The sequence below is a fragment of the Paenibacillus sp. HGH0039 genome (genome assembly GCF_000411255.1).
Taxonomy (GTDB): domain Bacteria; phylum Bacillota; class Bacilli; order Paenibacillales; family NBRC-103111; genus Paenibacillus_F.
In genome coordinates this window covers 2,644,232-2,759,574 of record NZ_KE150412.1, presented here as the reverse complement: position 1 = coordinate 2,759,574, position 115,343 = coordinate 2,644,232, and the positions used below count along the sequence as shown (strand labels likewise).

Here is a 115,343-nt window from a genome sequence, read left to right as displayed (position 1 = left end):
GTTTTACTGTCGTATCCGAATCTTAATGAAATGTCAGAACCGCCCGTGCACTGCGCACCGGCGGTTTTTTTGCTTTTGCCGGGAATACGTAAAAAAGAGAAGCTCGTGACTTTTGAAAAGGAGGGGAATATGGTGGATAATAGAACTATTCCATAGGGGTTTACTTATCGTTTACGAGGACGGACAGGTGAGACAGAATGCCCATTTCACGAAAATATATAAGCAAGTACTGGAAGCCCTTTAGCGCCGCGGTCGCTTTTCTGACACTGGAAGCCTTGTGCGATCTCACGCTGCCGACGCTGATGTCCAAAATCATCGATGTAGGCGTAGCGGGCAAACAGATGGATTACGTGTGGCGGATGGGCGGCGTTATGCTGCTGGTAACCGCGCTGGGGGCCATTTCGGCGTCGATCCGCAATGTGATCTCGAGTCATGTTTCGCAGAAGTTCGGGGCCGAGCTTCGGTCGGATTTATTCCGCAAAATCCAGTCCCTGTCTTTTGAAAATATCGACCGGTTCGACCGCGCCTCCCTGGTCACCCGGTTAACCAACGACGTTACGCAGGTTCAAATGTTCGTGAACGGCCTGATGCGCGTATTCGTCAAAGCTCCGCTGCTCTGCATCGGAAGCTTGATTATGGCGGCGCGTCTGAATCCGCCGCTCTCCGTCATTCTGGCTGTTGTCGTTCCCTTGGTCGGCATCCTGATCGCAATCAATATGAAGGTGGGCTTTCCTTACTTTATCAAGGTACAGCAGGCGCTCGACCGGGTTAACGGGATTATGCGGGAGTATTTGTCCGGTGTCCGGGTCGTCAAAGCTTTCAACCGGTTCGATTACGAAGTCGGCAAATTCGGCGGAGCGAACGAAGAGTACCGCTCCCGGTCGGTTACAGCCACGCGGGTCATGTCGGCCTTTAACCCGGGGATTACGCTGACCGTTAATTTCGGGATTGTGGCTGTCTTATGGCTAGGAGGTCTTCGTGTAGATCAGGGCCAGATGCAGGCCGGGCACATTATCGCTTTCGTCAATTACATGACGCAGATTTTGTTCTCGCTCATGCTGATTTCCATGGTGTTCAACATGTTTGTGCGCGCGCGGGCTTCCGCGGGCCGGATCGGCGAAATTTTCGCGGAGGAGAATACGATGGCTGCGCAAATTCCGGCCACAGCGGCAGCCGTCGGAGGCGCGGCAAGCTCCGTGGATCAGCCGGCATCAGGCACACAGACGGGAATGCGGACCGGTGCGCATTCGGAGGCGCGGCCCGGCTCGCAGCCCGGCGGGATAACGGCCGGACAGACAGCCGCACAGCCCGGGGCCTTGGCTAACCCGGCCTATCCGGGAGGCTTCACGGCCGGCGGCCGAAATCCCGATGCTGCGGCTCCATCCGCCCCGCAGACCGGGGGAAGCGTCGAGTTCGAGAACGTCACGTTCTCGTACGAGGGAACATCCGGCGAACCGGTGCTGAGACGGATCACCTTCTCCTGCGAGCCGGGACAGACCGTCGGCATCATCGGCTCCACGGGCTCCGGCAAAAGCACGCTCGTCAGCCTCATTCCCCGGTTCTATGACGCGGTGTCCGGAACCGTCAAAGTGAACGGTACCGATGTCAGAGAACTGGAGCCGAGCCGCCTGCGCGAGAAAATCGCCGTCGTGCCCCAGAAAACCGTGCTGTTCACCGGCACGGTGGCCGACAATCTCCGCTGGGGCAAAGAAGACGCCTCTCCGGAGGAGATGGAACATGCGGCCCGGATGGCCGAGGCCCACGAGTTCATAGCCGCTTCGCCCGAAGGCTATGAAACCAGGCTCGGGCAGGGAGGCGTGAACTTCTCCGGCGGCCAGAAACAGCGGCTTTCGATTGCGCGCGCCATCGTGAGAAAGCCGGAGATTCTTATCCTCGACGACTGCACTAGCGCCGTCGATGCCGCCACGGAAGCGCGGATCAAGGACGCGCTGAAGAAATACGCCGAGGGGCTCACCTGCCTGCTGATCGCCCAGCGGATCACGTCCGTCATGGACGCGGACAAAATCGTCGTGCTGGACCGCGGCGAGATTGTAGGCTCCGGCACGCATGACGAGCTGCTCGGAAGCTGCCGGGTCTACCGGGAAATCTTCCAGTCGCAAATGGGAAAGGAGGTCGGCTGACATGGCAGCTTCCCAAGAACGGCCGGGCGGCCAGAACCCTCCCGGCAGCCCCGTGACAGTCTCGCCCAGAGGAGGGCCGGGGCACGGGGGAATGCGCGGCCGCGGACCTGTAGTGAAGCCGAAGAACTTCAAGGGAACTTTGCGCAGGCTGTGGGCTTATTTCGGCAGCGAACGGAAGCTGCTGACGGTCATTTTCGCCCTGATTCTGATCGGAGCGGCTCTCACTCTGGTAGGGCCTTATCTGATCGGGGTCTCCGTGGATGCGATGTCTCATCCGGAACAAGGCGTCGATTTCGGCATCCTGAAGACGATGGTGCTGGTCCTCTTGCTGGCGTACCTCATCGACGCGGTGTTCACCTTCCTCCAGAGCTGGCTCATGGCAGGCGTATCGCAGCGGATTGTGATGCGGCTGCGGGGAGCTCTTTTCGCCAAGCTTCAGAAGCTTCCGGTCGCTTACTTCGATACCCGGCCTCACGGGGAATTGATGAGCCGCTTGTCCAACGATATCGACAATGTGAGCAGCACGATTTCGCAGTCCACCACGCAGCTTATGAGCGGCGTCATCGCGATTGTCGGCTCTCTGGCGATGATGCTCGTGCTCAGTCCGACACTGACGCTGGCCAGCCTGGTTACCGTGCCGATCCTGTTCGTGCTGACCCGGACCATTACGAAGAAAACGAGCGTCCTGTTCAAAAACCAGCAGATCCAGCTCGGCAAACTGAACGGACATATCGAAGAGACCATATCCGGTCTCCAGGTCGTCAAAGCGTTTAATCACGAAGAAAAGGCGATTGCGGAGTTCGAACAGGTTAATGCGGAGCTGTGCGAGGTAGGGCTCAAGGCGCAAATCCGCTCCGGATTCCTGATGCCTCTGCTTAACGTCATTAATAATATCGGCTTTGCCGCTGTAGCCCTGGTGGGGGGGATTCTCGCCGTGCGCGGGGATATTACCGTCGGGGTTATCGCGAGTTTTTTAAGCTATTCGCGGCAGTTTGTCCGGCCGTTGAACGATCTCGCGAATATTTTTAATATTCTCCAGTCCGGTGTGGCGGGGGCGGAACGAGTGTTTGAGGTCATCGACGAGAAAGAGGAGCCCTCCGATTCCGCGGAGGCCGTCGAGCTTCTTCATCCGAAGGGACACGTCGTTTTTGAAAATGTAAGCTTCGGCTACCGCCCGGATGTGCCAATTCTGAAAAACGTAAGCTTCGATTCCGCCCAAGGCAGCTCCACGGCGCTTGTCGGTCCGACGGGGGCGGGCAAGACGACTATCGTCAACCTGTTGACAAGGTTCTACGATGTTACCGGGGGCCGCATCCTGATCGACGGGCGGGATATCCGCGAGTATACGCGGGACAGCCTGCGGAGGACGTTCGGTATCGTACTCCAGGATACGTACCTTTTCTCGGGGACGATCAAGGAGAATATCAAATACGGCAGGCCGGATGCTACGGATGCCGAGGTCGAAGCCGCAGCCGCCATGGCTAACGCGGACGTGTTCATTAACCGGCTTCCCGCGAAATACGAAACCCTCCTTTCGGAGAACGGCGGGAATTTAAGCCAAGGCCAGCGGCAGCTTCTTGCGATTGCCCGGGTCATTCTGGCGAAGCCTTCTATCCTCATCCTGGACGAAGCGACCAGCAGCATCGACACGCGTACGGAGCTTCATATCCAGGATGCGCTGCTCAAGGTTATGCAGGACCGGACCAGCTTTATTATCGCGCACAGGCTGAATACAATCCGGGATGCGGATACCATTATGGTCATCGACCACGGAGAAATTGTGGAAAAAGGCGCGCACGACACGCTGATCGGACAGCAGGGCGTGTATTCCCGGATGTTTTACAACCAGTTCAAAAATATAGAAGGCGCCGTCTAAAAAACGATGCCCGGGTACATGTTCTGAAAACGATCCGGGAGATAGTGAAAATGTTCCTTGTGGAACAATTTATGCCGTTAAGGATCGAAAGCTTGCCAATCGGAAGGAGAGAGCTGTTATGCTGTTTTATTTCACTGCCGCCTTGGTTGCAGCTGTCGACCAGTTTGCGAAAGCTTTGATCCGCGCCACGATGGCGGTCGGGGAGTCCGTTCCGTTCTGGGGGAGCATGGCGCTTACGCATTATGAGAACAGCGGGATGGCCGGAAGCAGGTTTCAGGGATACGCGCGCGTATTCGCCGTGCTGGCGGTTGTGTTCATCGCCATTGTGCTTTACTATCGGCGCAAAGGGGAAATTCAGGGCCCGCTGATGGATGCGAGCATGGGATTTCTAACGGGAGGCGCAGCGGGGAATGCCATCGACCGTTTCTGGTTCGGCAAAGTGACGGATTTTCTTGAATTTCGTCCCGGCGGGGGCATTCTGAATCTGGCCGATATCGCGATTAACATCGGCGTTGTTCTTTTCCTGATCGCGGGCGTTCTGGACTATTACCGGAAAAAGCAGAACCCGCTCGCCGCCGGGGAAGAGCAGGGGTGACCCGGTCTGCTTTTCGTTTGATTTCTGTATAAAGACTTTTCCGTCTGCGGAGGAGTCTTTTTTTACGAACAGGGTTTGGTATCTTGTCTAAAGGTCTTGAATCAGACAATGGTCATCGCTCAGTTCCTCCCGGTTTCCTATGGTTGGGAAATAATCCGGAGGATGATATAATCGGCAGATAGAACGAACGTTCGCGGAACGGGTATTTATAAAAAGGGCGGTGAGGGAATGAGCGGTGAAGTAAGAATTTCAGTCCGTACTCTGGTGGAATATGCTTACCGGAGCGGAAGCATCGAATCCGGCTTCCGGACCGCTACGGCATTAACCGAAGGAACCAAGGCCCATCAGAAGGTGCAGAAAACTTACGGGGACAGCGACCGGAAAGAAGTTTTCCTGCAAACGGAAATCCTCTTGGACGGGATGGTATTTGTGCTGGAGGGCCGCTGCGACGGGCTGCTTTTCGAGGATGACGGCGGTGAGGTTACGATTGACGAGATCAAATCTTCGACGGGCGATCCCCGGCTTGTGGAGGAAAACCGCCATCCCGTTCACTGGGCCCAGGCGGTCTGTTACGCCTATATGTATGCGCGGCAGAACGGAAGGGACCGCATGAAAGTCCAGCTGACGTATGTTCAGGTCGGGACGGAGGAACAGCAGCGGTACGTCAGGGAATATTCCTATAACGAAATGGAGACCGCCGTGCTGGAAGCCGTGCGTCTTTATGCTCCTTACGCGGCCATGCAGCTGCAAAACCGCCGGGAACGGGACGCCAGCATCAGGGAGCTGCCTTTTCCCTATCCGGCCTACCGGGAAGGACAGCGGCAGTTCGCCGGATCGGTCTACAAAACGATCAAAGACGGCCACAAGCTGTTCGCGAATGCGCCTACCGGCACGGGCAAAACCATTTCGACCCTTTTTCCGTCCGTTAAAGCGGTGGGTGAAGGACTGCTCCAGCGGATTTTTTATCTGACGGCGAAGACGTTGACGCGTACGGCCGCGGAGGAAGCTTTTTCCCTCATGATCGAGCGGGGTCTTCATATGCGTACCGTCACGCTGACGGCGAAAGACAAGATTTGTTTCCGTGAAGAGGTGGATTGCAGGAAGGAAATGTGCGAATTTGCCGACGGGTATTATGACCGGGTGAACGGGGCTGTCCTGGACATGCTGTCCCATGAAAAGCTGATGAACCGAAGTGTCATCGAGAAATACGCGCGCAAGCACAAAGTGTGTCCGTTCGAGTTTTCGCTTGATGCGGCTTATGCGGCCGACGCGGTTATCTGCGACTACAATTATATTTTCGATCCTAAAGTATATCTCAAGCGTCTTCCGGAGGAAGTGAAAAAGCAGACGACGCTTCTGATCGACGAGGCGCACAATCTTGTGGACCGCGGCAGAGAGATGTTTTCCGCCGAGTTGACGAAAGCCCCTTTTCTGCAGCTGAAAAGGGATTTCAAGGGGCGGAACTCCGCCGTGGAAGCCGCGGCCAAGGCCGTGAACGACTATTTCATCGCCTTCCGCAAGGAACAGGGCAGCGGCGGCAGCTTCGTGCTCCGGGAAGTGGCGGAAGAGCTGCCGGTCCTGCTGGAAGCGTTCGCGCAGCAGGCGGAGCGGGAGCTCTCCGCTCCCGGGCAGGGCGGCGAGGCGCAGGAGCTCCTGCTCGACACCTACTTCGCGGTGCAGAGCTTTCTGCGCACGGCGAAGTATTACGACGAGCGGTATGTGACTCTCGCCGAGGTGCAGCGCAGCGATGTGCGGCTCAAGCTGCTCTGCCTGGATCCTTCCGCGCTGCTGGCGCAGATGGGGAAAGGGTATCGGGCGCATGTGTTCTTCTCCGCCACTCTGGCGCCTTTTTCCTACTACATGGATATGCTGGGCGGCGGAGAGGATGATTACACGGTGGCGATTCCGTGGCCGTTCCGGCAGGAGCAGCTCGATGTATGGATCGAGCCGCTTTCCACCCGCTACAAGGACCGGGACAAGACCAAGCTGCCGATCTCGCGGCTTTTGGGAAAGCTCGTCCGCGAGAAACCGGGCAATTATCTCGTCTTCTTCCCTTCTTATGAATACATGCGGGAGGTGGCCGCGCTTTTCCTGGAACAGGAGAGAGGGCCGCAATCCGGTGCCGCGGTTAACGGAGAAGCGGGCGGCACTGAAGCGGCTTCAGAGACTGCTTCCGGAGACGGCATTGGCCTTTTCGAAGCGGTGGAAGTCTTGCTTCAAGATCGGCTGCCGGCTTTGGATGAGAGCGACGGCGGGTCTACCCTAGCGGAGGAAGCGAGTTCCGGCGGCTCCGGCGATGAAGCCGGAAGCGGGGACCGAGGCAGCCGCATCCTGCGCATCCTGGTCCAGCAGCCGTCGATGCCGGAGGAGGAGCGGGAATCCTTTCTCGCATCCTTCCGGGCGGACTCTTCCCGCACTCTGATCGGCTTTGCCGTCATGGGCGGGATTTTCTCCGAAGGCATCGACCTGAGGGGCGACCGGCTTACGGGCGTGGTCGTGGTGGGTGTAGGGCTGCCCCAGGTAGGGCCGGAGCGGAATATGATCAAAGAGCATTTTGACCGGGACGGCCGAAGCGGCTTCGATTACGCGTATGTATTCCCGGGCATGAATAAAGTCATGCAGGCCGGCGGCCGTCTGATCCGGACGGAGAACGACTATGGGACGCTGGTCCTGATCGACGACCGCTTCCTGCAAAGGCGCTACCAGTCTCTCCTCCCGCCGGAGTGGCGGCATTTTACGATCCCCCGTCAGAAGAATGAACGGACTCAATAGCTTTTAGACTATTTGTTAGTCTTCTTCTCATATTTATCCTGGTGTTCTTTCTTCATGCGGATATAGTCTTCGTCCGTTTTCGCGATTTCCCATTGAGCTTTAAAAATAGCGGCGGACTCCGCTTTTACGGGATCGTTCTGGTAGGGCAGGATCGAACCGTCTTCTTGGGAATATTTCCGGCCTCCCTTGTGGTTCGTGTAGCGCCTTGCGCGCGTGTAACCCATCTGGAGAAATTTTCTCGCCATGTCCATTCCGATAAAATCACCTGCTTTTTTATAGTCCAGAAACAGGTCATAAATTTTCCCGGAAGATTCCTTCGCGATTTCCGGCGTTTTAAACCGCCAATACGGCAAAATCTCGCTCTTATAAGGCTCGACGAGCAGGACGCCTTGTTCTCCGCGGCCTACGGTGTACAGCTCCGGTTTTTTACGGAGGTCCAGATGCTCGTAATCCAGCGAATAGTCGAATTTTTTAGCCATGGGAAACAGCCTCCTTCATTTTGGACAGACTGGGGATATGTCTCTCCTTACCCGAACTGCCGCATAATGCCGCGAAAAAAATCCCCTCCAAGTAATGATTAGTGCGAAGGTTGCTCGGCACTGTCTACTAAAAGAGGACCGAATTTAATTACAGTCAACGCTCCTTATGTATTAATTTGAAAGATTTCTGCGGACAAAATAATTCCAAAAGTTGCAATCCGCAGGAAATGCGCTGTAAAAACTGCAAACAAAGTGAGATAAAAGCACAAAAAAAGACCACGCGAGTGTTTCGCGTAGTCTTTTTTATCCTGTAAGTCAGGTTAGCTTAGGGTTAAGCCCGTTTGCTTCCCATAGAACGCAGGATCAGGCTGACGATGAATACCAGTACGATACCACCGATCAAAGCAGGGAAGAAGTAGAAACCTCCGACTTCAGGACCCCAGTTGCCAAGCAGCAGACCGCCGAGCCATGCGCCCAAGAAACCTGCGATAATGTTGCCGATAATGCCGCCGGGAATATCTTTACCGATAATCATGCCGGCTAACCAACCGATGATACCACCGATAATTAATGACCATAAGAAACTCATCTAGATTACCTCCTAAAATGTTTATGTTTTAGTTTGTGTTACCTGGTTGCTTAGTATTAACCTCATTGCTTTTTCTTTAATCAGGTTTGCAAAAGTTACCACGAAAATTGTTTTTCTAAAAGAATTGGAAAATAACTTGCACTTGGAAATTGCCTATGGTAAGATGAAGTCAATCGAGTATTTGAAACCTGGAATTCACTTATTATAAAGGGTTATCATTTGTGAGATGGAGCCTTTTATAATATGTGAATTTTTATTTGCTTCAAGAGTAAAAAGAACATGTTAAATTTAATTTCTAGGAGGTACCACACATGCAAACTGGTACAGTTAAATGGTTCAACGCTGAAAAAGGCTTTGGTTTTATCGAAGTTGAAGGCGGCAACGATGTATTCGTACACTTCTCCGCAATCCAAGGCGAAGGCTTCAAGTCCCTGGACGAAGGCCAACGCGTTGAGTTCAACGTAGTTCAAGGCAACCGCGGACCGCAAGCTGAGAACGTTGTTAAGCTGTAATTTCAGCTAAACGAGAGAAGCTGTTCACAACCTTATGTTGTGGACAGCTTCTTTGTTTTATCCCGGGAAATGATGGGGGCCTTATTTGATTTTGCCGATGGATAAACTGACTTTATAATTGCCGTACTTCAATAAATCGTCGAGGAAGGCATTGAGATCCTCGTTGCTTCCGACCTGCACACGCAGCCAGTAGCAGCCCTCTCCGCTGACACGGTGGGCTTCCAGAATGCGGGAGTCGCGGGAGGCGAACATTTGCAGATCACCGTGGGCGTTCTGGGATTTCAGAAATACCGTGACCATGGCGTGCACCGTAAGGCCGAGCTTTTCCGGATTCCACTTGAGGGTCCGTCCCTCGATAATTCCCCAGTCTTCCAGCTTCCGTATTCTTGCTCCTACCGCCTGGCCGGTCAAATGAACCTTGAGGCCGATCTCTTTATTCGAGCGGGTCGCATCCTCCAGAAGGCACTGCAAAATCTTGTGATCCGTCTCATCAATGCTGAACATGTCCATCCGCCTTCCGAATACTTTCATGGTGAAAAAGGGACTGCCTCAGATCTTTCACGGGGTCCTTTCCGGAGCCGCTCCTCTTTTTATAAAATTGTATCAAATCCTTTTTTAAAAAGATATTGGTACTTATGGAGGCGATTCTATGAAAATCCGTTTGATACGCAACGCAACGCTGTGGCTGGAATACGGAGGCCGGCGCATTCTCGTGGATCCGATGATGAGCGGAGCCGGGGCCAACCCGCCGATCCCGAACACGGCCAACGACCGGCGTAACCCGCTCGTGCCGCTTCCGGTACCCGCGGAAGAGCTGCTGGAGCCGGACCTGGTGCTGATCACGCATCTGCACCGTGATCACTGGGACGCGGAGGCCGCCGGAAGGCTGCCCAAGGGAACGCCCGTCCTGTGCCAGCCGGGGGATGCGGAAACGCTTGCGGAGCAGGGCTTCACGGCCGTATCGGCCGTAGAGGAGGAGGCGGCCTGGCGCGGTCTGAGCATCGCGCGTACATCCGGACAGCACGGAACCGGCGACATCGGCGCAGCCATGGGTCCGGTGTCGGGCTTCGTGCTCCGCGCGGAAGGGGAGCCGGCGGTGTATATCGCCGGCGATACGATCTACTGCGCCGAAGTGGCGGAGGCGCTGGAGAGACATCAGCCTGCGGTAACGGTCGTGAACGCAGGGGGTGCCGTTTTCACGGCCGGCGATCCGATTACGATGACGGCCGACGATGTGGTCTCCGTTTGCCGCAAGGCGCCGCAAACGCGGGTGATCGCCGTGCACATGGAGGCGATCAATCACTGCCTCCTGACGCGCGAGGAGCTTCTCGCGCGCCTGGAGGAGGAGGGGCTGTCGGAACGGACCGACGTTCCGGCGGACGGGCAGTGGCTCGAGGCCGCGGGAGCCGCGTCCAACTAAACAAAGCATGCCCGGGTCTTAAAACCGGGGCATGCTTTGTTTTTCTTTTGCCGCCGCTGCTTCTCCTGCCGCCGCATAGAGGGGGTTACAGAATCACGAGAGCTTCAGGCAATTAAGCGGCACGCAGGCAGCAAGCCCGCATGCAAAAATAGTACGCGGCCGTGCGGACGGTTAGAGCCCGCTACCGGGCGGTAAAGGTGTACCGGTATGTAACGAATGTGTTCGACGTGTAGTAGCTGTCGAGCTTTTTTTTCTCGCCGGGTGCGATTATTATGACGTTGTCATACGATTTTTCATGAACGACTTGTCCCTGGGCATCATAGGTAGTGAAGGGTAGGCTGCTCTGGAATGTATACGAGGAGCTGTAATTTCCGACGTATGCCCGGATATCATAAGAGTCGTCATCGGAGAAAGCGCCCGCGGCAACGGCCAGACGGTCGATATCTTCCCGGACCTCGGACTTGTTCATCCGCTCCCGGTAGTGGCTATCAGCTCCGAACGCATCGACTCGTCGATTTTATGCGCTCCGTGGGTGATGGTGGCGATGGCGATCGGAATGGTGGAAACGATGTACAAAAGGAGCACGGCTCCGCCGCCGCTGCGCAGGATCGTCCGCTTGTAATAACCGCCCGCGATAAGTTCGATAAAAATTGAAACAGTAAAATTTGCGAATGTCAGGCTTGAATAAACCGAGAAGGAGAAATTCCGATGGCTGTTTTAAGACCGTATTTGTACAGTGAAAATGCGAGGGAGCAGGGGGCGTTTTATGCCCGGGCCTTGCGGGGAGAAATTGTGAACATTCAAACCTTCGGGGATGCTCCCGCCCAATACGGGCAGGATCGTGATCGGGTGATGCACCTGGTGCTGAAGGCGTGCGGGTTAACGTTCTACATGGCGGACAGCGATCGGGTAGAAAGGGGCAGCGGGCTGGACCTTACGCTTGAATTCGGCACCGATGCCGAAGCGGAGCAGATCTTCGGCGCACTTTCGGAGGGCGGCAAAGTCCTGATGCCTCTGCAGAGGATGTTCTGGGGCACGATGTTCGGCAGGATCGAGGATGCCTACGGTGTCCGTTGGCAGATTGCGACGGAGTCTGCGATTAATCAGGTGGAGGCTTGACAGGAAAACCAAAGTCAGCTAGACTAACTTATATAACAAGGTAGTTATCGAATAAAGACTCCTTGTTTTCTTTCTGGGTTACTATATTGCAATGCAAGTTAGTTAGGTGCGCAATGAATAAGTGCGGATTGAGGGGATGATTTACATTTCTACGTACACACAGATGTTAAAGGGGATCCTGGAGGGGTGTATTCTCGCAATCATCTCGCAGAATGAAGTCTACGGTTACGAACTGTCCCGGAAGCTTCAGGAAAGCGGATTCAACTATGTCAGCGAAGGAAGCATTTATCCGGTGCTGCTCCGCATGCAGAAGGAGAAATGGATTGAGGGCTATATGAAGGCCGACACGCGTTCCGGAGGACCTCCAAGAAAATATTACCGGCTTACGAAAGCGGGCGGGGAGGTGCTGGCTCAGTTCCATGACAACTGGAGCGCAATGAAGCGGAGTGTGGATCACATTTTAGAAGGAGGGCAATCCCGATGAATACAAGTCAAATGAGTGCTGAAAATGCCAAGCTACAGCAGCAGCTCAATGAGGAAAATAAAAAGTACTACGGAGGCATGCTTGTTTATATCCGCACGAGCGATATCGATGAGAGACAGGGGGAAGAACTGCTCCTGGAAATGCTTCAGCACTTGCTGCAGGCGCAGAAGGAAGGACGCAGCGCCCGCGTCGTATTCGGAACCGATCCTCTCGCATACTGTAAGGATCTTGTTTCCCAGCTGCCTTCTCGGGGCCGAGCGGAGCGGTTCCGCATGGTTGTTATGATCCCATGGATCACCCTTACCTGGATGTTCCTGGCCTACGCCGTTACCGGCTTTTTAACGATAATGGCGGGTGCCGGGATCGGGCGAATGAACGAAGTCAGCCCGACTTTTCTGTTTATTGCCGCCGTTGACTCCATCCTTGTGGTGAAGGTGATTCTTGCTCTGATGAATAAAACCGCCTTTAACGGGAGCGAGCGTAAATTTCGTCTGCTTTTCCTGCTGCTGTACATCGTAAGTATCGGAGCGGTGACTGCTGCCGGGATGCTGTTAAAGCCTTACCTGCCTGTTTTTACCGTATCGCCCTGGATTTCTTTGCTGATTTTTGCGGGCGGATATGCCGGACAGAAAGTGATGTTTGGGGGCAGGGGAAAACGGGGAGGAGCGGGGGCTGCGGGATAGATTTCGTTCCGATGCTGAAATAAACCGTAACGGAATTATCTATTTAAAGGATGATTCCGTTATTTTCTTAGTAAAAAAATGGTCTGTAAGCGTTGACATAACCGATTTTACCGCTTATGATATGAAATAAGTTAATAATTTGTGACGGAGAAGTGGAGATTCACGTAAGTTGCAAGGTCCAGGCGGCCTTGCAATTTATGTGAATCTTTTTTCTGTCGGATTATAACGGCTATCCGTCGTTTTTACCTGATGCACTCCTTCAAAGAGAACTCCATCGGTAAAGCCGGGAACCGGTTCAAGCTGCAGATGAACCTCCGGACGGGTAGGGTACAGAGCACGATTGAGAGAGAGGGGTATGCCGCTTGCCAAGTCATGAAAGCGTTTTATCAAAAAAGAAAAGATGGCGGGAAAACGCGCTTGCGTATTTCTTTCTGGCGCCGTCCCTGATTATTTTCGCCACCTTTTTGTTCTACCCGATGCTGAGATCGGTTTACCTGAGCATGACGCTCACCGATCCGAGGGGGCGTGTCGCTGAATTTGTATGGTTTGATAACTTCGTCGATTTGTTCCAGTCGGGCCAGTTTTATTCGGATCTGAAAGTGACGCTGCTCTTTATTTTATATACCGTACCGACTAGTATCATCTGGGCTCTGCTCCTGGCGGCCATTACACACAACAAGCTGAAAGGGATGAAGATTTTCCAGTTCGTGTTTTCCCTGCCCCTCGTCATTTCGGTAGGTACGGGCTCGATTATCTGGCTGCTGCTGTTTCACCCTACGGCCGGCATGCTCAACTACTTCCTGAGCCTGGTTCACATTCAGGCCATTCCGTGGCTGACCGATCCCGCGTGGGCGCTGATTTCCGTTTCCCTCATGACCGTCTGGATGAACATGGGTTTCCTGTTTATCGTCCTATCCAGCGGTATGCAAGGGGTGCCGGAAGAAATTTACGAGAGCGCCAAAATCGACGGATCGGGTCCGGTGCGCACCTTCATCCAGATCGTTCTGCCGCTGCTGTCCCCGACTCTGTTCTTCGCTCTTATCATATCGGTGATCGGAGCATTCCAGGCGTTCGGACAAATCAACATTCTGACTAAAGGCGGACCGATGGATTCGACGAATGTGGTCGTCTACTCCATCTACCAGGAAGCCTTCGTCAACTTCCGTTTCGGAACGGGCAGCGCCGAGGCGCTCATTCTCTTCTTTATCATTCTGATATTGACCGTTCTGCAGTTTACGGTTCTGGAAAAGAAGGTGCATTATCAATGATCGCACGGAGACTGAACAACACGCTGCTTTACCTGCTTCTTATCGTGCTGGCCCTGGTGGTCTTGTACCCGCTCCTCTTCACGGTGCTCTCTTCGTTTATGACGGAGCAGGAGGTTTCCAAGTTCCCGCCGGCAATTGTGCCGAGCCAGCTTTACTGGGGGAATTTTAAAGCCGCTATCGACAATGTTCCGGTCTTTCAGTTCATTCTGAACAGTTTTATCGTGTCGTCCGCGATTATGGTCAGCCAGGTTATTACGTCCGCCATGGCGGCTTACGCGTTCTCTTTTCTGAATTTCACCGGAAAAAATGCCCTGTTCATGGTTTTCCTGGCCACCATGATGATCCCGTGGGAAGTCACCATCATTCCGAATTACCTGACGATCAAGTCTTGGGGATGGATGGACAGCTACCCGGGCCTGATCGTGCCTTTCATGGCGGCGGCCTTCGGCGTGTTCCTGCTCCGCCAGTTTTTCCTCCAACTGCCGCACGAATTGTTCGATGCGGCGAAGATCGACGGATGCGGACACTGGCGGAACTTCTTCTCCATCGTGCTGCCGCTCTCCAAGCCGGCTTTGTCCACGCTTGCCGTCTATGAGTTCCTGACGCACTGGAACAGCTACCTCTGGCCTTTGCTCATCACGAACAAGGTGTCCATGCGGACCGTTCAAATCGGCGTCGCCATGCTCCAGCATGCGGAAGTCATGTCGTGGAACATGATTCTCGCGGGAATCACCATCGTCCTCCTGCCGTCCTTCCTGCTGCTCGCGCTGGGCGTCAAGCAGCTCGTAAGAGGGATTACGGCGGGTGCGGTCAAAGGCTGATGGAGCTTCACTCTGATGTTTGATCTGCCGCCGGTCTTCCGGCGGCGGATGATTCATAAATAAACCAAACCAATCTTGTTTAACTAGGGGGAAGAAATAGCTATGAATAAAAAAGGGATGGCTGCTTCTTTATTAACGGCGGTTATGCTTGTCTCCGCCGGCTGCGGCGGATCGGACACCGCCGGTACGGGCGACAAAGGAGGCGCGGACAGCGGCTCCGGCAGCGGACCGAAGAAAGTCGTTTTCTGGCACGCCATGGGCGGAGCCAACACGAAGGTCGTCGACCAGCTCGTGGCCGATTACAACGCTTCCCAAGACAAAATTAAAGTGGAAGCGATATTCCAGGGCTCCTATGACGACCTGCTCAGCAAGCTGAAAGCTTCGATGGGTACGAAAGAAGGCCCATCCGTCGTACAAATGTACGAAATCGGAAGCCGATTCATGATCGACTCCAAGATGGTTACCCCTATGCAAAATTTCATAGATGCGGACAAATACGACCTCACGCAGCTGGAGCCGAACATTACCGGCTACTACACGTTTAACGACAAGCTGTTCTCCATGCCGTTCAACACGTCCAATCCGGTTCTCTACTATAATAAGGACTTGTTTAAAGCGGCCGGACTCGACCCGGAAAAGCCGCCGGCCACCTACGAAGAGTTTCAGAAAGCGGCCGAAGCCATTTCGAAAACGGGCAAGGCGACTGGCGGTAACTTCGCGATTTACGGCTGGTTTATGGAGCAGTTTTTCGCCAATCAGGGAGCGGAATATATCAACAACGACAACGGCCGCAAAGAGCTGGCGACCCAGTCGCTCGTCAATTCCGAAGCGGGCGTCCAGACGCTGACCTGGTGGAAGAACATGGTGGACAGCAAAGCGATGAACAACCTCGGACGCAAAACAGACGATTCGAAGAAAGCTTTCTCCGCCGGTCAAGTCGGCATGATTCTCGATTCTACGGCAGCTCTGAAGGGCCTTGTGGACAGCTCCAAAGGCAAGTTCGAAGTCGGAACCGGCTTCCTGCCGAAACCGGCTAACGCCAAAGACGGAGGCGTCGTTGTAGGCGGAGCGAGCCTGTGGATCATGAACGACCGTGCGGACGACGAGCAGAAAGCGACCTGGGACTTCATCAAGTTCCTGACTTCGCCTAAAGAGCAGGCGTACTGGCACATCAACACCGGCTACTTCCCGATCACGAAGAAGGCATACGACGAGCAGAGCGTCAAAGACAACATGAAAAGCTTCCCGCAGTTCCAGACCGCTGTCGACCAGCTGCACCAGACGAAGCTGAACACGGCTACTCAGGGCGCCGTCATGGGCGTATTCCCGGAAGCCAGACAGATTGTCGAAGGGGCGATCGAGGAAGTGCTGAACAACAAGAAGTCTCCGAAGGACGCCTTGGATGCGGCCGCGAAGGACATCACGTCGAAGATCGAGAAGTACAACAAAACCGTCAAATAAAAGACGGGATACAGCCTGGTGGATTTCCATTTCTTTGTTAAAAATAGGTCGAAAATCCGTTGACAGATGAAGTGGACCGAACTATGATAGGGTACAAGTTAATACTATGTGACGGAGACTAGGAGACTCACATAAGTTGCTTGTCTAGCGACAGGTGGCTTATGTGTTTTTTTCTATTCGCCGCAAAGAGCTTAACGATTTTGTAAAGCCGTATGGAATTGCCCGCGAGAGGATATTTTATCCGGGAAAGAGAAGTACACTTAGGAAGACGGCGGATTACGTCCACAGATTCCATCACAACGACGCTTCGGAGGGAGTAGGGAATTATCATGACAGCAAACAAACCGATGATTATCGCGCATCGCGGGGCCAAAGGCATGTCGCCCGAAAATACGCTCGGCGCTTTCAAGCTGGGACTTGAGCAGGGCTGTGAAGGTATTGAGCTTGACGTCCATCTGTCTGCCGACGGGGAACTGATCGTTATCCACGACCATACGTTGGACCGGACCACGGACAGAAAGGGAGCCATCGCGGAGAAAACACTGGCCGAGATTAAAGAAGCCGACGCCGGCTCCTGGTACTCGGAAGCTTACAAAGGGGAGAAAGTGCCTACGCTGGCGGAAGTCTTCGATCTGGTGCCCGCCTCGGTCATGATCAACATCGAAATTAAGGCGCCCGGCAACGGCATGGAACAGAAGCTGGCGGACTTTCTGAGCGAACGCGGGCGGATCGACAACGTTGTGACTTCTTCCTTCGATCACAAAAGCGTCAGACGGCTCAAGCTGATCGAGCCCAAGGCGAAAATCGGCCTGCTGTATGCCAACAACCTGCTGGACCCGACCGCATACGCGCGAAGCTTCGATGTAGAGGTTTATTCCCTGCATCCGCACTTCCGTGCGATTGACGCGGAAGACGTCGCGAAAGCGGTGGAGAACGGGCTGAAAGTCTATCCGTACACGGCGAACGAGGTTCATGATTTTAAGGAATTGAACGAGAAAGGGGTATCGGGGATCATCACCGATTTTCCCGGACGGTTGAAAGAATGGCTCCAAGGCGGAGCGGCGGAGTGAGTACAGCATGAGTTACATTTTTCTTCAAAAGCTTTTTATGGCGCTCATCCTCGGTGCCTTTATCGGGATCGACCGCCAGCTCAAGCATAAACCGCTTGGCCTCAAAACGAGCATGGTTATCTCGGTGGCCAGCTGTCTTATCACCATCGTGTCCATCGAATCCGTCCATAAGTATGCCATTCCCGGGACGACGAATATGGACCCGATGCGTCTGGCCGCGCAGATCATCAGCGGCGTCGGTTTTATCGGCGCCGGGGTTATTCTGCGGCGCAGCAACGAGATCATTTCCGGCCTGACCACCGCGGCGATGGTATGGGCGGCTTCGGCGCTCGGCATCGCCGCGGGCGCGGGTTTTTACAAGGAAGCGGCTACGGCGGTCGTGCTGATCATTATGGCGATCAACCTGATTCCGCTCTTCTTCAAATGGTTCGGGCCCCGCAAGCTGAGCGAGCGGAACCTGGCCATTCTCATCATTGTAAGCCCCAGCGCCGACCTGTCCTACGTCATCGACGAGCTTCATCAGGAGTTCCTGAAAGTGAAGCACATCAAAATCAAGGACTTGAAGGATGAACTGAGGCAAATCCAACTGGTCGTTTCCGCGCCGGAGAAGCACCGGACCACGGTCATTTATTCCAAGATCAAACACATCACGGACGTGGTGGCCGTTGAGGTCGAAACGATCAGCTCGTAAGTCCGCAGTAAAGGAGTTAAGCCCATGTCGTTTAACAACCAGAGGGTTCTGCCCGCTGTTCGCAAAATCAAGGATTTGGAGAAGCTGCTGACGTCTCCGTTCCAGTACATCGTGCTGCTCGACTGCCATATCGGCATGCTGAAAAGCCTTGTGGACCTGGCGAAATCCCACGGCAAAAAGCCGCTTCTGCATGTGGATCTTGTGGAGGGGCTGAAGAACGACGAGTACGCGACGGAGTACCTCTGCCAATACATCAAGCCCACCGGGCTGATTTCGACGCGTGCGAGCGTCATCATGAAGACGAAGGAGAACGGACTGCTGGCGATCCAGCGGCTCTTTCTCCTCGACTCCAGCGCCCTTCGCAAAAGCTACACGCTTCTGGAGAGGACGAAGCCGGATTACATCGAAGTCCTCCCGGGGGTCATGCCCCACATCATCAAGGAGGTCGGCGAAGCTACCGGCATCCCTATCGTTGCCGGAGGCTTGATCCGGACCGTAAGCGATGTCGAAAACGCGCTGGAGGCGGGCGCCACGGCCGTGACGACCTCGGACAGCTCGCTCTGGAAACACTATCAGGCGTGAGCCCGTTTTGGCCGTATTGCTTTCAAGTTCGGATGGAATATGGTAAAATGATCACATAAGTTCATACATTTGGTTGGAGATCAGGAGAAACCACGACAGCCGTTACGTCTAGGACGTAGCCGGCATGTTTGTGGTTTTTTTGTTTATCTCAGAGGGGAGAGCAACATGGAGACAGCTTTTTCGGGAGATACAAGAAAAGAAAGCCTATGGAGAATGGAAGACCGGATATTTGACGTGCTCGTGATCGGCGGAGGCATTACGGGCGCGGGGATTGCACTCGATGCCCAGTCCCGGGGACTGAAAACGGCGCTGGTCGATATGCAGGACTTCGCGCAGGGCACGTCGAGCCGCTCGACCAAGCTTGTCCACGGAGGGCTGCGTTACCTGAAGCAGCTGGAAGTCAAGGTTGTGGCGGAAGTCGGCAAGGAGCGGGCCATCGTATACGAGAACGGCCCGCATGTAACGACGCCCGAATGGATGCTGCTGCCCTTCTATCAGGGCGGAACGTTCGGAGCTTTCTCGACGTCCATCGGCCTGCGGGTGTACGATTTCCTGGCCGGCGTGAAGAAGAGCGAGCGCCGCAGCATGCTGAGCCCGCAGGAAACGCTGGATAAAGAGCCGCTGCTCAAGGATAAGCATCTGAAAGGCGGCGGCTACTACGTCGAATACCGCACGGACGATGCGCGGCTGACGATCGAAGTGATGAAGAAAGCCGTCGATTTCGGCGTGCAGGCCGTGTCCTATGCGAAAGTGGAAGCTTTCGAGTACGAGAACGGACGGGTGACCGGTGTCCGCGTGGCCGACCAGCTGTCCGGCGAAACGCACCTGATCCGGGCGAAGCGGATCGTCAATGCGGCCGGACCGTGGGTGGACACTCTCCGCGAGCGCGACGGCTCGAAGAAAGGGAAGACGCTCCGTCTGACGAAAGGCGTCCACCTTGTCTTCGACGGGGAGCGGTTCCCGCTGCGGCAGGCGATTTACTTCGACACGCCGGACGGCCGGATGCTGTTCGCCATTCCGAGAGACGGCAAAACCTACATCGGCACGACCGATACGAACTATAAGGAGGATATCGCTCATCCGGTCATGACCACGGAAGACCGGACGTATATCATCCGTGCGGCTAACGAGATGTTCCCGAGCCTCCGGCTGACCGAGCAGGACGTCGAATCCAGCTGGGCCGGTCTCCGTCCGCTCATTCACCAGGAGGGCAAGGACCCGTCGGAGATCTCGCGCAAGGACGAAATTTTCGTTTCGGACTCCGGCTTAATCTCCATTGCGGGCGGTAAACTGACCGGGTACCGGAAAATGGCCGAAACCGTCGTGGACCTGGTCGTCCGCCAGCTTCAGGAAGAGGGCGGCATTCAGGTGTCCGAATGCCAGACAAGAACGCTCCCCATCTCGGGAGGCGACGTAGGCGGGTCCGCCCGCTACCCGCAGTTCGTGGAGCAAAAAGTCGCGGACGGGCAGAAGATCGGCCTGACGGTGATGGAAGCCCGTCTGCTTGCCCAGCGCTACGGCTCCAACATCGACAAGGTGTATCGTTTGATCGAAACGAAGCGGGGAGAAGCGGAGACGTTCCGGATGCCGGCCTCGCTGTTAGGTTCGCTCGTGTATTCCATCGAGCAGGAGATGACCGTCAAGCCTTCCGACTTCTTCGTCCGCCGGACGGGCGCGGTGTTTTTCAACATCAAGTGGGTGAGAACTTGGAAAGAACCGGTGATCCATTACATGGCATCCCGGTTCAACTGGACGGAAGAGCAGCGCACCGCTTATACGGCGGAGCTGGAGCGGGATCTGCATGACGCGACTGTGCCGATTGACGAGAAGACTCCCGAGCTTGTACGTTGATAGAACGGAAACGGATTGATCTTATCAAATAAAAGCAGAAGAGACTCCTTGACGAAAGGGCCTATCGAACGATAGCTGCCTTACGGGTGAGGAGTCTTTTTTTGCTTGGCTAAAATAAAGGAGACACCTGGGGCCGTCCTTTCACCCGGCTTTTGTTGACGGCCCAGGCAATATTTGTTATAGTTCTCTCATTGAATAATTCTATAGTAGAACTATATGACAATAGAACTATATAGAAGGCACAGCAGGAACTTCGAAAGGGGTTATTATGGACGAAACCTTACTGTCACAGATTATCGACCGTTACGAAAGCACGATTTTTACGGTGAACCGGCGGCTCAACGCCATGATCAAGGACCGGATGCCGGAGGAACTGACGCAGGAGCAGTACGCCACCCTCCGTTATTTGCAGAGCCGGGGTCAATGCACCTCCTCTGAGCTGGCGGAAATTTTTTGCGTGGGCAAAAGCTCCATTACGGCGATTATCACCCGTCTTGCCGACAAGGAGCTTATTGTCCGGATGCCGGACGACAAGGACCGCAGAGTGACTTATTTGGCGCTGACGGACAAGGGAACCGCGGCCGTGAACGAAATGCGGCTTCGCATTCAGGAATTGTTGGCCGGCGTGATTAAACATTTTGACGGGCAGGAAGCAATAACGTTTATAGAGACCTTTGAGAAACTGGCGGACGTTTTGGTCCAGCAGCCGGATGAGGGGAGCAGACACAAGGGATGAGAACCGTATTGAAGCTCAGATGGCTCGTATTGGTGCTGTGGATCGCCGTAGCGGCGGGGCTGATGCTCACTGCGCCGAACATGGAATCGCTGGTCCGGGAGAAAGGCCAGATTACCGTACCGGAAGGGTATTCTTCCACGAAGGCGTCCAAACTGATCGAGGAAATGAAGAAAGGCTCTCCGGAAGCCGAAGGCGAGCAATCATCGGTGCTGGTCTTTCACGGCACGGAGAAACTGACGCAAGCTCAGCTTGACGAAGTCAAGCGGGGAGTCGACAAGCTCAAGAACGCCAAGGATTCCGCCGGCGTTACAAGCGTGATGACGCATTTTGACAAGAAGGAACTGGAAAAGCAGATGGTATCCGCGGACGGGAAAACCGTGCTCGTGCTGGTGAACACGGCCAAAGACGGCCGGGAAGCCAAAGAAGTCCGCGACGCGCTGTACGGAACGGTTTCCGACGTTAAGGTGGAGCATTATTACACCGGAAACTGGCTGATCCAGGAAGACGTGATGGCAAGCTCCCAGGAGGGACTGAAGAAAACGGAATACATCACCGTTATTTTCATTCTGGCCATTCTCTTCATCGTATTCCGCTCGGCCGTAGCGCCGTTTATTCCGCTTTTGACGGTGGGCTTCAGCTATTTGGTCTCGCAATCCGTCGTGGCTTTTCTCGTAAAATATGCGGATTTCCCGCTGTCGAACTTTACGCAGATATTCCTCGTCGCCGTTTTATTCGGGATCGGGACCGATTACTGCATTCTGCTCATTTCCCGCTTCAAGGAAGAGCTTGCCCATTCGGGAGATAAAACGGAGGCGATTCTCGCCACATACCGGACGGCGGGACGGACCGTATTTTTCTCGGGTCTGGCGGTCCTGGTCGGGTTCGCTTCCATCGGCTTCTCGACCTTCGTCCTGTACCGATCGGCGGTTGCCGTGGCGGTCGGCGTGGCCGTGATGCTGCTTGCGCTGGTCACGCTCGTGCCGTTCTTTATGGCCGTTCTGGGCAAAGTGATTTTCTGGCCGGCCAAAGGCTCCTTGGAGCATAAACCGAGCCGCCTGTGGGGTGCCGTAGGTTCTTTTTCGTTAAAAAAACCGCTTTGGTCCCTAGTGATTCTCGCGGTCATTATCGTTCCTTTCCTGGTCGCGTACAAGGGATCGACCTCCTTTAACTCCCTGGATGAAATCGGGGAGAAATACGATTCGGTCAAAGCGTTTAACCTGATCTCCTCCAGCTTCGGCCCCGGAGATACGCTTCCTTCAACCGTCGTCGTGAAAACCGACAAGCCGCTCGACAACTCGGAAGGGCTGGCGGCCGTCGAACAGATCACGCGCGAGCTGGCGAAGGTAGACGGCGTCAAGAACGTCCGCAGCGTAACCCGCCCGACGGGAGAAGCGCTTGACGATCTGCAGGTAGCCACCCAGGTCGACAAGCTTGAGGGCGGCCTCGGCCAAAGCGGCGACGGCCTCGGAGAGATCGGCAAAGGCCTCTCCGAAGCGAGCGGCGCGCTAAGCGCCAATGCGCCTAAGCTCAACGAGGCCGTGAGCGGCGCGAAGCAGCTCGTGGACGGCACGAACGCCCTCAAGACGGGCGTTGTGCAGCTCGGCGACGGGTTGGAGCGTCTCGAGGCGGGTCTGCGCAGCGGTTCCGCCGGTGCGGGCGAGCTCCGCGCGGGGCTTGCGCAGGCCAAGGCAAGCGCGGATCAGCTCGCCGCGGCGAGCAGTGACCTGCTTGCCGGTTACAAGCAGGTCGGCGGCGGTCTCGGCCAGCTGACCCAAGCTTACGGGGACGTCGCCTCGCAGGCTTCCGGCCTGGCCCAAGGGCTCGGCGATGTCGGCCAGGGGCTGGGCGGCCTCGCGCAGAAGTACCCCGAGCTGAAGTCGGACCCCGACTTCCTCAAGACGCAGGGCGCGGTGACCCAGCTTCAGACGGGCGCGGCGCAGCTCGGCGAAGGGCTGAAGCAGCTGAACCAGCAGCTTGCCGGTGCCAGCCAGGGCCTTCAGCAGGCCAACGCGGGCTTCGAGAAAGCCGCCGCCGGGCAGGCCGCACTCGCGCAGGGGCTGGCTCAGCTCTCCGACGGCATCGCCAAGCTGCAGGCCGGCATTGATCAGGCGGCCGACGGCCAGGGCCGGATCGTCGCGAAGCTGCCCGAGCTGACCAAGGGCTTCGACAAGCTGAGCAGCGGGCAGAAAGAGCTTCAGCAGGGCTTCGCCCAACTGAACGGCCAGCTCGGCGAGCTGACGGGCGGCCTCGACAAGAGCGTAAACGGCTTGTCGCAGGTATCCGGCGGCCTGAAATCCGCTCAGGACTACCTGAAGGAGCTTTCGGCCGCGCCGAACAAGCAGATCAGCGGCTGGTTCATGCCGCAGGACGTCATCTCCGGAGCGGACTTCCAGCCTTCGCTGGATGCGTACATGTCCAAGGACCGCAAGATCGCGAAGTTCGAAGTCATCTTCGAAGGCAACCCGTACGAAGTCGAGACGCTGGAGCAGTCCGGCGAGCTTACGGCAGCCGTGGAACGCGCCGTCAAAGGCACTCCGCTCCAGAATGCGGCTTATGCCGTAGACGGCGTCACGAGCATGAACAACGACTTGAAAAACATCTCCGCAGCGGATTACTCGCGTACCGCGATGCTCATGCTGATCGGAATTGCGCTTATATTGATCGTCTTGTTCCGTTCGATTGTCATTCCGATCTATCTGATTCTTTCGCTCCTGCTGACGTATTACACGTCCATGGCGATTACGGAAGTGATTTTCGTACGGATGCTCGGATACTCCGGGATTTCCTGGGCCGTTCCGTTCTTCGGTTTCGTGATGCTGATGGCGCTCGGAATCGACTACAGCATTTTCCTCATGGACCGGTTCAAAGAATACCGCCATCTGTCTCCGCAGCAGGCGATTTTGGAAGCGATGAAAAACATGGGGACGGTCATTATGTCCGCAGCCCTCATTCTGGGCGGAACCTTTGCGGCCATGCTGCCTTCGGGCGTCATGTCCCTGCTGCAGATCGCCACGATTGTGCTGTGCGGACTGTTCCTGTACGCGCTGATCATGCTGCCGCTGTTTATTCCGGTCATGGTGCGGATGTTCGGTCCGGCCAACTGGTGGCCGTTTATGGGCCGCAAAGAACGCGGAGAAGACGCTTCTTACAGCGCCGATTCGGCTTCACACAGCTTGCATTAAACATATAGGAATCGCAAAGAACCTCCGAATTCGCTTTCTTCAAGCGGTCCGGAGGTTTTTTTTATAGATGTAAAATACGCACGACCAGCGCGTAGTCAATAGTTGATCCGTCATCGTTGTACATGTAAACCGTATAAACCCCGTGTACTCCCGGCAGATCTTGACTGCTTTTTTGAAAAGTAAAGGAATGTGACTCTCCGGGTTGAAGAATCGTCCTCTCTACCAGATTTTGCCCGCCGGGATAGATCACGCGATAAAACAGGCGTTGGGCGCCCTTGTTCTCCAGATAAAACTGAAAGCCGTCCCCGGCTTTAAAATCGAAGGCCGTCATACCATCGCCGGCAATAGACCCGCTCCCGTCTGCAAGTGTTCCGGACTTGCCCTTTTCCTCTTGAGTCGGAGGCTTCGCCGGAATGGAAGACACCGAGGTGACGGATGGAAGCTCCACAGGCTTTGAGATGGGCGCAGTAGTGCCTGCAATGCGGGATGATGGCGTAACGGGTGCGGACGTTTCGCCCGTCCCGGACGAGGGCGTTACGGGGGTAGAAACCGGAGTCCCCGCGGTTTCAATTTTCTCTCCCGTGCCCGTACTATCGCAGCCCGCAAGCAGAATAAGCGCAGAGGTCAGCATAAAAACCTGTTTTTTCATCTTTAAACCAATCCTTTATCGAAATAACGTTTCTCTATCTTGAAGTCATTCCTATTCATCCTATAACTTTCCAGAAGGCTTTGTCCAGCTTCCGGTCTTCAATATATTGGCGAAAAAAATCTGTTTTTTTAGGTCCGAGAAATGAAACCATAAGGCTGGAGTCCACGTAAGGAATGGTTATCTTTATATTAAGGGAGTAGATTACCGAAATGGAAAGTGACAGTTATTTGTTAAACCTTTTTATGATTGCCTTATTGATTGGACTCTCCGCGTTTTTCGTGGCAGTGGAATTCGCCGTCGTACGGCTCCGGGGCAGCCGGGTGGATCAGTTGATCGCCGAAGGCAAAAGCAACGCGAGGGCCGTGAAGCAGGTGCTTACCAATCTGGACGGATATTTGTCCGCGTGTCAGCTCGGCATTACCATTACGTCTCTGGGTTTAGGCTGGTTGGGTGAACCGACGGTGGAGAAAATCTTGCATCCCGTTTTCGAATCCTTGCATCTGCACGAATCGTTAACCGGACTGCTTTCGTTTCTTATCGCCTTCATTATTATCACCTTCCTTCACGTCGTAATCGGCGAATTGGCTCCGAAAACGATCGCTATCCGCAAAACAGAGGCTGTGGCGCTGCTTACCGCACGTCCGATCATCTGGTTTAACAAAGTCATGTATCCTTTTATCTGGGTGCTGAACGGTTCCGCCAACCAGCTTGTCAAGCTATTCGGCATTAAGCCGGCAACGGAGCATGAAGAAGCGCACTCGGAAGAAGAGCTTCAGATTATTATTAACGAAAGTTTTGAAAGCGGTAAAATTAACCAGGCCGAGTACGGCTACGTCAGCCGGATCTTTGCTTTTGACAATATGCTCGCCAAAGATATTATGGTGCCCCGCACCGATATGATCTGTCTGTACGCGAATAAGACCCGGGAGGAGAACCTGGCGATTATCAAAGAACAGCAGTATACCCGTTTTCCCGTTGTCGAAGAGAGCAAGGATAACGTGATCGGGATTGTGAATACGAAGAAATTCTTTCTGGCTTACGAGGATGACGAGGAGCTTGATGTCACTACGCTGATTCAGCCGGTTATGGCGGTTTCCGAGGTGATTCCCGTCAATGCGCTCTTGAAAAGGATGCAGAAGGAAGGCACGCATATCGCGATTCTTATCGATGAATACGGCGGCACCTCGGGTATGGTTACCATCGAGGACATTCTGGAGGAAATCGTCGGCGAAATCCGTGACGAATTCGATATGAAGGAAGAGCCGGAGATTCTGGTAAAAGGCGAAGGGCATCTCGTATTGGACGGTAAAGTGTCCATTCCTATCGTGAACGACCGACTGCTTGTGGAGCTTGAAACCGAAAGATGGGATACCATCGGCGGATGGCTGTACGGTCATCGCGACGACCTCGCCGAAGGAGAATCCCTGACCTATGAGAACGTGAAATTTACGGTGCTGGAGCGGGAAAAGAACCGGTACCTGAAGCTCGAAGTGGTGCGTATAGACGATTAACGGCAAGTCAGACCTTAACCGATACATGTCTGAAAACATTCAGCTGCCGATTAAGGGCTTGCGTAAAAGAGTTGGATTGCTGCATGGAAAAGCATAGACCGGCCTCCACGGCCGCCATCATTCCAGTAACCCCATGAGGGGATTAGGATGACCAGCGGCTGCGGGGGCTTCTTATTGTTTACTTGGCCCTGCGAAAAAACCTCCGGCCTCACTTCTATAAGTGAGCCGGAGGTTATTTTGTCGTGCTTGCGGTTACACCACGTCGCGGAATTGGCTGCTGTACAGCTCGTAATAGAATCCTCCGGCGGCCAAAAGCTCTTCGTGCGTTCCACGCTCGAGAATCTTTCCTCCGTTCAGGACGAGGATAAGATCGGCGTCGCGTATCGTACTGAGACGGTGCGCAATAACGAAGCTGGTCCGCCCTTTCATCAGCAGGTTCATGGCCTCCTGGATATGCATCTCCGTCCGGGTATCGACGCTGCTGGTAGCTTCGTCCAGAACGAGGACGGCCGGATCGGCGAGAATGGCGCGGGCAATCGTGATCAGCTGCCGCTGGCCGTGGCTGAGATTGCCGCCTTCGGAGGACATCAGCGTGCCGTAGCCTTGAGGAAGCTTGCGGATGAAGCTGTCGGCGTTCGCCAGTCTGGCCGCAGCCTCTACTTCCTCGTCGGTGGCGTCCAGCCGCCCGTACCGGATGTTCTCGCGGAGTGTATCCGAGAACAGGTAGGCGTCCTGGAGAACGATACCGAGCTGGCCGCGGAGGCTGTCCTTGTCGAGCTCCCGGATATCGGTTCCGTCGATCCGGATCTCCCCTCCGTCAATCTCATAGAACCGGGTGAGGAGGTTGACGATGGTCGTTTTGCCGGCTCCGGTCGGTCCCACAAGAGCAATCGTATCCCCCGGCTTTGCGGTAAAGGAGATATCCGTAAGAATAGGGGAACCCGGCTTGTAAGAGAAGGAGACATCCTCAAAAACAACTTCACCCGCCACATTCAAAGGACGGCCGTCAGCGGAACTGCCCTTTTTCTGCTGCGGGGTGTCCGGATACTCCGTTGTCGCATCGAGCACTTCGAATACCCGCTCGGCGCCGGCAATCCCGGACTGGATCAGATTGTACTGATTCGCCAGATCGTTGATCGGGCGCGTGAACTGCTTGGAATAATTCAGGAAGCTGACAATGACCCCGAGAGTCGTCCAGCCGCTGATCACGAGCCATCCGCCGATTGCGGCGATAAGAGCGAAGCTGAAGTTGTTGACTACGTTGTTGAAGGGGCCTACCATGCCCGAGTAGATCTGAGCCTTCGTCCCGGCTTCCCGCAGCTCGTCGTTGATCTCCTTGAAACGGGCGGCTGTCTGGCGTTCCCGGCGCAGCACTTGAACCACTTTCTGGCCCGATATCGTTTCCTGGATAAATCCGTTCAGCTCGCCCAGGCTTTTCTGCTGGCCCTTGAAATGGGTACGGGTCCGCCGGGAGATCTGTCCGGTTAAATAAATGGTCACCGGCACGGAAAGAAGCGTGACCAGCGTGAGCCAGATGTTCATGGTCAGCATAAGCACAAGCGAGCCTGCAATCGTAATCACGCTGGTCATGAGCTGAATGACACTTTGATTTAACGTGTTCGAGACGTTCTCGATATCGTTGGTCGTGCGGCTCATCAGCTCTCCGTGCGTCCGGCTGTCGAAGAAATGCAGCGGCAGCTTCTGCAGATGGGAGAATAAGTCATGGCGCAGATTCTGCACCGTGCGTTGAGAGACGGCGGCCATAACGTACGTCTGAAACCAGGTCATCACGGAGCTGAACAGATAAATGCCGAGCAGAAGAAGGCAGAGTTTCAGAAGGCCGCCGTAATCCCGCGGGAGAATGTAGTCATCGACGGCCCGTCCGAGCAGGTAAGGGGCGATCAGCCCGGCACCGGCACTGAGCACGGTCAGCAGGACGACCGCGGCCAGTCCCTTGCGCTGGCGTCCGAGATACCGGCTCAGCCTGCCGAGCGTAGCGCCCGTGTTCTTGGCGCGTACTTTCTGCGTCATGCGCGGGCCCCCGGGACCCGGACCCCGGCCGGCAGGACCGCCTAGGCCCATCGGGGGTTCCGGTGCGGAGGAACCGCTGTCTTGGGGTTTATGCGCCATGGATGACTTCCTCCCTTCCCTGTTGGGATTTGTAAATGTCGCGGTAAACGGGGCTTCCCGCCAGCAGCTCGGCGTGCGTGCCCCTGGCGGCGATACGGCCGTCTTCCAGCACAAGAATCTGATCGGCGTCGACGACCGACGAGATGCGCTGTGCGATAAGCAGGCACGTACTGTGCGCCATCCGCTCTTTCAGCGCCTGCTGGATGCGGGCTTCGGTCGCCAGGTCCACCGCGCTCGTGGAATCATCGAGGATGAGGACCGCCGGCCGGACCAGCAGGGCGCGGGCGATCGAGATGCGCTGCTTCTGGCCTCCGGAGAGATTGACGCCTCTCTGGCCGAGCAGGGTGTCATAGCCTTCCGGCAGACCGGCGATAAACGCATGAATCTCGGCTGCGCGGGCTGCCGCTTCGATTTCCTCCTGCGTGGCGTCCGGCTTGCCGTAGGAAATATTTTCGCGGATGGTGCCGCTGAACAGAATAGCCTGTTGGAGGACCATGCCTACACGGCTGCGCAGGTGCGCCAGAGCGATGTCCTTCACGTCCGTTCCGTCAATAAGGACACGTCCGGCCGCCGGGTCGTACAACCGCGGAATGAGATGGACGAGGGAGGTTTTGCCGGAACCCGTCGCGCCCAGAATGGCCAGCGTTTGGCCCGGTTCGACCGTGAAGCTGATGTCTCTCAGGGCAAGCTCTTTGCCGTCTTCGTCGTAAGCGAAAGAAACGCGTTCGAAGACGATATGGCCCGCACCGATGGCATTGGCGGAAGCGCTCGGTTTGTCCGCGATTTCCGGCTCTGCTTCGAGCACTTGATTGATACGCCCGGCGGAAGCTCTCGCTCTCGTAACAAACATCATCATCATGCCTACGGTAAGCAGGGAAGTGAGAACCTGGGTTACATAGTTGAGAAAGGCGATAAGATCTCCTACGGGAAAAGAAAGATTCCACGTCTGGGCGCCGCCGTACCAGAGCACGGCTACCAGACTGACGTTCATGATGAACGTCATAATGGGGGCGTTCAAAGCGATCGTCCGCGCCGCCTTCAGGGCGATATCCGTGAAATCCCGGTTTGCTTCGCCGAAGCGTTTGCGCTCGAAATCGGAACGTACGAAAGCCTTCACCACACGGATTCCGCTCAGATTTTCCTGAAGGACCGTATTCACCCGGTCGAGTTTTTCCTGAACCTTTAAGAAGAGGGGTTGGGACACGCGGATGAGCAAATACAGCACGAGAAAAAGAACGGGAATGGCCGCGGCCAGGATCAAAGCAAGCCGCGGATTCAGCATAAACGACATAATGACGCCGCCTATGGCGAGAAAAGGCGCCCTGACGAGGACCCGCAGGGTCATCTGAACCAGGGTCTGTACCTGCACGATGTCTCCGGTCAGCCGCGTAATGAGCGACCCCGATTTGAACTTGTCCAGATTCCGGAAAGAAAATGTCTGGGTTTTCCGGAAAAGATCGTCCCGCAGATCGGCACCGAAATTTTGCGAAGCGATGCTGGAGTATACGGTGCATCCGGCCCCGCCGATCAGACCGATCAAGGCCACGCCGAGCATAAGCAGCCCGGTGTTTCTTATCGTGGCGAGATCCCCGGCCGCTACGCCTTGATTGACGATGTCGGCCATCAGCTTGGGCTGGAGCAGGTCCATGTAGACTTCAAGAAGCATCAGAAGCGGAGCGAGAACGGCCGCTTTCCAGTAAGGTTTTAAATATCGGCTCAAAGCTAACAGAGCGGTCACCTCCTTTTAATTTGCCGGCTAATCGATTTCTTCCTCGATATCTTTCAAGTTTTCATACATTTGGAGCAGAAGGCGGCGGAAAAGAAGCTTCTCTTCCGTCAGAAAGCCCTTCAGGCACGTTTCCTCGATTTCGCGGAGGGCTTTTTTCACGGCGGTCGTTGCCTGATGCCCTTTATCGGTCAGATAGACACGCGATACCCGCTGGTCCTTGCTGTCGGCTCCGCGCCGGAGAAGTCCGGTTTTCTCCATCCGGGTAATCATGACGGTAAGCGTGGCGGGCTTTACGCGCATTTGAGCGGCCAGTTCGTGCTGGCTCTGGCCGTCTCTCTCGGACAAGCGGATCAGCAGAGGCGGTTGCCCCGGGTAAACCTCGTAATTTTGCAGCAGCTCGTGCAGGTGACGGCGGTGAAGCTTGAATACCCGAGACAAGATCTGCATGACGGAATCCGATTGGTAAATATCCATGATGGCTTCCGTTCCTTCCTTGATTAGTTAGTCGACTAATGATTAGTGTACGACCATTTCCGAAACGGGTCAATGGACAGAATCCTTGAAAATGAACTGTCGCGGGTATACATGTGAAAAAATGTGAAAAAAGACCTGCCCGAAGGCAGGTCCCGCTTCTAATGAATAAGCTTGCTTTCTTTGGCGCGGCTCACGAATTTGGCGCTGGATTTGTTGATCACTTTTTTAAGCGCAAGTCCGATCAGCAGGGTAATTCCGATGTAGATAGCCATCATAACCAGGTCTTCCATAATGATGTCCCAAAGGATGCCTCCGACGGCTTCCCGCATCATGCTGATCCCGTACGTGAAGGGCAGATAAGGGTGGATCGCCTGGAAGAACGGAGGGGTCACCTGGATCGGGAACGTACCTCCGGAACCTGCCAACTGCAGCACGAGAAGCACGATGGCCATCGCTTTGCCGACATTGCCGAATACGGAGACGAGCGTGTACACAATGAGCATAAAGACCGCGCTGAGCACCATTCCGAACAGGACAAACCACAGTTTGTCGACGACATAGGTTTTCAGGATGAACATATCACCCAGCGTGACCATCAGCGACTGCATAACGGCCAGCGTACCGAACGTCAAATAGCGGCCGAAAAATACCTGGTAGCTCTTGTAGCCCGGCTCGTGCACGTCTACCGTCAGCAGCGACACGAGAAGCAGAGCGCCTACCCACAGGGAAAGCGTCGTAAAGAACGGCGACATGGCCGAACCGTAATTCGGAATCGGGAAGAGCTTGTTTTCTTTGAGCTGTACCGGCTCCGAGAAGAACTCGCTTTCCTTCTCAAAGTTGTTTTTCAGAAGGTCGATCAGTTCCGTCAGGTTGCCTTCCTTCTCGAAGGCGCGGATTTTATCGGCCAGATCCTTGATTCTCGTCTCTACCTCCGGCAGGCGGGCCTGGATCTCTTTGAGCTCCTTGTCCCCGACAGCCAGTCCTTTCGCCGCATCCCCGAGAATTTTCTGCAGATCGGGGATGCTTTTGACGGCTTCGCTCAGCACGGTATGGGCGTTCTGGGCGGTCTTCTTCGCCTTGGCGATTCCCTGGAGAATCTGCGGCTGGATTTCGCTGTCGTACCGGCCCAGAATGTCGCCGATGAAGCCGGCCGCTTCCTTCGAGAGACGGTTCAGGTTGTCGACCAGCTCCTGCGCCGGTTTCTCGCCTTTGTCGATCGCGTCCCTGATCTTGCCGACCGTGGTCAGCTGCTGCTGGAAGCGGTCCTTGACCGACTTCAGCCGGTCGATCACCAGCGGCATCACTTTGCCGCCGGTGTACTTGTTCAGCTGTTCGAACAAGCCGATCATCCGGTCCGTCACATCGACCGCAACCGTGAGACGCTGCGAAACCCGGTCGATCGCGGCCTTGGCGACGGCTGGGTCGAAGTTGGCGTCCTTCAGAATGCCGGTCAGCTCCTGCGTGGCCGTGGCCGTCTGCTGGAGCAGCAGGAGGTCTTGCTTGATGTTCGGACCGAGCGCTTCGACGGCTTCTGAGCCTTTGCCGAGGAAGTCGCCCAGCTTGTTGGTGAATGCTTCTCCGTCCTTGGCAAGCTGGGTCACGATCGGCAGGTTATCCTGCGCTTTTTTTACAATGTCATTCGACTTATGTACATCCTCAAGTGCAACGCCGACAGCCTGATTGAGCTCCGGGAACATCGTTTCGAGTTTGAAAACGAGCGTTCTCACTTTCTCGATTGTCGGCAATTCATTTTGGAGCTCGACGCCGATCTCATTGAAGATCTGAAAGATCGTTCCGTTTGCCACTTTGATAAAGTTGCGGCTGACCTCGTCAATGACGCCCGTGGCCCCTTTGGACGTGATCTTCGGCGAGACGGCGTTGATTTTCTCGTTCACGTAGTAGAGAATGTCCGCTTTTTGCGGATCATCGGTCAGCACGGTAGCGATTTTGGCGGAAAAATCGGCGGGAATGATAATGCTGGCGTAATACTCCCCGTGGTTGACGCCTTTCATCGCTTCTTTCTCGTCGACGAAAGTCCAGCCGATCTTTTCGTTTTTTTTGAGCGAGGCTACGATTTCGTTCCCCAGATTCAACTGCTTGCCGCGCAGCGTGGCCCCCTCGTCGTTATTGGCGACCGCGATGGCAATGCCCCCGGTCTGACCGTACGGATCCCAGGAAGCTTCGATATTAAACCACGCGTAAAGCGAGGGCAGAAATACAAGTCCCAAAATAATGACAGCGGCCACCCAATTGGTCGCGATGTTTCGGATGTCACGGGCGTAGATGGACCCAATTTTTCTCATAAGCGTTTCTGTGTCTCCTGTCTCCATACAGAGTTGATGTTAGTATTGCTTAGCTGCCTCCCAGACATACCCATTATCGGCCGAAGGCTCCCTCTTTTGTATATTTAAACAGGGAATCACGATGTTAACAACTCCGGACGGGTTTTGCAAGCGGCGAAGAGGAACACAGGGAGGGACAAAAAAGAGCCGGGTAGAGGCCGTCTTCTCTCGATTTCATGCGATAGGGGGAAATAAAAAAAGAGCAGACCGGAGTCTGCCCTTCATTAACGTCCCGCTTAAGCCGGGTTCAATTCCAATTCGTCTTCTTCGTCGCGGTCAAAGGACGCGCGGTCGAATTCGCCTTCGGAGTTGGCGACGATCAGCGTGGACACCGTAGTACCCGTCGCGTTCACAGCCGTGCGGCCCATGTCGACGATGGCGTCGATAGCCAGGGTCAGGCCCAGACCTTCGAGTGGCAGACCGAGAGCGGTCAGAACGACCGTCGTCGAGATGGCAGCCGGTCCGGGTACGCCGGCAACGCCGACGGAGGAGATCATGCTGACGAGCACGATCAGAATGTAATCGGACACGGTCAGCGGAATGTGGTAGACGCCTGCGACGAAGATCGCAACGACAGCGGGCCATACGCCGCCGCAGCCGTTCATGTTGATCGTCGCGCCGAGCGGAGCCACGAAGCTGGCGATACGCGGAGATACGCGCAGTCTTTTCGTCAGGACTTCCAGGTTAACCGGGAGTGTCGCGTAGCTGCTGCGGGTCGTGAAAGCAACAGCGATCGTCGGGTAAGCCTTGCGGAAGAACTTGAACGGGTTGACCTTGGCTACGAACGTAACCAGACCGCCGAACGTAATGATGAAGTGAAGCAGAAGCGCCGTGTACGTGGCCAGAATGAGCATGATCAGCGGCTTGAGGGTATCCACGCCGTATTTGGCGGCCATAGCTGCGATCAGCGCATATACGCCGTATGGAGTCAGGCGGATGACGTACTTGATCACCTGGTGAAGCACTTGAGCCAGCGAAGCGATCAGGTCCTTCACGGGCTTGACGGCGTCGGGCTTCTTGGAACCGATATGGACGATGGCAACGGCGACGAAGATCGCGAAGACCAGAACCGGAACGACTTTGCCGGTCGCCATTTCATTGAAAGGATTCGACGGGACGAGATCCAGGATAACCTGGGAGAACGTCGGGATTTCTTTCGGTTTGAAATCTTTAAGCGTGCCTTGCGGAATGCCGGAACCCGGATCGAATACGAGGGCGACAAGCAGCCCGATTAAGGCGGCGATACCGGTGGTCGCCAGGAACAGTCCGATCGTTTTCAGCCCGATTTTGCGGAGCTGTCCGAGGTTGGAAAGACCGGCGATGCTGTTGATGACGAGCACGACTACGAGCGGAATCACCATCATTTTGATGAGATTCACGTAGATCGTACCGATCGTGCTGACACTTTTCGCGTCGATTTTGTAGGTGTTGAAGATGAATCCTACGATAAGACCGATACCAAGACCGATCAGGACGCGGTAGCCGAAGCTGACGCGTTTTTTGGCCAAGAAATAAAGAAAGCCGATAATAACCAGAGAAACAACCAGGGAAATCCAGTTGGTCTCGAAAGCTTTGATCAAGTTGTTATTCATGGAGCCTGTTCCCCCTTAATGCTCATAAGTTTAGTCGGGATTAATGATATGTATCGTACTACCGGATTTCCTAAACGTCAAGGGTCAATTTTCAAGTTGTTTTCAAATCTATGTAAGGGTTCATCGGAATAGAAGAGGGTAGAGAGCGGCGGGCGGGGGAAAATATTTTGAGGGGGGTTAAGGTAATGCGGAGCCAATGCCAAAAAAGACTAGATTTCATTTCATCTTTTGTAAATAAATTCTAATATCCATTATAATGAAGAAAAGAGTTCAAAGGAGCCCGCGAACATGTCCTTCTTATATAGCGATAAATGGAGACAAAGCGCGCTGCTGGGCCTGCTGGTTCTGTCGTTGGGAGTGTCCGCGTGTGAGTCGGCCGGTTCCGGTTCTTCCGGGCCGACTGCCAAGCAGGCGGGGAAAGTGGCTGGGAGCGAGAAATCCGCAGCCGGACAGAAGGCCGCAAAGAACGCCGCCATCGTGACGCCCGAAGGCGTTACTTTGCAGGAACGGTTCAAAGCGCCGAAGGGGTTTGAACGCACCGCGGCCGAGCCGGGAAGCTTTGCGGCGTTTTTACGGGGGCTGAAGCTGAAGCCGGACGGTTCGGTCGTTCATCTTTTCGACGGGCGTGAGAAAAACAAGCCGGGGGTCTACGAGGCCGTGGTCGATATCCCGATCGGCAGCCGCGATCTTCATCAGTGCGCCGATGCGGTTATGCTGCTGCGGGCCCAATATTTATTCGACCGGAAGCAGTACGGGAAGATTCATTTTAACTTTGTGAACGGGTTCAAGGCCGAATATTCAAAATGGATGAACGGATATCGAATTAAGATGAATGGAAATCAGGCATCGTGGGTAAAAAATGCTGGAGCCGATAACAGCCAGGAGGGATTCCGCAAGTTTATGGATGTGGTTTTCGCCTATGCGGGAACGTTGTCGTTGGAAAAAGAGCTGGTGCCGGTACAAAAAAGCGAAGTGAAGCCGGGAGATGTGTTCATTATCGGAGGATCGCCGGGACATGCGGTCATTGTCGTGGATACAGCGGTGAATAAGTCGACGGGGGAGACCTTGTTTATGTTGGCGCAAAGCTACACGCCCGCCCAGGAGACGCAAATTTTGGCGAATCCGGCAAATTCCGCTCAAAGCCCGTGGTACACGCTTAAAGAAGGAGGCGGTCTGAAAACGCCGGAGTGGGAATTCGGTGAAAATAGCTTGAGGAGATTTCAGGAGAATTAGGAAGTAAAAACCGTTTTCAAGTCTGAATTGCTCGATAAAATGAAATTTTATCCTTAAAGGTTGTAAATTAGAACCTTTATTAAGTAAGATAGACGTAAATCCATCCATTATGTGACATAGGGAGCGCTTTTCATGCAAAACTTTTGTTCGAAATGCTTCGTTGGGGAGCGCGGCTACACGGTCTATTTTGGCGGAAGCGAAACTTCCTCGTTTCTGGATGCCTATTTGCCGGAATACCCGGCGGATCAGTGGGATAAAATCGATTCACGGCTGTACTGGATGCACGAATCTCTGTTCAACGCCATGCTCGATTATGTGACCGCGCATCTGGAATATGCCAATATCCGGGCCGTGCGGGCGGACAAGCATGATCCCTTGCAGGGGCTGGACAAGCTCAAGCCCGTCCAATTTTTCAAGGAAGAACGAGACGCCCATTGGATTGACGATGTCATTACGAACCGCTCTATCCGGACTTTTTACCAGCCGATCGTTTCTTTTGACGGCGTGGATAGCTCCATTATCGGTTACGAGCTGCTGTCGCGGGGTGCCGGGCGGGACGGCGGGCTGATTCCGCCGGTGCAGCTGTTTCAGGCCGCTAAAGCGAGAGACCGCCTGTTCGCGCTGGACCGCACATGCCGTCTGGAAGCTGTCCGGAACGCCGGCGGTCTGGATGACGGGCTGATTTTCATCAACTTCCTCCCGACGTCCATCTATAATCCCGTTCATTGTCTAAAATCGACGGTTGAGATGGTGGAGAAAACGGGCGTAAACCCCGAATCGATCGTTTTCGAAGTGGTGGAGAGCGAAGAAATCAACAATATGGACCATCTGAGAAGCATCTTGGCTTTTTACAAAAAACATGGCTTCCGCTATGCACTGGATGATGTCGGAACGGGTTTTAACAGCTTGCAGGTTCTTTCCGAGCTGGAGCCCGACGTCGTGAAACTGGCGCTTGAATTTTGCCGGGGCGTCAGTAAGGACAAAGGAAAACAGCGCGTGGCACGCGCTGTGGCAAGAATGACCCAGGAGCTCAATTCCCGTGCGCTCGCGGAAGGAATCGAAGACCGCGACGATCTGGAATGTCTCCGGGATCTCGGTTATGAATGGTTTCAGGGCTACTACTTCGGCAAGCCGGAGCCGCAGCCGCTGAGGGTTCTGCCGTCTTGGCCTGCATAAATATACAGGCTTTCTTCAAAAAAACAGGCATCCCGCCTTAGTCCATCTCGTAAATCGAGCCGGACTTGCTCGCGTAAAGCTCGGCGGCGACTTTCTCCGCGTACGCATCGGTCATGCCGGAGATATAATCGGCGACCAGCCGGGGCCAAGACCATACGGAGCGATGCCGCTCGTAGTTCTCGATCCAGTCCGGCGGAATAATGAGCTGTCCGTGATCCGGCACTTTAAAGCTGTCCCACAACCGGCGGATGATGATTTCGCTGCGCTTTTGAAGCCGCTGGACGCGGAAGTCCTTGACGAGCGTGACCCAGGCCAGCTTCTTGATAATCTCCATCGTACGGAGAAGATCCAGGTCCTGGCGGCCTTCACGTACGAACGTGACGCGCTTCCAGCCTTTGTCCGGGTCGTCGATGATGCCGACTTTGCCGGCGAAGGAACTGACCCAGCGGGCTTTCATCTCTCTGCGCGTGCGCGAGGCTTCCCGGTCGCACTGGGCATAGATGAGCTCCCACTGCTCGAGGTAAGAGGCAAGCACCTGCTTCACCATCGCGGCGATGTCCACCTGCTCCCAGCCGACCTCGAGGTTGCCCTGATCGTTCACGATTTCCTGAACGAGGTGCCCGATCAGCCGGTCGTCTTCGAAGAAGGAGCGGTTCATCTGGATTTTGCCGGCGCGGATGCCGTCCTCGATATCGTGCGTGGAGTAGGCGATGTCGTCGCACAAATCCATCAGCTGGGCTTCCAGCGTCGGACAGCCTTCCGGCATGTTCCACATGTCCCGGAGCTGCCGGATGCCCTCCCATTCCATCCCGTACACGCCTTTGAGCCGTCCCGGCTCTTCGAGGCTGTACGGGTATTTGTTGATGGCCAGTAGCACGGCGGCCGTCAAATCCAGGCCGCTGTCGCTGCCGGCGCGCTTCTCCAGAAACGTCAGAATCCTGAAATTCTGGGCGTTTCCTTCGTAGGAGAGGCCGTGCTCTTCCCCGAGAAGATGATTGAGCACTTCCTCGCCTTTGTGGCCGAACGGAGGATGTCCCAAATCGTGCGCGAGCGATGCGCACTCCACGACGGCAGGGTCGATCATCAAGCCGGGATGCTCCCCGCCGATGCAAAACGCGTACTGTTTTCTCATACGCCGGGCAACCTCGCGGGCAATCTGCGAAACCTCTATGGAATGGGTAAGCCGCGTCCGGTAATAATCCCCGGTCCCCGCACCGAATACCTGTGATTTGCCCTGCAGCCGGCGGAACACCGGTGACTGAATAAGACGGGCGTAATCGCGCTCGTATTCGTCCCGTTCCTCGCTGAATGTACCCAGTGCGGGTTCATCCAAACGGTACTTGCGCATATCCATCCGTTTCCCCCCTTTCTACTTTCTCTATATGTGAATAATCCTAACACGTGAAGACGTTTTGCAAATTGTAGCACATCCGGTCCCCGCGAGAAAAGAGGACAAAGATTCAGGAGGACCTTCGTCCAGACCGCAGCGGGCGGGGTAGAGGCAGTTATCGACGGGAGTTCCGGGGGTAATGCCCGTATCCGTTTTATTTATAAAGGATATCGCCCCTCAGGGATTCCACCTTCTCCGTGATTTGACGGATATCGTCTCCCGTGACTCCGAAATGCGCCAAGGAGGCTCCCAGATGGTTGACGATGCTGTCGAAATGCTCGGGCTGCAGGTTCAGTCCCGTATGGGCCGCAGCCATAGACCTGCCGGTGTAAGGAGCGCCGCCGAGCGCATAGCTGATGAAAGCCGTCTGATGACGCAACTGTTTCGCCATATCCGTATCCCGGAAGAAATGATTGACCGATTCGTCCTCTATGACACGCTTGTAAAACTCCTCTACGACTTTTCCGATCGCGTCTTTTCCGCCCAGTTTTTCGTATAAGCTGGTTTCCATGGTTTATCGGCCTCCTAGGTATGGGGTCCTGCTCTTTTATATTACCCTTCGGAGCGCTAAAATCTCAAAAAATCCCTGTCCGTCAATCAGGGATAGGGGATTAAAGTCGTGCAGATTCGGCTTCCTTCCCGATTGTAACGGAAACAGAGAAAAAGCAGCCTCCATTTGAGAGGCTGCCGCTTCGTCCGATAACCGGCCGGGGGTCTTACTAGCTGACGTCTACCGCGAGGATGTCTAGGGGACCTCTTTCTGCCGCGATGGGAAGCAGATCGTACACCGAGATCGGAAACATGGGAAATCCGACGTAATAGGGAGTGATTTCAAGCAGATCGAAATATACCACCAGCGCTTTGTCCGCCAGATAGAAGTTTTGATCGGGCCAGACGGATTTGAACGGAGGGTTCAGCAGAGGCAGTTTCCGCCGCTGAAGCTGTACCCTTACGTGCTGCGAAAGCAGTTCCACGTAGCCGCTTCCGGACTTGAAAAGCTGTGAAAGGGTGAAAAAATTCCCGGAATTCACATCGCATGTAAGAGATTCCGCAACGGTGTACCCGTGGGCCATGGGGGCCGAATAGGCATAGTTGGTGGCGATCAGACTGAGCAGCCCTCTTTGGTTCGTTTTCACCTCATAATGACCCGTCATCTCACGGAGAGTGCCGGTCTGGTATTTGTTCTGTTCGTTAACGAGCGAAGCCGTAAGGCCGGAGAATGCTGCGTTTAGCTTTTTCTGAACCGCAGGGCTCTGAAGGCCCGAAAGTCTCGGCGTATAGATCGTCACACCCGGAGATGTGACGGTTTCGGTTTCCACCTGCACGGGAAGCTGAAATAAGGAGGTCATGCTCTTCTTCCTTTCCGGGTGTCGTCTCATGCTTAACCTATTGCGGGAAAAAGGTTTTTAGACGTCCGGTCCGGCAAACCGGCTCCAAAGTCCGGGATCCCGGCATTCGTGTCAGCGGGCAAGCCGGCGGATAAGAGCGGAGAGCCTCTGCAGCCCCTTTTCCAGATCTTCGAGCGAAGCGTAGGAGTACGAAAGTCTGAGATAAGGACCGGGGAGAGGGTCGTACAGGCTTCCCGGATTCAGAAGGATGCCTGCCTGGAGCCCTTTCTCAAACAATTCTCTCATGGAGAGAGAACGGGTAAGTTTCAGCCAGATGTAAAAGCCCCCGGACGGGACTTTCCAGGAGGCGATATCCTTGAACCCGCTGTCCAGCAGCTCCAGGGTCCGGTCGCGGCGCCTCCGCATCTCCGCACGGACCGTCTCCAGATGCCGCAGGTACAACCCGCCGGAGAGAAGTTCGGCGGCCGCCCACTGCGACAGCGAGCTGGAGCCGTAATCCGTCTGCATCTTGAGGTCGGCCAGCCGGTCGATGACGGCTTCGGGTCCGACCACCCAGCCGATGCGCAGGCCGGGGCTCCATGTCTTGGACAAGCTTCCGAGGTGCAGGACAAGCCCGTTCTTGTCCATCGCTTTCAGCGGCGGAGGCGGGGGCTCGTCGAGCCACAACTCGCGGTACACGTCATCCTCGATGACGGGAAGCTGCGCTGTCTCGCACACCTCCAGCAGCTCTTTTCTCCGGTCCTCCGGCATCAGGATGCCGGTCGGGTTATGAAAAGAGGGGATCGTGTAGAGCATGGCTCCCTTGGCGCGCTTGGCCAGCTCCGGAATGCGTCCGGTCACCACTCCGCGTTCATCCATCGGAAGACCGCACAGGCGGACCCCGGCGGATTGGAACATATGGAGCGAGAACAAGTAAGACGGCTTCTCCAGCAGCAGGGTGGAGCCGGGCTGTGCCAGGCCGAGGGAAATGAGCTGGAGCGCCTGCAGCGCTCCCGAGACGATCATAATGGACGAAGGTGAGGCATGGATGCCGCTTGTGCTCAGATAAGCGCTAATCCTCTCCCGGAGAGGGAGAAGCCCCTTCGGCTCCTCGTAGCCGAGCGAAGTCATGCGGCCCGGCAGCCTCTCGAGCACTTTTCTCGTCATTTCGTGGGGGTGAAGAGCGGGAGAAAGCTCTCCGGTTCCCAGCCTGATCATGCCCGGGGTGAACTCCGCCCGGTTGATCTCCTGGATCATCGCCCGGTTGGGCCGGTGGACGCCCGACTGCACGTAAGAGGTCCAGTCCGGAGCGGCCGACGGCGTGAGCAGCGTCCAGGAATTGTTGACGACCCGTGTGCCGCTTCCGCTGCGGCCTTCCAGGATTCCGTCGGCGATCAGCTCGTCAACGGCGGCTACGACGGTGCTGCGGTTGACTTTGAAGACGGCGGCCATAGCGCGCTGAGGAGGGATTTTCGTGCCTACGGGCCACTCGCCGTTTTCGATTTTGCTTTTAATATACTGTTTGATTTGAACGGATAAGGGGATGGAAGAAGCCTTGTCGGGTTTCCAGCTGCTGTCCTGCATGAAGGGTTCCTGCTTTCTTGGAGTATGTCCGGCTTTCTGAACGGTCCTCTGCATGTAGCCGGTCCCGGGTCGCTTGTTCCAGTATAACGTTTGGTTGGCCCGGGATCCATCCAATTGGATGGAGACAAACGGTTATCTTTCTATATCATGAGGAAGTAAGAAAAGAGACTAACGGCAGAGATGGAGGAACCGGCATGATGTTAACGGCTGCGGCCGCCCTGCACGGCCTAATTCTGGCTATGGGGCTTATTTTGCCTCTCGGGGTGCAGAACGTATTTATTTTCAATCAAGGGGCTTTGCACAAAACATATACCCGGGCGCTTCCGGCCGTTCTGACGGCTTCGTTTTGCGACACGCTTCTGATCGGTTTGGCGGTTTTCGGCGTTTCCGTGCTCGTACTGAAAATCTGGTGGATCAAAACCGCGCTCATGACGGCAGGCGTGATTTTTCTCGCTTATATGGGCTGGACAACGTGGAAGGGCGCTTCACGCAAGGACGCGGACGAACCCGCAACGGGTGATGAAACACGTTACCCCGCACGCAAACAGATCGCATTCGCCGCTTCGGTTTCCCTGCTGAATCCTCATGCCATCCTGGATACGGTCGGTGTCATCGGCACGAGCTCCTTGCAGTACACCGGAACGCATAAATGGGTGTTCGCCCTGGCGTGCATCCTTGTTTCCTGGCTTTGGTTCTTCGGTTTGGCCGCGCTGGGCTGGCTGACGGGCCGGATAAGCGGGTCCGCCCGGTTTACGGCGGTTCTGGGCAAGGTGTCGGCGATTGTGATGTGGCTGTCGGCTGGCTATATCGCATTTTCTTTTTAATGTTCGTGTTTTGGCGGATAAATCGTTTGATTTTTAGATAAATTCTTCTTTTACAAAAAATAAACCGAATATTTAATGGGATATAGGTTGACTTCGAACATAATTTTCGTTAACCTGTTTATGGGACAAACGTCTCCGTTAACAACTAAATTTGCGTTTTACCTATTCGTATATCTTTGGCAATACGGGCCAGAGGTCTCTACAAGGAACCGAAAATTCCTGGCTACGAATGGACGGTTTTACCGTACCATTCGAAGGCCGGGATTTTTTTGCGTGCCCGGCTTAAGCCTGATACCTTTCATAACTGACTGGGGGATACGATCGTGAGCAACCGTTACGATGTCATTATTGTGGGGGCCGGACCGGCCGGGATATTCGCTGCCTATGAATTTTCGTTAAAATCACCGCACCTTAAAGTGCTGCTTGTAGATAAAGGGCATGACATCGACAGCCGCCGCTGTCCGATTCTGGAAGAGAAAATCAAGCTGTGTCCGCCTGCCGCGGGACGCAAGGAATTTGCGGGCTGCCTGCCCGCCTGCTCGATTACCGCCGGTTTCGGCGGAGCGGGGGCTTACAGTGACGGCAAGTTCAACATCACGACGGAATTCGGAGGCTGGCTGACGGACTATCTGCCGCCTTCGCGCGTGCTGGATCTCATCCGGTATGTGGATGACATCAACTTGAAGCACGGTGCCCAGCAGACGCTGACGGATCCGCTTACGGACGTCGTGTCCTCCATTGAAAACCGCGCTTACGCGGCGGGACTCAAGCTATTAAGGGCGCAGGTCCGCCATCTGGGGACGGAGCAGAATCTTGAAATTCTCCGCTCGATCAACACGTACCTGAAAACGAAAGTGGACATGCGTTTCAAAACGGAAGTAGCCGACCTGCTGACAAGCAAAACGGCCGATGGCCATAAAATCCGGGGCATTGTGCTAAACAGCGGGGAAGAGATCGAAGCCGATTCCGTAATCGTGGCTCCCGGCCGCGACGGTTCCGCTTGGCTGACGAGCGTTCTGCGCAAACGCCGCCTGAAAATGTACAACAACCAGGTCGACGTCGGCGTCCGCGTGGAAACATCCGATGTCGTGATGCAGGAAATCAACAAGCATCTTTACGAAGGCAAGTTTATTTTCAACACGTCGGTCGGCACCCGCGTCCGCACCTTCTGCAGCAATCCTTCGGGACATGTTGTCGTGGAAAATCACAGCGGCGTCATGGCGGCCAACGGCCATGCGTACAAAGACCCGGCGCTCGGTTCGCGGAACACGAACTTCGCCCTGCTTGTCTCGCACCAGTTTACGGAGCCGTTCGATAAACCGAACGAATACGCCCGCGAGATTTGCAAACGCGCCAACGATCTCTCCAACGGCGGCGTCATCGTTCAGAAATACGGCGATATCATCCGCGGCCGCCGCTCTACGGAAGGCCGGATCAAGGAAGGCTTTCTTGAGCCTACATTGAAAGAAGCCGTTCCCGGCGATCTGGGGCTCGTTCTCCCTTACAACACGATGAAGAGCCTGGTGGAGATGGTGGAGGCGCTGGAAAAAGTAACGCCGGGCATCGCTTCCGAGCACACGCTGTTTTACGGCGTGGAAGCGAAGTTCTACTCCGCCCGTCCGAAGCTCACCGAGCAGCTGGAAACCGAAATCGCGGGCCTGTACTGCGGCGGGGACGGCGCCGGCGTAACGCGTGGACTGGCCCAGGCGGGGGCGGCGGGCGTATGGATCGCCCGCGCTGTGGCGGAACGGGCTCAGGGCTAGCCGAGCTTTAGGCCGAGCGAAGCTGCTGAGCCGGCCGTAATCGAGCCGCTTCAAACGGGAAGCATCGAGCTCCGCTAAACTGCTGGGGCGCACGACGCGCGAATCGCACGATCCGGGGCTGGACTCGGCGCGTGCGTTCTCCAGATTGTGCGGCTTTCTGTGTTTAATGAAGGAAGCCCTGCAGACGGAATATCGTCTGCAGGGCTTTTTGGTGCGCCCGCTGCCGGGCTATTGGTCCGGGATGGCTGCCGCCGGCAACGCCGTTCACACTGGACGCACCGCCGAAAACCGCCGGTTCCCGGGGAATAAGCGGAGGGAGACAGCTTCAAACGTGGAACGCGACAGTTTATGTTCCCGTTATGCTCCCGCCGGCATATGCAGCCACCAGACCCCGGCGCACTCCGGCAGGGTGACCCAGTTGTTCCGCGTTGTTTTCGCCGCCAGATCTTCTCCGAAGAAGAAGCGTGCCGTTTCTTCGGCTTCCTTCAGCGACTCGAAGGTGTAATCCAGGCGGAACGTCTCGTGGGCAAAGCCGTATTTTTGCGTCAGCAGCGCGTAGTAAGGCTTCAGGAACGCGGGAGGGTCCGGAACCTCCGTGCCGGTGCCCATCGTTTCCAGTAGGATGAGAGTACCACCCGGGCGCAGAACCCGTCTCATCTCGGCAAGAGCTTGCGCCACATTGGCTTCCCAGCCCGGGACGTCCGGGCCGGCGAGGTAGCAGAGGCTCCAGCCGCAGACGAGAAGATCGGCGGAGCCGTCCTCCAGAGGGAGGCTGCGGTGGTCGGCGGCTGTGCAGCGCCAGTTCGTCAGCCCCGCCTGCCGGAGCTTGGAGGCGGTGACCTCCAGCATGCCGGACGAGGCGTCCAGGGCGGTGACCGATGCGGCCTTAGGCGCCAAAACGGCCGTCAGGCGGCCCGTCCCCGCTCCAAGGTCCACGATATCCAGCCCTTCATGCGGGCGGATGCGGTCAATCCTTTCCGCCAGACCGGGTTGTCTGGAGATCATCCGGTCGTACAGATGAGTCTGATTGCGGTAAATATCGGTATGGTCGGGCATGCGGTTCTTACCTCCATTTTGCGGAATTAAAATGTGGAATCGGTTCTCCCTCCATACCCTAAGCGTTCACGCAGCGGCAAGGTCAAGCGGATTTTCGTTTCCTGATCGAGCGAAAAACTCATCGGGCGTTCTCACGCGAACAGTCCTGTCCGGTCCGTAGTCCACGCAATGCTTTCTCCGCCGTTCCGCAAAACCGGTCCATGCCTTCTCTTCTTCATTCTCTAGCAATTCATTTCAGGCAAAACTCTCTAAGCAAAGCTCTCTAAGCAAAGCTCTCTAAGCAAAGCTCTCTAAGCAAAGCTCTCTAAGCAAAACCTTCTCCGCTTCGGCAAACCGAAGGCCGTTAATTGCCCTGGCAGGTATGCTGATGCAAGATGCCGGTATCCCGCCCGGTACAGGCCGGGAAGATGCTGGATCGTACAGCGTTTCCGGCGAAGCCTCTGATTTACGGAAGCCTGCGCCGGGCGGCAGCCAGATAAAGCTCGGGCGAAAGCCTAAGGCACTTGCTTTCAAACCCGTTTGGACCAAACCAGTCCAAAAAATCCAACACGCCGGCCGGTGAATCCGAACGATGCTTGTCGGTCGGGGCTCCTCCATCGGCATTCCGGTTTATAAAACCCGCAATCGCGATGCGGCCCTGCGGTTTCAGCACCCGTGCCATTTCGTTCAGCGCCAATTTTTGCTGCCTGCCGGATAAATGGTGAAACGCAAAGCTGGTCACCACGAAATCGAACTGTCCGTCCGTATAGGGAACGGCAAGGAAGTTGCCGATTTTGGCCGTCATGCCCGGGAATTTGGACCGGCAGATACGGAGCATCTCCTTGGACTGGTCGACTCCGTTCATAACCGCTCCGCGCTCCATAAACAAACCGGCGAGGTTGCCGGTCCCGGTGCCTAGATCAAGTCCCGTTTCTCCGGGTGCCGGATTAATTTCCTCCACGGTCCGCTCAAGCGCTTCGCGGTAACCGGGATAGGCCGAATCCCCGCTCCATACCCGCTCGTCATGAGAAGAAGCCAGCTCGTCGAAGTTCCAGCGGTCCTCCCAGTTTCGCAGCTCCCGGACCTCTCTGGAATCCTGCGCAAGCCGGTAAAAGTCCTCCAAGGGAAGCCCGCGGCTCCCCTGCAAAAGCCCGATCATATGGTCGGTCGTTTGAAGCGTTTGCCTGGTCTCCAGCAGACGGGCGTAGAGGACAGAACGCTGCAGCTCCAGATAATGGAGCAGTTCATCGTGCTCGCCCCGTTCCACTTGCTCCAGAGCGGCCTGAATACCGCTGACGGACATGCCGGATTCACGCAGGGCGACGATCGTCCGCAGCCTCCAGATTTCTTGTTCGGTAAAAGAGCGGTACCCGCTGGAGAGTTCCTTACCCGGTGCGATCAGCCCTTTTTCTTCGTAAAAGCGGATAGCCCGGGCCGATATTCCCAGCCGTTTGGCTGCTTCTTTAATGTGCATAGCGGTCTTCCTCCCGTAATTCAGCCGGCAGCTCGCCGGAATTTCGTCTATCTCCGCTTCTAGCTTAAACCTTTCCGTAACGGGAAGGTAAACCCTTCTTTTTGCCGGGCAGTCCGCTGCTCTGGTCCAAAAGTTTAATTCTGCGGTTCAGCCTCTTATACTGGTTAGTAGAGGGTTAAATAGAATCAGAGAGTAAGACCGGTTTTTTCTTCCGAACAGAACCCACCGTTTAAGGAGGTCCAAACGATGCGAATCGTATCAGGCGAAGACATGTACGAAATCGACCGTCATACCGTGAACCTCATCGGAATAAGCGCCGACACGTTGATGGAAAGCGCGGGGAGGGCGGCCGCATCCCTTCTGCTGGAGCGGATTCCGCCGGAAGCGGAGGTTGTCGTGCTTTCCGGTGCGGGAAGCAACGGCGGGGACGGAATCGTGCTCGCTCGAGTCCTGAAAGCGCACGGCCGACGGGTTTCGCTGTGGCTGATTCCGCCCCGGGACAAAATCGGGGGCGCCGCCGCGGCCGCGTTGTCCGTCTATGAAAAGTCGGGCTATGCCGCCGCCGATTACATAGGTTCGGAGGCTGAGCTGGAACGCCGGCTTGAGCGGGCGGACGCGATTGTCGATGCGCTTCTCGGCATCGGAGTGAAGGGCTCTCTCCGCGAGCCGTACCGGAACCTGATCGGGAAGATTAACGGGCAGCGTGCGGCCGTTTACGCGATCGATCTTCCGAGCGGAGTTCCCGCGGACGGGGGCGCCGTGGAAGCGGCCGTCCGGGCGGATGTCACCGTGACGATCCAGTACCCGAAGCTCGGTACGTTCACGCACCCGGCCGCTTCTTACTGCGGCGAGCTGCTCGTCGCCGATATCGGCATCCCGCCAGCCGCAGCCTCGGGCTTGCCCCGCCGCTCCCTGTGGACGCTGCCGGATGTGCGGAGGACGCTGCCGCGCCGGGAAGCATCCTCGCACAAGGGGACGCACGGCAGGCTGCTGGTGGCCGGCGGGTCCCTGCGGATGCCCGGAGCCGTCGTCCTCGCGTCCCGTGCGGCGCTCCGAAGCGGAGCCGGGCTCGTGACGGCGGCGGTGCCGGACTGCATCCACGCGATTGCGGCGGGCCATTACCCGGAGGCGATGTACCTGCCTTCACCGTCGGAGGACGGTCACTTCCGGGGCGAGCTGCCTCTGGAAGGCGCCTCCTTCGGCGCAATCGCCGCAGGGCCCGGCTTGGGCCGCACGCCGGGCGGCCGGGCTGTCGTGGAACAGGTGCTGCGCCAAGATGTGCCCGTCCTGCTGGACGCGGACGCCCTGTTCCACGCCGCAGAACTTCTGCCGCTGCTGCGGAAGCGCCGCAAGCCGACGGTGCTGACGCCGCATCCGGGCGAGATGGCCCGGCTTACGGGCAGCACCGCCGCGGCGGTAGAGGACGACAGGTTCGGCGTGTCCGCCCGCTTTGCGGCCGAGAGCGGCGCCTATGTCGTCCTGAAGGGGCCGCATACGATCGTCGCGGCCCCGGACGGCACGCAGCACGTCAACACGACGGGCAGCGCCGCATTGGCCAAGGGCGGCTCCGGCGACGTGCTGACAGGCATCGCGGCGGCGTTTCTCCTGCAGCACGAGGATGTTCTGCAGGCGGTCAGCAATGCCGTGTACATCCATGGCCTGGCTGCAAGTCTGCTGACGGAGGAACGCCACTCCCTTGCGGATGTTCTGGCCAGCGACGTAATCGAAAGCATCCCGGCGGCATTCCGGCATATTTATGGGGATGAGGGAGGCGCGGAAGGGAAGGCGCGGAAGCCCGACGGCCGCTTCTTTTAACCGTTATCCCGCAGCTTTCAGAAACTTTGTTGCGGATTGTCGGCCTCAGGTCCGGATGAGACGGCTGAGACACGCGGCATACTGTTATCCGCACTTCGCGAGCTGTCCGCGCGCGGTGCGGCGCTGTATGGCGATAGCCGACACATGCCGGCCGTTTACCAAAGGCTGAGGAAGAGCGGAAGAACTTTTTATGCAAGACACGATGTAACTTCTGGAGAATATCCCCATAATGACGTCTCTGTAGAGAGATTGCATGGTTTTCAGCAAGATTCAGGGAGGATTCTTTTTTAATATTCCGTTTATTTACAAAAGTGGGTGTGCGGCAGGAATTCGGGAACCGGAAGCGAATGCCTAATAAGGATCGCGATGTGAGGTTTGGAGGTTTTTTTGTATGCGAAAAATAAGTCTGCTGGTGCTGGCCGCGCTATTGGCCTTGAGTCTGTCTGTCCCGGCGTTCGGAGCGGAGCCTTCGCTTTCTTTGAAGAAAAACGGTTCGACTCCCCGATATGAAAGACCGCAGGCTTTGAAAGACGCGCTGCCCGGACAGGTTATCGTCAAATACAAAGAAAAAGCGGATACGATGAGTATGCAGGGACTGATGGGTCCCGAGAAGAAAGCGGACCTTCCCGATCCGCCGAGTTCGAAATACAAACAGCGTGTAGGATCGAAGGGTCTGGTCACGATGGAATTTCCCAAGTCCGAGCCGGTTTCGGACGTGCTTGAGGAACTGGAGAACGACCCCGACGTGGATTTCGTCGAACCCGTTTATCCCGTATGGGCCGCCGAGACGAAGGCTGCCGTACGTAACGGTCGCGCCGGGCAGGGAGCGGCGGCGCGGTCAACGACCGGTGCCGCAAGCGCGACGGATTCGCCCGCTAAAGCGGCTTCCTTGCCGAACGACCCTTATGTGGAGCAGCAGTGGTGGTACCGGGCGATCCAGTCGGATCTCGCGGATACGGGTACGGCGGACGCCAAACTGTCCGGCGTTGTGATCGCCGTTGTCGATACGGGCGTGGATTCTTCCCATGACGATCTGAAAGGGAGCCTCGTGGACGGGTACAATTTCGTCAGCAACACGCCGGACACCCGGGATGATAACGGCCACGGTACGAATGTGGCGGGCATTGCGGCGGCACGGAAAGACAACGGAGTCGGTATAGCCGGAGTGGCCAGCGGAGCCAAAATTATGCCCGTTAAGGTACTCGACAGCGAAGGCTACGGAAGAACGGACGTGATAACCGAGGGCATCTATTGGGCCGTAGATCACGGAGCGGATGTGGTAAATCTCAGCTTGACGTCGGCAAGCTCTTCCCGGGTCATGGAGGAGGCGGTCCAATACGCCCTGCAAAGAGGCGTGATCGTCGTTTCCGCCGCAGGCAACGAAAGCAACCACTGGACGGGCAACGATACGGGAGAACTGGACCAGGTAAAAGGCAGCGAAGATCCGTTGGCCCACCGGTTCGTGAAGGATGTGGCCTTTCCGGCCAAGCTGCCGGGAGTCCTTGCGGTAGGCGCCGTCGACTGGTATCCCCAAACGGAATTTATCGTGGCGGATTTCTCCAATTCCGGCAGCAGCCTGAGCGTAGTCGCACCGGGCGTGGACATATACAGCACGAACAAAGGCAACGGATACACCGGACGCAACGGAACTTCGATGGCGGCCCCGATGGTGTCCGGCCTTGCCGCTCTCATTCTCGCGGGGGATGCCGGTCTGGATGATCTTTCTACTTCCGAAAGGGTGGAGCGAGTAGGCCGTATCATTTCCGAAACCGCCAAGGACCTGGGTCCTTCCGGCTTTGACGATGAATACGGGTCCGGGCTGATCGATGTCAAGAAAGCCATGGAAACACCGCGTGTAAATATCCAGGCGGCTAACGGCAGCACGAATTTGACCGGAACGGGCGAGCTTCAAGCTGACATCCGGCTTCTTGACAAAGACGGTTCTCTCGCGGAGAACGCCAGCGGTGCCGGTAAGGCGGATTTGTTCGCTTACACGCCGAACGGCACGGAGCCCCAGTTCGTTAAAACGTTAACGTTTCAAGCCAGTCAAGGAAAAGCTTCTCTTACATACAAGCCGGATAAAGCCGGCAAATATTTATTAGTTGCCTACAACGATGAGAAAAGTCCCCTTTGGGTGAGCGGCGAGCTTACGTTCCAGATGAAGCCTCAAGCTCCCCAGGCCAGTCTCCGGAGCGGAAGCTACACGGGTACACAGAAAGTCACGCTGACCGCATCCGACCCTGGCGCCAAAATATACTACACCTTAACCGGAGCGGTGCCTACCGTACAGTCCGCCGTCTATACCGGTCCTATCGAGATCTCCCGGACACAAACGCTGAGAGTTATCTCGGCCGCAGGCGGAGCCGTCAGCGAAATCCAGACCTACCGCTATGAAATCGCGGCAAGCGGCGGGAATACCGGAGGCGGGGACGGTACCGGACAGCCCTCGGAAGAAACCGTTACCCCCGTTAAGGCGGACTCAACCGTAATCCAGGAAAAAGGCTATGCCATGCTGGATGTGAAGGTTACCGACGAGAATTTGCAGCCGCTGCTTAAAAATCCGGATGTGTCTCTGATCGGGGTACAGGCCGTTTCTTCCGGAAAAAACAACACCGCCGGAGCGAAAGTTCATCTTCCGGCATCCTTCTTCGGCGGCGGCCAGCCCAAAGGGCTGCTCATTACGACGAGTGAAGGGACCTTAAGGCTGGATCCGGGCTCTCTTCAAGTGGACGGCAGCGAGGAAGCGGTTATTTCTCTCCGCCGGACGCATGCCACCGAGAGCCTGACGTCGGCTTATCCAGAAGGCGCATCGCCTATGTCTTCCATCCTGGAGATTAAAATAATGGCCGGAAGCCGGACGATCGGCAATCTCCAAAAGCCCGCGACCGTGACTCTCACTCACGCTGCGGCGTCCGATTTGGGAGTCGACCCGGAGAAAATGGGCGCCTTCGTTTACTCGGAGGACGATTCTGAGTGGAAGTATGTGAAGGGGGCCCAAAACGAGGGCAGCATGACGTTTGCCGTCGACGGCTCCTCGTACGCGGCTGTCTTCGCGGTCGACCGCACGTTCGCCGATATGAGCACCCACTGGGCGAAACGACCCGTGGAAGTTCTCGCCGCCCGGCAGATCGTGGACGGCATGGACGCCAGCCGCTTCGTTCCTCAGGCGGGCGTGACACGGGCCCAGTTCGCGGCGATGCTGGCCCGCCTGCTGCAGCTTCCGGCGGCTGCGGACGGCAAGCAGCAGTTCCGTGACGTCGCGAAGGGCGCTTGGTACGCCGATGTCGTCGCCCGCTCCTACAGCGCGGGGCTCGTCTCCGGCGTCACGGACGACCGCTTCATGCCGGACGAGCCCATCACGCGTGAGCAGATGGCCGCCATGCTGGTTCGCGCCTTCGCTTACGGCAGCGGCATAGCGCCGGACGAGCTTCCCGTGCCGAAGACGGCTTCTTTCGCCGACGAAGGCACGGCGGGGACCTGGGCGGTGCCGTATATGCGGAAGGCCGCCGGGCTCGGTCTGATCGACGGCTATGAAGACGGCACCTTCAAGCCGTTGAACGGCGCCACGAGGGCGGAATCCGCAAGCGTGATTTACAAGCTGAGCGCGAGCGAGTACTGATTTTTCACATACTGAACGTTGAATGTGCTGTTAATAACACCCTGCAACTTCCTATTAGAACCGTCTCGGGCTTCGGCCCGTGGCGGTTTTTTGGTTCTTGGGCACTGCGGGAAGCCGGGGCGGCACCGGCGGCATTTTTAAGGGGAAGCGATATTTAAGGTGTCGTCAGGCTATACGGGTCGGCAAAGGAAAAACGGGGAATTTTACGCGGGAACGGTCATAAGAGGGAATAAAGAGTGAGGAAGACGCGAAAGGCAGGAAAAGGTTGGGGGCTTTTCGGGGCGCCGATCGTCTTTTGCAGGTTGAACTCTCCGTTTGTTATGGGTATGATGGAATACAAATACCGAATTGGACTGCGGCAGCGATTTCCGATAAGAAAGAAAGGTTGATCCGGATGGAGAACAAAAGCGTCACAACAAATACAACCAACACCAATTTCATTAAAAACATCGTGATCGAAGATCTTAACGAAGGCCGTGTGGATACGGTCGTCACGCGTTTTCCGCCCGAACCGAACGGGTATCTGCATATCGGGCACGCCAAGTCGATCTGCCTGAATTTCGAGCTTGCGGACGAATTCAACGGTAAGACGAACCTGCGTTTCGACGATACGAATCCGGCTAAGGAAGACGAGGAGTTCGTCAGAGCGATCAAGGAAGACGTGCAGTGGCTGGGCTTCGAATGGGACGGCCTCTTTTTCGCTTCCGATTATTTCGACTTTATGTACGAAAAAGCGCAGTTTCTGATCCGCAAAGGAAAAGCGTACGTGTGCCAGCTTAATGCGGATCAAATCCGCGAAGGCCGCGGAACGCTTACGGAGCCGGGCAAGGAGAGCCCGTACCGGGACCGTCCGGCGGAAGAAAGCCTGGATTTGTTCGAGCGCATGCGCAAAGGCGAGTTTAAGGACGGGGAAATGGTCCTCCGTGCGAAAATCAACATGGCTTCGCCGAATATCAATCTGCGCGATCCGGTCATTTACCGCATTTCGCATGCGCACCACCACCGCACGGGAGATGCCTGGTGCATCTATCCGATGTATGCTTTCGCGCATCCGCTGGAGGATGCCTACGAAGCGGTTACCCACTCCATCTGTACCCTGGAGTTCGAGGACCAGCGTCCGCTGTACGACTGGGTCATCCAGGAATGCGAAACGGAACATGTGCCGCATCAATACGAATTTGCCAAGCTGAAGCTGACGGATACGATCATGGGCAAACGCTACCTGAAGCAGATGGTGGACGAAGGGGTTGTGGACGGCTGGGACGATCCCCGCATGCCGACGGTGTCGGGCTTGCGCCGCCGGGGCTTTACGCCGGAATCTATCCGCAATTTCTGCCGTGAAATCGGCGTGACGAAGAGCGACAGCACGGTCGATGTGAAATACCTGGATCATTTTATCCGGGAAGATTTAAAATTGAAGGCTCCGCGCACGATGGGCATTCTAAAACCGCTGAAGGTGGTTATTACGAATTATCCCGAAGGCCAGGTGGAAATGCTGGATGCGGAAATCAACTCGGAGAACCTGGAGATGGGAGTCCGCCAAATTCCGTTTTCACGGGAGATTTATATCGAGCAGGACGATTTCATGGAAAATCCGCCGAGCAAATATTTCCGCTTATTTCCCGGCAACGAAGTGCGTCTGAAGCACGCCTACTTCATCAAATGCGAAGAAGCGGTTAAGGATGAAGCGGGTAACGTGATCGAGCTCCGCTGCACCTACGATCCCGAAACGAAGAGCGGAAGCGGGTTTACCGGCCGCAAAGTGAAGGGAACGATCCACTGGGTGGAAGCGAGCCGCGCCGTGCCGGCCGAGTTCCGGCTCTACGAGCCGCTGGTCCTGCCGGAGCAGGAGGAGAAGGAAGAAGGAAGCACGTTCCTCGACCGGATTAATCCGAATTCTCTGGAGGTCCTGAGCGGATTTGTGGAGGAGAACATGAAGGATGCCGAGGGTAACGACAAGTTCCAATTCTTCCGCCACGGGTACTTCAATGTGGACCCTAAAGCGTCCACGAAAGATCATCTGGTCTTCAATCTGACCGTATCGCTGAAAAGCTCTTTCGATATCAAGCAAGCTTAAAAAGCGGGAACAACAGACGGGCCCGGGTTTGCCGGGTTTGGCTCCGCGAGCGGGCTCTGTCCGTCCGAGTTCGCCGCTTAACACAAAGAAAGCAGGTCCAGGAGAAATTCCTGACCTGCTTTCTTTGTGTGGGCTTCAAGCGCCTAGCTCTTCGCGGCCGCCGCTTGAAGCCGGGCCGCGAGCAGCTCCCCGAAGGCGTCGGCGCTCCTCGGAGGGTCGATGCCTTCCCGCAGCGCGCGGGGGAGGGAGCGCCACAGCCGGAGGAGCATGGGCAGCTCCAGACCGATGCGTTCGATGGTGTCCGTCTCCGCGAAAACCCGCCCGGGCGTCCCCTGCAGCAGACAGGCTCCCTGGTCCATGACCAGGACTTCGTCCGCCCACGTGTAGGCCAGGTCCATGTCGTGGGTCGCCATGACCACGGTGACGCCGCTCTGCCGGATGTCCGCCAGCTCATCCAGCAGAAGCCGCTCCGACGCGCGGTCGAGATACGCCGTCGGCTCGTCGAGCAGCAGCAAGCTCGGTTCCAGCACGAGAACGCCGGCCAGGGTGACGCGTTTCTTCTGCCCGAGGCTCAGGTGATGGATAGGGGTATGGGCGAGCTGCTCCAGGCCCATTCTCTCCAGTACGGCTTCGGTCCGGGCGCGGATTTCGGGCTCGGAAACGCCGGCGTTCCGCAAGCCGTAGGAGACGTCTTCGTACGGCGTACCGAGAATGAGCTGCTGCTCGGGGTCCTGGAACACGAGTCCTATCTGCCTGCGCAGCTCCTGCAGATCCTGGCGCTTGTAAGACACAGGGGCGCCCTTCCAGTGCACGGTCCCCGATTGCGGCCGGTGAATGCCGACGGCATGCAGGAAAAAGGTCGATTTGCCGGAGCCGTTGTGTCCGCAAAGCGCGATGTTCCGGCCGGACGGAATCGTGAGACTGAGTCCGGCCAGGGCCTTTTTTCCGGTGCCGGGATAGCTGTAGACGACGTCCGCCAGTTCCATGATCGGATTCATGCGAATCCCCTCCATTTCAGCCAAATCTGTGCTGCCGTCAGCATAAAGATCCCGGTCACGCCTTCGGCTTTGTAGCGAGGCGGAACGGGGGCCGCTTCATAGGGGGCAAGTTCGATCCGTTCCGTGAAGCCGCGGGAGGTTAGCCCGTAGGCCAGACCGCGGTAACGCTGCATCGTCCGGCCGAACAGATGAACGATCAGCAGAGCGGTATCGCGCAACCCGCCTGCGAATCCGTTCTGTCCGCCCCGGCAGCGCTGGGCGGTCCGCATAGCGTGAGCCGTATCGGCGAGCAAAAAAATAAAGCGGTACATAATCAGGGTCAGCTCAATCACGATCTGAGGAACGCGGATTTTTTTCATCACCTGAAGAATTTCCAGCAAGGGCGTCGTGAACAATACAAATTGCAGACAAGCGAGGCAGGCGGAGACCCGCATAAACAGCCCCGCTGTGCGGGATAAAGATTCTCCCGTGACGTAAACGGTCCACGGACCGGCCGTTCCGATGATCCATCCCGTAGAAAGGGGAACCCCGGTCCCTGTATTTCTTCCGAATTCCAGCAGGAGAGCAGGCAGGCTGGCCGCGAAGAACAGCAGCGAGCCGCCGTATACGAGCCAGTAAAGCTTGCCCGGGACACGTGCGTAAAGCAGGGTCCAAAGCGTCATCCATCCGAAAACGGCCGCTTGAACGGGCGGAGCGCCGGCATAGGACAGGATAAAGAGACAGCCGGCAAATCCGCATTTCCAGACGGGGGAGATTCCCCGGAAAGCATTGGCATAGGAAATCGTGTCGATCCGCTTGAGCATCATGCTTTGGGCTTCGGTTTGGAGGCTTTCCCCTTATACAGGCCGATCACATACCCGATAAACCCGGCTCCGAGCGCGGCTTGCAGCGCGAAAAGCATGCTTTCGGTTTCAGCCGGAGGCTCCATCAGCGACGCGAACCAAGGCTCGTAAGTCGGAGCGATTTCCTGAATCGCTTCCTCCGCGGCTCCGTCCGCTCCTCCGAACTCTCCTTTAACGAAAATGAGCGGCAGCACGGCAAGCAGGACGACCACGACCAGAATCCAGACATTCTTCTTCCACGTTTTCACGAACGGTCAGCTCCCTTCAAATTGCGCTGCAGAGCGGAAATTTCATGCGGCGTATAGGCTTGCAGCCAGCCCAGAACCAGCACGGTGAGCAGCCCTTCGCTGATCGCGAGCGGAATTTGGGTGACGGCGAAAATACCCGCAAACTTGGCAAAAGACGCGAGCATGCCCCCGTCGGCTGCGGGAAATGCCACCGCCAGCTGCACGGAGGTGACCAGATAGGTGGTCAGATCGGCGAGCGCGGCGCCCGTAAAGACGGAGAGCTTCTGCCTGCCCGTCGATTTGATCATGAGTTTGTACACGGCATAGCCGACAAACGGTCCCGCAACGGCCATCGAGAATGCGTTGGCGCCTAGTGTCGTAAGCCCGCCGTGGGCGAGGAGAAGAGCCTGAAAGAGAAGGACAACGGAGCCGAGGACGCTCATGGGAAGCGGTCCGAACAGGATGGCTCCGAGTCCGGTACCCGTCGGGTGGGAGCTGCTTCCCGTAACCGAAGGGATTTTCAGGGCGGACAGGACGAACGTAAAGGCTCCGGCTAGACCCAGCATTAGCTTGAGCTCCGGCGTTTCTTTTGTAATTCGGATCAGAGCGCGGACGCCCAGGATGAAGAATGGCAGGAAGACCACCCACCAGAATAAGGCCCAGAAGGGCGGCAAAAAGCCCTCCATGATATGCATGGCGTAAGCCGACTCCGGCTCGTTTACCAGAAAGAAGCAGACGATTCCGGTTATAAGCAGAAAAGACGCCAGGGTTTTACGGATGTTCATCGGAAATCCTCCTTCATAAATGTGGGTCCGCCGTAAGCGGCGGCCAGTGCGGCAGAACGGGGCCATGCCCCTGCTGTGCTTTCGGACGCTGATTCGTTAAACCGGCCGTCCGGTTGCCAGTTCCGCAAGCTCTTTCCGATGATTCCGATGCGGCAATTCCCGGCTCCGGACCTCTCCTCCGCACACAAAAAAAGACATCCTTCCCTTCGCACGGGAACACGATGTCTTATGCACGCAACAAAAAAAGTTTGCGATCTCAAACACCTCCCTATTCCTCGTAGGTCGTATCAGTGCTGTCAAAACAGGCAGGTCTCCTGGCTCGGGGCGTCCATACCGGCTCCTTCCCGGAACGTCTTAGTTCCAGTGGCTTCGTGCCGGATGTGAATGAGAGTGTTTCCCCTTACAGTGGCGGGACCGCGACGGCATTTCACCGTTCTTCCCTTTTAAATTTTAGAGTGGCTCTAAAATACCTGTTTCCACAAATATGCGGTTTTCCGTGATAATACTACAGGATGTCCCAAACCTTGTCAATTGCGGAAAAAGCATGAATTTCAAGGCTGAAACACTGCCGGAATCGGATTCGGAATCTCTTTTTTTCCTTGTCTTTGACATCGCTCTCTTTTGTTTGCGGAAAAGAAAAACGAGAGGGGTATCTGCCCTCTCGCTGAAATTTATTTTATAGACTAAAACCTGAACCCAAACTCTGAACTTATAGGACGAAAATGCCGACCACGCCGGTTACGATTCCCGTAAGGGCAACCATACCGGCTGTGAACCAGAGCACTCTCGCGGGAAAAGCCTTGCGCACCATAATGAGGGACGGCAGGCTGACCGCAGGCAGTGTCATGATTAGCGCGGCGGCCGGTCCCGTGCCTAGGCCCAGGGCCATCATCGTTTTGGCGATCGGAATTTCCGCGGCGGTCGGGATGACGAACAGGGTTCCGGCCAAAGCGAGCCCGATCAAGGCGACGAGGCTGTTGCCGATCGCGGGATCGAGGGACGGGAACAGCCAAGCGCGTGCGGCGCCGAGAATGAATACGGCGATGAAGTAGACGGGAACCACGGTCCAGAACATCGTCCAGAGCGCTTTCAGCCAGCGGACGACGACCGGCCCGGACTGCGGCTGCACAGCCGGCGTCTGCGGAAGCTCGTCGGTCACTGCATCGTCCTTCTTGACGAGGCGCTCCGCCCAGTACGAGACGCCGAACACGAGCACGATCCCCGCGGCGATTCTCAGAATGGCGAATTTCCAGCCAAGCACGAAGCCCATGAAAATGATCGTCGCCGGGTTCAGTACCGGGTTGCCGATCCAGAAGGCGAGAGCGGATCCGATGGAGCCCGACTGCTTGCGCATGCCGACCGCTACCGGAGCGGCGCAGCAGGAGCACATCATGCCGGGCATGGCGCTAAGTCCGCCGGCTACTGTGCTGCCGAAAGTGCGCTTGCCGAACACCCGCTTCAGCCAGTCTTGCGGGATCAGCACCTGGAGCAGAGAGCCGAGGATGATGCCGAGAATCGCGGCTTTCCAGACGGCTTTGAAATAGACGACGGAATAGTCCCAAGCCGCGGCCAGCGAAGGCTCGGCGGAGCCTGCGAGAATCGACTTCCCGATGTCGTGCTTGGCCGCCGCGGTAAGCGCTTTGTGGAAGTAGGGCTCCCACTTTACGTAAAACAACCCGCCTATGAGAATGGCGATAAATATAAAAGGCTTCCAGTAAGCAGAGCGCGGTCTGCTTTTGGTGGAAGCCGGAATTGGAGATGTATTCACGTGATGTCCCACCTTTCTAAATCCACTTGCAACTATACCATAGTCACCGGTGAAAAAGAATGGCCTACTTCTGTCAGAAATCCCTGTTCCAAGTAGAGAACTAAGGATTCAGTAAGTCGTAAATCCGAGCATGTCCTGCAGATGATAGACGATTCGCTTGAAGCCGACCAGCTTATCCTCATAGGCCGGATACTCCAGGGAATACTCGGCATCCCGGTTATTCCACAGGCGGTCCCAGTAGCGGTCGAGGTCCCGTGTAATTTTGCTGCCTGCCGGGGCCGTTATCTCCACGTTCGTTTCCAGATTAAGATCATCCAGATTACGGGGCGTGAAATTGGCGGAGCCTCCGTTAATGACGGCGTTGCCGTCCGGATGACGGATGTCGATCAGCTTCGTATGAAACTGCTCCTGTGCGGTGTTATACCATTTAACGGCGATTTTACCGCCCGTTTTCTTCCTCAGCTCCGCGGCGACCGGACGGTTCGGAATCCCGGTCTTGCTGTGCCCGAACGCATTCTGGTTCGGATCGAGCAGCAGTTGGATGGATACGCCCCGCGCGGAAGCATCCAGCAGAGCGTCGATGACCTTGCGGTCGGCCAGATAGAACATACCCATGCGGATCTCGCTGCCCTTGGGCGCTGCCGAGATACTGTCAAGCAGGCGGGAATAGATTTTTCCTTCCGTAAGCAAACGTACGGTCACGGCGTCCTTGGAGGACGCAGCAGGTTCTGGCGTTCCGTTTCCGGACGCCGCTTCCGGACGTGCGGGTTCCCCCTGCTTATCGGCCGCCTTCGGCTGAAGCTGCGCGGGCCCGCCTGACATAACGGAAGCGGCCTGCTCCGTTCCGACGACTTCGGAGATGAAATCCTTGCTGCCGGTTATCTGAAACCCGATATTCGAGTTGTTGAAGCTGGCGTCATGCGGGTTGGCGGACAGCACCAGCGCCGTATTTTCGGTGGCGACCACTTTGCGGTGATTCGCTTTGACATTGAAAAGCTTCAAATAAGAGCGCAGCGTCACTTTGGGGGCGGAATCCGCCAGAGGGTTAGGCAGCCAGCCCTTGCCCGACTGTCCGAACCACTGGAACCCCATCCGCCAGACGGCGGAGTACAGCGGGACGGAGTCTCTCAGCGGGTCCGTATCCGTGAGTACGACCCCGATACCGGCCGCCTTGAGCCGCTCAAGCTCCGGAGACGGGTGCGAGCCGTAGGTCGTGTTCACCTCATCGGAAACGACCGTGATTGGCATGGCAGGGTGTCTCCGCCTCGCGTCCAGGAGGCTTTCCGTCAGCTGTCCGCTCAGAGGCGGGAAGGACTGGTCGTTGTCGTAGTACCCGCTGTACAGGAACATGTCGACCACGATAAATTCCTTCGCTTCCGCGATAGCTTGGTTGACCCGGTCGAAAATCATCTGTTCCTGATGATAGCCGCCGTCTTTTTTATAAGAAAGATCATAGAGAAAATCCACGCTCTCCGCCCGGTAGGCTTTTCCTTCGAACGACAGGCCCGGAGGCAAAGCTTTGTGTGTATGAACGGCGGCCACGATACCCGCCCAGATGAAAAAGACGAGAAGCAGGATACCGCTTTTCAGCCAATTCGAGGAGAGCCAGCTTTTTTCGGTTTGCTTCCGTGTATCTTCCGAAGAGCGGACCGGGGGTAAAAGTTTTCGTTCGGTTCGTTTTAAGGGCTCCATGCGCATTCTCCCCGTACTTGTAATGGACGTAACGGAGCCTGTCTTTCCGCCGGTGCGGGGAGTTTATAGACTCCCGCAGGGGTAGGGGCAGGCCGTTACAGGCTACCGACTATTTAACGCCGGGAAGGGGCATATGAAGCAGGGGAGTTTTGGAACAGGAAGAAGAACGGAACCGAAGACAGCAGCAGTCGTGCCGCGCATGGAAACGGACCGGAGACCGGTCAGGGTGCGGAGGGGCCCGGAACCTGCATCGCCTCATGAGCGCCGCGAACTTTCTGGACGAATACTTCCAGTGCCTTCGAGTTCTCACCCGCGGCTCTGCGCACCATCGTCAGCGTCCGGGTCAGACGGCGGCCGCCGGCTCCCAGATGGACGATTTCTCCCGATTCCAGCTCCTTGCGCACGATCCATCTCGACAATAGAGCGATCCCAAGGCCGGCGGACACCGCTTCCTTCACGCTCTGGGAGCTGCTGAACATAAAGGAGCGCTTCACGTTCAGCTGCCATTCGGCGATCAGCCTGTCGCTGTAATCGCGGGTTCCCGACCCGGGCTCCCGCCAAACCCACGTCTGGTTCTGCAAGGACTGGAGCTTGAACGGTTCCCGTGTAAGAGGATGATCGCGGGGAGCGATGAGAATCATTTCATCTTCCATAAAAGGTTCGATCTCTACGTCCGGAGCGTCCGCGATCCCCTCGATCAGCCCGATGTGGAAATGATCTCGGCGCACGCCTTGGACCACTTCGACGGTGTTCGCGATCGTGGACTGGATGTCCACCTTCGGGTAATGCTTGGCGTAATCGGCCAGCAGGCGGGGTAGGATATATTCGCCTATCGTAAAGCTGGCGCCGATTTTAAGCGATCCCGTCACGACGTGCTGCAAAGCGTTGATTTCCTGACGGGCTTCTTCGTAGAGGCGCAAAATTTTTTTGGCTCTCGCATAAAGAAGCTCTCCGGCTTCCGTCAGCTTGACCTGTTTGGGAGAGCGGATCATCAGCTTGGCGCCGAACTCCTGCTCCAGATTCCGGATATGCTGGCTGACGCCGGGCTGGGAAATATTCAGGGCCTCGGCGGCCCGGGAAAAATGGCGCTGCTCCGCCACGGCGGCAAACACGCGCAAATGATCGACGATCATCGTAAATCCCTCCGCAACGATTGAGTGTAGGAAGACAGCCGGAAAGCGGCTGCATGTGGCTGAAAACCTGGCGGTTCAAAAGCCCTTTTGTAAAAGCGAAAAGAGCGTCCGGCCTTTGCCTCCATTGTATCATAAGTTTTTGTAATGATTGGCATCGCGTATTCGTATTTCCGTTCCCCCGCACGTCCTCTTATAGTGAAAATAAAGAACGCGCTCGACAGCCGTGTGAACACGAGCCAGAAACGAACTGGAGGGGTCGACAGATGAAAACTTTCACGCAGCGGTTAGGAACCCCGGCTTTAAGGGAAACGGGAAAAGCAAAGACGGATGCGAGTGAAAACCGCTCTCTAATAAACAAACGATTAAGCACCGTTTCTCAAGACAGAACAGCATCTCCTGTTATAGAAGAAGAAACACGGCCGGAAGAGACACACCCGGCTGTACCGGCAAGAAAAGCCGATACGCTTGCCGCCTCGGATTTCGCAGCCGGGCGCGCGGCAGGCACTTCCGGCTCCGGCGAAGCGGGCAGCGCGCCCGCCATCCCGGCAGCGGCCTCCGGCAGCGCAGTCTCCGGGTCATCCGCCTCCGCTTCTGCTGCCGAAGCTTCCGCCGAGGCCGCCGCCGAAGCTGTTCGGGCTGTCTCCGCAGCCGTGCAGCCCGGGCCCGGGCTCGGCAAAGCCGCCGCCCGCCTCGCCACAGGCCTCGGAATGACGCTTGCGCTGGCCCTCGCGGCCAAAGCGCTCGCCCTCATTCCGGGCCTGAATGTCATCGGGCAGCTCGTGCTCGCCCTGCTGCTCGGCATCGCCTGGCGTGCCGCCGCTCCCGTGCCGGCATCCGCCCCGGCCGGGCTGGCCTTCGCCAGCAAGAAGCTGCTCCGCGCGGGCATCATCCTGCTCGGCATGCGCCTCAGCCTGCTGGATGTGGTCCATGCGGGGCCGGCTGTGTTCGCCGCGGCGGCGGGCAACATCCTCTTCGCGACCGTCGTCGTATACGCCATCGCCCGGCGGATGAACGTAGGCCCGCGCCTCGCGATGCTGAGCGCTTGCGGCACCGGGATTTGCGGGGCGGCGGCTATCGCCGGCATCTCTCCGCAAATCAAGGCGGACGACGACGAAACGGCCGTCGGCGTCACGGTTATCGCGCTGCTCGGCACGCTGTTCACCGTGGCCTACACGCTGGTGTATCCGCTGCTCGGCTTCTCGTCCGCCGAGTACGGCTTCTTCTCGGGCGCGACGCTGCACGAGATCGCCCATGTCATCGCGGCCGCCGCTCCGGGCGGCAGTGCCGCGGTAGACAGCGCGCTCGTCGCGAAGCTGACGCGCGTGGCCCTTCTCGCGCCGGTCGCTCTGGCGCTCGGCGTTTGGGCGGCGCGGCGGGAACGCCGGGGCGCCGGCGAAGGCGCCGCCGCCGTATCAGCGGCTTCCGGCGCAGCCGGGAGCGCCGCTCCCCGCAAGGCGGGCGTGCCGGTCCCGTGGTTCATCGTGGGCTTCCTGGCGGCCGCCGCTCTGAACACGATCGGGATCGTACCACAGCCCGCCGCGGCCGCCGCCGTTCAAGGCGCTTACCTGCTTATCGCGATGGCGATGGCGGGGCTCGGTTTGAACGTGAACCTGGCCGTGTTCCGGCGTCACGGCCTACGGGCTTCCGCAGCCGTGCTGCTGGGCTCGGTGCTGCTCTCGCTGCTTGGCATCGCGGAGGTCTATGTCCTGCGTCTGCTTGGCTGAGAGATCAACAATAGATCATGAACCCGCGATTTAGATGAAGCCCTTTGAAGCGGACAGATGCTTGGCGATTACCGCCGCCTGTCCGTGCAAGAGGGCTTTTTGCATACCCGAATAGTTGTATTCGCCTTCCAGTTTGGGGTTTAATAGAGACAGGGAACCGAAAAATCCTGTTTGAACCGGCGTTCCGCTGGGCACACTTCCATTGAAAGGTCTGTTTGCAGGCCGCATTTTATACATACACCTACCGGTTATAATGGATGTTTCGGAAGCCCGTCAACGGGGTAATGAACAAGTTGAAACTTGAAGGAGGCGCTCATATGCAAATTACTTATCACGGACACTCGTGTTTTTTGGTAGAAAACGAAGGATACCGGGTACTCTTGGACCCTTTTCTAAGCGGAAATGCACTGGCTGTAGCCGATCCGGGAGAAATTCAAGTGAACGCCATCCTGCTTACACACGGCCATAGTGACCACATCGTGGATGCCGAGGAAATCGCCCGCAAAAATGACTGCGTCATTATCGCAAACTTTGAAATTGCTTCTTATTTCGCATCCAAGGGACTCAAAACCTTTGCCATGAACATCGGCGGCAGCGCCAAGTTCGAATGGGGCACCGTCAAATATACGCTCGCTTTCCATTCCTCCAGCATTGAGGTAGAGCCGGGCAAATTCGTGGACGGGGGACAACCCGGGGGCATTCTGCTGACCATGGGCGGCAAAACGTTCTATCACGCGGGAGACACGGCCCTTTTCGGAGATATGAAGCTCTACGGAGAAATGTACAACATCGATGTGGCGGCGTTGCCGATCGGAGATGTTTTTACGATGGGACCGGATGAAGCGGTGCTTGCGGCTACATGGCTGCGCGCCAAAAAATACATTCCGACCCACTACAATACGTTCGACGTGATCAAGCAGGATGCAAGCGAATGGATTCAAAAGCTGAAGCAGGCGTATCAGGAAGGCGTTCGGCTCGCTCCGGGCGAGACCTTGGACGTCTAGGACCTGCCGGGGCAACGATAAGGGAACCAAAAACGAGGGGGCTGTCTGCGTACATACGTACAAAGGCAGCCCCGCTTCGGTATCCCGGGCGGCGGAGTACGCACCCTCTGGAGTTCATAGGAAAAATCGGCGATAATGCTGTTAACGATAAAAACCAGGAAACCGGCGGCATCCGTTTGCCCAGCCGGTTATGCCCTGTCGGAGGGATTCATCTATGCAGGAACTTCAATCGAGAGAGAAAAAACCTAAAGAGACCAAACATATCGCGACGGTTTCGCTCGGTGTGATGGGAGCGGGCTTCCTGGCCACGCTTCCTTTCGCTCCGCATACCGCGGGAGCCTTTCTGCAGAGCGGCTTCGAAGCGGGCCTTGTCGGGGGACTCGCGGACTGGTTTGCGGTCACGGCTCTTTTCCGGCACCCTCTGGGGATCAAGATCCCGCATACGGCGCTGCTGCCGAACAACCGCGCCCAGATGACGAAGGCGGTCGTTTCCGCGGTGGAAGACAACCTGCTGGGCAAGGAAAGCATCGCGCTGCGGATCGGCCAAATGCGCCTTGTCGAGACGATGCTCGTCAAAGCGGAAGAAGCGCTCCGCTCGGAAGGCGCGCGCGAGGCGGTGCGCAGCGCCTGCCGCTACGCGCTGGAGCGTCTGCCCGCCGAGCAGATCGCCGCTTTTGCCTCGCAGCAAATCCGGCAGGCGGCGGGCAAAATGGACCCGGCCGCGGCCGTGGGGCTGGCGGTCGATCAGGTGCTGTCGCACGGCTACGAAGAGCCGGCAATTGATTTCCTGATCGACCGTGCCGAGCGCTGGGCCGTGCGGGCCGAGACGCGCCGCCTCCTCGGGGAGATCGCCGAAGGGGTTATCCAGGGAATCGAGATGAACGGGCTGATGGCCTTTGCCAAGAATGCATTCCTCGGATTTCTGTCCGGGGACAAGCTTGGCGGCATGCTTCAGCATGCGCTGCTCGATAACCTGGCCGCCCTGCGGCTTCCCGGCCACCGCAACCGCGCGGGCCTGCTCGACATCGTCCGCCGGGAGCTGGCCGGCCTCAAAGACAACGAGCGGCTGCACGAAGCCGTCGGTAACCTGGCGCGGCAGCTGCCGGACCGGCTCCGGCTGGAGGAGCGGCTTACCGCTATGATCGAAAGCTGGCGCGACCGGCTCCTGGAACAGCTGCAGGAAGGGCCGCTGCTGGACGAGACCGTCATGCCGCTGCTTGAAGAAGGCGTCCGCCGCCTGCGCAGCGATGAGGATACCGTGCGTAAGCTCGAGGAATGGCTGAAGGCGCAGATCACCGAGTTTGTGGAGCGCAACCATTCCAAAATCGGCGCTCTTGTCCGCGAGAATATCGACAAGATGGACAATGCCACCTTGATCGAGTTCATCGAGAACAAGGTTGGCAAAGACCTTCAGTGGATTCGGGTCAACGGCGCCGTCTGCGGATTTATTATCGGGCTCGCACTCGAAGGGGTGCGCATGCTCTTCGGACACTAACGCCGACTGCTCCAGACGGGTAGCACCGGGTGAGCGCACTGCCCGTGCTTGGCTGCACAATAAGGGGCCGTGTCATCTGTCCGATAAGGGCCGCCGGCGACTACGGTCATGTTCCCTGGGACAAGAGCGGAAAAAAGTCTCCGCGCAATAGGCAAGTGAACAGGCATAAACGTCTCTCCCTCCGTATGCTGAATTAGAAATATCCGAGAGGAGAGGTTCAATATGAGTCATCATCATCACCACCATCATAATCACTGTCTTTGCCCGGAGAAGCAGGTATTCGATCCGCCTACGAGAGTATATAGAGATTTCTATCACCCGCAAATCGTAGAAGTCGTTCATCCGATCGAAATCGTCAACCGTCATCACTGTGTGCCCGTGCCTAAACACGTTCACTGCTACACGGTGAGAGACGAATTCTGCCCTTCTCCAATCCGTTAACGATCCAGCCGATACTAGGGAAAGCGCCGGGGAATTGTTCTCCGGCGCTTTTTGTCCAGTCTCGTTATTGGGATTATTGGCGAATGCTCTTGTTGTCATAAGGCACTTCAGCCCGGAACCTTGAGCCGGGTGGGGCAAACGGGTAGGATTCGGGTAATCGTACATATGTGTTAAAATGGAAAAAAAGCGGTTGATTACAGCCGGATAAAAGACGCTGCCGGAGGAGGGATTGGCATGATACGAATCGGATTGGCAGGCTGGGGAGATCATGACGATCTCTATACGACTCCTGCGGACAAGAAAGAAAAGCTGAGAGTGTATTCCTCGCATTTTCCGGTTGTAGAGCTGGACAGCTCCTTTTACGCCGTCCAGCCCCTGCGCAATACCCGGAAGTGGGTGAAGGAGACACCGCCCGGTTTCGGGTTCGTCGTCAAAGCGTACCAGGGTATGACGGGACACCTGCGCGGGAAAAATCCCTTCGAAAGCACGGAGCAGATGTTCCGGGCTTTCGCGGAGTCCATCGAGCCGATGCGCGAGGCGGGCAAGCTGACGGCGGTGCTGATGCAGTATCCGCCCTGGTTTGACTGTACCCGCGAAAATGTGGACGCGCTCCGTGAAGCGAAGAGCCTCCTGGACGGGCTGCCGCTCGCGGTGGAGTTCCGGCACCGCAGCTGGTATGCCCCGGAAGTGCGGGAACGCACGCTCGGCTTCCTGGAACAGGAGGGCTGGATTCACACGGTCTGCGACGAGCCCCAGGTCGGCAGCGGTTCGGTGCCGATCGTGCTCCGCGCAGCCAATCCGGACCTGACGCTGGTCCGGTTCCACGGCCGCAACGACGGCGGCTGGGTCGGTGCGCCTCCGGGCAAGAGCTGGCGCGACGTGCGGTACCTGTACCGCTACAGCCGGGCCGAGCTCCTGGAGTGGAAGGAGCGTCTTAAGGTGCTGGAACGGAGCAGCCGCGAAGTCGCGGTTATTTTCAACAATAACTCCGGCGGAGATGCAGCCGCCAACGCCAAAGAGATGATGGAGCTGCTCGGCATCGAGGACGAGCAGGGACTCGCTCCGAGACAGCTGGATTTATTCTAATTTACGGTCTATACGAAAAGCCATGTCGTCTTTTGAAGACAATTGGCTTTTTTTGTCGTTTAATGAAGGAGTTCGAGAACGCGGCAAAGAATGTGACTCGTGACATTCGGAAGGGGCGGACAAGCTCATGTAACGTTATCGCTTTAATAGGCCAATAATTTTAAAGCGGTCTTTATCCGAACCGGAACGTTCAATAAGTAAAAATTCAACCAAAGCGGAGATGAAAGATGAGAAAGAAACGTAAGATTCCACAGGTTTTATCTGTTTTGATGGCAGGCGCTCTGGCAGCTTCCGCCGGAACGGCGGGAGGCTCGCCCGTAAGTGCCACCCCCGCAACCCAGAAAGCCGGCTTTGCCGATCTTTCGGGGATAACCGGAAATCCGCTGCAAAATATTCAACGGGCGGTCGAGTTGGGGCTTTTCGATGGTGCTGCGGAAGCTTTCCGGCCGAAAGATCCGTTGACCCGGGTGGAGATGGCGGTTCTCCTTACACATGCACTGGAGCTTCCGCTTGACGCATCGTCTTCGTCCTTTAAGGATGTTTCCGCAAGCAGCTGGGGAAGTCCGTATATTGAGGCGATCCGCAAGGCCGGTATTGTCCAAGGCGACGGAGAGGGGAACTACCGCCCTCAAGTTCCCGTAACCCGCCAGGAAATGGCGGCGATGCTGATGCGCGCAGCCGAGCTTTCTTCCGAAGGCGGCAGCGAGTCTGTTTTGCCCAGAGACTGGGATCGGACCGCTCCGTGGGCGAAATCTTACGTGCGGGCCAGTCTGGAACAAGGTTCCATGAAGCTTGCCGGAGGCTCATTTCTTCCGACAGGGTCCGTCTCCCGCGGCGAAGCGGCCGAAATGCTGCTGGCTACCTTTTTTTCCGTCGAACATGACATGATCCTCCAGGAAATCAGAGATTCCCGCCACATCAAACTGAACGGTGTCGTATATGAGTTGTCTGAAGAGACGGCGGCCCTTTTTACGGAGAAGAACAAGGCGGTTCTTGCTAAAGCCAAGCTGAAATTTCATGCGAACGGCCGAAAGATCGACGCGATTACGTCGCTTGAACTGCGCGCATCCGGAAGTCCGGCCGGGGACGGGGAAGAGGAATTTTCGCGCAACCTGGTACTGGAAGGGAACGGGGCCGTCCTGCCGGGGGATCTGATCGTATCCAATAATTATTTGTCCGTGACCGGCCTGCAAGTCAACGGCGATTTGACCGTTGCGAAGGGGCTGGAGAACGATTTTTACGCGAGCGGTATCAAAGTTAAAGGGCAGACGAGAGTAGCCGGAGGAGACGACAATACGGTCGTTTTCGAAAATTCCGAGCTGAACGGCCTGACTATTCTTAAAGAAAATGTGCGGATCGTGGCCTCGGGTAAAACCGTCGTCCAGCAGATGGACATCCGGTCTTCGGCCCAAGTGGAAGTCGGCGCGGAAGCCCGGGTACCGGATATTACCCTGTCCGACGGCTCCGCCAAAGTGGATCTGCAAGGATCGCTTCAGCAGGTTACCGTACAGAGCTCGCAGCCCGCGCAGATTACAGGAAGCGCTTCGATCCGGCAGCTGAACGTAACGGGTTCCGCTTCCGTAAGCATCGACGGCACGGGAACGATTGACCAGCTGCAGGTCACGAATGCGACTTCCCAGGTGGTTATCGGATCGTCGTCCCAGGTAGCGGCGGTTTCACTGGGGCAGGGTGTACCTGCCTCGGCGGTTACGAGAAGCTCGGCCCCTGCCGGCGGCACCGGGGGCTCCTCTTCCGGTCCATCCAACGGCGCACCGGTTCAGGTAACTCCTTTCCCTGAATATATTTTCATGGAGAGGGGCACGGGGGCCTCGATCGACCTATCGGCATTCTTTACAGATCCCGATGGAGACACGCTGAAAATTTCGGCCATCTCCAGCAGCAACAGGGTCGTGAGCGTATCCACGAGCGGGTACACGGCAACTTTGACGCCTGCGGCAAGCGGGACTGCAACGATTAAAGTATCCGTCGACGACCAGCACGGCAATAAAATCAGCGGTTCCGTCAAGGTCACCGTTTACGCGCTGCCGGTTGCCCAGCCTATTCCCGATCAGCTTGTCCAGTTGAACGGCGGGGCCGGCACGGTGCGGCTGAGCGATTATTTCAGCGACAAGGCGCTGCGGAATTTGACCTATTCCGCTTCCTCGGCAGACCCGGCAATCGCGGATGTGTCGGTAAACGGGGATGGGCTGAGTCTGACCCCTCTCCGCTCCGGGCACACGTCCGTAAAGGTGACGGCCCAGAACGATATCGTGGCGAATGACGGGTCTCGCGGTGAAACGTCGGTCACGTTCGAGCTCACGGTAAATACGGCTCCGGCGGCATCGCAAAATCCGGCTGACGTGTATCTGGCTCCGGGAGCCGCCGATTCGTCTCTCGATCTTTCGCAGCTGTTCACGGATGCGGATGGGGACGCGCTCACTTACGAAGCCGAGTCAGGCGACCCGTCGGTTGCGACCGCAAGCGTCCAGTCCGGCCTGTTGACCATCCAGGCTAACCAGCCTGGAACGGCCGTGATCAGACTGCGGGCAAAGGACGGAAAAGGCGGGGAAGGCACCGCGGATCTGACCGTTCACGTCAGCCCCTTCAACCAGTCTCCGGTTGTGAGCCGGCAGCCTGCGGACAGGCTGCTTGCCGTAGGCCAGACGGATACCGCTCTGGATCTGGCGCAAGTATTTACCGATCCGGACCAGGATGCGCTTGTTTACGAATATACCGTATCGGATCCTTCCGTCGTTGGGGCGGTCCGGCAGGGCAACTCCCTGCTGCTGACGGCGCTCCAAGGCGGACAGGCCGTGATTAAACTGACGGCCAAGGACGGCAAGGGCGGAGAGGTGAGCGCCTCTTTCACCGTGTCCGTTAACCGTGCGCCGGCGGCTGTCCGCAATCCGGACGATGTTTACCTCGTGGCGGGCAGAGCGGACGGCGAACTGGATCTTTCGCAGCTGTTTACGGATGCGGACCAGGACCCTCTGACCTATGAAGTTCTGTCATCGGTTCCGGGTACGGCGTCCTGGGAGGTAGCCGGGCAGAAGCTGAAGCTGCACGCCCTTCAGGTAGGCACTTCCGCTTTCCGGGTCACCGCCAAAGACGGACGGGGCGGCGAGGCCGCCGTGACCTTTACCGTCAACGTGCGTATGCCGAATATGCTGGGTACGATCCCGGATCAGACGGTGGAGCTCGGAACGCCTAAACTGCTGGATCTGACCGCCCTTCTGGCGGGCTTTGATGCCGCTGCTACGGTAACGGCCAATACGTACGACACTTCTATTGCGACGATTCTTTTGGCGGACAGAAAATTGACCATGACGCCGATAAGCGAAGGTACGGCTACGGTCACCCTAAGCGTGTACCACCCGGTCGAGGGCGATCAGAGTACACAATTCGCCATCCGTGTCGTCCAGCATCTGAACAGCGCGCCGACGGTGGTTAAAAACATCCCCGATCAGCTCCTTACACCGGGCGTTACGAATGTGCGGACGTTCGATCTCGCTTCGTACTTCGCGGATGCGGACGGAGATGCTCTGTCGTACACGGTGTCGGGTTTTTCTCCGGCCGTTGTTTCGGCTGCCGTGTCGGGCAATATCTTAACGCTGAACCCGGGCACGGGAAGCGCGGACGGACAGGTGACGGTTACGGCAGACGACGGTAAGGGCGGGACCGCCGAGTTCCGGATTAACGTGCGCACGGCTCAGCTCGTGAACAACGAGATCGTTACCGTACGGACCAAACAGGGCATAAAAGACCCGCTCACTTACGATTTGGCCGAGCTGTTTCCGGGTGAGACCTCGTTCCGCTTGTACAAAGGCACGGCGGATGCCATCATCAGCGGTCCTACCGTATTGAACGGAAAAACGCTTGCGCTGGCTAACGAAACGTCTTATTTGTGGGTAATCGGCGCTCAAGGCAAAGCGGCCGTATTCCAGGTCGTCACCGAAGCCCAGGGCGCTCCGCAAATTTTCTTCTCGGAATATTTGGACGGAGGGGACGGACGAATCGCGTTTGAGCTCTATTACAGCGGGGATATGGATCCGGGCAAGAAACCGACTGGCTATACCGTTGAGGCGCATCAATATATGAAAAAAACCGGGAAAATGAACGTGATCAGCAAGGCGCTTCTTGATCAGGGGCCCGGCAAACCTCTTATTGTTCCTTATATTTTCATCGACTCGATCTTTTACGATTTCTTTGATAAAACCACAGCCGTCTATTATAACGAGGACGGGATCAGGTTCTACAATCCGGCTGAATGGAACACGGTGGCCCTGGTGCTGAAAAAAGACGGCCAGGTCGTCGATGTGCTCGGAGATCCTTCTTCGACGGCGCAGTTCCTGCCTAACGGCGGAACGCTGATTAGAAAGTCCGGCGTTTCTACCGGATCGAAGCAGTTCTCCATATACGGAGAATGGAATGTGCACCCCAAAGGAAGTTATCAATTTATGGGCAGTCACACGCCGTAAGAACGAAAAGGACTTTGGAGACGAATGGGCTCCAAAGTCCTTTTGCCGCTGCGGGGATACCGCGATTACCGTTCGAGCCTCGTAACCCGCTGTTCCAGACGGTCGAGCCGCTGATCGAGCCGGTTGACTTCCCGGGTGAGTCTGCCCACTTCCCGGTTCAGCTGGTTGAATTCGCGCTCCAGCCGGTTTACGCGCTGCTCCAGGTTCCCGAAGCCAGGGCCGGGTCCCGGTCCTGGTGCAGGTCCGGGACCTGGTCCCGGCCACGGACCCGGACCCGGCCCCGGTCCAGGGGCGGGAATATACAGCGTCTGTCCCACATAGACATAAGGGGTGGACAAGTTGTTGGCGCGGAGCAGAGCTTCCACCGTTGTGTTGTAGCGGTTTGCGATCAGATACAGCGTGTCGCCGGGCTGCACGACATAAGTATTCATAAAGGTTCCTCCCATGAACGGAGTTAGGATAGTAGCTGCCGTATTGTATGTGCCGGCTGGGCATTTGGTGCCCGGCAAACGCCCGGGCGCGAGATGCTTTGACATGAAAAAATTCCATTGCCGACCTTGGGAGGAATGTGCTAGATTTGAAGCGGAATATATAGATTACCAAAATTTTCATGGGGAATGGGGTCTACCAATGCTAAACCGCAATACCTTCCGGCTGTGCGGAATTGTGCTGGCAATCATGCTGGCAGCCGCTTCCGGCTTCGGGTTCGGCACGCCTGTGCGGGCCGCGGTCGACTCGGACGAGCTGCCGCAGATTATCGCGCGCACATCGCCGTCCGTAGTCGCCATCATCGGCAAGCCTACCGGCGGTAAAACCGATAAAGGCACAGATAAAGACCGCTACGATCTGGCGCACGGCACGGGAGTGATCATTAAATCGAACGGGGTCATCGTGACCAATGCGCATGTGGTGAAAAGCATGAGCAACCTGGTCATCGTGACATCGGACGGAAAGTCTCATACCGGCAAGGTGACCAATCTGGACGAACAGAGCGACTTGGCTCTGGTCAAAATTGAAGCGACCGGCCTTCAGACGGCATCGTTCGCCGATCCGAAGAGCCTCCGCGTGGGTGAAACCGTCGTCGCCATCGGTACGCCGGTTTCCTTCGCGCTGCGGAACTCCGTCACCGTAGGGATCGTGAGCGGCATTGACCGCTCGGTGAACGATCAATACCGACTCATCCAGACGGATGCCGCCATCAACCCGGGCAACAGCGGGGGCGCCCTCGTGAACATGAAGGGCGAAGTCGTCGGCATCAATACGCTCAAATACTCGGAATACGGAGTCGACAATCTCGGATTTGCCATTCCCGTAGATACCGTGGACTACGTGCTTAAGCATTTCGAAGCTTACGGCAAAGTGAAACGCCCGTTTCTGGGGCTGAAACTGGAAGAAAGCTGGGAAGCTGCCGTCGGCCTTCCTTCCGATGACGGCTTGACGGTTTCACACGTGGAACCGGGATCGCCGGCCGAGAAGGCGGGCATCGCAGAGGGAGACACCCTGGTGTCTATCGGTGACAAGGCGGTGGACACGACCGTCCAGTACAACGAAGTATTAAAGCAGTATTTGCCCGGACAGAGCGTAAAGCTGACCGTGCAGGCGGGAGGGAAAACGGTAACCCGCGAGGTCGCGCTGGGAGAAGAGAAGTCCGAGGATGCCCGTCAGACAGACAATACCGACAATACGGGACTGAATACGGACCGGGGCAAGACGAAAATCGGAGACAGCAACCAGAATTGGTCGATGAAATATCCGAGCGGGCTGATCAAGCAGTTCCAGAGCGCGGACGGCACGATGGTGCGGTTTGCCGACGCCAAAGGCGATTTTACGTTGTCCGTCTCCGTCGAAGATCAGGGCGACGAGCTTTCTCCGGCCATGCTGCTCAAGACGGCTGCGGAGCTGAAAATGGGCACCATTCTGGAAAAGCAGTACGTAAAGAATGGCGCGCAGCCGTACGCCAAAGTAACCGGTAAGCTGGGAGGCATGGTCTACCAGATCCGGCTTTATCAGGACCATGACAAGCTGTACTCGCTGGCTTTGACCTACAGCCAGAGCAAAGAGAACGGCACGAAAGCGGGGCCGAACAGCTACGCCGATCTGCTGGACAGCTTCCGGACCGTTTTCGACCGGCAGGATGCCAAGCTCAAGGACATTGCCAAGACGAAAAGTGGCAGCGGGGACGAGGTATCGAACGAATACGGGCTTACCTTTGCCCTGCCCGATAAGTGGAACGAGTCGCCTTACCGGACCGATGTCCAATATTCGAACGATACCATGAGCCAGGGAATCTCCATCGAAGTGACTTCCCAAACAACAGGGGATACGCTCGATGCCTGGGTGAAACGGGACAAAACGGATTTCGAAGAAACCTTCGCCGCGTCCTACAGAGAGACTTCGGAAGTCAAAAAGGGAACGCTGGACGGTACGGAGTCCCGGGAGGTTACGTTCTCCGCGACGATGGGCGACAAATGGGACAGCATCCACCAGGTTTATCTGGTGAAAGAAGGGTATAAATACAAGTTTTCGATCCATTATCCGAAAGACCTGAAAGCCGACGAGACCGACAAGCTGCTCGGAACCGTTATTTCCTCCATCCGGTTGGATGTGAAAAAAATGGACGCCGGCGTAGGCTTCATTCAGGACGAACAGGAAATTTTGGACAAAAACCGGACGATCCGGTATGCCGATGAGGACTACGGGTATACGGTGAAAATACCGGAAACGTGGACCCGCGAATACGCGGAAGATTACGATGATCCGGATTTCGAAAAAGGCGGCGCTTCCTTCTATACCTTCACCGGCGGATACTTTGCCGTAGACGCGGAGGAGGGAACCGACTGGCAAGAGAAAGCCGCTGAAATCAACGCCGGCCACGAGAAAAGCGCCGAGGCCGATGCGGACTACAAGGTCAAAGCGGAGGACGTCAGCCTGCTGGGTACGACAGTCCGTAAATTTACCGTTCATTACTCGGTAAAAAAAGTCGGCTACGAAGAAACCGAGTATGTGCTTTCCAGAAACGGGAAAGTCTACGTGATTACGACAAGATTGAACGACGCGGTGCATACCGAAGCGAATGCCGAGCGGCTGAACAAGGCCGTCCGGTCGATGGTTTTCGGAAAATAGTCGGATTTGTGTGACTGGAATGATTGCATGTCCATCCGGCATCTCTTACAATGGGCATAACAGGAACAGACGGCCGGGAGACGCGTTCTCCTGCCCGTCTGTTTTCGTAACCGGAAGAGGAGAGGACACAGCAGATGCGTACATTAGGAGCAATTGAAGCAGGCGGAACCAAGTTTGTCTGTGCGATAGGCAGCGAGGACGGAACGGTACTGGAAAGGGTAAGTTTCCCGACGACCACTCCGGAAGAAACGATGGGCAGCGTCCTTTCATTCTTTGAGGGCAAAGGGATCGAAGCGCTTGGCGTAGGCTCGTTCGGGCCGGTAGATCCCAATAAGAAGAGCCCGACTTACGGGTATATTACAACGACCCCCAAGCCGCATTGGGGCAACTATAATATTTTGGGTGAACTGAAAAAGCATTTCAACGTACCGATGGAGTTCGACACGGACGTGAACGGGGCGGCGCTAGGGGAAGCGACCTGGGGCGCGGCCAAAGGGCTGGAGAGCTGCCTTTATATTACGGTGGGAACCGGCATCGGAGCCGGAGCCGTTGTGGGCGGCAAACTCGTGCACGGGCTCACGCATCCGGAGATGGGCCACATCTTCGTACGCCGCAATGCGGAAGACACTTATGAAGGAAAATGTCCTTACCATAAAGACTGCCTGGAAGGACTGGCGGCAGGTCCGGCTATCGAGGCGCGCTGGGGAGTGAAGGGAACCGAGTTGGGCACGGCTCACAAAGCCTGGGAACTCGAAGCCGATTACCTGGCCCAGGCGCTGATGAGCTACATTCTGATCCTGTCGCCGGAGAAGATCATCATGGGCGGGGGCGTGATGAAACAGCAGCAGCTGTTTCCGCTGATCCACGCCCGCCTGCAGGAACTTCTGAACGGCTACGTTCAGAAAGAGGAAGTTGCGGCGGGGATCGCCGACTACGTCGTATACCCGCAGCTCGGCGACAACGCCGGAATCTGCGGCGCTCTGGCGCTGGCCGCTCGCGCGCTCGGATCGGAAATCCGATAGCGGGTCCGCAAAGCCGTACCCATTCTCCCGAACCCGGGGCGGATGGGTATTTTTTCTTAGATAAGAATAAGTATAAACGTCCCGGATTTTGTCACGGTTACCTGTGATAATGATTATCAACTTCATTGACATTGGGCGGGGTGTATTTTACACTAAGGGAAGAATAGGGAGAGGGCGTATAGGGTTTGTCCGGTATGCCCGCTACTCGCAAAGGGGTTTGCCGATTTGCCTCTAAGATCAAACACTTTCAAAACCATAGGACTTCTGACCGGTGTCGCCCTTCTTATACTTGCTATGGGATGCAGCATCGTTTACGGATATACGGGCACCAACTGGCATACCGCCTGGGATGCCTACCGTGCTTTTAACGGCTCCAACGAGCATCTGATCATCCGCGAAGCGCGGATGCCCAGAGCGCTGATCGCGGCCGCCGTCGGTTCGAGCCTCGCCATTGCGGGCGTGCTCATGCAGGCGCTTACGAAGAATCCGCTCGCTTCGCCGGGGCTTCTCGGCATTAATGCGGGAGCGGGCCTGCTCATCGTGATCGCGATGTCCCTGCTGTCGGTCAGCTCGCTGTCCACGCTGGCGTGGATCGCCTTTCTGGGCGCGGCCATCGCTTCGGCGGTCGTGTACATGCTCGGCTCCGTCGGCCGGGGAGGGCTCACGCCCATGAAGCTGACGCTCGCCGGCGCAGCGGTCGCGGCCTTGGCCAACTCGCTCACGCAGGGCGTGCTGCTCTCCAACGAGACGCGCATCCAGGACGTCCTGTACTGGCTGGCCGGATCGGTAGAGGGACGCAAGCTGGACATTCTGCTCCCGGTGCTGCCTTATCTGGGCGCAGCCTGGCTCGTCGCCCTGCTGCTGTCCAGCCAGATCAACGTCCTGATGATGGGTGAGGACGTGGCCGTCGGGCTGGGACAGCGCACGGTCTACATCAAGCTGATCGCGGCCGTCGTCGTGGTCTTCCTGGCCGGAGGCTCCGTCGCCGTGGCGGGCCCGATCGGATTCGTCGGCATTATCGTGCCGCACCTTGTCCGGTCGCTCGTCGGCTTCGATCACCGCTGGGTCATCCCGTACGCGGGAATCTGCGGCGCGCTGCTGCTGGTGGCGGCCGACACGCTTTCGCGTTTCATCATCATGCCGCAGGAAGTTCCCGTCGGTGTGATGACGGCCTTTATCGGAACGCCGTTTTTCGTCTATATCGCGCGGAGGGGGTTTAAGACTTCCTCATGAGCCGCTACAAACATATTCGTCTAAAATGGCCGTCCATTTCATTTGTACTGGATAAACGGGCCCTGCTCGTCACCGCGGTTCTCGCGGTGCTGCTCTTCCTCCTCATGCTCGTCTCGACGGGCACGGGTGAGATCAAAATCAGCCCGCTGCAAGTGCTCCGCACGCTGCTGGGGATGGGCACGCCGCAGGATGCGCTCGTCATTCACACGTTCCGGCTGCCGCGGGTTCTCGTGGCGGTCATGGTAGGGGCGGCGCTGGCTATGGCCGGAGCGATCCTGCAGGGCGTCAGCCGCAATCCGCTGGCGTCTCCGGATATCATCGGCATCACCGACGGCGCCGGCGTGTTCGTCGTCGCCTTCATCGTGATAACGACCGGCACGAGCAGCACGTTCCTTTCCCAGGCCCAGTGGCTGCCGCTTGCGGCCTTCGTCGGCGCTTCATTGACGGCGCTGGTCATCATGGCCCTGGCCTGGAAGAACGGGCTGCCGCCGGTAAGGCTCGTGCTGATCGGCATCGGAATCGCGGCTTCTTTGTCCGCGGTGAACACGATGCTGATCCTGCTCGCCCCGCCGGTACTGACTACCCAGGCCGTTACCTGGAAGGTGGGGAGCGTCTACGGCTCGAATTGGAGCCATGTCGGAGCGCTGGCCTTATGGCTGGCGGTGCTGATTCCGATTCTCGCGTACATGGCTCGCAGCCTTAACGTCCAGGCGCTGGGCGATTCGGTCGCCACTAGCGTGGGCAGCCGGGTGAACCGCCAGCGCGTCGTGCTGATTCTGCTCAGCACCGCTCTTGCCGGTTCGGCCGTAGCCTTCGGCGGAGGCATCACCTTCGTCGGGCTGATCGCGCCGCATATGGCGCGGCGGCTTGTCGGAAGCGCGTACGGCGCTTTGCTGCCGGCGTCGGGGCTGTTCGGCGCCCTGGTCGTGCTGGTGTCCGATTATATCGGCCGCACGGCGTTTCCGCCGCACGATTATCCGGCCGGGATTTTTACGGCCTGCGTCGGGGCCCCGTATTTTATTTATCTGCTGTACAAATCCCGGAACACATAAATGAGCGATCCGGTATATAGATAGGAAGGCGCTGCGCCCAGATACGGCTACTGTCATCCGCATTTGCGGCGGACAGTTCTATCACACGGGAGGTACGCAGCGCGGACTGCCGCCCGGAACGATTAGCCGCCTCTCGTCATCTGGATGAACACCACTTTTCTTGGCAAAGGAGATTGAGCGTATGTATGGGATCGAAACCAAGTCGCTGACGCTTTCTTACAATCAAACGGATATTATCGAGGATCTCGATCTGGAGATTCCGAAAGGTCAGATTACCGTGTTGATCGGCTGCAACGGCTGCGGTAAATCGACGCTGCTGCGCTCCATGGCCCGGCTGATGAAGCCCAAGAACGGCGCCGTGCTGCTGAACGGCCAGGAAATCGCGAAGCAGTCCACCAAGGAAGTGGCCCGTCAGATGGCGATTCTGCCGCAGGGTCCTACCGCTCCGGAAGGGATGACCGTCTTTGAACTCGTGAAGCAGGGGCGCTATCCGCACCAGAACTGGCTGAAGCAGTGGACCCGGGAAGACGAGGCGGCGGTAACCAAGGCGCTGGAAGCGACGGGGATGGCTCCGCTGGCCGAGCGTCAAGTGGATTCGCTGTCGGGCGGACAGAGACAGCGGGCCTGGATCGCCATGACTCTCGCGCAGGGGACCAACACGATCCTGCTCGACGAGCCGACGACCTATCTCGACATGACGCATCAGATCGAAATTCTCGATCTCCTGTGGGAGCTCAACGAGAAGGAGAACACGACGATCGTCATGGTTCTCCACGACCTCAATCTGGCCTGCCGTTATGCGCACCATATCGTCGCTATTTGCGACAAGAAGGTCTACGCCGCGGGCAAGCCCGAGGAAATCGTAACGGAGGAACTGGTCCGCCACGTGTTCGGCCTGAACTGCCGCCTCGTCCGCGATCCTATTTTCGGAACGCCTACGTGCGTGCCTTTCGGTAAAGGACGGAGACTTCCGGGCTGCGAGGAGATGGTGAACTTCGTAAACGCCAAATCGGTCTCGTCTCCGGATTCTCCTTTGTCCGAACCGGCGCCTTTGCCGGTTTAATCGAATAGATTGTAACGCGGCGGCCCCTTCGGGCGGCCGTTTTTTATTTGGCCGCTATAGTCCTCAAGAACTTATAGTGATTTATTGAACATAGGTCAATAATAACTGGACACTCTCTCGCCTTTCCGATAGAATAAACCTCTGTTTATATACAGACCGTTAAAATCCTAGACCAATACAAGCAGGTGACAGCATGAGCAAACAAGATTTAAACGGGGGAACTTCAGGCCCGGCAGCCGGTGAAAAGGGCGGGGAACGCTTCTCTTCCCTCGGTTTCATTATGTCGGCGATCGGGAGTGCGATCGGTCTCGGCAACCTTTGGAAATTTCCTTATATAACGGGGATATACGGCGGAGCGGCTTTTGTGCTGCTGTTCATTATCTGTCTCGTCATCGTCGGCATGCCGGTCTTGCTGGCCGAAATGGCCATAGGACGCGCGGGACGCGGGAACGCCTCCACCTCTTTTCTTAATTTGTCGGGTTCCAAACGCTGGAGCTTCTTCGGTTTTCTCGGGGTGTTCGGTTCCTTTATGATCACGTCTTTTTATTCCGTCATCGCGGGCTGGACGCTGCATTATGCGCTTAGCTCCTTTACGGGGGCTTTGTACAAAGGAACGGATTACGCCGTTCAGTTTCAAACCTTTACCTCCGGGTACAGCCCGATAGCCTGGCAGTTCCTCATTCTGGCACTATCCGGCTGGGTAATTGCGAGAGGAGTATCCGGGGGTATTGAAAAATTCAACAAGGTGCTTATTCCCGCGCTTGCGGTCGTGCTGCTCATTCTGATGGCGCGTGCCTTGACGCTTCCGGGAGCCGGAGCGGGCATCGAATTTTTCCTGAAGCCGGATTTCAGCAAGCTGACGGGCGAGTCTGCGCTCGTTGCCCTGGGACAAGCTTTCTTCTCGATGTCGGTCGGAATGGGCGTCATGATCACGTACGGCTCCTACGTGCAGAAAGAGCAGTCTCTGGGAAAAGCGACCGTTGCGGTTACGGGCGGCAATCTGCTGTACGCCCTTATCGCGGGCCTCATCGTGTTCCCGACTACGTTCTCGTTCGGCCTGGAGCCGGCTCAAGGGCCCGGACTTGTCTTCGTCGTGCTGCCTGCGGCGTTCTCTTCGATGCCTTTGGGCGCGGCCTTCGGCGGCCTGTTCTTCATCCTGCTGGCCATCGCCGCTTTCACGTCGATCCTGTCGCTGCTGGAAGTGCCGGTGGCTTTTGCGATGGATCGCTGGAAATGGACACGGCTTAAGGCGACGTCCTGGACGACCGCGGTTTGTTTTATCGTTGGGGTGCCTTCGGCCTTGTCGGTCGGCGGTGTTCTGAGCGATTTCAAAATCGGCGGCAAGACGGTGTTCGATTCCTTGGATTTCGTCACCTCCAACATTCTGCTTCCTATCGGCGGCCTGGTCGTTACGCTCTTTATCGCGTACGCCTCGAAACGCGCCATGGAAGAAGCCGGGCTCAAAGGTACACTGCTGCGGGTATGGGTATTCCTGCTCCGCATCGTGATTCCGCCGCTGATCGTTCTTATTTTCCTGTACTCGGTCGGAATCATTTCTTAGTCCGTAAAAAGCCCGTTAGCATAAACACCGCAGGGTTGCCTCATCCTATAGGAGTCTGAAATTCCTATCGAGATGAAGGAGGCTTCAATCATGACCGAACGCGATTCCAGTCTGCAGTCGCAAAACCCGATTTCTCAAGCGCAAAATTCGCTGGAAAAGGTCCACAACGCCGTCTCCCAAGCGCTGTCCCACCCGACAGCCAAGCTTGAAGAGCAGGCGAATCAGGCTATCCGGCATGCCGAACGCGCCGTGGAGGACGCTTCGCTGAGCTTTAACCAGCCCGCATTCGAGGAAGTCGAAAACGGCCTGCGGCAGGAGATCGAAGACCTGCACAACGGCACGCGTTCCTGAGGCTTTCCTGCCCCGGCAGGATCAGAAGGCGCTCCTTTCCCTTCAGTCCAGACTGAGGGGAAAGGGGCTTTTTTTGATGTAAACAAAATTGTTGAGATGGAGCCTCATCCAACCAACATAATTTTATGCATTCTTTATACTTTTCGACTTACAAATATGTAAAAAAATAGTACTGTTATATGGGGAATAATTAGGGAGGGGGCCGCGCCTATTCAAATTAAAAATAAACGTGTCGGACAGTGCCGGTGTTTCCTGGTCAAGTTGGTTGCGCTGTCAAGTATAGTGGCCGCTTCCGGCTGTTCTCACGAGCAGTCCCTGAATCCGCAACTTGCTACCACTCCAGATTCTCTAATCTCAAAACATAAAGCTAAACAAACGGTCTATCCTCTGGTCTTGAAGGATGCTTGCGGGGCAGAGGTCACCATCCCGAGTGAACCACAACGGGTTGCCGTAGACAATGCTGAACTTAACGACTTTATGAAAGTCATTGGGGCAAGCGATAAAATCGTCGAAGTAACGGAAGATTCGGCAAGCAGTTTGTGGGGAGCAAGGGAACGGATTATCGCAAAATCGAAACCGGATTTTTTCCTCTATCCAGCCCCTTCCGTTCTGGTTTATCCAGGTTCGGAGATGTGCATGAATATACAAAGCTTTCGGACGTTGGGATTTCCTATCTGGGTAACAGGGCATTCCGAGATCGACCAGATTGCTTCGGATATGCTCACAGTGGGGATCATTTTAAACAGGCGAGAGCCTGCGGAGCAAGCATCGGACAAGCTTGGGAAGACTATTGTGCAAGTGAAGGAAGCCCGGAAGGGAATGCCGGTGAAAAAAATTTACTGGGAGCGCGGCTACAATCGTTCTTATTCCAAGAATGATCAAGTGACCAGTGTAGGCGTAGGAAAAAATACGTTGGAAGATGATTTGCTTTCCACGGCCGGAGGAGAGAATATTCTACCGTGGGTAGACAACCAAAGCCCGGATAGCATCCCCATTACACTGGAACAACTGCGCAAGGCTGATCCGGATTTGATTCTATACCAAAATTACTTTCGGTCACCTGAATATGTTCCTCTTAAGGAACGTGAGGAGTGGCAAAGCCTGCGCGCCATACGGACTTCGCAGCTGTATGCTTATCCTTTTGATGAAATGCGCTACAGTGAGCTGTCAGAAAATTTGATGACCCTTCTTAAGGCGATTCATCCAGAAGCAATAAGCCGAATTACTGAAAATAAATGAGATGAGGGAGGGATTAATTTGATAGTGAAAAAGGTTAAACTGGCCATCGTCTTTTTTACTGTAATGATAGTTGCTTTTGGAAGCACTGTTTTTGCAGTGACGAACCATTCAGATGCCTGGTTTAGAGAACATCTTAGAAGTGGGGTTTCATACTCAGCAGATTTTAACTCAGGGACGGATGGTAATCATCTGTTTCCTTATAATTGTCTTGCGTATGCAATTGATGAAACAACCAAGTGGGTTTGGCCTTGGAAGAGTTCGGGATATGACCGTGATGCTACGGCAGCTGAAATGACATCCTTCTTAAGAAGTTATGGATACTCTGATCGGAATACTGGAAATCCCAACAATCCCCCTAAGCTTATTGCTTATGGCAAATCGCTTTCATCGGTGGGTCACATTGCGAGAGTTCTTGATTCTAGTACGACTAAATCAAAATGGGGAATTGCTGAGTTAGTCACCACTTATTCACTAAGTCCCTATAATAGTTCGGCCGGATATGGTCCCGCAGTCCAATATTACTATTAGGAGGCACATGTGTGAAAAAAACAATAATGGTCAGTGCACTCACGGGACTACTCTTAGGCTTGGGTTATATCCATCTATTCAGTCCTCCTACCTCAGCATCATTGCCGACTAAAACCTATATAAATTTATCCGATATGCGGAAAGAAATCGACCGATTAACAAAAGAAGACCCTACGTTAGGTCTTAGTTCGAACCCTTATGTATTTATCAAAAACAATAAAGAATATGAGAGAATCGTTAAAATGGGGTACCCGGCATTGCCTGTTATTGAAGAGCGGATTATGGAAGGAAACAGTTTTGGACTGGACAAATATATTTTGGCGGCAGCAGCCGAAGAAATTGCCAGAGTTGACTTGAAGAAAAGTGAATTTAAATGGTCGGATCCCGAAGAGTTTACACGATCCTGGCAACTTCACTTAAAAGCTGTTCCCGGTAAGGTAGAGAAAATCGTGAATTCTAAAGAGTCTGCGGAATGGAAAAATGAAAAATTGACGGAACTCGGTGCTCCTGCAATACCTTTTATTCTGGAGAAAGTGGAAAAGGGAGCAAAAGAACTGGAGACATCGCTGCAAAAAATAGTCAACTCAAGCGATCTTCCATCTATCTCACCTTCAGATTTTAATGCTCAACAATGGAAAACCGACCATAAAGAAGATGCCAGACTTTTAAAAACAATGGTTGATAAAGCGGCGGAGCAAGATGTTTCCACACAATTTCGAATGAACCCAAATAAATAGTGTCCCTATTAAAGGAGCTGTCTAAAGGAAGATTTCATCACCTTTCGGACAGTTCTATTTCGTTATATCGGCTCCAACCAAAAGGCTAAGTCAGGAACTGTTGTACTCCGAGTTGTCCCCCAACGCATACTTTCTTCCTTTTTGACCCATATTACAGGAAGCAATTGGGCCGGGTGGCTACAAAAGGAGTGTGGATCTATGGATACCGTCGTGATGGCGCGGGCCTTGTTCGGCACGTCAATGGCGTTTCATATCATTTTTGCGACGCTCGGGGTCGGGCTTCCGATGATGATCGTGTTTGCGGAAATTATGTATCATGTCAAAAAAGACCGCGACTACGTGGTGCTCGCCAGAAGGTGGACGAAAGCTTCGGGTATTCTGCTCGGCGTAGCCATCCCGTCGGGAACGATCGTCGGCGTGATGCTCTCTCTGCTCTGGCCGGGCTTCATGCGGATCGTCGGACAGGTGATCGCCCTGCCGTTTCAGATCGAAATGTGGGCCTTTTTCTTCGAGGCCCTCTTTATGTCGATCTACTTGTACGCGGCCGACCGGCTGCCTCCGATCGCCAGGATCATCAGCGTCATCTTCGTCGCGATCGGGGCGAGCGCCTCGGCGGTGATGATCACGGACGCACACGCGTTTATGAACACGCCGCGGGGATTCTCCATCAACGCGAACGGAGACTTCGTCGACATCCGCCCGTGGGAGGCCGTGTTCAACCCGAGCCTCTGGTCGACGGCGCTGCACGTCCTGTCCACCGCCTATATGACAGGCGCTTTCGCCGTCGCGTCCGTGGCGGCTTACAAGCTGCTGAAGGCGCGCAAAGCCCCGCGCGAAGCGGATTACCACCGCAAGGGCCTGTTCCTCGCGCTCATCTTCGGGGGCATCATGACCGCCTTCACGGCCGTCAACGGACATGCGACGGCCCAGATGCTGCATCATCACATTCCCGAAAAGCTCGCCGCCGCCGAAGGGCTGTTCGAGACGCAGTCTCACGCCCCGCTTGCCATTTTCGGCAAAGTCGATGAAGCGACGCAGTCCATCAAGGGAGCGATCGAGCTGCCGGGCTTCCTCAGCTTGCTGGCAGGCAACCGTTTCGACACCGTGGTCCGGGGCCTGAACGAGTTCCCGCGGGAGAACTGGCCGCCGCTTTACATTCACACCCTCTTTAACCTGATGGTGTTCATCGGCATGTTCCTGCTCGCCTTGGCCTTTCTGGGCCTGCTCATCCGCATTTGGTTCAAAAAGCCTTACCCGCGCTGGCTGCTGACCGTCCTTGTCGCTTCGGGGCCTCTCTCCATGCTGGGGATCGAGATCGGCTGGATCTTCAGCTGCACGGGCCGGCAGCCCTGGACGGTTTACCACGTGCAGCGGACCAGCGAAGCCGCTCTGCAATCCCAGGGCATCGGGACCCTGTTCGTCATGTTCGTGTCCGTCTACGTGTTTCTGCTTGTCGTGACGTCGATTGTCATGCACGTCTACTTCAAGCGGCATCCCGTCTCGGAAGCGCTTGGACTTGCAGCCGCTAACGGAGACCAGACCCGTGCTGCCGAGGGGGCGAGTACATGAGCGACGTAACCTTGGCGGTCAGCGTACTTTGGGTATTCCTGTTCACGTACTCGATTCTCGGCTCCATCGACTTCGGCGCCGGTTTCTGGTCGATGTACTTTAGCGGGCAGCATCATACGAAGGCGGGGGCTCTCGCGAACCGGTATTTGTCGCCGACCTGGGAAGTGACGAACGTGTTTCTCGTCCTGTTCGTCGTGGCTCTTGCGGGTTTCTTCCCGAAGGCGACTCATATGCTCGGCGCGGCCCTGCTCGTGCCGGTCTCGCTCGTTCTCCTGCTGCTGCTCGTCCGCAGCACGTTTATGGTCTACGCATACTCCGTGGCGAAGCACGGCCGCCTGCTGCGGGTCGTTTCCGGGATTACGGGTCTCCTTATCCCGGGTCTTCTGGTCAGCGTGCTGCCGATCACGCTGGGGGGCTTCGTCACCGTTGAAGACGGAGTGCCGGTCCTTCACCTCGGTGAACTGTTCACCAGTTTGACGGAGTACGCGCATCTCGGCTTCGGGCTGTCGACCGAGCTGTTCATGTCCGCGCTCTTCCTGGCGGACTACTCCCGCGAAGCGGGGGACGAGGAGACGTACCGCGATTACCGCAGGCTCGCGATTATCTGGGGGCCCATCAACCTGTTGATGGCCCTGCTCACCGTCAGCACCTTTTCCGAGCATGCGCCGTGGATGGTGGAGGGTTTCAAGCGGTACGCCTTCTGGTTCGGTCTTTCCGTAGCGGCCTTCATCGCCGCCTATATTTTGCTGCTAAAAGGAAGACCGGACGGCCGCAGCGGCTACCCGCGGGCTTCGATTATTACGGTCATCATCCAGTATGGATTGGCGAGCTATGCGTATTTTTCCGCTCACATGCCTTACATGGTTTATCCTCACTTGACGTTCGACGAAGGGATTACGAACCCGACGATGTTCCGTTCGCTTTTCATCGGGTATATCGTGAGTTCGGCGATTCTGGTTCCCGTGTTTTATTTGTTTTGGAGGCTGTTTCTCAAAGATAAGCGCTATGTGCAAAAGGAATAAGCGGAGCAAAAAGGGCCGTTCGGGCGGCACTGCTCCATTTTGGTTATAACTATTTTCTCCGGCTTGTTCGGGTTGACATTCCTTTCCAACGGGTGATACAATCACACCAAGTTGACGCGAAAGCGCAGAAAAATGACCGGAGAAGAAAGGGTGGTATCGATGTTTAGAATGTTGCCTGTCCATGGACTACGTCCGTATGCAGTGAACAAGGGAACAGCTGAATATTCGGTACCCCCGTTAAACCGCACATCGGGATAGCGGCGTCCAGACGCCCGCATTTCCGTAATCATGGCTGCCCGCAGCCGGTTTAATGGGCGCAGGCTTTGCCGCGCTTTTGAGGACGTACCGTTTGTTAGTTGAACGGTGCGTCCTTTTTTCATGGTCCCGCAAGGAGACCGCCCTCATTTTTCTACAGAGACACGATTACGGAAACATAGGAAAAGAAGCTTTTCGTGGACAAAGAAAGAAGGTGACCTGTTTGTTCAGTATTTTACAGAAACTCGGCTGGTTTTTTAAAAAGCACTGGATCCGCTACACGGTAGCGATTACGCTGTTGATCGTCGCCGGTATCGCGGAAATTATTCCGCCGAAGATTCTCGGTTACGCGGTCGACGAGATCCATATGGGCTCGATTACGGCGGATCGGCTAATCGCCATGATTTCGTGGACGCTAGGAATTACGGTCCTTATTTATTTGATGACCTATGTTTGGATGTACCAGCTGTTCGGAGGCGCTTTTCTGGTGGAACGCGTGCTGCGTTCCAGATTTATGCGGCATCTGTTGAAGATGACTCCGACTTTTTTCGAAAAGTACCGGACGGGCGATCTGATGGCCCGCGCCACCAATGATTTGCGGTCCGTTTCCGCTACGGCGGGCTTCGGTATTTTGACGCTGGTGGACTCCAGCGCGTTTATGCTCGTGATCCTTTTTACGATGGGCATCACGATCTCCTGGAAGCTTACGTTTGCGGCCCTGCTGCCGCTTCCGTTCATCGCGCTGGCCATGAAGTTTTACGGCAAAACGATTCATGAGCGGTACACGACCGCCCAGGATGCGTTCGGCCAGATGAACGATCAGGTGCTGGAAGCGACGGCGGGCGTCCGGGTTCTGCGGGCGTATGTTCAGGAAGCCAACGAACAGGAGCGCTTCCGCGAGCTGACGGAGGATGTGTACGACAAGAACATTGCGGTTGCGAAAATCGACGCCCTGTTCGATCCGACGATCAAGCTGCTTGTCGGGGCGAGTTACCTGATCGGTCTGGGCTACGGCGCGTATCTCGTGTTTCAGACCGAGCTTACGCTGGGACAGCTCCTGTCCTTCAACATCTATCTCGGGATGCTGATCTGGCCGATGTTCGCGATCGGCGAGCTGATCAACATCATGCAGCGGGGCAACGCTTCTCTGGACCGGGTCAACGAAACACTGGGGTACCGGCCCGATGTGCAGGACGTCCCGCAGCCGGCGGCGGATGCGAAGCCGGGTACCATCGGCTTCCGGGAAGCCGCGTTCAAATATCCCTCCTCGGGTACTCCCAATCTGGAGGACATCGGCTTCACGCTGCGTCAGGGGGAGACCCTCGGCGTGGTCGGCCGGACCGGCAGCGGAAAATCCACGCTACTGAAGCAGCTGCTGCGGCAGTATCCGGCCGGCAGCGGCTCGATCACCATCGGCGGCGTGCCTATCCAGCAGATTCCGCTGGAGCAGCTGCAGTCGTGGATCGGCTATGTGCCGCAGGAGCAGATTCTGTTCTCCAAGACCGTAAGGGAGAACATCAAGTTCGGCAAGTCCGACGCAAGCGAGGACGATGTGCTGCAGGCGATCGAACGGGCCGCCTTCACGCAGGACATCGATACGCTGGCGAACGGGCTCGACACCCTTGTCGGCGAGAAGGGCGTAGCCTTGTCCGGGGGACAGAAGCAGCGTGTCTCGCTGGCGAGGGCCTTGATCGCCGATCCGGAAATTCTGCTGCTCGATGATGCGATGTCGGCCGTGGATGCGCGGACCGAAGCGAGAATCATCGAGAACATCCGGCGGGAGCGTGCCGGCAAAACGACGCTCATCTCCACGCATCGGCTGTCCGCCATCGAGCACGCGGACCGGATTCTCGTCCTCGACGAGGGCCGGATTGTCGAAGCGGGAACCCATGAAGAGCTGCTGGCGCTGGGCGGCTGGTACAAAGAACAGTACGAGCGCCAGCAGGTCGAATCCAATTTGACGGAAGCGGGGTGATCGGCCTTGCACACAGGCAAACGTTTGGTGCAGTACGCACTTCATCATAAAAAATTGTTTATTCTTGCACTTCTTATGCTTACGGTCGCGGTAGCGGCAGAGCTGTCGGGTCCTTTTATCGCCAAGCGGATGATCGATACGCATATCATCGGGATTGAGCAGCCCTGGTACAAAGTTCCGCGGGAATCCGGCAACGCCGGGAATACCGTGGAAAACGGGGACACGGTGTCCTACGCGGGCGACGTCTACAAACGCGGGGACCGTTTCGCGGAAGGCGAAGCGCGCGGGGACGAGGCCAGGCTGCTTCAGGTCGGCACGCGGTTCGTCTTCGTTAGCGGACCGATCGCCTTTGACGGCCAGCGGTCCTGGCAGGACGGCAAGCTGACGGTTGCGAGAGGCGGAGAGAGCGCCGAATACGAAGCGAAGTCGCTGACCAAAGGCGAGCTCTATGTGTTCTATCGGCCGGAGTTGGCCCAATTAATCCGGCTCGCCCTGCTTTATCTCGGGCTGCTGGCCGTAGCGGCTGTCTTCACTTTCGGAGAGCGGTATATGCTACAGGTTTCCGCAAACCGTGTTATTCAGAAGCTGCGGCTGGATGTGTACAGGCAGATTCAGCGGCTGCCCATCCATTATTTCGATAATCTTCCGGCCGGAAAGGTCGTATCTAGGGTGACCAATGACACCGAGGCCGTCCGCGACTTGTTCGTGACGGTTCTGGCGAACTTTTTCACCGGCTTCGTGTATATCACGGGGATCTTTATCGCCCTCTTCCTTCTGGACCCGAAGCTGGGCGCGATCTGCCTTCTGATCGTTCCGCTGCTGGTCGTCTGGGTCATCGTTTACCGCAAGTACGCTTCGCGGTACAACAAAATTATCCGTTCGCGCTTAAGCGACATCAACGGGATGATCAATGAAGCCATCCAGGGGATGACCATCATCCGTGCGTTTCGCCGTCAGAAAGAAACGATGGAGGAGTTCGAAACGCTCAACGAGGATTACCTCAAGCACCAGCAGAAGCTGCAAAGCTTGAACGCCCTCACCTCCCATAACCTGGTCGGAGTGCTGCGGAACATATCTTTCGCGTTGCTGCTCTGGCATTTCGGAGGCGCCGCAATGGGAACGGGAGCCGAATCGGTGATCTCCTTCGGGGTGCTGTACGCCTTCATCGACTACTTGAACCGGCTCTTCCAGCCGATCACCGGGATGGTGAATCAGCTTGCGACGCTCGATCAATCCATCATTTCGGCGGGACGCGTGTTCGAGCTGATGGATGAACCGGGCGAAGACGTGACCGAAGGCCGTCTGCCCCGCTACAAAGGCGATGTCAGCTTCGAGCAGGTGTCCTTCGCTTACAAGGAAGATTACGTGCTCAAGAACATCTCCTTCGAGGCGAAGCAGGGGCAGACCGTGGCGCTCGTGGGCCATACCGGTTCAGGCAAAAGCTCCATTATGAACTTATTGTTCCGGTTCTATGATCCGCAGAAAGGAACGATTCGGGTGGACGGCCAGGATATCACGGCCATGCCCAAGCAGCTTCTGCGTCAGCATATGGGCATCGTGCTGCAGGACCCGTTCCTTTTCACGGGCACGATTGCCAGTAACGTCAGCCTCGGGGACGGCACGATTTCCCGGGAGAAGGTGGATGCGGCGCTGCGAGATGTCGGCGGCGAGCGCATATTCGCCAACCTGCCGGGAGGCTTCGACGAGCCCGTGCTCGAAAAAGGAAGCACGCTCTCCGCGGGCCAGCGGCAGCTGATCTCTTTTGCGCGTGCGCTTGCTTTCGATCCGGCGATTCTGATCCTGGACGAAGCGACCGCGAACATCGATACGGAGACGGAGGCCGTGATTCAGGCCGCGCTCGATGTCGTCAAGAAAGGCCGGACCACTTTCATCATCGCGCACCGGCTGTCTACGATCCGCAGCGCGGATCTGATTCTGGTCCTGCATCGCGGCGAGATTGTGGAGCGGGGGAATCACGAGGAGCTGCTGGAGCTGGGCGGCCGGTACTCCCAGATGTATCGTCTGCAGCAGGGAGGCTCCGCTGCGGGCGCTGCGCCGGGCGGCGTCACAACCGGTATCGCGGCTTCTACGTAAAAGCCGCTAAGCTTCGGAGGGGACCCGGGCTGCTATTGCTGCCCGCCCTGGTTCACGAGGATGAACGTGCCGCGGCACGTTCGAGACTCCGCGGGGCTTACCATGGACCTTTGGGAGACGGTTTCCCTTCGTCTTTTTCTATTTTCTATCGAGCCCGGAGAAGTCCGGGTCTTTTTTTATAAAATTTTTAAGGTATAATTAGGAAGAAAGAAGGCGGACGCATGAAACGCGAAGACGCCTCGGTACGTAAAATAAGCTTAAGGGCATAAAAATCCGGTGAAACGATCTGCATGATTCGCGGACTGCTCCCGCGCCTAATAAGATTGTCCGGATCGAGAGTTACACCCTGCTATGTGTAAAATTATATAGGACGGGGCGTTTTCACCACACGCCGCCGCCTTGCGAAAAGAGGGATTTATCGTGAGTTCGGAAACGAAACGCGTTTTGAATGTGATTCAGCTTATTGTGGAAATTGGAATTATCATCGGCTACGTAGTCGGCCTTATCCCGTTCGGATTTCTATGGTCCGGCGGCTGGGTAGTGCCTCTCGTATTCGTGAGTGCCGTCATCGGCCTGATCAACAGCAACCGGACGCTGCTTCCGGCTGTCGTCAACATCGTGCTGGCCTTCCTCAGCTACATTCCGCTCGTCGGCTATGTCACGAGAATCGTCGGTCTGCTGGTGTCCGCGTACAACATTTCCCTGATCAGACGCGACCAGTACTAAGCCCAGCTCCCTGTCGGGACGCTGAAGCGCTTATGCACGAAAGGAAACCCGTAAATCTTAGGATTTACGGGTTTTTCTCTGTCCGGGGACAAGGGAGGGGCTTCATCCCTGCTATTTTTTCAAGTCGTTTCGGACTAAAACGTCCGCGCTTTTTCCTGTGCGTTTTTAATGGCGTCTTGCTTAATCTGCTCGGCGCGTTCGGGGAACTGGGCCATTCCTTCCACATAAAGCGTTTCAAAAGACGGTATTCCGAAGAAGGACATGATCGTTTTCAGATACGGACTTCCGAAGTCCGACCCGGCTGCAGGGCCTTCCGAATAAATACCGCCGCATGCGTAGACGTGCAGCGCTTTTTTGCCGGTAAGCAGGCCGACCGGGCCGTTTTCCGTGTACTTGAACGTTTTACCCGCCGTGCAGATCGTATCGATATAGGCTTTCATAACGGGAGGGAAGGAGAAGTTCCACATCGGAGTGACGAAAACATATTTGTCGCCCGCCACAAACTGATCCGTCAGTTCGCCGAAACGGGTCACTTTTTTCTTTTCTTCTTCCGAGAGCTGATCAAATGAACTGCCGGAACGCAGCTTGCCCCAGCCGCTAAAGACGTCCGTGTCGATGTGCGGAATGTACGCTTTGTACAGGTCCAGTGTCACGATAGGGTCTCCGGGGTGATTTTCGCGGTAAGCATCGAGAAACGCTTTGCCGACGGCCATGCTGTAAGAAGCCCGGTCGTCATGCGGATGTGCCGTAATATAGAGAAGCGTAGACATGAAGGAACCCTCCTGAGAATGTGCGGTCAGATTTGTGGTTTATTGAGGCGTCCGGTTCCGGAAGGTTCCGGCTGACAACCATACGGGGATAATATCTGCCGCCATCGGAAGGGGTATGCCTGCCAAATTCGCACAACCTCTTTATTCAGAGATACAACCGGGAAGCACCGGGGTAAAAAAAATTTGGCACGGGAAACCTGTAGAAGAGGTGAAAAGCTTGGAAGTTCGCATCGGCTATGTAGCGCAGGCGTTGGCTATTTATCACAACACACCGAGCTCCACGTTTACGTATAAACGGTTCAAAGAAGGGCCTTATGAAGCATCGCTGGCAAAGGCGATCGAGGTGGGCCGCCGCAATCTGGAAGCTACGCGCAGAATCCTTTATTATAATGCGGCGCACGGGATCCGTCTGTACCGGCTCAGTTCTTCGCTGATCCCGCTCGCCACCCATCCCGATGTCCATATCGGGGTCAAAGAGGTGTATAGGGAGGAGCTTGCCGAGCTGGGCGCTTTTGCCCGTCGCCACGATATCCGGCTGTCGATGCATCCCAACCAATTTACGCTGCTCAACGGTTCGGATGCGGTGGTGGATGCCGCGATACGCGACCTGGACTATCATGCGGACATTCTCGACGGCATGGGGATGGGCAGCGATTGCATCATTAACATCCATGTGGGCGGAGCCTATGGGGACAAGCGTGCTTCGGCCGAACGCCTTGTCTCGAACCTGCCGCGGGTTCCGGGGCGCATTATGAAGAGGCTGACTTTGGAAAATGACGATAAAACCTACACGGCCGAAGAAACGCTGTCCGTGTGTAAACGAAGCGGGGTCCCGATGATGTTCGATCTTCATCACGACTGGTGCAACCCCTCTTCTCACCCGGGTATCGAGTTGCTCCCGCAAATAGCGGAGACATGGAAGGACCGCCCGATGAAAATTCATGTTTCCACGCCGAAGAACGCCAAAGAGTTTCGTTCCCATGCCGATTATGTGGATGCGGGGCCGCTGCTGATTTTTCTGAAAGCATGTAAGGAGGAAGGACTGGACCGGCTGGATGTAATGGTAGAGGCCAAGCGGAAAGATCACGCATGCCTGAAGCTCGCCGAGGATCTTTCTTCCGTAAGGGGAATCAGGCGCTTGGACGGCGGCGTTCTATCGATGTGACAAGGGAGGAAAAAGGCCCTTAAACCTCAGAGAAATGACAAAAAAGTAACAGGTTATGAAATGGGGAATTCTTCCGCAACCTTTGCCCGGATTTGTCCGTCTCAGATGGTGAGAACTGGAATCCAGTATGTTCCATTCCACCTATTCGAAGGAGGCAGGTCCGTTTGAAAATTATTCTGAAAGCAGGTACGGCAGTGGTCACTTCCGCACTGCTGTTCGGCACGGTTACGCCGGTTATGGCGAGCAAAGCGGTTACGGGGGCGTCCGCATCTGTTGCGAATCCGGTTACGGATCAAGGGAAAGAGCAGATCGACATTTCCCAGGAGGAGGTAAAAATCACCAAGGAGCAGGCCGTCGAGCTGGCTAAAAAATACGTTGCCCTGCCGGAAGGCTTCTCTCTCCAGGGGGCTAATTTAAGCGTATCCCGGGGATTCGGCGGCAAGCCTGCAAAAACCTGGAACTTGAATTTCAGCCACAAAGAAAAGAAAGACTACTATTCTTATTTGTCCTATACGCTGGATGCGGATTCCGGCGCTCTTCTCGGGTACAATTTCAGCAGCAAGAACCCGGACAGCAAGCCCGTTTATCCGCCTAAAACCAGCTTGGATCAAGCTAAAACCATCGCATCCGATTACATAGCTAAATTAAGTCCCGAGCTTCAAAAGCAGGTGAAGTACTACGACCTGCGCGAATCTTCACGCAAAACTCCGCTGAATGTATACGAAGACTACCGGTTTTCTTTCGAAAGAGTGGTGGACGGTGTTCCGTTCCCTCAAAATAACATCACGGTGGCCGTAGACAGCGAGGGACATCTTTCCGATTACCGCGTGTACTGGGATAAAGACGTGACTTTCGATAAAAAAGAAGGCGTCATCACCTCGGAGCAGGCTGACAAAGCATTCCGCACGCAAGCGGAACCGGTGCTTCAATACCTCCTTCCTTACCAGTCGAAGGAGCTCAAACCGGCGCTTTCCTACAGCATGGCGGCGCTTCAGATTGACGCCAAAACAGGCAAGCCGCTGTATGAGAGCAAAGCACCCGCCACCGTCAAGACACTGACCGAGCAGCCTCAAAGCGGCACAGGAACGGCAGTGACGACGAAGGATGCCGCGCTTAAACGGGCCCAGCAGCTGGTTAAAATCCCGGCGGATGCCAAGCTCGAAGAGGCGAACTACAGCGAATACGAGAACGAATCCACGAAGCAGACGGAAGCTAACTGGAATTTCCAATGGGCGCTCCCGGGTAAAGACGGAGCGAAGGATAACAGAGGTTACGTGTCGCTGGCTATCGACGCCAAAACCGGTGAACTGACGAACTTCTCCAGTTATGACTATAGTTCCAGCCGTACGGTCAAGCCGGAGGAAGTTAAAGTTTCCTTTGAAGAAGCCAAAGGAAAGGCGGTTGATTTCGTAAAGAAAACGAACCCTTCCTATACGAATCAGCTTGTGCTGGAAACGACGGAAGCTCCCAAAACGGACAGCAAAATAGTCGGGGTCGACCAGGATAACGTGTATACCTTCCTGTTCTCTCGGTTCATTGACGGGGTCCGGGTAGAGAACGACAATATTCATGTAGGCGTGGATAAACGTACAGGCGATGTTCAGAACAGCTACGTGAATATAAGCAAGCTAACGTACCCGGCCAAGAAGCCGGCCGTGCTGGATAAAGATAAGGCGAAAGAGCTGCTGCTTTCCCAATACCAGCTTCGCCTGGTTTACCAGAGCGTCGGCATCGAAGGCCAAATTCCTCCGGGAATTCCTATTGAGCGCTACAATATTCTTGTCGCTTCCGGCAAATATCCGGCGGACAGTCAAAATCAAAAAGCCCAGCTTGTTTACACGCTGGAGAACAAATACGAAAACATCGCTTACTTCCTCGATGCGGAGAGCGGCAAATGGCGCAATCGGAACAACGGCGAAGTGATCTCCCTGGAGCCGGTCAAAGTCGACGATATCACGGGCCACTGGGCGCAAAACGAGCTGCAATTAATGCTCGATTACCAGGCCCTCGAAGTGAAAGACGGCAAAGTTAAGCCGGACCAGTCCATTAAGCGCGGGGAGCTTATCAAGATGCTCGTCATCGCAGACAGCGGAGGCGGGTATTATCCGGCCGGAGCGATGGACAGCCGCAAGAACTCGTTCAAAGACGTGGAGAAAAGCAATGCGTATTTCTCTTACGTGGAAACGGCTCTGGACCGCAAGTGGATCGACCGGACGTCCGACGAGTTCAATCCGGAGCAGCCGATTACCCGCGAGGAAATGGCTTCGCTGATCGTCCGTGCGCTGAACTACAAGAAGCTGACGGAGTTCGATAACGTCTTTAACCGTAATTTTACGGATGCTTCCGAACTTAAAAACATCGGAAACGCAGCCATTGTGACCGGAATGGGCATCATGAGCGCGGACGGGGGCAAGTTCAGTCCGAAACTTGAGGTGACGCGCGCGCAGGCGGCAACAGCCTTCTACCGGTATTTGCAGAAGCGTTAACCTCCCCGTTATACACAATTCCATAAAAAAATTAAGAGACTGCCGGGTTCGGCAGTCTTTTTTTTGGGAAAAAAGGAGAATAGGCAGGAGACCACCGTAACGGGCCGGAATTGAATCGGGCACCATTTGCTCAGGGAGATTCGCAGGGTTACCCTTATTTAAGGAGTCACTGTTTTTACGACACACATTCAGACGAACAGACAGGAGTGAAAATAGTGAGAGGGATTATCCGGTATTCTCTGAACAATAAGCTGGTTATCTGGCTGCTTACGATTCTTGTGACGGCCGCGGGTATTTACGCCGGTCTCGGCATGAAGCAGGAGACGCTTCCGAATCTGGAAGTGCCTGTTCTTACCGTCACAACGGTATATCCCGGCGCCGCACCGGAAGAAGTGGCCGACCGGATCACGGGCCCTCTCGAGCAGAAGGTCCGGAGCCTGGACGGTGTAGACGTTGTAAGCTCGACCTCTATGGAAAACGTATCTTCCATAGTGATGGAATATTCGTATAAGAAGGACATGGACAAGGCCGCTTCCGAAGTGAAAGAAGCAGTCGCCGATTTTGTGCTTCCCAGCGGGGCGCAGGAAACGAAAGTGTCCAAAATCAACATAAACGCATTTCCTGTCGTATCGCTGAGCGTAGCGGGGGACAAACAGTCGCTTGACGAGCTGACCCGGCAGATCGAGAGCGATCTGCTCCCTGCGCTCGAAGGGGTTCCGGGCGCGGCAAGCGTGGAGATCTCGGGCCAGCACCAGCAGGAAGTCCGCCTGACCTTTGACCGGGACAAGCTGAAGACCTATGGGCTGAGCGAAGATACGGTTAAAGGGATCATTCAGGGGGCGGCCGTCCAAGTCCCCCTGGGCCTCTACGAAGTCGGGCGGACCGAGAAAACCCTCGTCGTCGACGGCAACGTGAAGAGCCTGGATGACCTGCGGAACCTGGAGATTCCGCTCGTTCCCGGCGGAGCCGGTTCGGCGGGCGCAGCAGGCCCGGCAGGTTCCGGCTCGGGAGCGGCAGCCGGGGGCGCAGGAGGAGCACCCGGTGCGGCGCCCGGTGCGGGTGTTGCAGCGGCTCCGGGCAGTGCCGCAGGCGCCGGCAGGGTCGGCGGCGCAGTGCCGACGCCTGCGGGGGCGGCCGGTCTGCCGACCGTGAAGCTTGCCGAGCTGGCGGCAATCGAGCTGGCCGACCGGGCCGACTCGATCTCCCGCACGAACGGCAAGGAGTCCATCGGCATCCAGGTCGTGAAGGCGCCGGACGCGAACACGGTGGACGTCGTGAACGCCGTCAAGGCGAAGGCCGACGAGTTCCGGCAGGCGAACAGCGGCGTGGAGACCGTGATCATGCTCGACCAGGGCAAGCCGATCGAGGATTCGGTCAACACGATGCTGAGCAAGGCCGTATTCGGCGCTTTGTTCGCCGTACTGATCATCATGCTGTTCCTGCGCAACTGGCGGACGACGCTGATTTCCATCGTCTCGATTCCACTGTCGCTGCTCATCGGCATTCTGCTGCTGCAGCAGATGGACATCACGCTGAACATCATGACGCTGGGAGCGATGACAGTCGCCATCGGCCGCGTGGTGGACGACTCGATTGTCGTCATCGAGAACATCTACCGGCGGATGTCCAGTCCGTCCGAGCCTCTGCGGGGCAAAGCCCTTATCCGCGAAGCGACGCGGGAGATGTTTATGCCCATCCTATCGTCGACCATCGTGACGATTGCGGTCTTTCTCCCGCTCGGCTTCGTGAGCGGCCCCGTCGGGCAGCTGTTCCTGCCCTTCGCCCTGACGATGGTATTCGCGCTGCTTGCCTCGCTGCTCGTCGCGATCACCATCGTGCCGATGCTCGGGCATTCCATGTTCCGCCGCAGGCTGGAGCGCATGGGTCCGGCTCCGGTTCCCGCCTATGCGGAGGGAGGCGCGCCCGCTGCCCTTCCGCTTGGCGTCGACCCGGCCGAATCGATCCGGTTACGCGTCCGCGGCAAAGGCCAAAACCGGCGCGGCCCTGACGAAACCGGCCGTCTGGGGCGTTTTTACAGGCGGGTCCTGGACAAGACGTTGAATCATAAACTTATCGCTTTCGGCACGGCTATTCTTCTTCTGGGGGGCAGCCTTCTGCTGGCTACACGGGTCGGCGTCAGTTTTCTTCCGGAGGAAGAGCAGAAATACGCGATGGTGACGTACACGCCTTCTCCGGGCGAGACGCTGGACGATGTAAAGCGGAAGGCGTTGGAAGCGGAGAAATATGTACTTGGACGCAGCGGGGTCCGAAATCTGCAGTACTCCGTGGGCGGCCAGAATCCGATGTCGCCCGGGCCGTCCAAGTCCGCGCTTTTTTATGTGGAATACGATCCCGAATTTGCCGATTTCACGGCTGAGAAAAAGAGGCTGGTCCAAGGGTTGACGGACACCGTTCAAGGAAGCTGGAAACCGATGGATATGGGCGGCGGCGTAGGGGGGAGCAAGCTGAGCCTCTACGTATACGGAGAGAAACTCGACGAGATCCGAACCGCTGCGGATAAAATTCAGGCTCTGATGAAGAATAGGCCGGAATTCGATAAGGTAGCCTCCAGCCTGTCTGAATCGTACGGTCAGTACACGATTGTCGCGGACCCGGCCAAGCTCAGCAAGCTCGGTTTGACGGCCGGTCAGATCGCCATGGCTTTCAACCGGGATCGCGAGCGTCCCGTTCTGACCAAAGTCGGCGTCGAGGACAAAGAGGTCGACGTTTACGTACAAGCCGACAAAAAAACGTATGCGGATCTTTCCGCGATCGAAAACAGCACCATCACGTCCCCGCTTGGTGTGGAGGTCCCTCTGAAGGACGTGGCCAAGGTAGAGGAGGGCCAGTCGCCCAATGCGGTTACCCACCGGGACACGAAGCTGTACGCCGAGGTGTCGGCCGATATTACGTCCAAGGATGTGGGCGCGACCTCCACAGGACTGAAGAGCGAGATCGACAAGCTCGGTCTCCCTTCGTCCGTACGCATCGATTTCGGAGGGGTAACGGAACAGATCAATGAGACCTTCTCTCAGCTCGGTCTCGCCATGATCGCGGCCGTCGCGATTGTGTATCTGGTTCTCGTAATGTTCTTCGGAGGAGCGCTGACTCCGTTTGCGATCCTGTTTTCGCTGCCTTTCACGATCATCGGCGCCATTGTGGCCCTTCTGGTGACAGGGGAAACCTTGAGCGTGTCGGCCATGATGGGGGCGCTCATGCTGATCGGCATTGTCGTCACGAATGCCATCGTTCTGCTGGACAGGGTGATTCATAACGAAAAGTCCGGCATGAGAACGCGCGAGGCGCTCCTCGAGGCGGCCGCCACCCGTCTGCGGCCTATTCTGATGACGGCTCTCGCTACCGTCGGCGCGCTTCTGCCGCTGGCTTTCGGATTCGAAAGCGGCGGTCTGATCTCCAAGGGACTCGCCGTTACCGTGATCGGCGGTCTGATCTCCTCGACGCTGCTGACGCTCATCATCGTACCCGTCGTGTACGAATTTCTGGCGAAATTCCGGCGCAGACGCCCGGCTTCCGAACTGGAGGACTGACGCATCGCTCAGGCTTAAGCTTCCGCAGGCAGTCGTCGCCTTCCGAAAAAAGAAACCCTGTTCCCGGCCCGTTAAGCGGGGGAACGGGGTTCTTATATTTTTCGGCGGAGACAAGCGCTAAAAGCCCGACTTGTGCTACAATAATCGGAATACCATTACCACATCGGAAAGGAAGACCTGTCGTGAGCAATCCGAGCACTGTCACAGTTGAAGAAATTATACGCGCCAACCATGCGCTAAGCCGGGTGATTGAGCCTTCGCCGCTTCAGCGCAGCGAGCTTCTGTCCAGGCAGTACGACTGCAATATTTATTTGAAAAGGGAGGACCTTCAGGTCGTCCGTTCTTTTAAAATACGGGGTGCCTACAACGTCATTCAAAGTTTGACGGAGGAGGAACGGAGCCGGGGCGTCGTATGCGCCAGCGCAGGCAATCATGCCCAGGGAGTCGCTTATTCCTGCAACCATCTGGGGATCGAGGGCAAGATCTTTATGCCGACCACTACCCCGCGCCAGAAAATCTCGCAGGTCAAAATGTTCGGAGGCCCCTACGTGGAAGTGGTCCTGATCGGCGATACTTTCGACGATTCGTCCACCCAGGCCCGTATTTACTGCGAACGCGAGAATAAAGTCTTCATCCACCCGTTCGACGATGCTCGGACGATTGCCGGGCAGGGGACGGTCGGCCTGGAAGTGCTGAATCAGATGCCGGTGTCGCCTGATTTTATCTTCACCTCCATCGGAGGCGGAGGACTTGCGGCAGGAGTCGGCGCTTACGTCAAGGCAGTCTCCCCGGAAACCGCCGTGATCGGCGTGGAGCCGGAAGGAGCGGCCGGTATGCAGCGCTCCATGGAGGAGGGCCGGGTCGTGACTCTGGAGACGGTGGACAAGTTCGTCGACGGAGCGGCGGTCAAGCAGGTCGGCGAGATGACGTTCGAGATCTGCCGGCACGTGCTGGATGACATCGTGCTGGTGCCGGAGGGCAAGGAATGCACGACGATTCTGGATCTGTACAACAATAATGCCATTGTCATTGAACCGGCCGGAGCCCTTCCCGTAGCGGCGCTGGATGCTTACCGCAGCCAAATTGCGGGTAAAAACGTAGTATGTGTGATTAGCGGAGGCAACAACGATATCGACCGGATGCAGGAGATCAAGGAGCGGTCTCTCATTTATGAAGGCCTCAAGCATTACTTCCTGGTCAACTTTCCCCAGAGGGCCGGAGCGCTCCGCGAGTTTCTGGAAGAAGTGCTGGGACCGACCGACGACATCACGCGTTTTGAGTATATGAAAAAAACGAACCGGGACAATGCGCCCGCCCTGGTCGGCATCGAGCTGAAAAACAAAGACGATTACGAAGGCCTCATCTCGAGATTATCCAAAAAAGATATCAATTATGTCGAAATTAATAACGACCCTACCCTGTTTAATCTGCTGATTTGACCGCTGAAAAGAGCCGTCCCCCATGGGGTGCGGGACTCTTTTGCCGCCTGGCTTGGCAGCGTTTTCTCAGTGACAAAAAAATTTAATTAACCGTAGTATATTTAGTTGTGGATTTTGGATTACCCAACATGTATAATCGGTTACGCGGTATAATTAAACCTAGTCCTCTCGACATATTTTTACAATTCGTATCCAATACTATGATGCAGGGATTAGGCGTACAAAAACCAAACAGGGGGTTTTACTTTTATGAAGAATTTTTTCAAGCTGTCGCTGGTCATGATGCTGGCATTCACGCTTGTATTGGCAGGCTGCGGCAAGAAGGCTGACAATGGCGGCGCGGCGCCAAGCGGCAATGCGGCCGGCGGCGAGAAGAAGTCCGATGTGAAAATCGGCATGGTAACAGACGTTGGCGGCGTAAACGACAAGTCCTTCAACCAATCCGCTTGGGAAGCGCTTGAGAAGCTGAAGAAAGATACAGGCATTTCCACAAAGTATCTGCAAAGTAAAGCGGATTCCGACTATGTTCCGAACCTGAACCAGTTTGTACAAGGTAAATACAACCTGACTTGGGGGATTGGCTTCGTTATCGCGGACGCTATGAAAACCGTAGCTCAGCAAAACCCGACGGCTAACTTCGCCATCATCGATAACGTGGTGGAAGCACCGAACGTTCAATCCATCACTTTTGCCGAAAACGAAGGTTCCTTCCTGGTCGGCGTAGTAGCGGCGAAAATGACGAAATCCAATAAAATCGGTTTTGTCGGCGGTATGGATATTCCGGTTATCAAACGTTTCGAAGCCGGTTTCAAAGCAGGCGTTGCGGCTGTAAATCCGGACGCTAAAGTCCTGATCAATTACACGGGCGCATTCGATAAGCCTGACCTTGGCAAAGCGGCAGCCGCCACTATGTACAACGACGGCGCGGACATCATTTTCCACTCCTCCGGAGCAACAGGAAACGGTGTATTCAACGAAGCGAACGACCGCATCAAGCAAGGCAAAAAAGTATGGGTTATCGGCGTAGACAAAGACCAATCCCTGGAATTCGGCGATCAAGTGACTCTGACTTCCATGGTTAAAGGCGTTGAAGAAGCGGTAACGAAGTACTCCAAAATGGTCGTTGACGGCAACTTCAAACCGGGCGCTCCTGTAACACTGGGACTGAAAGACAACGGCGTAGGCCTTGCTTCCACTTCCAGCAAGAACGTTCCTGCGGATGTGCTGAAGCTTGCTGACGAATATAAAGAGAAAATCATCAAAGGCGAAATCAAAGTACCTGAGCAATAAGATTTCGTTTAGGCTGCACCCTTTTCACCATGTACCATGACGCATGTTTATGTACGTTTTTATGATGGAGCATACAACAAGGCTGGTTGCATAACTGGCCTTGTTCTTACTTTCCAGACCTTCTACCAATAACCTTAGTAAGGGTGATTTCATGAGTGCAGCGACCCCTGTCGTTGAGTTGAAGCAAATCACAAAGCGTTTTCCCGGAATTGTCGCAAACGATTCCATCTCTCTTAAGCTGCAAAAAGGGGAGATTCACGCCCTCCTCGGAGAGAACGGCGCGGGTAAATCGACCTTGATGAATATTGTTTTTGGCTTGTACCAGCCGGATGAAGGCGGTATCGAAGTCAATGGCCAGCCGGTTCTGATCGACAGCCCCAATAAGGCGATCGAGCTGGGAATCGGGATGGTGCATCAGCATTTTAAACTGGTTCAGCCGTTTACCGTCACCGAGAACATCATCTTGGGGATGGAACCGAAGAAAGGCATGAATATTGATTACAAATCCGCAGCCGAGCAGGTCAGAAAGCTATCCGAGCAGTACGGCCTTCAAGTAAACCCCCATGCTAAAATACAGGATATTTCCGTCGGCATGCAGCAGCGTGTCGAAATCGTGAAGACGCTTTATCGTGGTGCTGACATCCTTATTTTCGATGAACCGACAGCGGTTCTGACTCCCCAGGAAATCACTGAGCTGATGGATATCATGAAACGTCTCGTTGCCGAAGGCAAGTCTATCATCCTCATTACGCATAAGCTCAAGGAAATTATGCAAATTTCCGACACGGTTACGATCATCCGCAGAGGTAAAGTGATTGATACCGTCAAAACGTCCGAGACGACGACCCGCGAACTGGCCGAGAAAATGGTAGGACGCAGCGTCTCCTTCAAAGTCGACAAGAAGCCGGCGCAGCCGAAAGGCCCTGTTCTTCAGGTCCGTGACGTCAAGGCGAAATCGCATGACGGGCTGCCGGTTCTGAACGGATTGTCCTTCGACGTGAAAGCCGGGGAAATCCTCGGAATCGCCGGTGTGGACGGCAACGGACAGAGCGAGCTGATCGAAGCGCTGACCGGTCTGCGCAAAGTGGACAGCGGATCGATTAAGCTGCTGGACAAAGAAATCGTCAACAGGTCGCCGCGTCATATTTCGGAAGCGGGCGTGTCCCATATTCCCGAAGACCGGCATAAACACGGGCTTGTTCTTGACTTTTCCATGAGTGAGAACATGGTGCTCCAGACGTACCATCGTCCCGCTTTTAACCGCGGCGGTTTCCTGAATTACGAGGCGATCGATAAACAAGCCGAGCGGCTCATCGAAGCGTTCGACGTTCGTACGCCGAGCATTCATACGAAAGCGCGTTCTCTCTCCGGGGGGAACCAGCAGAAGGCGATTATCGCCCGGGAGATCGACCGGAATCCGGATCTGCTTATCGCGGCGCAGCCGACCCGCGGACTCGATGTAGGCGCTATCGAATTCGTGCATAAGCAGCTCATCGCCCAGCGCGACCAGGGTAAAGCGGTACTGCTTATCTCCTTCGAGCTGGATGAGATTTTGAACGTATCGGACCGGATTGCGGTCATTTACGAAGGGGAAATAGTCGGGGAAGTTCTGCCGGAAGAAACGAACGATCAGGAACTTGGTCTGATGATGGCCGGCAGCATGAAGCGGGAAGGTGTGACCCATGAATAAAGTCATGAAGTTTTTTATGCGGGATTCCGCTATCATTCCTCTCGCGGCCATCGTGCTCGGATTTGTATTCGGCGCCATCGTTATGCTGGCGGGCGGGTACAATCCCATAACCGCATACTCCTCGTTGTTTTCGCGGGTGTTCGGGAATATGTACGATTTCGGCGAGACGATCCGCGAGATTACCCCGCTCATTTTGACGGGGCTTGCGGTCGCTTTCGCTTTCCGCGCGGGTCTGTTTAACATCGGCGGAGAGGGCCAGTTTATCGTCGGGATGACGGGAGCTTCCTTCGTCGGCATCAAGCTGGGCGGTCTGCCCGCCATCATTCACGCACCGCTTGCCATTATCGTGGGTGCCGTTCTCGGCGGACTATGGGCGGCTATCGCCGGCTATCTGAAAGCGAAGCGCGGTGTAAACGAAGTTATCACCACGATCATGCTCAACTGGATCGCCCTTTATCTGGCGAACTACACGGTTAACCATTTCCTGCTCCTGAAAGGGCAGCAGCGTTCCGTTGACATTGAGCCGACGGCTTCGGTCAGCTTAGGCTGGCTGTCCGCGATGTTCGATAACGCCCGTCTGCACTGGGGAACGCTTTTTGCCATCCTTGCCGCCGTATTCTTCTACTTCTTCCTGTGGAAGACGAAGCAGGGGTACGAGCTCCGTGCCGTAGGCCACAACACGAATGCCGCCGAATATGCGGGGATGAATGTGAACAAGAACATCGTCAAAGCCATGTTCATCAGCGGAATGTTCGCCGGTCTGGCCGGCGTGTTCGAGGTGCTGGGCGTGTTCCACTACCAGACCGTGATGCCGGCGTCGCCGGGTTACGGTTTCGACGGAATCGCGGTTGCCCTGCTGGGACTGACGAATCCGTTCGGCGTACTTCTTGCCGCTTCTCTGTTCGGTATCTTGACTTACGGATCCGCGGGAATGAGCTTTGGCGCCGATGTGCCGCCGGAGTTGATCCGGATCGTTATCGGTTCGATCATTTTCTTCGTAGCCGCACAAGGCATCGTGCGCTGGGTGATTGCCCCTCTCTATTTCAAGCGTAAGAAAGAGAAGGTGGTCTAGATGAGTTTGGATATTTTGGGTCAGCTGATCAATACAACGCTGGTATTTTCCACGGCGCTCATTTTTGCGGCCCTTGGCGGTATTTTCTCGGAGCGTTCCGGGGTCACCAACATCGGACTGGAAGGCCTGATGGTATCCGGCGCGTTCGCCGCGGCGGTCAGTACGTTTTACGCACAGGAAGCCGGCATGGGAAGCATGTCCCCGTGGATCGGACTTCTGGCGGCGCTTGTATTCGGGGTTCTGTTTTCGCTTATCCATGCCGTTGCGACCATCACGTTCAAATCGGACCAGGTCATCAGCGGTGTGGTCATCAACTTCCTGGCGGCGGGCGTAACGGTCTACCTCGTCAAGCTCCTCTTCGAGGGTGCCGGACAAACGGAAACGCTGACGGAAGTATTCAGCAAATGGGCGATCCCGGGTCTCTCGCAAATCCCGGTACTCGGTTACGGTATTTTCACGGCCTACCCGACCACCTATATCGCGCTGATTCTTGTGGCCGTATCCTATTATGTGCTGTTCAAAACGCCGTTCGGTCTGCGTCTGCGTTCCGTCGGGGAGCACCCGAGTGCGGCTGACACCGTCGGTGTCAACGTACGCCGCATGCGTTATATCGGCGTTATGCTGAGCGGCGCGTTCGCCGGGCTGGGCGGAGCGACGATCGCCCTGACGACGACAAGCAACTTCTCGCATAACACCATCTCGGGACAGGGCTACATTGCCCTGGCGGCCATGATCTTCGGTAAATGGCACCCGGTAGGAGCGCTTGGTGCCGCCGTCTTCTTCGGTCTTTCCCAGGCGATCCGGAACTATGTTCAACTCTTCGAATGGTCGCAGAGCATCCCGCAGGAGTTTATCTTTATGCTCCCGTATGTCTTGACCATTCTGGTGCTTGCGGGTGCGGTCGGCCGTGCTTATCCGCCTGCCGCCCTCGGCGAGCCTTACGATCCGGGCAAGCGTTAAGCCGCACGGGATCAACGACGCAAAAAGCTGCTTTCCTTTTAAAGGAAAGCAGCTTTTTTTAGTTTCCTGCGGGTAAGAGCGGCAGGAGCAGTTGTGCTCAGTTAATTTGGCTGGGCTAATGGGGAGGAGGTCCCCGTTTTACGTATTTTTGTCTTCGCCGCTAAGTATACTTTCTCGTAAATCAGGGTCTGGTTCCAGCGGTCCCAACAGTTGGCCTGCCCTGCGCAGCAGCAGAATAATGGAGATCCCCGACAAAAATCCGATTATGCCTAATGCAATCAGGAGATATTGCCAAGCTTCCGGCATATTTAATGCCAGAGGACTTAGTATAAGCGTGGCGCCTGTAACCGCTAAAAAGACAGACCTGCAGATATGGGCGCTTTGTGCCAGCTCGGGAAGGCTGCTGCGGGCAGCGGCAGAAATAATGCCGGTACAAAGATAATAGATGAAGGCGAGCAAAAGCGCCGAGTTGACCAGTCCAAGGGAGAACCAGAAGAAAGAAAATGGTTGGTCTGTAACCGGAGCCCCGCCGAGATTGATTTCGTTAGGCAGCGATAAAAAAATAAGCGGAATAGCGAACCCACGCGCTATCCGGAACGCTTGCTCCCGCTTTCCCAGCTCGCCGAGTGCGGAAGCGGCCATCCAAAATCCGATGAAATCCGGAAGCAGATCCACGGATTGAATACGAAAATGGAGAAAAGTCAGGGTCAATCCCCACGAGATCCGAAAATAGAGGCGACTCAACTAAGGCAGCTCCCTTCTGGCTTGAACGATCTTTTGGATGTCGGAATCGCTTAGATCGGACTCAAAGCGTATATGTACGGCCATGTCGTCTTTAAAGCCGTCGGGAGCCTGGGCTTTGAGCCGTACGGCTTCTTCGATTTGATTAAATTCTTTTGTGCCTTTGTGTTCCGATGTAGCAGTGTTTGCGTCTTCGAAACGGTAAGATAAACGCACGTAGCTTCCCTTTTTTACGGCTAAAGGAAATGAAATGTCCTCGGCGGGCAGCCCCTCCACCTTATCTCCGGATCGGAGAGAGGTCAGATAACCAGGTTCCTGTTCCAAAGAGAGAGTATCGATATACAAATTCATTCGCGGGGAGCTCTGAACCGGATTAGGGTTTTCAATCCCTGTCAGTATCAGATCTTCCTTGGTCGCCGCAAGAGTATACCCGGCGTTCTGATTGGAAGAGCCGCCGCTTGAAAAATCGAACAAGGAGCGTTTGTCGGGATTTTTACCTGTTGGCGTGAGGGTAACGTGACCGATATCCAGCATGCGAGAACTTCCGTCACTGAACCGGGCGCGAACCTGCGCAATGTGCAGAGGTGATGTAGGCTGTTCTGCTTCTTGGGCCGGCTGTTCCAGAGCGATCAGCACCGTTTGGTAATTTTGATAGTTATACTGGTTTTTATTTAGAAAATTGATGGATGCATGGGGCAGCTCAGGAACCTCTACATTTACAATGTGAAGACCTCTGTGATTCTCCAGATAAGAAAGCGGAAAGCTGGTTCCCTGTTCAAGGGGGAGATCAATAAAATGCGAAAGAAAGACAGGCTCCGGCAGCTGATTTTTTTCATAAACCCATAGGTTTCCGGCCCAACTGCCCAAAGCCAGAAGAAAGACGATCACCAACGGACGTTTTTTCACCTAGCGGCCTCCATTCCGGCAGTTTCTCTATTCCTCGCTTCCATCAGAGGATCAGCCCAAGCTAAACATGACATAGCCGAAACAAGCGGCATTCAAAAGGAACGTTATTCCCGCTCCTATAAGAATCCCCTGAACGACGGCCGCCCGTTTGCTGAAAATAAGGAGAAGCGGCAATACGTAGAGCATCTGTACGATGCCGATCCCAAAGTACATCGGAATGGCAAAGAGCCATAAGAGATGGCCGAGCGCGACAAAGCCGATTCCTTTCCACACATCGAGTCCTTTCCACGGACGATGGGGCCGGTCGGACCCGCCATGTTCATGAGAAGGTAGAGAGGAAGTTTGTCCGAAGCCAGTATCCGCTGCGCGATCCCCAAGTTCGGAATTCGTTGTTGATTCCGTTTCTTTTTCCGTTCCGGATTTGGGCGAAGTTCCCTCCTCCGATGGCGTACCGCTCTTGGCCGGATCGTTTTCATAATCGCTCATGCGAGCCCTCCTGTCTCCGCGCGCAGCTCCTCCAACAGTGCTTCACGGCCGTCACGGTAAAATAAATTATACGTATCGAAGGGAATGATTCTTCCATCGGGATGGGCGATATGCACACAAGATTTTTTTACGGAACGGACATCGAAATTGTAAGGGTCCAGGAACTGCATAATCAGCACGCGGAACACATTGTCATACCCGATATGCTCCGGTACGGCGACGGACGGCAGGCAGCAAAGCAGATTTTTCAGCGAAAGCGCCGACGACTCGGGAGAATGAGCGGTCGAGAAAAGGTCGAAGACTTGATCCTTTAACGTCTGATCCTGCTCGAATACGATCGTATTGCGCCCGCCTTCCAGCAAAATTTGAGGGTCGATCATCCCGGTTAGCGGTATGGCCTGTCCTCCCAGCTTCAAAGCATAACCCATCGCTAAGCAATCCGGATGACAAGGAACCGGTATAATATCTTCCGGCTGAAAAATGCCGGATTGTTCGATAATCATCCGGCGTACTTCGCTGAGTGTCAGCCGGTCTTTGGCCGGATCGAACGCCTCGGTGCGGCCGGCCACTTGAACCGGCTGGAACGTTACGCCCCGGACCGCGCGCTGCTGTAACCCGTAACGGATAATATCGCCGACCTCGGAGTCGTTGAGTCCTTTTTTCAGAGTGACTACGAGGGTGGTCGAGATATTAAATTCATTGAGATGTTCGATCGCACGCCGGCGCACATCACGCAGATCTACCCCGCGCAGCTCGCGGAGAGCCTCTTCCTCAAAGCTGTCAAACTGGAGGTACAGCTCGAATCCCGGCATATACTGGGACAGCTTCCGTACGAACTCCCGGTCCTGGGCGATTCTCAGTCCGTTGGTGTTTACCATAAGGTGTTTAATGGGTTTCGTTTTGGCCAGATCGAGAATTTCGAAAAATTGGGGATGGATCGTCGGTTCGCCGCCGCTAATCTGCACGATATCCGGTTCTTCTTCGTTGCGTACGATAGCGTTAAGCATCGTTTCGATCTGCTCGAGAGAGCGCCAGGTCTCCCGTTTCGGAGAAGATTCGGCATAGCAGATCGGACACTGCAGATTACATTTGTCCGTAATTTCAAGAAGCGTCAGGCAGCTGTGCTGTTCATGATCCGGGCAGAGCCCGCAATCGTACGGACATCCGTAACGGATCGGAGTGTTCCAGTGCTGGGGCATTTCAGCGGGTTTCAAAAATTCGCGGCACCGTTTGTAATACTCCGCGTCATCCGAGATCAGAACCTTTTCCCGGCCGTGCCGGCCGCAGTATTTAAGCAGATAAACGTTCTCATCCTCAATAATGACCTTCGCCTCCACTTTACGGAGACATTGGGAGCAGATGCTGTTGGTGAGTTCGTAGAACAAATAAGGACGGTTTTTGGTAGGCATGGAAGTCAGGTTCCTTTCCCGATTAAGGTAGGTTTCGCGGAAAGCTTGCGCCACAGAAGCAGGGTGTAATAGATCAGGCCCGCTATGCAGGCGAGCTGAATGTTATTCAGTCCGGCATACGGGTGGGGAGTCGGCTTGATAAAATCGATCAGCAGGCGGAAAAGAAGGTAGCCCCCCATGAAGATAATGAACGACATGCCGTCCGGCAGGGGAACGGATCGGTGCCTGGCACGGTTTTTCAACGCCAAGATCGTGATGCCCAGAAGAAGCAGGAAGGCGATTTCGTAAAGCTGAGTCGGATGACGGAGAATTCCATCGCCAAAGTCGACACCTGTTACCCAGCCTGTCGGGGTTCCGTAGGTATGATCATCGAGACCGGTCAGAAAGCAGCCGATTCTTCCAATCATCATCCCGGTAAGGAGCGGCAGCGCCATATCATCTCCCGTGGAACGGGTGTGCCCGATTCTTTTTTTGGTCCATTCCACGCCAATTAGCCCTCCCAGGAGCCCTCCGACAATGGTCTTACCTTCCATTAGATACGACACGTCGTTCCAGCGCTGCAGGGTCAAGGCGGGGTCTTCCAGCCAGTAAAGCGCCTTCGATCCGGCAGCGGCACCTAGCGTGGCACCGACGAGGACCCAGAGGGCCTGACTTGCCTGGAGTTTTTCCTTGCTCCGGGTATAGAGATAAAGCCGGAATCCGATAAAATAAGCAAGCGCTTCAAAAACCAAATGGGGATGCAGCCGGATAAAACCGAGGTTAATATAAACTGGAAAAGTCATAGGTTCCTCCCCGATAAAGTTAAGGTAAATTATACCACACGAATATTAAGAGAGGGGATCGGATCGGGAGCGATTCTAGCGGAGGCCAACCCGGAACTCCCGCGGAAAGGCCCAATTTCGCGCTACTACATACGTATCATATCGCTGCGATATTCCGTAGGGGAGAGGCCGTACCATCTCCGAAACTGTTTGGAGAAGTAGAGCGGGTCACGGAATCCCACGGAAAAAGCAATCTGCTCGATCGTCAGCTCCAGCCGTTCCCGCAGAAGCTGCCGGGCTTTATCGACCCGGAGCTTGGACAAGAAAGACACCGGCGTCTGACCCGTGTGCTCCTTGAACAGCCGGGACAGGTAAGCCCGGTTGTAGCCGAGCGCCTCCGCCATGGACTCGATCGAGATGTCCTCGGCATACTGCGCGGACAAATAATGCAGCATCTGCTGCACCGTCACTTCCGTGCGGGAATGCGCCTTACCCGGCTCGGGTAAGGGCGGCCGCGCCGCATCGGCATATTCGGCAAGCAGCAGATGAAGATAGCCGAGCGCACGAAGCGAAGCCGTGCCGCTCTTATGCCTTAGCGCGCGCTGCAGGCGCCGGAAAAGCGCCGGAACACGGCTGCCCGCATGCGCCGTGTGAATAACCGGCTGCTCCGGCGTGAAGCCGGCCTTGCGCATGTGGGCAGCCGCTTCCGCACCGGTGACGGCGAGCCAGCAGTAGCGCCAGGGATCGGCTTCGTCGGCTTCATAGCCGACGAGCTGCTCCGGCGCGATGCAGAAGCTGTCGCCGGGGCCCAGAAGCCGCTCCCGGCCCGCTGCCGTGAACTGCCCTCTTCCGGAGATAACCGTATGGATGAGGAAATAATCGTACACCTTCGGGCCCAGGCGGTGGAGCGGTTTGGTCTGGCTTTCCCCGGAGAAGAGTATATGAAGGGCCGTATCTTCCGGCGGCTCCGGGTTGGACACGACATAGTAAGTGGGTTCTCGCTTCATTGGACTTCACATCCTCCTGTTTGCGATAATGAGTTAAGAAAAAGCGGCGCCGGACAAGCAGTTCTTTTCCCGTACTCCTTCTGACAAGAAGCTTGCCTTCGCCGGAACCTGCACAGACTCCGCTTTTCCTTCATCCTATCATCTCCTGCGCGCTTCCGACATCACATTTTTCCATATGATCCTTACATCATTCCATAGGACTTCAAATGGTTCGCGCTTATACTGGAGGTAGAAGAACAAAACAAGAATGCGTTAACAATTCAAGGATAGTATGACTCTACTTAAAGGCGGTGCCGAGATGGCCGATCTTAATCTCCTTAAAACACAATTTACCGAACTGTACGGAGGTGCTGAGAAGGATATCACAGTTTTCCATGCTCCCGGCCGTGTTAATCTGATCGGCGAACATACCGATTACAACGGGGGCTATGTTTTTCCGGCTGCCCTGACTTTCGGCACTACCCTTCTTTTGCGCAAAAATAAGGAAGGCCTGCTTCGCATGGCTTCCACCAATTTCACTCATAAAGGGTCTTGTTCCCTGGAAGATGTAGTCTACCGGGAAGAAGACGACTGGATGAACTACCCGAAGGGCGTCGTCGCCCAGCTCCAGCAGAAAGGCCAAGGCCCCCGATCCGGCTACGATATGCTGTATCACGGTGAAATTCCGAACGGGGCGGGGCTTTCGTCCTCGGCTTCTATTGAGGTGGTCACGGGGTACGGATTGCTGGAAGCGGAGGGATATCCGGCAGACCGGGTGGAGCTGGCGCTGCTTGCCCAAAAAGCGGAAAACGAGTTTATGGGCGTAAATTGCGGCATCATGGACCAGTTTGCCGTTGCCAACGGACGCAAAGATCATGCGATTCTGCTCATGTGCGATACCCTGGAGTATGAACTCGTGCCTTTTCAAAGCGGAAGCTACAAGCTTGTGATCGGCAATACGAACAAGCGCCGCGGACTCGTAGATTCGGCATACAACGAACGCAGAAGCCAGTGCGAGCAGGCCGTCCGGGACCTGCAAACCCGCTTTCCGGACTTGACTCTTCTGGGCCAAATCAGTCTGGAGCAGTTCGAGGCGAACAAAGATGCCATTAAGGATGACATCGTCCGGCGCAGAGCGCAGCATGTCGTGGAGGAAATCGACCGCGTGCTGAAATCCATAGATGTGCTGAAAGCCAATGATCTGGAAGCCTTCGGACGGCTGATGACCGGATCTCACGAATCTTTGCGCGATCTTTACGAAGTTACGTGCCGGGAACTCGATGTGATGGTAGAAGCCGCACTGTCCGTGCCGGGCGTCCTCGGATCACGGATGACGGGAGCCGGATTCGGCGGCTGTACGGTCTCTCTCGTGCATGAGGACAGCATTGAGGCATTCCGTGAGAAGGTCGGATCGAGCTACAAAGAACAAACGGGACTCGCGGCGGATTTCTATGTTTGCAGCATTGGAGACGGCGTGAGCAGAATACAAGGCTAGGCGGAAAGCCGAGCTTTTGAGGAAAAAATGAGCAAGTGAGCTCTTTCTATAGAAACGAAAAAGCAACTATCGGGAGGCGGAAAAAATGGCGATTATGGTGACAGGCGGGGCCGGATACATCGGTTCTCACGCCGTAGCGGAACTGCTGGCTAGAGGAGAAGAGGTTGTGATTGTCGACAATCTCCAGCAAGGTCATCGCGATGCGGTATTGGGCGGCAAGCTTTACGAAGGCGATCTGCGGGACGAAGCGTTTCTGGACACGGTATTCCGGGAAAATGAGATCGACGCGGTTATCCATTTTGCAGCGAACTCGCTAGTCGGAGAAAGCATGACGGACCCGGCGAAATATTATCACAATAACGTTTACGGGACTCTCTGCCTGCTGGAAAAAATGAAAAAATTCGACGTGAAACGAATCGTGTTCTCTTCGACGGCGGCAACATACGGCGAGCCCGAAAACACGCCGATTCTGGAAACCGACCGGACCGAACCGACGAACGCTTACGGGGAAACGAAATTGTCCATGGAGAAAATGATCAAATGGTTCGATCACGCTCACGGGATCAAATCCGTTTCACTGCGCTATTTCAACGCGGCGGGTGCTCATGAAAGCGGCCGCATCGGGGAAGACCACCATCCGGAAACGCATCTCGTTCCGCTCATCCTTCAAGTGGCGCTTGGACAACGAAGCCATATCTCCGTCTTCGGAGAAGACTATGCGACACCGGACGGGACCTGCATCCGCGATTACATCCATGTCAGCGACCTGGCCGACGCTCACGTGCTTGCCGTAGAGAAGCTGCGCCAGGGCGGGGAGAGCGGCGTGTACAATCTCGGTAGCGGCAACGGATTTTCCGTAAAAGAAGTGATCGATATCGCCCGCGAGGTGACGGGTCATCCGATTCCGGCTGTTGTGGAAGCACGCCGTTCCGGAGACCCCGCGGTTCTTATCGCCTCTTCCGACCGCGCCCGTCAAGATTTGGGCTGGAAGCCTAAACGGGACAATCTCCAGGCGATTATCGCCAGTGCCTGGGCATGGCATCAAGCGCATCCGGAGGGATACGCGGACAAGAAATAGCATCTGGAGATTACCTGCCTGCCGGGCGTAAGGAGTGAGTGAAGGAATGAATACGGACTTGGAACGGGAGAAAGCACAAAATCAGGCTGATCAGGCGGCGCTTGTCGTCGAACGCCTGGTGTCGTTTGCCCTTGCGAAGGGAATGATCGGGTCCTTGGATGTAAGTGCGGCGAGGAACGCGCTTTTGGACGCGCTGGGTCTGCCTGAGCCGTATCAAGGCGCGGACGGAAACGCAGAAGACGAAACGGTGGCCGCGGAGCCTGGAGAAATGCTCGAAGTTTTACTCGACTTCGCTTATATCCGTGGACGTTTTGAAGAGGATACGACCACTTACCGTGATCTTTTTGATGCCCGTTTGATGGGGCTGCTGATGCCGAGACCGTCTGAGGTCGTCCGGCAGTTCGGGGAAATCACAAAGGAACACGGAGTGCGGAAGGCGGCGGACTGGTTTTACGAGCTTTGCATAAACAGCAATTACATTCGCATGGACCGGATACGCAAAAACGGGTATTGGTTGGCCCCGACAGAATACGGGAATCTCGAAATTACCGTCAATCTGTCCAAACCGGAGAAAGATCCGAAGGAGATCGCCCTTTTGCGGACGCTCAAACAAAGCGGATATCCCCAGTGTCTCCTGTGCGTGGACAATGTCGGCTATGCGGGCAGGCTGGATCATCCGGCCAGGCAGAACCTGCGCATTCTTCCCCTTACGATTGACGGGGAGGCCTGGTGTTTTCAATATTCCCCATACGTCTACTATAACGAACACTGCATCGTTTTGAACGAAAAGCATGTCCCGATGAAAATATCAGAGCGGACTTTCCGCAGGCTGTTTGATTTTATCGAACAGATTCCGCATTATTTTGTGGGCTCAAATGCGGACCTGCCGATCGTCGGGGGCTCGATTCTGAGCCATGACCATTTTCAGGGCGGGAATCATAAATTTCCGATGGAGCTCGCTCCCGTTGAGCGGAAGTTCGCTTCGGACACTTACCCCGGCGTCTCGGTCGGCATCGTCCGGTGGCCGATGTCGGTCCTGCGGCTCGAGGGAAGCGGCCGCGAGGATGTCCTCCGCGCCGCCGATATGCTGCTCACCGCATGGCGTGCCTACAGCGATCCGTCCGCGGACATCGCGGCGTTCACGCAGACAGCGGACGGTGTACGGGTTCCCCATAACACCGTCACACCGATCGCCCGGTTCAACTCATCCGGGCAGTACGAACTGGACCTCGTGCTCCGCAACAACCGCACGAGCGAAGAACACCCGGATGGCATCTTCCATCCGCACCGTAACCTTCACCACATCAAGAAGGAAAACATCGGCTTGATCGAGGTGATGGGTCTGGCCGTCCTTCCTGGCCGTCTCCAGGAAGAGATCAGCCGAATCGCCGGGTTCCTTACCGGAGATTCCGCATGGAACGGCGCGGAAGGCCTGGAGGCGGGCCATCCGCTGGAGAAGCATGCCGCCTGGATCGGCGAGCTTGTCGCCGCCGGCGGCACGGCCCTTTCGCTGCAGGAGGCGCACGAACTCCTGCAGCGGGAAATCGGCGGCATCTTCAAGCGGGTGCTTGAAGATGCCGGCGTGTTCAAGCGGACTGATGCCGGTCAGGCGGCATTCGGCCGCTTCCTGGGCAGCCTCGGCTTCGTCCCCGCCGAATAGGCCAAAAAAGCCTTTCGTCCTCCCCCAGCGGGGAGAACGAAAGGCTTTTTTATACGCCGCGGGCACCAATACGCCGCGGGCACCAATACGCCGCGGGCACC

Annotated in this window: 91 protein-coding genes and 2 riboswitches (1 of these 93 cut by a window edge); of the genes, 59 read left to right on the top strand and 32 right to left on the bottom strand. The window is 56.0% G+C overall.

Going from position 1 to position 115,343, the window contains the following annotated elements:
• From HMPREF1207_RS12055 to HMPREF1207_RS12035, 5 genes are all read left to right on the top strand, one after another.
• On the top strand, positions 1-26 hold the 3' end of the coding sequence (locus HMPREF1207_RS12055) for an NAD(P)-dependent oxidoreductase (RefSeq protein ID WP_016423691.1). The gene continues 610 nt to the left of window position 1, outside the view; 26 of the gene's 636 nt are visible here — the last part of the coding sequence; its start codon lies off the left edge, out of view; the stop codon is at positions 24-26.
• A 171-nt stretch (positions 27-197) separates the two neighbouring features.
• Positions 198-2,141 (top strand): ABC transporter ATP-binding protein, encoded by a 1,944-nt coding sequence (locus tag HMPREF1207_RS12050; RefSeq protein ID WP_009676009.1) that lies wholly within the window; start codon positions 198-200, stop codon positions 2,139-2,141.
• 1 nt (position 2,142) lies between these two features.
• On the top strand, positions 2,143-4,017 hold the full coding sequence (locus tag HMPREF1207_RS12045) for an ABC transporter ATP-binding protein (protein ID WP_009675843.1): 1,875 nt from the start codon (positions 2,143-2,145) through the stop codon (positions 4,015-4,017).
• A 118-nt stretch (positions 4,018-4,135) separates the two neighbouring features.
• Positions 4,136-4,612 carry a signal peptidase II gene (gene lspA / locus HMPREF1207_RS12040; RefSeq protein ID WP_009675787.1) on the top strand — a complete coding sequence of 159 codons (477 nt, stop codon included), beginning with the start codon at positions 4,136-4,138 and terminating at the stop codon, positions 4,610-4,612.
• Between the two features lie 228 nt (positions 4,613-4,840).
• Positions 4,841-7,384 (top strand): ATP-dependent DNA helicase, encoded by a 2,544-nt coding sequence (locus tag HMPREF1207_RS12035; protein ID WP_009675841.1) that lies wholly within the window; start codon positions 4,841-4,843, stop codon positions 7,382-7,384.
• Between the two features lie 8 nt (positions 7,385-7,392).
• Here the strand turns inward: HMPREF1207_RS12035 and HMPREF1207_RS12030 are convergent, their stop codons facing one another.
• Both HMPREF1207_RS12030 and HMPREF1207_RS12025 read right to left on the bottom strand, forming a co-directional pair.
• Positions 7,393-7,863, bottom strand: a complete 471-nt coding sequence (locus HMPREF1207_RS12030; protein ID WP_009676034.1) for a DUF4385 domain-containing protein — start codon at positions 7,861-7,863, stop codon at positions 7,393-7,395.
• A gap of 331 nt (positions 7,864-8,194) precedes the next feature.
• Positions 8,195-8,452 (bottom strand): GlsB/YeaQ/YmgE family stress response membrane protein, encoded by a 258-nt coding sequence (locus HMPREF1207_RS12025; RefSeq protein ID WP_009675854.1) that lies wholly within the window; start codon positions 8,450-8,452, stop codon positions 8,195-8,197.
• 311 nt (positions 8,453-8,763) lie between these two features.
• Here HMPREF1207_RS12025 and HMPREF1207_RS12020 point away from each other — a divergent pair, with 311 nt between their 5' ends.
• Entirely contained in the window at positions 8,764-8,964 is a 201-nt protein-coding gene (locus HMPREF1207_RS12020) for a cold-shock protein (RefSeq protein WP_016423690.1), read from the top strand.
• Between the two features lie 81 nt (positions 8,965-9,045).
• Here the strand turns inward: HMPREF1207_RS12020 and HMPREF1207_RS12015 are convergent, their stop codons facing one another.
• Positions 9,046-9,468 (bottom strand): Lrp/AsnC family transcriptional regulator, encoded by a 423-nt coding sequence (locus HMPREF1207_RS12015; protein ID WP_009675833.1) that lies wholly within the window; start codon positions 9,466-9,468, stop codon positions 9,046-9,048.
• Between the two features lie 145 nt (positions 9,469-9,613).
• Between HMPREF1207_RS12015 and HMPREF1207_RS12010 the strand changes: the two genes are divergently transcribed.
• Entirely contained in the window at positions 9,614-10,384 is a 771-nt protein-coding gene (locus tag HMPREF1207_RS12010) for an MBL fold metallo-hydrolase (protein WP_009675852.1), read from the top strand.
• Between the two features lie 181 nt (positions 10,385-10,565).
• Here HMPREF1207_RS12010 and HMPREF1207_RS12005 read toward each other — a convergent pair whose 3' ends face one another.
• Entirely contained in the window at positions 10,566-10,853 is a 288-nt protein-coding gene (locus tag HMPREF1207_RS12005) for a hypothetical protein (RefSeq protein WP_009675822.1), read from the bottom strand.
• Between the two features lie 239 nt (positions 10,854-11,092).
• Between HMPREF1207_RS12005 and HMPREF1207_RS12000 the strand changes: the two genes are divergently transcribed.
• From HMPREF1207_RS12000 to HMPREF1207_RS11945, 12 genes are all read left to right on the top strand, one after another.
• Positions 11,093-11,503 (top strand): VOC family protein, encoded by a 411-nt coding sequence (locus HMPREF1207_RS12000; protein WP_009676020.1) that lies wholly within the window; start codon positions 11,093-11,095, stop codon positions 11,501-11,503.
• Between the two features lie 136 nt (positions 11,504-11,639).
• Entirely contained in the window at positions 11,640-11,987 is a 348-nt protein-coding gene (locus HMPREF1207_RS11995) for a PadR family transcriptional regulator (RefSeq protein ID WP_016423689.1), read from the top strand.
• Positions 11,984-12,670 (top strand): DUF1129 family protein, encoded by a 687-nt coding sequence (locus HMPREF1207_RS11990; RefSeq protein ID WP_009675776.1) that lies wholly within the window; start codon positions 11,984-11,986, stop codon positions 12,668-12,670. Before HMPREF1207_RS11995 ends, HMPREF1207_RS11990 begins: the two co-directional genes overlap by 4 nt.
• 362 nt (positions 12,671-13,032) lie before the next feature.
• A complete protein-coding gene (locus HMPREF1207_RS11985) occupies positions 13,033-13,938 on the top strand; it encodes a carbohydrate ABC transporter permease (protein ID WP_009675964.1) in 906 nt (301 codons plus the stop codon).
• On the top strand, positions 13,935-14,759 hold the full coding sequence (locus tag HMPREF1207_RS11980; RefSeq protein ID WP_009675994.1) for a carbohydrate ABC transporter permease: 825 nt from the start codon (positions 13,935-13,937) through the stop codon (positions 14,757-14,759). The genes HMPREF1207_RS11985 and HMPREF1207_RS11980 overlap by 4 nt, the downstream gene beginning before the upstream one ends.
• Positions 14,760-14,861: 102 nt before the next feature.
• Positions 14,862-16,220, top strand: a complete 1,359-nt coding sequence (locus HMPREF1207_RS11975) for an ABC transporter substrate-binding protein (protein WP_009675783.1) — start codon at positions 14,862-14,864, stop codon at positions 16,218-16,220.
• 329 nt (positions 16,221-16,549) lie between these two features.
• Positions 16,550-17,290 (top strand): glycerophosphodiester phosphodiesterase, encoded by a 741-nt coding sequence (locus tag HMPREF1207_RS11970; RefSeq protein WP_009675849.1) that lies wholly within the window; start codon positions 16,550-16,552, stop codon positions 17,288-17,290.
• A 7-nt stretch (positions 17,291-17,297) separates the two neighbouring features.
• Positions 17,298-17,981: an MgtC/SapB family protein gene (locus tag HMPREF1207_RS11965; protein ID WP_009675969.1), complete on the top strand. Its 684-nt coding sequence runs from the start codon at positions 17,298-17,300 to the stop codon at positions 17,979-17,981.
• A 24-nt stretch (positions 17,982-18,005) separates the two neighbouring features.
• A complete protein-coding gene (locus tag HMPREF1207_RS11960; protein WP_009675896.1) occupies positions 18,006-18,563 on the top strand; it encodes a glycerol-3-phosphate responsive antiterminator in 558 nt (185 codons plus the stop codon).
• A 165-nt stretch (positions 18,564-18,728) separates the two neighbouring features.
• On the top strand, positions 18,729-20,414 hold the full coding sequence (locus HMPREF1207_RS11955; protein WP_009675821.1) for a glycerol-3-phosphate dehydrogenase/oxidase: 1,686 nt from the start codon (positions 18,729-18,731) through the stop codon (positions 20,412-20,414).
• A 268-nt stretch (positions 20,415-20,682) separates the two neighbouring features.
• On the top strand, positions 20,683-21,150 hold the full coding sequence (locus tag HMPREF1207_RS11950; protein ID WP_009676012.1) for a MarR family winged helix-turn-helix transcriptional regulator: 468 nt from the start codon (positions 20,683-20,685) through the stop codon (positions 21,148-21,150).
• The gene (locus HMPREF1207_RS11945) at positions 21,147-24,332 is read left to right on the top strand and encodes an MMPL family transporter (protein WP_009675989.1); all 3,186 of its coding nucleotides are present in this window, start codon (positions 21,147-21,149) and stop codon (positions 24,330-24,332) included. The genes HMPREF1207_RS11950 and HMPREF1207_RS11945 overlap by 4 nt, the downstream gene beginning before the upstream one ends.
• A gap of 61 nt (positions 24,333-24,393) precedes the next feature.
• Here the strand turns inward: HMPREF1207_RS11945 and HMPREF1207_RS11940 are convergent, their stop codons facing one another.
• Positions 24,394-24,981 (bottom strand): hypothetical protein, encoded by a 588-nt coding sequence (locus tag HMPREF1207_RS11940; RefSeq protein ID WP_009675979.1) that lies wholly within the window; start codon positions 24,979-24,981, stop codon positions 24,394-24,396.
• A 209-nt stretch (positions 24,982-25,190) separates the two neighbouring features.
• On the opposite strand from HMPREF1207_RS11940, the gene HMPREF1207_RS11935 reads away from it, so the two are divergent.
• The gene (locus HMPREF1207_RS11935; RefSeq protein WP_009675976.1) at positions 25,191-26,492 is read left to right on the top strand and encodes a hemolysin family protein; all 1,302 of its coding nucleotides are present in this window, start codon (positions 25,191-25,193) and stop codon (positions 26,490-26,492) included.
• Between the two features lie 252 nt (positions 26,493-26,744).
• Here the strand turns inward: HMPREF1207_RS11935 and HMPREF1207_RS11930 are convergent, their stop codons facing one another.
• The 5 genes from HMPREF1207_RS11930 to HMPREF1207_RS11910 all read right to left on the bottom strand — a co-directional run bounded on the left by HMPREF1207_RS11930 (position 26,745) and on the right by HMPREF1207_RS11910 (position 34,759).
• Positions 26,745-28,622: an ABC transporter ATP-binding protein gene (locus HMPREF1207_RS11930; protein WP_016423688.1), complete on the bottom strand. Its 1,878-nt coding sequence runs from the start codon at positions 28,620-28,622 to the stop codon at positions 26,745-26,747.
• Complete coding sequence (locus HMPREF1207_RS11925) at positions 28,612-30,288, bottom strand: ABC transporter ATP-binding protein (protein WP_082211327.1); 1,677 nt, start codon at positions 30,286-30,288, stop codon at positions 28,612-28,614. Before HMPREF1207_RS11925 ends, HMPREF1207_RS11930 begins: the two co-directional genes overlap by 11 nt.
• A gap of 90 nt (positions 30,289-30,378) precedes the next feature.
• Positions 30,379-30,825: a MarR family winged helix-turn-helix transcriptional regulator gene (locus HMPREF1207_RS11920; protein ID WP_009675977.1), complete on the bottom strand. Its 447-nt coding sequence runs from the start codon at positions 30,823-30,825 to the stop codon at positions 30,379-30,381.
• 158 nt (positions 30,826-30,983) lie between these two features.
• Positions 30,984-33,128 (bottom strand): YhgE/Pip domain-containing protein, encoded by a 2,145-nt coding sequence (locus HMPREF1207_RS11915; protein ID WP_009676017.1) that lies wholly within the window; start codon positions 33,126-33,128, stop codon positions 30,984-30,986.
• Positions 33,129-33,403: 275 nt separating this feature from the next.
• The gene (locus tag HMPREF1207_RS11910; RefSeq protein WP_009675975.1) at positions 33,404-34,759 is read right to left on the bottom strand and encodes a dicarboxylate/amino acid:cation symporter; all 1,356 of its coding nucleotides are present in this window, start codon (positions 34,757-34,759) and stop codon (positions 33,404-33,406) included.
• Positions 34,760-35,047: 288 nt separating this feature from the next.
• Here HMPREF1207_RS11910 and HMPREF1207_RS11905 point away from each other — a divergent pair, with 288 nt between their 5' ends.
• The gene (locus HMPREF1207_RS11905) at positions 35,048-35,992 is read left to right on the top strand and encodes a DUF4846 domain-containing protein (RefSeq protein ID WP_009675788.1); all 945 of its coding nucleotides are present in this window, start codon (positions 35,048-35,050) and stop codon (positions 35,990-35,992) included.
• A gap of 132 nt (positions 35,993-36,124) precedes the next feature.
• On the top strand, positions 36,125-37,168 hold the full coding sequence (locus tag HMPREF1207_RS11900) for an EAL domain-containing protein (RefSeq protein WP_009675863.1): 1,044 nt from the start codon (positions 36,125-36,127) through the stop codon (positions 37,166-37,168).
• A 37-nt stretch (positions 37,169-37,205) separates the two neighbouring features.
• Here the strand turns inward: HMPREF1207_RS11900 and HMPREF1207_RS11895 are convergent, their stop codons facing one another.
• The 4 genes from HMPREF1207_RS11895 to HMPREF1207_RS11880 all read right to left on the bottom strand — a co-directional run bounded on the left by HMPREF1207_RS11895 (position 37,206) and on the right by HMPREF1207_RS11880 (position 41,470).
• Positions 37,206-38,522, bottom strand: a complete 1,317-nt coding sequence (locus HMPREF1207_RS11895) for a deoxyguanosinetriphosphate triphosphohydrolase family protein (RefSeq protein ID WP_009676030.1) — start codon at positions 38,520-38,522, stop codon at positions 37,206-37,208.
• A gap of 190 nt (positions 38,523-38,712) precedes the next feature.
• Positions 38,713-39,069: a group I truncated hemoglobin gene (locus HMPREF1207_RS11890; RefSeq protein WP_009675794.1), complete on the bottom strand. Its 357-nt coding sequence runs from the start codon at positions 39,067-39,069 to the stop codon at positions 38,713-38,715.
• Positions 39,070-39,277: 208 nt separating this feature from the next.
• Positions 39,278-39,907: a DUF3298 and DUF4163 domain-containing protein gene (locus HMPREF1207_RS11885; RefSeq protein ID WP_009675952.1), complete on the bottom strand. Its 630-nt coding sequence runs from the start codon at positions 39,905-39,907 to the stop codon at positions 39,278-39,280.
• Positions 39,908-40,018: 111 nt separating this feature from the next.
• Positions 40,019-41,470: an aminotransferase-like domain-containing protein gene (locus HMPREF1207_RS11880; RefSeq protein ID WP_009676023.1), complete on the bottom strand. Its 1,452-nt coding sequence runs from the start codon at positions 41,468-41,470 to the stop codon at positions 40,019-40,021.
• Positions 41,471-41,664: 194 nt separating this feature from the next.
• On the opposite strand from HMPREF1207_RS11880, the gene HMPREF1207_RS11875 reads away from it, so the two are divergent.
• Entirely contained in the window at positions 41,665-42,294 is a 630-nt protein-coding gene (locus HMPREF1207_RS11875) for a LysE/ArgO family amino acid transporter (RefSeq protein WP_016423686.1), read from the top strand.
• Positions 42,295-42,440: 146 nt separating this feature from the next.
• Positions 42,441-42,540, top strand: a riboswitch (purine riboswitch).
• A 77-nt stretch (positions 42,541-42,617) separates the two neighbouring features.
• Positions 42,618-44,057: an NAD(P)/FAD-dependent oxidoreductase gene (locus HMPREF1207_RS11870; RefSeq protein WP_009675858.1), complete on the top strand. Its 1,440-nt coding sequence runs from the start codon at positions 42,618-42,620 to the stop codon at positions 44,055-44,057.
• A 357-nt stretch (positions 44,058-44,414) separates the two neighbouring features.
• On the opposite strand, the gene HMPREF1207_RS11865 is transcribed toward HMPREF1207_RS11870, so the two are convergent.
• Entirely contained in the window at positions 44,415-45,113 is a 699-nt protein-coding gene (locus tag HMPREF1207_RS11865; RefSeq protein ID WP_009675881.1) for a class I SAM-dependent methyltransferase, read from the bottom strand.
• Positions 45,114-45,558: 445 nt separating this feature from the next.
• Positions 45,559-46,566, bottom strand: coding sequence for a MerR family transcriptional regulator (locus tag HMPREF1207_RS11860; RefSeq protein WP_009675819.1), 1,008 nt, complete (start codon positions 46,564-46,566; stop codon positions 45,559-45,561).
• A 246-nt stretch (positions 46,567-46,812) separates the two neighbouring features.
• Between HMPREF1207_RS11860 and HMPREF1207_RS11855 the strand changes: the two genes are divergently transcribed.
• The 3 genes from HMPREF1207_RS11855 (at position 46,813) to HMPREF1207_RS11845 (ending at position 54,077) form a co-directional block, all read left to right on the top strand.
• Positions 46,813-48,381, top strand: coding sequence for a bifunctional ADP-dependent NAD(P)H-hydrate dehydratase/NAD(P)H-hydrate epimerase (locus HMPREF1207_RS11855; protein ID WP_009675806.1), 1,569 nt, complete (start codon positions 46,813-46,815; stop codon positions 48,379-48,381).
• A gap of 391 nt (positions 48,382-48,772) precedes the next feature.
• Complete coding sequence (locus HMPREF1207_RS11850; RefSeq protein WP_009675951.1) at positions 48,773-52,000, top strand: S8 family serine peptidase; 3,228 nt, start codon at positions 48,773-48,775, stop codon at positions 51,998-52,000.
• A 394-nt stretch (positions 52,001-52,394) separates the two neighbouring features.
• Positions 52,395-54,077 (top strand): glutamine--tRNA ligase/YqeY domain fusion protein, encoded by a 1,683-nt coding sequence (locus HMPREF1207_RS11845; protein ID WP_036739946.1) that lies wholly within the window; start codon positions 52,395-52,397, stop codon positions 54,075-54,077.
• A 143-nt stretch (positions 54,078-54,220) separates the two neighbouring features.
• Here the strand turns inward: HMPREF1207_RS11845 and HMPREF1207_RS11840 are convergent, their stop codons facing one another.
• The 7 genes from HMPREF1207_RS11840 to HMPREF1207_RS11805 all read right to left on the bottom strand — a co-directional run bounded on the left by HMPREF1207_RS11840 (position 54,221) and on the right by HMPREF1207_RS11805 (position 61,522).
• The gene (locus HMPREF1207_RS11840; RefSeq protein ID WP_009675909.1) at positions 54,221-55,075 is read right to left on the bottom strand and encodes an energy-coupling factor ABC transporter ATP-binding protein; all 855 of its coding nucleotides are present in this window, start codon (positions 55,073-55,075) and stop codon (positions 54,221-54,223) included.
• Positions 55,072-55,881 carry a cobalt ECF transporter T component CbiQ gene (gene cbiQ, locus HMPREF1207_RS11835; protein ID WP_009675805.1) on the bottom strand — a complete coding sequence of 270 codons (810 nt, stop codon included), beginning with the start codon at positions 55,879-55,881 and terminating at the stop codon, positions 55,072-55,074. Before cbiQ ends, HMPREF1207_RS11840 begins: the two co-directional genes overlap by 4 nt.
• Positions 55,878-56,165 (bottom strand): energy-coupling factor ABC transporter substrate-binding protein, encoded by a 288-nt coding sequence (locus HMPREF1207_RS11830; protein WP_009675911.1) that lies wholly within the window; start codon positions 56,163-56,165, stop codon positions 55,878-55,880. Before HMPREF1207_RS11830 ends, cbiQ begins: the two co-directional genes overlap by 4 nt.
• Positions 56,162-56,929, bottom strand: coding sequence for an energy-coupling factor ABC transporter permease (locus tag HMPREF1207_RS11825; RefSeq protein WP_009675832.1), 768 nt, complete (start codon positions 56,927-56,929; stop codon positions 56,162-56,164). The genes HMPREF1207_RS11830 and HMPREF1207_RS11825 overlap by 4 nt, the downstream gene beginning before the upstream one ends.
• A 287-nt stretch (positions 56,930-57,216) precedes the next feature.
• A riboswitch (cobalamin riboswitch) is annotated at positions 57,217-57,418 on the bottom strand.
• A gap of 220 nt (positions 57,419-57,638) precedes the next feature.
• Complete coding sequence (locus HMPREF1207_RS11815) at positions 57,639-58,697, bottom strand: permease (RefSeq protein WP_009675895.1); 1,059 nt, start codon at positions 58,695-58,697, stop codon at positions 57,639-57,641.
• 108 nt (positions 58,698-58,805) lie between these two features.
• Positions 58,806-60,389 carry a phospholipase D family protein gene (locus tag HMPREF1207_RS11810; protein WP_009675940.1) on the bottom strand — a complete coding sequence of 528 codons (1,584 nt, stop codon included), beginning with the start codon at positions 60,387-60,389 and terminating at the stop codon, positions 58,806-58,808.
• A gap of 221 nt (positions 60,390-60,610) precedes the next feature.
• The gene (locus tag HMPREF1207_RS11805) at positions 60,611-61,522 is read right to left on the bottom strand and encodes a LysR family transcriptional regulator (protein WP_009675840.1); all 912 of its coding nucleotides are present in this window, start codon (positions 61,520-61,522) and stop codon (positions 60,611-60,613) included.
• Between the two features lie 263 nt (positions 61,523-61,785).
• Here HMPREF1207_RS11805 and HMPREF1207_RS11800 point away from each other — a divergent pair, with 263 nt between their 5' ends.
• A complete protein-coding gene (locus tag HMPREF1207_RS11800; RefSeq protein ID WP_009675898.1) occupies positions 61,786-63,246 on the top strand; it encodes a YeiH family protein in 1,461 nt (486 codons plus the stop codon).
• 30 nt (positions 63,247-63,276) lie between these two features.
• Here the strand turns inward: HMPREF1207_RS11800 and HMPREF1207_RS11795 are convergent, their stop codons facing one another.
• Complete coding sequence (locus HMPREF1207_RS11795) at positions 63,277-63,474, bottom strand: hypothetical protein (RefSeq protein WP_036739662.1); 198 nt, start codon at positions 63,472-63,474, stop codon at positions 63,277-63,279.
• Between the two features lie 89 nt (positions 63,475-63,563).
• Between HMPREF1207_RS11795 and HMPREF1207_RS11790 the strand changes: the two genes are divergently transcribed.
• From HMPREF1207_RS11790 to HMPREF1207_RS11775, 5 genes are all read left to right on the top strand, one after another.
• On the top strand, positions 63,564-64,250 hold the full coding sequence (locus HMPREF1207_RS11790; protein ID WP_009675829.1) for a metal-dependent hydrolase: 687 nt from the start codon (positions 63,564-63,566) through the stop codon (positions 64,248-64,250).
• A 214-nt stretch (positions 64,251-64,464) separates the two neighbouring features.
• The gene (locus HMPREF1207_RS11785; protein WP_009675851.1) at positions 64,465-65,745 is read left to right on the top strand and encodes a DUF445 domain-containing protein; all 1,281 of its coding nucleotides are present in this window, start codon (positions 64,465-64,467) and stop codon (positions 65,743-65,745) included.
• A gap of 222 nt (positions 65,746-65,967) precedes the next feature.
• Positions 65,968-66,186 carry a hypothetical protein gene (locus HMPREF1207_RS28745; RefSeq protein ID WP_016423684.1) on the top strand — a complete coding sequence of 73 codons (219 nt, stop codon included), beginning with the start codon at positions 65,968-65,970 and terminating at the stop codon, positions 66,184-66,186.
• A 234-nt stretch (positions 66,187-66,420) separates the two neighbouring features.
• Positions 66,421-67,272 carry a DUF72 domain-containing protein gene (locus tag HMPREF1207_RS11780; RefSeq protein WP_009675868.1) on the top strand — a complete coding sequence of 284 codons (852 nt, stop codon included), beginning with the start codon at positions 66,421-66,423 and terminating at the stop codon, positions 67,270-67,272.
• Between the two features lie 227 nt (positions 67,273-67,499).
• Positions 67,500-71,750 (top strand): Ig-like domain-containing protein, encoded by a 4,251-nt coding sequence (locus HMPREF1207_RS11775; RefSeq protein WP_009675856.1) that lies wholly within the window; start codon positions 67,500-67,502, stop codon positions 71,748-71,750.
• A 65-nt stretch (positions 71,751-71,815) separates the two neighbouring features.
• Here HMPREF1207_RS11775 and HMPREF1207_RS11770 read toward each other — a convergent pair whose 3' ends face one another.
• Positions 71,816-72,181 (bottom strand): LysM peptidoglycan-binding domain-containing protein, encoded by a 366-nt coding sequence (locus HMPREF1207_RS11770; RefSeq protein WP_009675824.1) that lies wholly within the window; start codon positions 72,179-72,181, stop codon positions 71,816-71,818.
• A gap of 199 nt (positions 72,182-72,380) precedes the next feature.
• Between HMPREF1207_RS11770 and HMPREF1207_RS11765 the strand changes: the two genes are divergently transcribed.
• From HMPREF1207_RS11765 to HMPREF1207_RS11695, 15 genes are all read left to right on the top strand, one after another.
• Positions 72,381-74,873, top strand: coding sequence for a S1C family serine protease (locus HMPREF1207_RS11765; RefSeq protein ID WP_009675838.1), 2,493 nt, complete (start codon positions 72,381-72,383; stop codon positions 74,871-74,873).
• A gap of 134 nt (positions 74,874-75,007) precedes the next feature.
• Entirely contained in the window at positions 75,008-75,895 is an 888-nt protein-coding gene (locus HMPREF1207_RS11760; protein WP_009675905.1) for an ROK family protein, read from the top strand.
• Positions 75,896-76,120: 225 nt separating this feature from the next.
• Entirely contained in the window at positions 76,121-77,128 is a 1,008-nt protein-coding gene (locus HMPREF1207_RS11755; RefSeq protein WP_009675950.1) for a FecCD family ABC transporter permease, read from the top strand.
• Positions 77,125-78,180 (top strand): FecCD family ABC transporter permease, encoded by a 1,056-nt coding sequence (locus tag HMPREF1207_RS11750; RefSeq protein WP_009675779.1) that lies wholly within the window; start codon positions 77,125-77,127, stop codon positions 78,178-78,180. Before HMPREF1207_RS11755 ends, HMPREF1207_RS11750 begins: the two co-directional genes overlap by 4 nt.
• Positions 78,181-78,361: 181 nt before the next feature.
• Positions 78,362-79,243, top strand: coding sequence for an ABC transporter ATP-binding protein (locus tag HMPREF1207_RS11745; protein ID WP_009675812.1), 882 nt, complete (start codon positions 78,362-78,364; stop codon positions 79,241-79,243).
• A gap of 193 nt (positions 79,244-79,436) precedes the next feature.
• On the top strand, positions 79,437-80,804 hold the full coding sequence (locus HMPREF1207_RS11740) for a sodium-dependent transporter (RefSeq protein WP_009675771.1): 1,368 nt from the start codon (positions 79,437-79,439) through the stop codon (positions 80,802-80,804).
• A gap of 90 nt (positions 80,805-80,894) precedes the next feature.
• Entirely contained in the window at positions 80,895-81,155 is a 261-nt protein-coding gene (locus tag HMPREF1207_RS11735; protein ID WP_009675961.1) for a hypothetical protein, read from the top strand.
• A gap of 261 nt (positions 81,156-81,416) precedes the next feature.
• Positions 81,417-82,394, top strand: coding sequence for an ABC transporter substrate-binding protein (locus HMPREF1207_RS11730; RefSeq protein ID WP_036739659.1), 978 nt, complete (start codon positions 81,417-81,419; stop codon positions 82,392-82,394).
• Positions 82,395-82,418: 24 nt separating this feature from the next.
• Positions 82,419-82,922, top strand: coding sequence for a DUF7689 domain-containing protein (locus tag HMPREF1207_RS29240; RefSeq protein ID WP_442950133.1), 504 nt, complete (start codon positions 82,419-82,421; stop codon positions 82,920-82,922).
• A gap of 11 nt (positions 82,923-82,933) precedes the next feature.
• The gene (locus HMPREF1207_RS11720; RefSeq protein WP_009675826.1) at positions 82,934-83,659 is read left to right on the top strand and encodes a hypothetical protein; all 726 of its coding nucleotides are present in this window, start codon (positions 82,934-82,936) and stop codon (positions 83,657-83,659) included.
• Positions 83,660-83,857: 198 nt separating this feature from the next.
• A complete protein-coding gene (locus tag HMPREF1207_RS11715) occupies positions 83,858-85,228 on the top strand; it encodes a cytochrome ubiquinol oxidase subunit I (RefSeq protein ID WP_009676018.1) in 1,371 nt (456 codons plus the stop codon).
• Positions 85,225-86,250 carry a cytochrome d ubiquinol oxidase subunit II gene (locus HMPREF1207_RS11710; protein WP_009675850.1) on the top strand — a complete coding sequence of 342 codons (1,026 nt, stop codon included), beginning with the start codon at positions 85,225-85,227 and terminating at the stop codon, positions 86,248-86,250. The genes HMPREF1207_RS11715 and HMPREF1207_RS11710 overlap by 4 nt, the downstream gene beginning before the upstream one ends.
• 478 nt (positions 86,251-86,728) lie before the next feature.
• Positions 86,729-88,480, top strand: a complete 1,752-nt coding sequence (locus tag HMPREF1207_RS11705; protein ID WP_009676000.1) for an ABC transporter ATP-binding protein — start codon at positions 86,729-86,731, stop codon at positions 88,478-88,480.
• A 6-nt stretch (positions 88,481-88,486) separates the two neighbouring features.
• Positions 88,487-90,574 (top strand): ABC transporter ATP-binding protein, encoded by a 2,088-nt coding sequence (locus tag HMPREF1207_RS11700; RefSeq protein ID WP_009675937.1) that lies wholly within the window; start codon positions 88,487-88,489, stop codon positions 90,572-90,574.
• A gap of 420 nt (positions 90,575-90,994) precedes the next feature.
• Positions 90,995-91,300, top strand: a complete 306-nt coding sequence (locus HMPREF1207_RS11695; RefSeq protein WP_009675810.1) for a hypothetical protein — start codon at positions 90,995-90,997, stop codon at positions 91,298-91,300.
• A gap of 134 nt (positions 91,301-91,434) precedes the next feature.
• Here the strand turns inward: HMPREF1207_RS11695 and HMPREF1207_RS11690 are convergent, their stop codons facing one another.
• Positions 91,435-92,070: an FMN-dependent NADH-azoreductase gene (locus tag HMPREF1207_RS11690; RefSeq protein WP_009676001.1), complete on the bottom strand. Its 636-nt coding sequence runs from the start codon at positions 92,068-92,070 to the stop codon at positions 91,435-91,437.
• A 217-nt stretch (positions 92,071-92,287) separates the two neighbouring features.
• Here HMPREF1207_RS11690 and uvsE point away from each other — a divergent pair, with 217 nt between their 5' ends.
• From uvsE to HMPREF1207_RS11650, 8 genes are all read left to right on the top strand, one after another.
• Positions 92,288-93,235, top strand: coding sequence for a UV DNA damage repair endonuclease UvsE (uvsE, locus tag HMPREF1207_RS11685; protein ID WP_009675988.1), 948 nt, complete (start codon positions 92,288-92,290; stop codon positions 93,233-93,235).
• A 164-nt stretch (positions 93,236-93,399) separates the two neighbouring features.
• Positions 93,400-95,721 (top strand): YcdB/YcdC domain-containing protein, encoded by a 2,322-nt coding sequence (locus HMPREF1207_RS11680; protein ID WP_009675921.1) that lies wholly within the window; start codon positions 93,400-93,402, stop codon positions 95,719-95,721.
• 215 nt (positions 95,722-95,936) lie between these two features.
• Positions 95,937-99,269: an efflux RND transporter permease subunit gene (locus HMPREF1207_RS11675; protein ID WP_009675922.1), complete on the top strand. Its 3,333-nt coding sequence runs from the start codon at positions 95,937-95,939 to the stop codon at positions 99,267-99,269.
• Between the two features lie 182 nt (positions 99,270-99,451).
• Positions 99,452-100,708 carry a threonine ammonia-lyase IlvA gene (gene ilvA / locus HMPREF1207_RS11670; RefSeq protein WP_009676022.1) on the top strand — a complete coding sequence of 419 codons (1,257 nt, stop codon included), beginning with the start codon at positions 99,452-99,454 and terminating at the stop codon, positions 100,706-100,708.
• Positions 100,709-100,957: 249 nt separating this feature from the next.
• Positions 100,958-101,998: a BMP family lipoprotein gene (locus tag HMPREF1207_RS11665; protein WP_009675828.1), complete on the top strand. Its 1,041-nt coding sequence runs from the start codon at positions 100,958-100,960 to the stop codon at positions 101,996-101,998.
• Between the two features lie 151 nt (positions 101,999-102,149).
• Positions 102,150-103,688 (top strand): ABC transporter ATP-binding protein, encoded by a 1,539-nt coding sequence (locus HMPREF1207_RS11660; RefSeq protein WP_009675899.1) that lies wholly within the window; start codon positions 102,150-102,152, stop codon positions 103,686-103,688.
• On the top strand, positions 103,681-104,760 hold the full coding sequence (locus HMPREF1207_RS11655; protein WP_009675789.1) for an ABC transporter permease: 1,080 nt from the start codon (positions 103,681-103,683) through the stop codon (positions 104,758-104,760). The genes HMPREF1207_RS11660 and HMPREF1207_RS11655 overlap by 8 nt, the downstream gene beginning before the upstream one ends.
• Positions 104,761-105,720: an ABC transporter permease gene (locus HMPREF1207_RS11650; protein WP_009675785.1), complete on the top strand. Its 960-nt coding sequence runs from the start codon at positions 104,761-104,763 to the stop codon at positions 105,718-105,720.
• A 138-nt stretch (positions 105,721-105,858) separates the two neighbouring features.
• Here the strand turns inward: HMPREF1207_RS11650 and HMPREF1207_RS11645 are convergent, their stop codons facing one another.
• From HMPREF1207_RS11645 to HMPREF1207_RS11620, 6 genes are all read right to left on the bottom strand, one after another.
• The gene (locus tag HMPREF1207_RS11645; RefSeq protein WP_138918218.1) at positions 105,859-106,395 is read right to left on the bottom strand and encodes a hypothetical protein; all 537 of its coding nucleotides are present in this window, start codon (positions 106,393-106,395) and stop codon (positions 105,859-105,861) included.
• A 69-nt stretch (positions 106,396-106,464) separates the two neighbouring features.
• Positions 106,465-107,367: a hypothetical protein gene (locus HMPREF1207_RS11640; RefSeq protein ID WP_009675912.1), complete on the bottom strand. Its 903-nt coding sequence runs from the start codon at positions 107,365-107,367 to the stop codon at positions 106,465-106,467.
• A gap of 51 nt (positions 107,368-107,418) precedes the next feature.
• On the bottom strand, positions 107,419-107,853 hold the full coding sequence (locus HMPREF1207_RS11635; protein WP_009676010.1) for a hypothetical protein: 435 nt from the start codon (positions 107,851-107,853) through the stop codon (positions 107,419-107,421).
• Positions 107,850-109,262, bottom strand: coding sequence for a radical SAM protein (locus HMPREF1207_RS11630; RefSeq protein ID WP_009675982.1), 1,413 nt, complete (start codon positions 109,260-109,262; stop codon positions 107,850-107,852). The genes HMPREF1207_RS11635 and HMPREF1207_RS11630 overlap by 4 nt, the downstream gene beginning before the upstream one ends.
• 5 nt (positions 109,263-109,267) lie before the next feature.
• Positions 109,268-110,044, bottom strand: coding sequence for a prolipoprotein diacylglyceryl transferase (locus tag HMPREF1207_RS11625; protein ID WP_009675842.1), 777 nt, complete (start codon positions 110,042-110,044; stop codon positions 109,268-109,270).
• A 125-nt stretch (positions 110,045-110,169) separates the two neighbouring features.
• On the bottom strand, positions 110,170-111,030 hold the full coding sequence (locus HMPREF1207_RS11620) for a helix-turn-helix transcriptional regulator (RefSeq protein WP_009675786.1): 861 nt from the start codon (positions 111,028-111,030) through the stop codon (positions 110,170-110,172).
• Positions 111,031-111,328: 298 nt separating this feature from the next.
• On the opposite strand from HMPREF1207_RS11620, the gene HMPREF1207_RS11615 reads away from it, so the two are divergent.
• The 3 genes from HMPREF1207_RS11615 (at position 111,329) to HMPREF1207_RS11605 (ending at position 115,242) form a co-directional block, all read left to right on the top strand.
• Entirely contained in the window at positions 111,329-112,504 is a 1,176-nt protein-coding gene (locus HMPREF1207_RS11615) for a galactokinase (protein WP_009675847.1), read from the top strand.
• 85 nt (positions 112,505-112,589) lie between these two features.
• Positions 112,590-113,582 carry a UDP-glucose 4-epimerase GalE gene (gene galE, locus HMPREF1207_RS11610; protein ID WP_009675919.1) on the top strand — a complete coding sequence of 331 codons (993 nt, stop codon included), beginning with the start codon at positions 112,590-112,592 and terminating at the stop codon, positions 113,580-113,582.
• A gap of 46 nt (positions 113,583-113,628) precedes the next feature.
• On the top strand, positions 113,629-115,242 hold the full coding sequence (locus HMPREF1207_RS11605; protein WP_009675884.1) for a UDP-glucose--hexose-1-phosphate uridylyltransferase: 1,614 nt from the start codon (positions 113,629-113,631) through the stop codon (positions 115,240-115,242).
• The last annotated feature ends 101 nt before the right edge of the window (positions 115,243-115,343 follow it).

What these genes read in the sequence shown, in the direction of transcription:
- HMPREF1207_RS12050 (WP_009676009.1), top strand. Translation starts at nt 198, where the DNA reads ATGCCCATTTCACGAAAATATATAAGCAAGTACTGGAAGCCCTTTAGC.
- HMPREF1207_RS12045 (WP_009675843.1), top strand. Translation starts at nt 2,143, where the DNA reads ATGGCAGCTTCCCAAGAACGGCCGGGCGGCCAGAACCCTCCCGGCAGC.
- lspA (WP_009675787.1), top strand. Translation starts at nt 4,136, where the DNA reads ATGCTGTTTTATTTCACTGCCGCCTTGGTTGCAGCTGTCGACCAGTTT.
- HMPREF1207_RS12035 (WP_009675841.1), top strand. Translation starts at nt 4,841, where the DNA reads ATGAGCGGTGAAGTAAGAATTTCAGTCCGTACTCTGGTGGAATATGCT.
- HMPREF1207_RS12030 (WP_009676034.1), bottom strand. Translation starts at nt 7,863, where the DNA reads ATGGCTAAAAAATTCGACTATTCGCTGGATTACGAGCATCTGGACCTC.
- HMPREF1207_RS12025 (WP_009675854.1), bottom strand. Translation starts at nt 8,452, where the DNA reads ATGAGTTTCTTATGGTCATTAATTATCGGTGGTATCATCGGTTGGTTA.
- HMPREF1207_RS12020 (WP_016423690.1), top strand. Translation starts at nt 8,764, where the DNA reads ATGCAAACTGGTACAGTTAAATGGTTCAACGCTGAAAAAGGCTTTGGT.
- HMPREF1207_RS12015 (WP_009675833.1), bottom strand. Translation starts at nt 9,468, where the DNA reads ATGTTCAGCATTGATGAGACGGATCACAAGATTTTGCAGTGCCTTCTG.
- HMPREF1207_RS12010 (WP_009675852.1), top strand. Translation starts at nt 9,614, where the DNA reads ATGAAAATCCGTTTGATACGCAACGCAACGCTGTGGCTGGAATACGGA.
- HMPREF1207_RS12005 (WP_009675822.1), bottom strand. Translation starts at nt 10,853, where the DNA reads ATGAACAAGTCCGAGGTCCGGGAAGATATCGACCGTCTGGCCGTTGCC.
- HMPREF1207_RS12000 (WP_009676020.1), top strand. Translation starts at nt 11,093, where the DNA reads ATGGCTGTTTTAAGACCGTATTTGTACAGTGAAAATGCGAGGGAGCAG.
- HMPREF1207_RS11995 (WP_016423689.1), top strand. Translation starts at nt 11,640, where the DNA reads ATGATTTACATTTCTACGTACACACAGATGTTAAAGGGGATCCTGGAG.
- HMPREF1207_RS11990 (WP_009675776.1), top strand. Translation starts at nt 11,984, where the DNA reads ATGAATACAAGTCAAATGAGTGCTGAAAATGCCAAGCTACAGCAGCAG.
- HMPREF1207_RS11980 (WP_009675994.1), top strand. Translation starts at nt 13,935, where the DNA reads ATGATCGCACGGAGACTGAACAACACGCTGCTTTACCTGCTTCTTATC.
- HMPREF1207_RS11975 (WP_009675783.1), top strand. Translation starts at nt 14,862, where the DNA reads ATGAATAAAAAAGGGATGGCTGCTTCTTTATTAACGGCGGTTATGCTT.
- HMPREF1207_RS11970 (WP_009675849.1), top strand. Translation starts at nt 16,550, where the DNA reads ATGACAGCAAACAAACCGATGATTATCGCGCATCGCGGGGCCAAAGGC.
- HMPREF1207_RS11965 (WP_009675969.1), top strand. Translation starts at nt 17,298, where the DNA reads ATGAGTTACATTTTTCTTCAAAAGCTTTTTATGGCGCTCATCCTCGGT.
- HMPREF1207_RS11960 (WP_009675896.1), top strand. Translation starts at nt 18,006, where the DNA reads ATGTCGTTTAACAACCAGAGGGTTCTGCCCGCTGTTCGCAAAATCAAG.
- HMPREF1207_RS11955 (WP_009675821.1), top strand. Translation starts at nt 18,729, where the DNA reads ATGGAGACAGCTTTTTCGGGAGATACAAGAAAAGAAAGCCTATGGAGA.
- HMPREF1207_RS11950 (WP_009676012.1), top strand. Translation starts at nt 20,683, where the DNA reads ATGGACGAAACCTTACTGTCACAGATTATCGACCGTTACGAAAGCACG.
- HMPREF1207_RS11945 (WP_009675989.1), top strand. Translation starts at nt 21,147, where the DNA reads ATGAGAACCGTATTGAAGCTCAGATGGCTCGTATTGGTGCTGTGGATC.
- HMPREF1207_RS11940 (WP_009675979.1), bottom strand. Translation starts at nt 24,981, where the DNA reads ATGAAAAAACAGGTTTTTATGCTGACCTCTGCGCTTATTCTGCTTGCG.
- HMPREF1207_RS11935 (WP_009675976.1), top strand. Translation starts at nt 25,191, where the DNA reads ATGGAAAGTGACAGTTATTTGTTAAACCTTTTTATGATTGCCTTATTG.
- HMPREF1207_RS11930 (WP_016423688.1), bottom strand. Translation starts at nt 28,622, where the DNA reads ATGGCGCATAAACCCCAAGACAGCGGTTCCTCCGCACCGGAACCCCCG.
- HMPREF1207_RS11925 (WP_082211327.1), bottom strand. Translation starts at nt 30,288, where the DNA reads ATGCTTCTTGAAGTCTACATGGACCTGCTCCAGCCCAAGCTGATGGCC.
- HMPREF1207_RS11920 (WP_009675977.1), bottom strand. Translation starts at nt 30,825, where the DNA reads ATGGATATTTACCAATCGGATTCCGTCATGCAGATCTTGTCTCGGGTA.
- HMPREF1207_RS11915 (WP_009676017.1), bottom strand. Translation starts at nt 33,128, where the DNA reads ATGAGAAAAATTGGGTCCATCTACGCCCGTGACATCCGAAACATCGCG.
- HMPREF1207_RS11910 (WP_009675975.1), bottom strand. Translation starts at nt 34,759, where the DNA reads ATGAATAACAACTTGATCAAAGCTTTCGAGACCAACTGGATTTCCCTG.
- HMPREF1207_RS11905 (WP_009675788.1), top strand. Translation starts at nt 35,048, where the DNA reads ATGTCCTTCTTATATAGCGATAAATGGAGACAAAGCGCGCTGCTGGGC.
- HMPREF1207_RS11900 (WP_009675863.1), top strand. Translation starts at nt 36,125, where the DNA reads ATGCAAAACTTTTGTTCGAAATGCTTCGTTGGGGAGCGCGGCTACACG.
- HMPREF1207_RS11895 (WP_009676030.1), bottom strand. Translation starts at nt 38,522, where the DNA reads ATGGATATGCGCAAGTACCGTTTGGATGAACCCGCACTGGGTACATTC.
- HMPREF1207_RS11890 (WP_009675794.1), bottom strand. Translation starts at nt 39,069, where the DNA reads ATGGAAACCAGCTTATACGAAAAACTGGGCGGAAAAGACGCGATCGGA.
- HMPREF1207_RS11885 (WP_009675952.1), bottom strand. Translation starts at nt 39,907, where the DNA reads ATGACCTCCTTATTTCAGCTTCCCGTGCAGGTGGAAACCGAAACCGTC.
- HMPREF1207_RS11880 (WP_009676023.1), bottom strand. Translation starts at nt 41,470, where the DNA reads ATGCAGGACAGCAGCTGGAAACCCGACAAGGCTTCTTCCATCCCCTTA.
- HMPREF1207_RS11875 (WP_016423686.1), top strand. Translation starts at nt 41,665, where the DNA reads ATGATGTTAACGGCTGCGGCCGCCCTGCACGGCCTAATTCTGGCTATG.
- HMPREF1207_RS11865 (WP_009675881.1), bottom strand. Translation starts at nt 45,113, where the DNA reads ATGCCCGACCATACCGATATTTACCGCAATCAGACTCATCTGTACGAC.
- HMPREF1207_RS11860 (WP_009675819.1), bottom strand. Translation starts at nt 46,566, where the DNA reads ATGCACATTAAAGAAGCAGCCAAACGGCTGGGAATATCGGCCCGGGCT.
- HMPREF1207_RS11855 (WP_009675806.1), top strand. Translation starts at nt 46,813, where the DNA reads ATGCGAATCGTATCAGGCGAAGACATGTACGAAATCGACCGTCATACC.
- HMPREF1207_RS11850 (WP_009675951.1), top strand. Translation starts at nt 48,773, where the DNA reads ATGCGAAAAATAAGTCTGCTGGTGCTGGCCGCGCTATTGGCCTTGAGT.
- HMPREF1207_RS11845 (WP_036739946.1), top strand. Translation starts at nt 52,395, where the DNA reads ATGGAGAACAAAAGCGTCACAACAAATACAACCAACACCAATTTCATT.
- HMPREF1207_RS11840 (WP_009675909.1), bottom strand. Translation starts at nt 55,075, where the DNA reads ATGAATCCGATCATGGAACTGGCGGACGTCGTCTACAGCTATCCCGGC.
- cbiQ (WP_009675805.1), bottom strand. Translation starts at nt 55,881, where the DNA reads ATGATGCTCAAGCGGATCGACACGATTTCCTATGCCAATGCTTTCCGG.
- HMPREF1207_RS11825 (WP_009675832.1), bottom strand. Translation starts at nt 56,929, where the DNA reads ATGAACATCCGTAAAACCCTGGCGTCTTTTCTGCTTATAACCGGAATC.
- HMPREF1207_RS11810 (WP_009675940.1), bottom strand. Translation starts at nt 60,389, where the DNA reads ATGGAGCCCTTAAAACGAACCGAACGAAAACTTTTACCCCCGGTCCGC.
- HMPREF1207_RS11805 (WP_009675840.1), bottom strand. Translation starts at nt 61,522, where the DNA reads ATGATCGTCGATCATTTGCGCGTGTTTGCCGCCGTGGCGGAGCAGCGC.
- HMPREF1207_RS11800 (WP_009675898.1), top strand. Translation starts at nt 61,786, where the DNA reads ATGAAAACTTTCACGCAGCGGTTAGGAACCCCGGCTTTAAGGGAAACG.
- HMPREF1207_RS11795 (WP_036739662.1), bottom strand. Translation starts at nt 63,474, where the DNA reads ATGCGGCCTGCAAACAGACCTTTCAATGGAAGTGTGCCCAGCGGAACG.
- HMPREF1207_RS11790 (WP_009675829.1), top strand. Translation starts at nt 63,564, where the DNA reads ATGCAAATTACTTATCACGGACACTCGTGTTTTTTGGTAGAAAACGAA.
- HMPREF1207_RS11785 (WP_009675851.1), top strand. Translation starts at nt 64,465, where the DNA reads ATGCAGGAACTTCAATCGAGAGAGAAAAAACCTAAAGAGACCAAACAT.
- HMPREF1207_RS28745 (WP_016423684.1), top strand. Translation starts at nt 65,968, where the DNA reads ATGAGTCATCATCATCACCACCATCATAATCACTGTCTTTGCCCGGAG.
- HMPREF1207_RS11780 (WP_009675868.1), top strand. Translation starts at nt 66,421, where the DNA reads ATGATACGAATCGGATTGGCAGGCTGGGGAGATCATGACGATCTCTAT.
- HMPREF1207_RS11775 (WP_009675856.1), top strand. Translation starts at nt 67,500, where the DNA reads ATGAGAAAGAAACGTAAGATTCCACAGGTTTTATCTGTTTTGATGGCA.
- HMPREF1207_RS11770 (WP_009675824.1), bottom strand. Translation starts at nt 72,181, where the DNA reads ATGAATACTTATGTCGTGCAGCCCGGCGACACGCTGTATCTGATCGCA.
- HMPREF1207_RS11765 (WP_009675838.1), top strand. Translation starts at nt 72,381, where the DNA reads ATGCTAAACCGCAATACCTTCCGGCTGTGCGGAATTGTGCTGGCAATC.
- HMPREF1207_RS11760 (WP_009675905.1), top strand. Translation starts at nt 75,008, where the DNA reads ATGCGTACATTAGGAGCAATTGAAGCAGGCGGAACCAAGTTTGTCTGT.
- HMPREF1207_RS11750 (WP_009675779.1), top strand. Translation starts at nt 77,125, where the DNA reads ATGAGCCGCTACAAACATATTCGTCTAAAATGGCCGTCCATTTCATTT.
- HMPREF1207_RS11745 (WP_009675812.1), top strand. Translation starts at nt 78,362, where the DNA reads ATGTATGGGATCGAAACCAAGTCGCTGACGCTTTCTTACAATCAAACG.
- HMPREF1207_RS11740 (WP_009675771.1), top strand. Translation starts at nt 79,437, where the DNA reads ATGAGCAAACAAGATTTAAACGGGGGAACTTCAGGCCCGGCAGCCGGT.
- HMPREF1207_RS11735 (WP_009675961.1), top strand. Translation starts at nt 80,895, where the DNA reads ATGACCGAACGCGATTCCAGTCTGCAGTCGCAAAACCCGATTTCTCAA.
- HMPREF1207_RS11715 (WP_009676018.1), top strand. Translation starts at nt 83,858, where the DNA reads ATGGATACCGTCGTGATGGCGCGGGCCTTGTTCGGCACGTCAATGGCG.
- HMPREF1207_RS11710 (WP_009675850.1), top strand. Translation starts at nt 85,225, where the DNA reads ATGAGCGACGTAACCTTGGCGGTCAGCGTACTTTGGGTATTCCTGTTC.
- HMPREF1207_RS11690 (WP_009676001.1), bottom strand. Translation starts at nt 92,070, where the DNA reads ATGTCTACGCTTCTCTATATTACGGCACATCCGCATGACGACCGGGCT.
- HMPREF1207_RS11665 (WP_009675828.1), top strand. Translation starts at nt 100,958, where the DNA reads ATGAAGAATTTTTTCAAGCTGTCGCTGGTCATGATGCTGGCATTCACG.
- HMPREF1207_RS11660 (WP_009675899.1), top strand. Translation starts at nt 102,150, where the DNA reads ATGAGTGCAGCGACCCCTGTCGTTGAGTTGAAGCAAATCACAAAGCGT.
- HMPREF1207_RS11655 (WP_009675789.1), top strand. Translation starts at nt 103,681, where the DNA reads ATGAATAAAGTCATGAAGTTTTTTATGCGGGATTCCGCTATCATTCCT.
- HMPREF1207_RS11650 (WP_009675785.1), top strand. Translation starts at nt 104,761, where the DNA reads ATGAGTTTGGATATTTTGGGTCAGCTGATCAATACAACGCTGGTATTT.
- HMPREF1207_RS11635 (WP_009676010.1), bottom strand. Translation starts at nt 107,853, where the DNA reads ATGAGCGATTATGAAAACGATCCGGCCAAGAGCGGTACGCCATCGGAG.
- HMPREF1207_RS11630 (WP_009675982.1), bottom strand. Translation starts at nt 109,262, where the DNA reads ATGCCTACCAAAAACCGTCCTTATTTGTTCTACGAACTCACCAACAGC.
- HMPREF1207_RS11625 (WP_009675842.1), bottom strand. Translation starts at nt 110,044, where the DNA reads ATGACTTTTCCAGTTTATATTAACCTCGGTTTTATCCGGCTGCATCCC.
- HMPREF1207_RS11620 (WP_009675786.1), bottom strand. Translation starts at nt 111,030, where the DNA reads ATGAAGCGAGAACCCACTTACTATGTCGTGTCCAACCCGGAGCCGCCG.
- HMPREF1207_RS11615 (WP_009675847.1), top strand. Translation starts at nt 111,329, where the DNA reads ATGGCCGATCTTAATCTCCTTAAAACACAATTTACCGAACTGTACGGA.
- galE (WP_009675919.1), top strand. Translation starts at nt 112,590, where the DNA reads ATGGCGATTATGGTGACAGGCGGGGCCGGATACATCGGTTCTCACGCC.
- HMPREF1207_RS11605 (WP_009675884.1), top strand. Translation starts at nt 113,629, where the DNA reads ATGAATACGGACTTGGAACGGGAGAAAGCACAAAATCAGGCTGATCAG.